We start from the raw sequence: 115343 nt of genomic DNA on the forward strand, positions 1-115343 counted from the left end.
AGATTTCATTCCCCCGAAGGGTCATTCCATCTCGTCTCGTTCGACTTGCATGTGTTAAGCATACCGCCAGCGTTCGTCCTGAGCCAGGATCAAACTCTCAATAAAAAGTTTGTATTTAAAGCCGTTAGGCTTTTAAATGCTGTCTCATTTTGAATAAAGCGTATTTTATACTCTACCGAGTTAATGTTTTATAGAGTTCATCTCTCTGTTTCTATTTTAGCCGCATTCATCCTCGCGGATCTTTTGGCTGTTTTACAGGTTTTATGGTACTATTCTCTTTTCTATGACCGCCGTTCTGCAATCGTTTCCGACCGAAGAAGCTTTTCTATTATATCGTTGTTTCTTCATGTTGTCAAGCTGTTTTTTGAAATTCTTTTTTGTTCATTTCAATGTTTCAGCTGTGCCCGCTGCCTCACTCGAGACAAATTCATTAGTATACGCTCTTTTCACCATCCTGTCAACTGGTTTTTGAAAGTTTTTTCATGTTCTCTGTTATGTCCTACTCACAGTTATTGGGAATTCAAAAAAGGAACCTGAAATCAATTGATTTCAGGTTCCTTAGTATAATGAAGTTTTAACTATTTACTTTCTGCGACCTTTGCTTCTTGAATCTCCAGACCCAACACCTTGCTGACGGATTTGTAAACAACAAAGGTAATGACTGAATTGATTCCAGCTTTGATCAGATTAAAGGGAATAATGACTGGGATAATCATTGGTAAAACTGCCTCCACCGGAATTCCCAAAAATATCGGTGTGATGGCAATGTTCCATAACGCCATGGTTATTGTCATCGTGACCGTACCCAATGCCAAACCGATGATTGCACCTTTTCTGGTTCTGTTTCTTTTGTAAATATTTCCGGCTACCAATACAAAGGATCCAGTTGCGAAAAAATGCATCAGAATTCCAATAATCCCGCTAGCCGAACTAACGGTCACTCCCTGCAAAACACAAACAACAGCAGTTAGAATTAGACCACCTAAAGGGCCAAACATAAATGCACCGATAAAAATAGGAATATCGGCTGGATCGTACTCCAAAAATGGCGCCGCCGGAAAAATCGGAAAATGAATCAGGTAAACCAATAGTATGGACATTGCCGCCAATACTGCCATCTGGGTCAATTGTTTTGTCTTGATTTTCATAAAAATCCTCCTTCAATTGTCTGTCCAGTCAACTTAAAAAGCCCTTGAAAATTTCTTTTCAAGGGCTTTGCGCGTAAAATTGTACGCCATTTCTTTCATCCGGACTATACCGTCGGTTCTGGATTCTAACCAGATCGGCCTTTCGGCTCGTGGACTTATCGCTTTTACGCATCACCACCGGTGAGGACTTACACCTCGCCCTGAAACAGACTATTTATTTATTTAATTATATACCCGCTTGAATTTCTTTGTCAATGATAATTTTTAGCCCGCACTAACTAAACATCTTTTTCTTGAATAGCACAAAGGCGGCTACTCCGGTACAGGCAATCGAAATCAATACCACACTCCAGAAGTTGGGAATTGGCAACCCTTCAACGTTCATTCCGAAAAAACTGGCAATCATCGTTGGTATCGCCATTAAGATTGTTAATGAGGTTAATATCTTCATCACAATATTTAAATTGTTTGAAATAATCGATGCAAAGGCGTCCATGGTTCCGCTGAGAATGTTGGCATAAATATTGGACATCTCAATAGCCTGCTGGACTTCAATCAGCACGTCTTCTAACAGTTCTTTATCTTCTTCGTAAAGCTTAATAATCCGACCCCGTTCCAGTTTTTCCAAAACCCCCTGGTTGGCTTTCAGGGATGTCGAGAAAAACACCAGACTCTTTTCTAAATCAAGAAGTTGAATCAGTTCTTTGTTTTTCATGGATATGTGCAATTGCCGCTCAATATCGGTACTCATCCGATTAATGTGGCGCAGGTAAATCAAAAACCGACTGGCCACTCGGTAGAGGATTTGGAAGATAAAACGGGTTTTCAAATTAGTGTGGACATTTTTTACTCGGCCTTTGGTAAAATCATCAATAAGGGTGTTTCCTCTTAAGCAGACCGTAATAATATTATCAGCGGTTTGAATGATCCCAACTGGGATGGTGGTGTAAAGCACCAATTTGGTATCTTTTTCAATGACTGGAACGTCAATGGTGATTAGTGCCTGATTATTATCTTCCAGCTCCACCCGGGAAATCTCTTCTTCATCCAGGGCAGCTCGCAGAAAATCTGGTTCCACTGCTAATTCTCTGGTAATAAACTGCAATTCTTCTTCAGTTGGATTAACCATGTTGATCCAGCTGTTCTTTTCAATGGTTTCAATTTCTTGAATCTTACCATCAATTGTTTTGTAGATTTTGATCATTGCTTTCCTCCTTTATTAAGAGCAGCCCATGATCCGTAAGATATTTTGGGCGCTCAGTTTTTGTTCATTCTGTTTTATACGCTTCTCTCCAGGGTCTGCGTCCATCCTATCTCACTCCTTTTTTCGAATTTGCACCAAAGATAAACCATTTGTCAACTTTACCTGTGGTTCTTTGGTTAAAAAATAAAAAACTCCTCTTTAATGGAGGAGATTTTCGCACAGCAAAAATAATGATTCCTCCATTCGTTGAGTTTTGGCACTATACAGCATAGGGCATTGCCCAACTGCATTAAGTAAAACCTTAATTCGATAGTACCTGTTGACCCATTGGCATCTTTCGATGTTTCCGGGCAGCAGCCATATCTGTATAGGAGCCTCACCTAACAAAAGAAACATTTTATTTATTATTATTCCAAATTAACTATATCTTTTTATCTCACCGTTGTCAATGATTTTTAAGATAAGCCGCTATAAATTAACCCTTTGACCATGTTGCCAATTATAGCTGACTCTGCAAAAAAAGAATCTGTATTAAACAGATCCTTTTAACCGATCATTCTATCTAAATTAATTAAGAAGCACTATGCTTTTTTCGATAAACGACCACGCCAATAATCACCAAAACAACCACAATAGCCCCAATTATTCCGGCTACACCGGCGATTAACCAGGGATTGGGCGAATCCGGTTGAACAATATTTACCCGAACGGTGGCCACTGCACTTTTGAAATAATTATTGCCTTTATATTTGACAATAACTTCCTGCTCACCAACTGCTCTGGTATAATCAAGCTCGATATCATCCCGATTGAACTCAATTTTATTATTGTTATCATCCACTACTGCAACGCAAAGATCCTGATATACCGCATCATCGAGATTTTTGGTATTATCATCGTATTCTACACTGGGCGGATTTTGGGAAACAATCAGCGAACTGTCATCTTTACTGGTGATGGTTACTGTTTGAGTAGCCGTACTGCTGTTAAACTGATCCGTCCCCTTATATTTTACCGTCACCGGCTGCTCACCGGGCACCCGGTTATAGCTCAGTTCGATGTCGGTGGTTGTAAAATTAATTGCCTTACCTTTGCTGTCAACGACCTGAATGGTCAATGCTTGATAAACAGCAGCATCCAATTTTCCTGAATCAGTGGTATAGGCCGCTTCAATCGGCGGTTTGGCCAAATTAATAGAGGTGTTTTCTTTAGTTGGTGCTGGTGGATCCACCTTCCCGGTAATTTCAACATTTCCGGTGGCAGTGCTTGGCGAAAACTGATCGTTGCCCTTATATTTTACGGTTACATCCTGTTTTCCCGGAGCCCGGTTGTAGCTCAAATCAATGTCAGCTGCCGTAAAACTGATTTTGTTGTTCCCCGCATCAACAACCACGATACTCAAGGCCTGATAGACAGCTAAATCCAGTTTTGCCGAATCGCTGGTATAAGCGACCGCTGGGGGCTTCGCAGCAACGGATACCTTACTATCCTGTTTTCCGGTGATCTGAACTGTGGCATTAACCTGGCTCGGATTGTATTGTGAGTTTCCTTTATAGGCAACGACTACATTCTGGGTTCCCACCGCATGATTGTAGGTCAGGGTAATATCACTGGGGGAGAAGTTTACCTTATTGGAATCCCCATCTACCACTTGGATAACCAGATCATCATATACTGCCTTATCCAAGGTTGCCGTATCTGCGGAATATCCCACTGCTGGTGGATTAGCTTTGAGCACTAGCCGGGTATCTTTTTTGGGCACATCATTGATAACAATCGTCCCCGTTGCATTGCTGGTTTCGTACTGATCATTCCCCTTATAGGTAACCGTTATTTTTTGTGTTCCAACCTGTCGATTGTAATCAAGACTGATATCATCGGCAGTAAAAGCGATTTTATTCGAATCACCATCGACAACCACGATGTTCATCGCTTTGTATACCGCCTTATCCAGCTCATCAGCATTCGTGTTAAACGTCACCGAGGAGGGCGAACTGGCTATCGATACGGTCGTCGCCATTTTTCCATCAACCTCCGCCCAAATGCCCATGGGCAGCAAGAGCAGAACCAATACTGCCATCAATCCGGTTCGCCAAAACCGTCTGCCTGATTTTTCATTATTCATTTTCGTTTCCTTTCCAACTGATTAAAATTCGTTTCGTTTATTGTTTTATTACCATTTATTTTATCACATAATTGCTGTAAACGTTTCTTTTTTCTGTCTGATTCACTTTCTTTTCTGGCTTTATTCAATTCATGACACAAAAAAAGATCTGCCCGCTCCAACAGATCTCTTTCTTTACATTCTATTTTACACTAATCCATTTTTGTCAGCCGATTCTTGCCAAAGAAAATGGCTCCAGCAATCAGTAAAAGTAACAGTAGCGCAATACCCATATAGGGTACCGGCGATTCTTCTTCTTTTTCTACCACACTATTCCCGCCATTGCTGTAATCATTACCCCCATAGACCGCAACCACATCTTCTTTCTTAATAATTTCAAATTTATCTGCATTATCTGCCAAACGAATGCGATAGTTGGAACTATTCAAGCTCCCCAGCAAAACATCGTAGGTGCCAACCGCTTCTCCGGCTTCCCGTTCTAATGCGCCATACATCACATCATTCCCATATAAACCTTTAACAAAACCATCACCTGAATCATCCTGCCAAACCGTATACGTTAGTGCCGGATCTGCTTCGCCCTGAATTTTTGAAACATAATTTGGAATCACTGTTACTGAGGCTGGGGTAATAGCATATTTACTCTTGGAAATAATCGTTTGACTATAAATTGTATAGTTGTCGGAATTCGTTCCGTTTATTCCTGATAAGTAAAATCCTCCGGTTGCCCAGACATAATAATTGCCCACGTCTTTTTGCTGAGTATTCACGTCCCCGTAATAGGGATAAAAATTTTCAGCTCCAAAGGCGCCCAAATCCTCCCCCCGGATCAGATCCGTTTTGTTGACAGTCAGTTTATAATCATGAAGGTTTGGCGTCCCATCATAAACCTTATCCTGACCGACAAGGAAAACCTCCACCGGTTTTGGTAAAATACCTGCTACCAAAGATATATCAATGCTTGATAGTGGCTTTGTTCCCTGATTTTCATCAACAATAATATAATTTTTGGCCTTGTTGCCAGCGATTGTGATTTCTTTTAAAATAACCAGATTGGCAGTCGCCGGTTTAACATCTTTAAATAAAAAATTGGCAGTTCGATAATTAAATGCCACCTTATTTTTATCTGCATCAACAACGCCACTATTCCCTAAACCCTTCAGCGCAACTTCGGGCACACTGGTATTGCCGTCATAAATCTTGGTAATCGGCTTTTCGGTGAAGAATTGTGACGTTTTAAGCTCAATGGGCTTTATTTTAATTTCTTTTTGATTATCAATTTTTTGATAGTTTTCATCGCCCCGATATGCCGCAAACACCATATAGGTACCTGACTCTGACGGTGGAATCGTTGATAATGGATATGCTTCGCCATTTGACAAAATCCCTTTGTAAGTGATCTCGATTCGTTCAAAATCAAGCTCAGGCCCATCGGGTGCTGGATTAACAGCTGCCAAAACCTGGGGATTTCCAGTATAAACAACATCGGTAGAGAAGACAATCACTGGCGTTAATGGGCCTTGCTCAGTTTGGTCTTCCGCCAGAATGCCGATTGGAAAGCACGCACCATTCAAAATGATCGTCAAGACTAGGCATATAAACAGCCTGATTCTTTTGGTCTTTTTCATTGGATACTTCCTTGTATTATAAATTATCTCAATATCTTAGATACTCATTTCCAATTATACCGATTTGCAGCACTGTTCACAACGAAACCCGATCATTGTTCGTTTAGAATTTACTTTGTTGTTATTTGTTTACAATCATTACATAAAAAGAACAAATTAAAACCCACCTTTACGGCAGGTTTTAATTTGGGTTGTCTATGCAATTTCCAGTTCATCACTGTCGCTGGTTTTCGGTTTTTTTAAGATCCTGAGCATCAGCATACAGGCTACCGATCCGGCCACCAGGGCAATGACGTAACCAAACGGGTTTCCCACCAGCGGAAAGACAAAGATTCCGCCGTGAGGGGCCATTAGCGTACAGCCAAAGAACATTGATAATCCTCCGGCCAGAGCCGAACCGACAATACAGGAAGGAATCACCCGGAGGGGATCTTCTGAGGCAAAAGGTATCGCACCCTCGGTGATAAAGGATAGACCCATGACATAGTTTGCCAGGCCCGCTTCCCGCTCTTTTTTAGTGAAACGATTTTTAAAAATGGTGGTAGCCAGGGCAATCCCCAGTGGCGGAACCATACCACCTACCATCACCGCTGCCATAATATCAAACTGACCAGTAGCCAACGATGCCAAACCAAAGGTATAAGCCGCTTTGTTAACCGGCCCCCCCATATCAACGGCCATCATCCCCCCAAGGACAATACCCAAGATAACTTTGCTGGATGTACCCATGCTGTTTAACCCCGCACTGAGCACCGCATTCAGGGCCGCCACTGGTGGGTTGATGATAAAGACCATCAAGGCGCCAATCAGTAGAATACCAAAGAAGGGATAAATCAATATCGGCTTAATCCCTTCGAGGCTGGCTGGCAGTTTAGCGAACACTTTTTTGAGTCCCAATACCAGATAGCCAGCGGCAAAACCCGCCAATAAGGCCCCCAGAAAACCGGCACCGCCAGTGTTCGCCAACATTCCCCCGACAAAACCAACAGCCAGAGCCGGTCGATCACCGATACTCATGGCGATGTAACCCGCTAAAACCGGCAACATGAAAGCAAAAGCCGTCCCTCCCACCTGCATCAGGAAGGCGGCAAATGGGGTATTGCTTCCGAATTTTGACGGATCAATGCTGTAGTCATCGAACAAAAAGGCCAATGCAATTAGAATCCCGCCACCGATAACAAAGGGCAGCATATGGGAAACGCCATTCATCAAATCTTTGTAAATTTTCCGGCCGACACTTTCTTTTTCGCCACTCCCACCAGTATCTTCAACACTCTGGACACCACCTGAATAGACTGGCACCTTTCCTGCCAGAGCTTCTTCAATAAGCTCCTGGGGTTTATGGATGCCCCGGGCAACATTGGTTTGAATCACTGGTTTGCCATTGAAACGGCCCATTTCGACATTTGTATCGGCAGCAATAATGATGCAATCGGCCGCTTTGATTTCCTCGGCGGTCAGCTGATTTTTGACGCCACCGGAACCGTTGGTTTCCACCTTAATGGTAACCCCCATCTGTTTGGCCTTATTTTCCAGGCTTTCTGCTGCCATATAGGTGTGGGCGATTCCCGTGGGACAAGCGGTAACTGCCAGGAGCTGATAGTTTTTGGTCATTTCCGGGGTTTTGGCCGCTGCTGGCGCACCATACTTTTCCTGTTCCTTTTCATCGATGAGTTTTAAAAATGTTTTCACATCCGCTGATGCAATCAGCTTCGTTCGGAATTCTTCATCCATCAAAATGGTGGATAGCCGACTGAGGACTTCCAGATGCAGGGTGTTTGCCGCCTCCGGAGCCGCAATCATGAAGAAGAGATAGGCTGGCTCACCATCTAATGCCTCAAAATCAGTTCCATCCCGAACAACCATGGCGGACAAACCGGCGTCCTTCACCACCGGTGATTTGCCATGGGGAATCGCCACCCCTTCACCGATGCCGGTGGATCCTTCTGCCTCCCGAGCCATCACCGCCTGTTTAAAGACTTCCGGATCGGTAATTTTTCCGGTATTTGCCATTAATTGCACTAATGTTTGGATGGTTTCTTCCTTATTGGCCGGTTTTCCGGCCAGATCAATGCCCTTTTCAGTTAATAAATCAATAATCCGCATTTTTCCTTCCCCCTTCGTTTTTATGTGATAATTCATCCAACAACTTCATGACTTCTGCTTTGGTCGCCAAAGTTTCTGAAAATGCCGATGCACTTCCGGTTACCACGCCCATCCGGAAGGCGTCCTGCAGATCCTGACTTTTAAGATAACCGGCAATAAACCCAGCCACCATCGAATCGCCTGCACCAACGGAGTTTTTGACAATCCCTTTGGGCGGCTTCATTTCATGAACCTTGCCGCTTTCATCCACAAGAATGGCACCTTCTCCAGCCATCGATACCAACACATTTTGTGCACCCATTTGCTGCAATCGTTTAGCGTAAAGAATAATATCTTCTCGTTTGTTCAAAACAACCCCAAACATTTCCCCCAACTCGTGGTTGTTCGGTTTAATCAAAAATGGCTGGTATTTAACCACCCGAAGTAGCAGTTCACCGGTAGCATCCACGACGATTTTGACCCCACGGTTTTCTAATAATTTCATGATGCTTTCGTAGGTATCTTCAGGCAAAGCGGCGGGAATACTGCCTGCCAAAACCAGAATATCACCTTTTTCAATGGATTCCAGCTTTTTAAACAGCTCCCCAAGTTCTTTCTTACTGATGTCGGGTCCCTGCCCGTTGATTTCACTTTCCTGGTCGGCTTTTATTTTCACGTTGATTCTGGATATACCTGATTTTATTTTCACAAAATCGGTATAGCATCCAAAATCTTTGATCCGCCGTTGAATTTCTTTGCCGGTAAAACCGCCAATAAAACCCAAGGCGATATTTCTGATCTCCAGGTTTTTTAAAACCATCGACACGTTGATCCCTTTTCCGCCCGGATAGAGTTGCTCCCATTCACTGCGGTTGACCTCCCCTTCCCGAAAGGCGTCCAACCCCACAATGTAATCCAGAGACGGGTTAAAGGTTACCGTAAAAATCATCTGCCATCCACCTCCCAAACCTTTGTGTATTTTTTATAGCTCTCACTCCCCAGCCTGGTTGTGATAATTTCGGCTTGTTCCAGTTTACCAAAACTCACTGGCGCAATCAGATTAAATTTCGACGGATCTGCCAGTACATAGGCTGTCTTACAGCGGCTGAAAGCTTCCCTTTTAACCTGGGCCTCGGTCGGGTCTGGGGTGCTGTAACCAGCTTTCCGATCAATCCCATTGGTGCCAAAAAAACCTTTTGAAAAATTATATTTGCCCAGACAATGAAGGGCCTCACTTCCCACCACGGCGTCAGTGATGGGTTTTATTTCACCACCGACGATAATTGTCCGACACCCCTTTTTAACAAGTTTTGCCGCAATAACCATCCCATTCGTGACATATACAGCGCCGCTTTCATTGATAAAATCAACCATGGCTTCCGTTGATGTTCCGGCATCGATATAAACAAAATCATTTTTTTCAATCAGTCCCGCACTGAATTTGCCAATTGCTTGTTTTTCATCGCGATGATGGTCTTCCCGGAGTTGAAGGTCAAAATCAGCGGCTGCAAAACTGCCGTTTATCACCGCCGCCCCGCCATGAACCTTTCGTAGCTTTTTCTTGTTGTCAAGGGTGGTCAGATCCCGGCGGATTGTTGATTCCGAAATCTTTAGGGTCTCCGACAATTCTAAAACTGTAACCACGCCTTTTTCTTCAACCATTTGCAGGATTTTTGCCAGTCGTTCTTCAATAATCATCCTTAATCACCTCTTTTTCTGAAGCTTATCACCATTTTCAGCCATTGTCAATCATAATAAATCATTTTTAGTCAAAATAAATCATATTTGTGCATGATATCCATTTTTTGTCATCTATTTTGCTTTTGTTTATTACTTACCCATTTTTTCTCAATACTAAAAAAAGATAGCATCAGATTCTGATACTATCTTTGTGAACTTTTTATCGTCGGACCTATTCTGCCATTGGTAAGATGATGGCGGCTTTAAATAGGTCACCATCGATTTCCAGTCTCAGCTCACCCTGCTGGATCGTCATCAGGTCTTTGGCAATGGCAAGTCCCAAACCGCTGCCTTCACTGTTTCTGGTTTCATCACCCCGTTTAAATCGTTCCATCAGTTCCTCGGGAGAGATATTGAGCGGTTGTGCCGAGACATTTTTAAAGACCACTATTCCAGTTTTGTCGGCATCACATTTTGAAAATTCAATATACACCCGGGATTCTTTTTGAGCATATTTTAGGATATTAAAAAGCAAGTTTTCAATCACCCGCCAGAGCAGGCGGCCATCTGCCGTTACCACAAAAAGATCCTTAGGATATTGGGTAATAAACTCCAGTTGGGAATTGCCAAGTTCTTCTTCCATTTCACCCAAACCCTGGGTCATCAGCATTTCCAGATCAACCGCCTGGAACTCCACTTCAATGTTACCCGATGACGCTTTAGCAGCTTCAAACAAATCATCTGTCAGCACCTTGAGTCGGTGCGCCTTGTTTTCCAGAATCTCCAAGTACTTCTGCTTTGCCTCTGGATCGAGGTTTCCATTTTTTAACAAATCGATGGAGGTAATAATCGAGGTCAGTGGGGTCCGGATATCGTGGGACACATTGGTCAGCAGCTCGGTTTTTAACCGCTGGCTTTTTACTTCTTCAGACACTGCCAATGAAATGCCATCGCCAATGGCATTAATCCCATCCGCCAGTTCACCTAAAGCACCATCATAGCCAATCAGTTTATAGTCAACCTCACCATTTTTTATGCGTTCCAACCCTTCCAGAATCCCATCATATTTTTTTGCTTTTATTCCACCCAAATAAAGCAGATATATAATGCAAATAAAGGAGCAGACACCAAGAATCGGCACCTGAACCGACAGTGCCAGAACCACCAGCAGAATTGCCCAGAACATCAACCGTTTAACTGTCGGCGAGCCTTTCATGACATCATTGTAATAGACAGCCAGTTTCTTGAACTGGTTTTTAATAAATCCCCATCCCTTTTTGATCAGTTTCAAAAATAACAATCGCTCCCCAAAACGGCGATCTTTTAAAATTCGCACCAATGACAGTAGAAAGTTTAACCCCAACGCTGCCCCGACAGCAAAGAGCATCAGCATAACCACCCGCGGAAAATTCTGATCATAGAAAAAGACAATTGCGGCAACGACCAGGGTTTCCACCACCAGCAATAATAAAAAGTGGGCGTCAATCCAGAACGCATCAATCGGCAATAGCTGGACTCCCTCGCTGTCTTTTTTGCGGCCGGCCGAAATACAGGAAAGCAGCATACCGATCGCCGCAAGAATTAGCGACACGACAAAGATACTCATTAGCCACAGAAATTCTTGACGTTCAGCCTGATACAATACTTCCCGCTCCGCAATATAGGCATCATCAAATCCAATGATGACCTGAAAATCCGGTTCAACAGCGTAGTCTAATGGTTCGAATTGATCCATCTTAGGCAGTGTCGAGGAAATCGCCCCCTTGTTATAGGTGAAATTCACCCGTCGTTTAAGCAAATCATCCGGATTAGCGTCTTTAGGCTGACTGTTTGTGACCCCTTTGCTGTTAATAACGTAGGATAACCCCTGGGTTTGCTCCAATTCTTTTTTTAGTCGTTCATACTGAAACAGCCCCTCGTTAATCAGTTGTTTTTTTTGGGCCTCGAGCTCATCGGCGTAAGGTTCCCAGAAATCAGGATCAGTGAGCATCTCCGATTCGGTTGAGACACCCATTTCGTCCGGATCATTAAGATCCAACTCCGCTAAGATATCCCATTTATAGGCTTCCATCGCTGCAGGATCAATGGCATTTCCAGCCCGGATATTTTCTTCGCTCTGATAGAAATTATAAACCTGATCGATATGATCGTAGGCGGTCAGAACTTTATTTTGCAGTTCTGCACTCTCCAAATAATTATTGGTATTGGCCAGATAATCCCAATTAAACCAGTAGGCTTCAAATAGTGCACCAAAACTGATGGTGACCAATACGACCGTCAAAAATGAACAGGTGATTTTAAATTTCTGATCAGTCCAGATAGTTTTCAATTTTGTAGCCAATGCCCCACACCACCTTTAGATATTTTGGTTCTTTGGGATTTATCTCGATTTTTTCCCGAATCCGCCGAATATGCACCGCCACCGTATTGTCCGAATTGTAAGCGGGTTCTTCCCAGGCATTCTCGTAGATCTGATCAATCGAAAAGACCTTGCCTTTTTCCGACATCAAAAAATGCATGATCTTGTATTCTACCGGCGTTAGTTTCACCTCTTCACCATCCACTGTCAGTCGTTTATAGTCATCCTCCAGCACCAGGCCGCCGGTACGGTAGGTTCCCACTTTTTCCGGGCAACCACCGAGGGTGTTGTAGCGCCGTAATTGCGACTTGACCCGGGCGATGACCTCCATGGGGTTAAAGGGTTTGGTTATGTAATCATCACCACCCATGGTCAAACCCATGATCTTGTCATTATCTTCAGTTTTAGCCGATAAAAAGATAATTGGGATATTTTTTGTTTCTCTTATTTTCATCGTTGCCCGTAGCCCATCCATCTCCGGCATCATCACATCCATAATAATTAACTCAATATCTTCTTTTTCCACCAGTGCGATGGCTTCTCTTCCCGTATAGGCTTTTAAAATCGCATAGCCTTCGTTTTTTAAATAGAGCTCCAGGGCTTCAACGATTTCTTTTTCATCGTCGCAGATTAAAATACTCATTTGCAAGCTTCCGCCTTTCTGTTTCATCTTGGTCTAACTTTAACACAAACTTCTGTCAAAAAAACGCTGAATTTCCTTAACAAATTCTTACGATCAAACCCGACTCAACGTTTCCCCAATCAAACCGCAAAAAGGGCAGCATTCCAATGGATTGCTGCCCTTAAAAATGTTTTAGATTAAAAATTTAATGCCTTCTGGTTTGTTCTTGTTGGAAAACTCAAAGCCCTGCTGAATGGTATTTTCAATCATTTCACCATCTAAATTCATCAGTCGGAACAAATTCCGGATAAAAAAGTAAATCATCGCTCGGCTGGTAAATTTGATGTTCTTTTCATAAAAATCAATAAACAATTCTTTGCGGGCCCCATATTCGGAACGGGCGATAACTTCCAGATCGGCCTCGATATAATTCTTATTGAGAAAATCCAGACAGGAGCGATTGAGAGTGTTGGTAATGTTGGTTCGTCCATGAGGATTGACATTTTTTACCAGTACTTCATAATACAACGTTTTGTTATGCTCATCATTTAATATCGCTTCATAATACAGCACCAGGGCATAACAATACTTGGTATAAAGGTTGAGATTCTCCGAAACCGATGAAACATAATCATACAGTGCTAAAAAGAAGACATTGTAGATATCGGTGATCATATCATCTTTCTTTTTATAATAATAGGTAATGGTTCCCAGCTTGACATCGGCGCGATCGGCGATGTCCTGAATACCGGTTTTGTTATAACCATTCTCATAAAATAAAATCTTTGCGGTTGTAATAATATTACTCTTTGTTTGGGTTCCTTTTCTTGACGTTGCCATGGTTTGCCTTTCCTGTATCAATCATTTTCTTAGTTACATTTAATTCATACCTTTGATCTTACGAAAAGTTTTGCGGAATGTCAATAGGAAATTTATAAATATTTCTAATTTACCCTCACCCGTTAAATTATTTCAGCAACAGCGTTTCCCGATCCAACAGATTTACCTCGGCAACCTTTTCCAGAGTTTCGATGGCCTTTTGCTGCACATCATCATCCACCCGGATGATGATTATGGCATTGTCGGTTTTTTTCGGCAGAAACGAATAGGCGTAAACAATATTTATTTTTGCTTCAGTCAGGGCATTCACCAGGGTGCTTAATCCGCCGGGATCATCAGAAATCTCCGCCGCCAGAACCGGGGTCACCGTGCTAATGATATCATTTTTCTTAAGCACCTCAATCCCTTTTTCGGTTTCCTGTAAAATCAGTCGGACGATCCCAAAATCGGTGGCATCGGCAATATTCAGAGACCGGATATTGATCTTATTTTCGGCCAGAATTTTCAATATATGATTCAGTCGGCCTTCATGGTTTTCGATGAAAATAGAAACTTGTCGTATCATTTTTTCTCCTCCTAAATTTTTCTAAGATCCACAACCCGTTGGCTTTTCCCTTCGCTACGGGGCAGGCTTTTCGGTTCGACCAAAGCCACCTTGGTACTCACGCCAATGGTTGATTGAATCCGATCCCGGATCCGTTTTTCCAGGTTCTCCAGATTACTGATCCGATCCGAAAACAGCGCTTCACTGAGTTCAACCTTAACTTCCAGGGTGTCCAGAGAACCATCCCGACGCACCACCAATTGATAATGGGGTTCGACTTCCCCAATTTCCAGCAAGACACTTTCAATCTGAGTTGGGAAAACATTCACCCCACGGATAATCAACATGTCATCGCTGCGCCCCTGGAGGCGGTTGATCCGCAGATGAGTTCGGCCACAACTGCAGGGTTCGGCAATAATCCGGGTAATATCCCGGGTACGATACCGAAGAATCGGAATCCCTTCTTTGGTAATAGTGGTGATCACCAATTCCCCCTGTTCGCCATAGGGCAGTACTTCCAAGGTATTGGGATCAATGATTTCCGGAATAAAGTGATCTTCCCAGACGTGCAGCCCTTCCTGACATTCGCATTCGATGGCCACTCCCGGTCCCATGATTTCCGATAAACCATAAATGTCATAGGCTTTGATTTTGAGTTTTTTCTCAATATCTTTGCGGATGTTTTCTGACCAGGGTTCGGCACCAAAAATACCGGCTTTGATTTTTAAAGTTTCCGGATCAATCCCCGACTCCGCCAGCACCTCTGATAAATAAATAGCATAGGACGGGGTACATGTCAAGACGGTGGAACCAAAATCCTGCATAATCATAATTTGCTTGGCGGTGTTCCCGCCGGAGATCGGAATAATTGAGGCACCCAGTCGTTCGGCCCCATAATGAACACCCAAACCACCGGTAAACAGCCCATAGCCATAGGCATTCTGGATCACCGAGTGCGGACCAGCTCCAGCTGCCACCAGACAGCGAGCCATCAACTCCGACCACATCGCGATATCATTCCGGGTATAACCAACCACCGTCGGTTTACCGGTGGTGCCGGATGATGCATGGATTCGGACGATCTGTTCCAGAGGGACGGTGAAAAGCCCATACGGGTAATTATCCCGCAAATCAACCTTGGTTGTAAAAGGCAGCTTTTTAAGATCATCCAGGGAGCTGACATCCTCTGGCATCAGACCTTTTTCCTGAAATTTATTGCGATAAAACGGGACATCGTGATAAATCCGATTGACCATTCGCTTTAGTCGTTCCAACTGCAGCTCCTGCAGTTTTTCTCTTGGCATGCATTCGTAGCTCTTATTCCAATACATTTTTTCCTCCAAAATTTTCTTTAATTTAAAATCGGAACGCTTGTGGTTATGGGTGTGAAATTCAAGATGCACGTGCTGTGGCATCTTTATGATTAGGGAGTGCCTTACTGTTTACCTGTAAACAAAGTCATCATTCCAGCCTTTGTAAAATAAAAAGACCCATCCTTATTGAAAAGGACGAGTCTGACTCGCGGTACCACCTAATTTGATTATTAACTAATCCACCTTTTTAGAACACGACCAACATTAGCCCCGTTCTTCCTATTTTAACGATGAGGGACACCGGATTCGCCTAATGGTGATACGAATAAATTACTTCACTCATGAATGTTCAGCCAATCAACTCCTGAGGGAACTTCATCAACATCATTGCCATTGGTTTCCAGCGCTACCAACTCTCTGAAGACTCTAATGAAAATTACTTTCCTCAATCACAGTTTTTAATTATTTCAATTATTATATTACTAACCTTAAAATAATGTCAAGAATTTTTTAGATCCGTCTGTTCAGGCCTATATTTGCAGTCTATTTAGCGATCCTGAAACGTATGATCATTGCCGTTTAAAAATACATGTGATAGGATTAACTTGTTTAGTTATATTTTCGTCGTTTTAATCTGAACAATGACCGATAAGGAGTTTACCATGGATCATATTCTTATTTCACTCAATAGCATTTCTAAATATTTCGGGAAAAAACTAATCCTGAAAAATATCGATCTGACCATCACAAAAGAATCCACCATTGCTTTGCTGGGTCATAACGGCAGTGGCAAAAGTACCCTGCTCAAAATAATTGCTGGTTTGTCTAAAATTTCTGCCGGTACTATTGACTATGCGCCCCAAGTTAAGCTTGCTTACATCCCCGAGAATTTCCCTAAAATCGATCTGACAGCCAGTGAATTTGTTAAATACATGGGTTTGATTGGCGGACTGTCTCAAAAGAAAATCAGCACCCGAATGTTTGAATTGTTTCAGGCCTTTGAGATGGCTGACATGATTGATGTTCCGATCAAACATCTTTCCAAAGGTACGATCCAAAAGGTGGCAGTTATCCAAGCCTTACTGGATCCTCCTGATGTTTTGCTGCTGGATGAGCCGTTATCCGGCCAGGACACCCAATCTCAAAAGTTATTTATCCAGATGGTTCAGGAACTGCAGCAACAGGGCCTTGCCACAATTATGTCCTGTCACGAACGATTTCTCGTGAGTCAACTGGCAGACCATGCTTATGAAATTTCTGATCACCAGTTACTGCCCCTCGATTTATCCGACCTAAAGGAAATTAAATATGATATCTTGATTTTCGAAGCCCCGCCTGGGACGAAAATTGATTCAAGTCTTCAGGATTTAATCGAGCGAGCTGAATGGGATCATAACCGCCTAAAACTGATTGTTCAAAGTGATCACAGTCATGCTGTTCTCAAGAAGCTGTTAAAAGATGAATTCAGACTGCGCACGATGGAAGGGATGAAGCAATGAAAAATCTGTTAATCTATCATTTCAAATGCTATCTCAAATCTTATAAATTTTTGCTGCCCTTTTTAGTCTATCTGATTTATTTGTTTGCCGCCTACGGCATCATGCCTTTTGCGATTGTTTCGAGCTTTTCTGAGTCGGCTGGCGTACTTTTCTTTATAATGGCCACTGTCGGTTTTAGTTATGCTGAACTTGAAAACCAAGTTACCGAACAGCTGGTTTTACTCAGGGTTAATAACGACACCCGTTATTATCTGAGCCGACTGTTGGTGCTCCTGATCATCGGCCTTGTCATGAGTGTCATTGGCATCCTCTATCCGATGATCTTAAATAGTGTCAACAACGGTCACTTATTCACCCGTAGTTTACAGTTTTATGATATCGCAATCGGGTTTGGTCTGCATTGTTCATTGGCCTTTTTAGGCGCTATGACCGGTGCTTTTTTTCATCCCCGGATTATCAAAAACCGGAAAATGGCTGTGCTGCTGCTATTCTTTGTCACCGTCATGGGCATATCAAAAGGTGCCCTGGCTGGCTATTTCCCACAAACCTGCTTAATCACCTGGGTTTTTCCACCTGTTTTTGAGATCCTCGCCTCATTTACAAAGCTGGAATATTTTGCTCTCCCGGCCATGGCATTACCGGTTACACTGACCATTGTTTATGGTTTAGCTTTAATGATTGGTCAAATACAATTGTTAAAACATACAAAATTCTAAAACTTATCTTATCTTGATCCCTGATGTTATCCCAGTCAAGCCTGAAAAAAGCCCTTCAAAAGATTTCACTTTTGAAGGGCTTTAATATTATTGCTTCAATTTTTAAACAACACCCAGGCCGACATCACCGTAAGTAGCCATTTCACGATTCATATACAGGGCTGCTTCGACAATATTAAAGGCAATGGCCGCACCGCTGCCTTCACCCAAACGCATCCCCATATTCAGGAATGGTTTAGCGCCAATAAATTCGGAAGCATAGGCGGCGCCTTTTTCAGCTGACGCATGCGAACAAATCAAATAACCTTTGACATCCGGATTAATCCCAATGGCAATGGCCGCAGCGGCGGTTGAGATAAAACCATCGATTAATACAGGAATGTGATTGGCCGCTCCGGCCAGCATCGCTCCCGCCATGGCACCGATTTCGAATCCGCCCACCTTTGCCAGCACATCAATGGCGTCATCTTTATCCGGTTGGTTCAGGGCAATAGCATCCCGAATTACCTGGGCTTTCACCACCTGCTTTTCTTCTGACAGGTTGGCTCCAGCACCGGTCAACTCACCGGCATCAACACCGCTAAGTGCTGAAATAATAGCCGCACTGGCGGTGGTGTTGGAGATCCCCACTTCTCCAGTACCTAAAATATTATAGCCGTTGTTAATCGCCCGTTGGGCCACATCAATGCCGACTTCCAGGGATTGAATCGCTTCTTCCCGGGTCATCGCCGGACCTTTTCGCATATTTGAGGTGGCTTTTCTGATTTTTTTATCGAGAATTTTTGATTTCGGCTCCAAATCAGCATTCATGCCCACATCACAAACAAAAATATCGGCACCTGCCTGTTTACTTAAAGCAGCCACGCCACTTTTTCCGGCCATAACCATTTGCGCCATCAAACCGGTGACTTCCTGAGGTGCCGCAGCAACGCCTTCTTCAAAGACACCATGATCAGCAGCAAAAACCAGCATCGCTTTTTTGCTGACATCCGGATACATTTCCCCGGTGATACCGGCCAACTGAACGGCGATCTCTTCCAGGCTTCCCAAACTGCCCACTGGTTTAAGCAAAAAATCGACCCGATCCTTGGCTGTTTTCATCATTTCTTCATTGAGTGGTTGGATTTTTTCCAATGTTTCATTTAACAAACTCATTCTTATCTCCTGTCAATTCGACTGTTTTTTCTCATTATATCACATCTCCCGCTTTTGAAAATTCTATTTTTGAAGTTTTTATAGTGGCAGCCGCACTTCAAACCACACCCCCTTATCCCGGTTATCCACAGCCACCTTGCCACCATGACAGATTATGATGCCTTTGACGATAGCCAGACCCAAACCAGTGCCTTTTTTATCCGACTGCGCCTTATAAAAGTACTCCCAGATCTGATTGATCTCATTTTGTGGAATCGACTTACCCACATTATAAACAGAAACAATCCACTCATTTCCCTGGGTTTCGCAACTTACTTGAATCAACCCATCGGCCGGACTGACATGTTTAATGGCATTGTTCAAAAGATTGTAAAAAACCTGCTCCATCCGTTTACGATCGATGCTAAGTTTTTGTTGGGGTTCACAGCGATTATTAAAGACGATATTTTTTTCCGGATAGGTGTTTACAAATCGCTGAACGACCGAAGCGATGACCTCACCTCCGAACACCGCTTCCTTCTTGAGCTGATAGGCACCGGACTCAATTTGGGCCAGATCCAGCAGATCGCTGGCGATACCGCTGATTTTATCGGCTTCCTTCTGAATCGTCACAAAATATTCCTGTTCTTCCTCACGATTCTCCAGAATCCCGTCTTCCAGAGCTTCGGCATAGCTTTTGATCACTGCCAGAGGGGTTTGGATCTCATGGGACACTTGGGCAGTAAAACGCTGTCGCATTTTTTCAAAGGTTCGCTCCTTATTGAGTTCTTCCTGGAGCTTTAGAATTGCCTCTTCCAGTTCATCCGAGATATGATTCAAGGTTTTACCCAACTGGCCAATCTCATCCTTCCTGGTACCCTGATATTTTTTTGTAAAATTAAGATTACCCATTTCCCGGGAAAGCTGATTTAATGAAATAATCGGTCGGGAAATACCCCGAGAGAAAAAGTAGGCGAAAAGCAACGAACAGCCGAAAATAATCATTAAAAATACCAGCAGAAAATTTTCCACAATCTCAATGACCTCATGAACCGAATAAAGGGGAATTCGGCCAATGATCTGAGCACCGTCATTGGCGACAATCTTATGAGTCAGCCACTCCACCTGATGCTCATCACTTCCCAACACGATGACAAAGCTTTCCTCATGCTGATGTGCGTTGACCTGGTTTTCGACACTGTTCTGTTGCCCAGCTCCGGCCCCATGTTCTGCACCGCTGCCAGCACCACTCCCAGATCCTGAGCCATTCCCGGATCCGCCACCAGCACCTTCGCCTGCTTCATTGCCCTCACCCTTGTGTTCGCCACCAGCGGCCAGACGTTTCGTTTCAACAACAGTCAGCCCTGAGCCTTCGCTTTGATCCATGCCATCCAATGCTTGACGCATCGCCACTATTTCGATGCTCCCATTTTCCGGCGAAACATTTCCCGAAGACGTTTCTTCTGTCACGGTTTGTTGTTTAATAATCTGAATGACAATTCCTTCTTCTTCGGCGACATCAATATACGCTTGCAGTTCCGGGGTTAACCCCCCTTGGTTGTACATTGCAGCAGCCTGACTCGTTTTGTCAATTAAAACCGCCGTTCTTTTCTCGGTATAATAGACTTCAAAATAGGAACCAAGCACATAATAGGTCAGCAAACACAAGACCAGAAAAAAAGCCCCCAGATAGAGCATCAATCGTGAAAATATCGAAGATCTCATTCCTTAAACTTGTATCCCAACCCTCTGACGGTTTGTATACATTCTCCTTTTTTATTCATTTTTTTACGCAACCGCTTAATGGTGGTATCAACTACCCGGATATCACCTTCGTAATCATAGCCCCAGACCCGATCCAGAATCTGTTCACGGGATAAGACCAACTGATGATGATTGATAAAAAAGGTCAGCACCTCAAATTCCTTCTGAGTCAGGTTAATGATTTCATCATCAATGGTCAGTTGACGTGCTTCTGCATTTAAATGCACTCCGCAGACATCGAGCTGGTTGTCGGTGGTGACGACTCCACTGCGTTTTAACAAAGCTTTGATGCGCACCATCAATTCCCGGGGACTAAAAGGTTTCGTCACATAATCATCGGCACCGACTTCAAAGCCCTGAATTTTATCATCCTCTTCCCGGCGGGCCGTCAGCATGATTACCGGAACATTATCGGTTTCTCTGATTTCGGCCAGCACCTCAAAACCGTCAAGCTTGGGCATGGTCACATCCAGAATAATGCAATCCGGTTTTTTTTCAGCCCATAAATCCAAAGCTTCTTCGCCATCGGCTGCGCCGAAGCCTTGATAGCCTTCTTTATTTAAATATTTCAAAACGATTTCCCGCAGCTTATCTTCATCTTCCGCCACCAGAATGCGAATCCCCTTCATTGCCATGCGCCTCCCATTTCTTCTTAATTTATAAAAGTTTATCCGATTACTATGACAATACTGTGTCAGTATGAACCATTTAATTATTTTTATTTTATCACATGAATTTTATTTTTGACACAGTATTGACATATAACCGTCATATAATACAAACAACAGAACACACTAAAAAAACGGAGGAATTTCAATGAAAACAAAACTTATTTTAGTCGGATCCCTGGCCTTAATGCTGGCTACCGCTGGCAGCGCTCTGGCAGCTCCAAACCACGGCGCTGGTACTGGTGCCTGCAATGGTTTGACCGAACAGCAACGGATTGAACGTCAAGCCAGCCATGATACCAATGGCGACGGCATCTGCGACAACGAAAATTGCACCCAGGACGGCACGGCCCACCAATACGGCAATGGTGATGGCACCTGTGGCGGAACCAAACCTCAGGATGGCTCCGGCATGCGTCATGGCGGCAGAACCCACTAATCAGCATCCTTAAATTTGAAAGACCCAATGAAAGTTCGCTTTCATTGGGTCTTTTTTATTTGCTTATTCTACTTCTTTATTCTTAAGCTTGGTAACGTAGGTGCGGGTTTCGGCAACAACCACACCACTTAAAGCGATTAAGGCAATCAGATTGGGCAATGCCATTAAACCATTAAAAATGTCAGCAATCGTCCAAACCGCTGAAACGGTCATAAATGGGCCGATAAAAACGGCCAGAATATATAAATAGCGATAGGTTAACACAGCCTTTATATTCCCATTTGACAAATATTCCAGGCAGCGTTCGCCGTAATAATTCCAGCCCAGAATGGTGGTAAAGGCAAAGAATACCAGACAGATCATCAGTAGAAACGAGCTGACGGCTGGGGCAAATGGCAAGCCCGCCTGAAAGGCGTTGGTGGTAACCGCCACCCCTTCCAGACCAATATTCCAGGACCCTGTTAAGACGATGGCCAGCCCGGTCATGGTACAGACCACGATGGTATCTAAAAAGGTTCCGGTCATTGAAACCAGACCCTGTCGCACCGGTTCATTGGTTTGTGCCGCAGCCGCAGCAATGGGGGCGCTACCAAGACCAGCCTCATTGGAGAAGATGCCTCGGGCAATCCCTTTTTGCATGGCGATCAGCACTGCTCCCAAGGCACCGCCGGCAACAGCCCGCAGACCAAAGGCACTGGCAACAATCTCAGTAATGGCCGCCGGGATCAATCCGGCATTGGTAACTAAAATAATAACACAGCAAATCACATAAACGACCATCATAAAGGGGACAATGATCTGGGAAACATTGGCGATCCGTTTCAGGCCCCCAATAACAACCAGTCCCACAAAAATAGTAACAATTGTTCCGGTTATCACCACACTCCAGGAATAATCCATGCCCAAAAGATTAACCGTCCATTGGTTATTGGGATCAAAAAAATTATTGGCCGCACTGGCTATCCCGTTGACCTGGGTAAAGGTTCCAATTCCCAACAGACCAACCCCAGCACCAAAAAATGCAAATATTTTTGCCAGCCAGCGCCATTTTATGCCCATCCCATTTTCGATATAGTAAAAAGGTCCGCCCAGGACATGTCCATCCGGTTCAATGACCCGATATTTAATGGCCAGAACCCCTTCGGCGAATTTGGTCGCCATCCCAAACAAGGCGGCAATCCACATCCAAAACAAGGCTCCCGGTCCTCCGGCGACAATCGCAGTGGCAACACCTACAATATTTCCGGTTCCAACGGTTGCTGAGAGGGCTGTACACAGGGCTCCAAAACTGGTTACCTCGCCTTCGCCCCCTTCTTCATTCTTCACCATGTACTTCAGCGCTTTGGGTAAATAGCGGATCTGAAGTCCGTGCAAGCGGATGGTCAAAAAAATCCCCACCGCCAGAATCAGCACAATCAATGGCACACCCCATACGAGGTCGTCAAACCATACTAAAAATTCATTAAATTGTTGAAACATTTTGTTCCTCCTTCTCTTAATTGTGAAGAGGGAGAACAACACCAATGGGTTGCTCTGTCCTTTTGCCTGAGAGATAGCCTGAAATGTTCAGTCGTTGCCAGACTGATCTTTCCAGGGGTACACCTTCGGCGCTCATCTTTGAGACTCTCCAGAGTGCTGCGATTTTACAACAGCGTTAAAATAATATCACAATTCATTTGACCGATGCAAGATTATTTTAAAAATCCACCCCATCCTGGTTTTTAAACAAAAAAGAAACGCCTCGATTTGTGACGTTTCAGGTTATCGATAAACTACCGTACCGACCAATTGTTAATCTGTTGTTCGCCGCGGAATCGGACAGGCTTTGCCGTGTCCGCTCCGATGCGTACAACATGATCTAACAATTGTCGGTACTGGGTTAGCTTTTGTACAGTCGGTAACATCTCTATTTGAGACGCTTCCCGGATATTATCACTTAAGACATCGGTACCACGGCACCCTGATAATTGCTTTCGATAAAGCTGATGACTTTTTCGCTTTGCAGTGCTTTCATCAGTGCCAACGTTTTTTCACTTTTTTCATCGCCGGCTCGAACGGCAACAATATTTGCATAGGTCTGAGCTGCCAGGGAATCTTTTTCTTCTTTGGCAATGGCATCGGTACCGGCGTTTAATCCAGCTTCAATGGCGTAATTGCCATTAATGATGGCTAAATCAACATCTGGCAGTGATCGGGCCAGCTGTGCTGCTTCCAGTTCTTTAAAGACAATGTTTTTCGGGTTTTCGATAACATCTTTTGGTGTTGCTTCCAGGCCAGCATTGGGATCAACCTTGATCAAACCAATGGTTTCCAGCAACAGCAGCGCCCGGGCTTCGTTGGTGGTATCATTGGGAATGGCAATGGTCGCACCGCTGGCAATTGCATCCAGAGTCTTAATTTTACCCGGGTATAAACCCAATGGCTCATAGTGAACCACGCCTGCACTCACCAGTTTGGTGTTGTTTTTTACATTAAAGTCTTCCAGGTAGGGGAGGTGTTGGAAAAAGTTGGCATCCAACTCTTTATTCTGTAGTGTTAAATTGGGTTGGACATAATCGGTAAATTCTTTGATTTCAAGAGTATACCCATCTTCTTTTAACACGTCGCTGGCAATCGCCAGAATTTCTGCATGGGGTGCTGGACTGGCCCCAACAACGATGGTTTTTTCATCTGTTCCCTTTGCTGAACAGCCGGTAAATAGGGCCAAACCAAGAACACTAATTAATAATACTGAACCTAATTTCTTCATGATCTTCTCCTTTTCATTTCTTTTCATATAATCCCTAGTTGATTAATATGTAATATAACACGAAGTTCCTCCGCTGTCAACCATAATCAGCTGCTGATCATCAAACGCGTTATTTTCGGCGATCCTGTTTCTGGGCAATTTTCATCCCCACTTCCTGGAACAGCTGAACAATTAAAACCAGCAGCACCACGGTAATCACCATCATCCCGGTTTCATAGCGATAGTAACCAAAACGAATGGCGATGTCCCCCAGACCGCCGCCACCAACAATCCCAGCCATCGCTGAATAGCCTAAAATAGTGGTCGTAGCAATCGCCGCCCCAATAATCAAGGAAGGTTTTGCTTCGGGGATCATCACCTTGGTCACCACTTGTATCGGGCTGGCCCCCATTGACAAAGAGGCCTCAATAATGCCATAATCCACCTCTTTAATGGACGACTCCACTAGCCGGGCAATAAACGGAGCTGCGGCAATCACCAGCGGGACAATCGTAGCCGTAGATCCGATAGTGGTTCCGGTGATCATCCGAGTCAGGGGAATCACCGCTATCAGTAAAATCAAAAACGGAATCGATCGAGTAATATTAACAACAATATTAAGCACCTGGTTGACTACCTTCATCGGCACAATCCCCTCGGAATCGCTGGTGACCAGCAAAACACCCATGGGTAATCCGATTAGATAGGCCAAGAGTGTTGAGGCCAAGGTCATATAGAGGGTTTCCAACGTTCCCTGAGCAATGAGGCCAGTCATTGAACTATCCCACATGAGCGCTCACCTCCTCAACAGTAATTTGATGTGAACGCAGATAATTAATGGCCCGGGCCGCACTCAGCTCATCCTCAGGCAATTGAATAACCATTTGTCCAAAAGCGAAGCCATCGATATTTTTCATATCAGCATGGAGAATATTCACCAGGCATTTTGTTTCCAGAACCATTTTTGCCATCACCGAGTCACTGGATGATTTTTCGTCAAATACGACCCGATAGGTGTTCTTACCCATTACTACCGAACCCTGATCGCCCTCGGAAAAAATCATTTTTTTTGCAATATCGGTTTTCGGATTCCGGAAAATGTCTTCAACTTCGCCATCTTCGGCAATCTGACTTTTATCGATGATCGCCACATGGCTGCAGATCTGCTCCACCACACTCATTTCATGGGTGATGATCACAATCGTGATCCCCAATTTATGATTAATTTCTTTTAACAGCTTAAGAATTGAATTGGTGGTCGAGGGATCCAGAGCCGAGGTGGCCTCATCACACAGCAAAATTTTGGGATTATTGGCCAACGCCCGGGCGATGGCAATCCGTTGCTTTTGACCTCCGGACAACTGCGCCGGATAGGCCTTGGCTTTATCGGGCAGGCCCACCAGTTCTAACAATTCAGCCGCTCTTTTTTTTGCCGTTTCTTTATCCACTCCGGCAATTTCCAGGGGAAAAAGAATGTTTTTCTCGGCAGTGCGTTGCATCAGCAAATTAAATTGCTGAAAAATCATGCCCACTGAATAACGCACCGTTCTTAGTTCTTTTTCAGTTATTTTCGAAATATCCTGTCCATCAATGAAAACGCTACCACTGGTGGGCTTTTCAAGAAGATTGATACAACGAACCAGGGTGCTTTTGCCAGCCCCACTCATACCAATAATCCCATAAATATCGCCCTGGTTAATGCTTAGATTGATACCATCCAAAGCCTTTACTTCGCCACTTTTGGGACGAAAGGTTTTCCCCAGATCCTTTATTTCAATGATGGGTTTCAGAGACGTCTTTTCTGTTTCGATGTTCCTTACCCTCCTACACTCAATAAATTTATTGTTTTAATGAACTTAACACCAATCAGGCATTCCCGCTTTGTTTAGCTATTTGACAACGTTTCAAACTGTCCGCCACTATCTGACAGTAATCCCATCAATCATTTTGTCTAATACACATTGCCGTTGCCGATCTTCACAATGACATAAGTCCTATTAAAAACAGTGGGTTAAAACACACCCACCGTTTATTATAGTCTCGATTTGATTTTCTTGTCAAGCCAAATAGCGCAATCCCTACCTTAAATATCGGTAATTTGTGCGCCAAAGGGAAACAATGCCAGTTTGGCAAACTTAAACCATTGCAGACCAAACGGGATTCCAATTAAGGTAATGCAATAGATAATCCCCAGAATCGCCGATGCCGCTGCCAGCCCCCAACCAAAAATCAATATCCATAAAATATTCAGGATCACCGAACCCGTTCCCATCTGTGAATAATCGACCGTTTTTCCAAATGGCCAGAATACCAACTGCGCCATTTTAAAGGCTTGCAACCCCAGAGGAATCCCAATAATCGTGATGCAGCAAAGAATTCCGGCTAAAAACCAACCAATTGCCATAATCAGGCCCCCAAAAATAATCCAGATAATATTCCCAATAATACTCATACTAGTCTCTTTTCATTTTTTATTTTATGGATGGATCCCGAGCGACTGCAGCCTTTTTAAACTCACGATTGCCAATATGACAGTACCCGCCGGGATTCTTTATTAGATACTCCTGGTGATAGCCTTCTGCTGCGCTATAGTTCTCCAGCGGCAGCACTTCGATGGCCAGCGGCACCCCATATTCCATCCTTAATGCCTGAACCGACGCTAAGATCACCGCTTCATCGGCAGGATCCGAATAGTAAATACCCGTACGATACTGAATTCCCACATCGTTCCCCTGACGATTCACGGCAACCGGATCGATGACTTCAAAATACATACTCAACAAAAATGGTAGGCTGATCACCTGATTGTCATAGGTGACCTTAACTACCTCAGCATGCCCGGTGTTGTGATGACAGACATCCTCGTAGGTGGGATTTTGGGTTTTGCCATTGGCATAACCGACCTCGGTTTTGATGACTCCCCTAATGGCTTTAAAATACATTTCCGTTCCCCAGAAACAGCCGCCAGCCAAGGTGATTTCTCTGACATTATTATTCAAATTTTCTCTTATCATATCAGTTTCCTTTCCAGATTTCCATAATTTTTTCGACCGTGATCACTTGCTGTTCAGCCTGGGTGATCGATGCTGTACCATCGCCAGCCTGCAATCCATAATTGCCAAAGCCACTGTGATTGCCCCCAGCAATTTCATAATAGCTGGCTTCCCGCGGCATCTTATCCCGGCCTTTAGCCAGACCCTGCTGATCAATAATCTGATCGGCACTGCCATAGAGACTTAGTACCGGATGACTGCTTTGAGTCAGCGATTCATTGGGATATGCACCTAAGAGCACCAACCCGGATACCTGATCTTCATGTTCAGCCAGATAGTCCGAGGCCATCGCCCCACCCAGGGAGTGCCCAACCATCACCCAATTCTCAATTTCCGGTATGGTTTCCATTACCGCATCAGCTCCATTTATATTAAACACCGCCAGATTAAAGGGCATGCCGACAATCACTGCCGGATAGCCTTGTTCTGCTAGTGCCCGTACTAACGGAGCATAGGCGATGTCTTCCACCTTCCCGCCGGGATAAAAAATAAAGCCTGTTTCATTTTGACCTGCTGTTGGCATAAATATCGTCAGATTACCTTCCTCTCGAACATTCACCTGATCACTTGAAATCAGGGCATCATGAGCCGTTTGATCGGCATGATAGTAATCCCCCAAATACGTCAATATCCCAATAACCAAAGCTACCAATACGATTCCAAGTATTTTTACAATTTTTTTTGCGGTTTTTCTTTCTTTCATCGCTGCTCCTTAGTGATGTGGGCTGTTGCTTCTGATCTCACTTTTATACCCCAACCCATTATAAAACAACCATTTCGTCATTTTAATTTTTCAAAAAATAAAAAAACCGCAATCGCTGCGGTTCTGTTTTTTAAATGGTGACCCATGGGCGACTTGAACGCCCGACACCCTGATTAAAAGTCAGATGCTCTACCAACTGAGCTAATGGGTCAGATAGATTAATTAATATTTATTTGTCTTAAAACGACTGAGTTAATGGGTCAGATGCTGTTTTTCTTTTCTCTGCTTAATAAAAATGGCAGGGGTAGCAGGACTCGAACCTACGAAATGCCAGAATCAAAATCTGGTGCCTTACCAACTTGGCTATACCCCTATAAAAATAATAACGATATAAAAAAATGGGGTGGATAATGGGACTCGAACCCACAACATCCAGAACCACAATCTGGCGCTCTAACCGATTGAACTATACCCACCACGATATAAAAACAAACTAAAAAATGGTGCGCCTGAAGGGATTCGAACCCCTGGCACACGGCTTAGAAGGCCGTTGCTCTATCCTACTGAGCTACAGGCGCTCAATCCTTTTCGCAAAAATGGAGCGGGTGAAGGGAATCGAACCCTCGCGACTGGCTTGGAAGGCCAGGGCTCTACCACTGAGCTACACCCGCATTGCCTCTCTTAGAGACAAGTGTTAGTATACTTGAAATAGGCAGTGTTGTCAACTCTTTTTTAATTATTTTTTGTTTTTATGGGCGCTCAAAACTCGGTCAGTCTGAACCGAAACAAGGCTTAGACTATTTTAATTCCAACACCTTTTTTGAAGATATAGGCCGCAATCAAAAATGAACTGATCAGCAATCCCATTGTCAAAAGAACGTGTATCACAATATTGCCCTCGCAGACGCCGATATAGGCGTATCGGGAAACATTAACCAACGGAAAGATCGGATTGAGATAAATTAAATTGGCCAAAAATCCTGGCAGTTTAGAAACCTCAAAAAAGACCCCTCCTAAATAGGTAAGTGGCGTGATAATAATTGCCAGAGCAAAATTCATTTTTTCAAAATTATCTAAAACAAGACCGGCAATTAAACCCACCGAAGCAAACACAAAGGACGTTGCCGTCAGTGAGAGAACAAAAAAGATTGGATATGCAACTTCATAGCCCACGAAAAATATCGTCGCCACATAAGTCAAAATGCCAACCAGCACCCCGCGAAACATTCCACCAAAGACAAAAGCCAGAATTTTTTCTGCCAGTGAGATGGGATAGCTGTTTAGATCCTGAATGGTGTTTTGAAATTTCTGTGAGATCATTGAAAAAGCGGGATTTTGAAAGGCCGCAAAAATTGCTCCCATCGTCGCTAAACCGGGAACCAGAAAATTGAGATAGCTAATTCCATCAATCCCGACTTCTCTGGTTTGCAACATTCCCCCGAAGATCAGCATATATAATATATTCGAAATCAGTGGCGCCAGTACTGTCTGTACCGGAACCTTCATAAACCGATGGATTTCTTTATTTAAGAGGGTTGCAAATCCAACTCTGTTATAAAAAACTCTACTTTTCATTTGCTCTCCTAATGTTTAATGATATTTAAATAAATATCTTCCAGTTTTGGTCTTTCGACCACCAGATTGGTGAATTCCAAGTTTTTCTCCGATAGTTGCCTAAAGACTTTGGACAAGTCTTTTTTTGAGGCTTTCAGCTGCAGCCTGGTTTTATCTTCAATATGCGGATGATAGTCACTTAAAAAATCAAAGTCAGCCAGATTAAGTGCCTGATCAAAGTGAACCTCGATGATTGACTCCCGGGAAAAGGCATCCATCAGTTCTTCTTTGGGTTCATCAGCAATAATTTTCCCGCCATCAATAATCACAATCCGCTTGCACAGCTTTTCAGCTTCTTCAATATAGTGGGTGGTCAGGATGATCGTGGTTCCGGACTGATGCAGCTTAACCAGAAAATCATATAAGGTATGGCGCATTTCAATATCAACACCCGCTGTTGGCTCATCGAGAATCAGGATTTTGGGCTTATGAACCAGCGCCTTGGCAATCAGAAACCGTCTGCGCATTCCCCCGGACAGATCCCGAATGCGGGCACTACGTTTTTCGGTTAAGTACAAGGCCTCCAGAACTTCATCGATATAGGCCTTGTTGTTTTTGATCCCAAAGTAACCGGATTGTTTTTTTAAGGCTTCATCAACAGTAAATACAAAATCATAGCCCGTATCCTGGGGGACGATGCCGATAATTTTTTTTGTTTCCAGTTCCTTCTTATCAAGATCGTAACCACCGATGCTGACACTCCCCTGGGTCTTTTTCACATTACCGGCCAGGATATTGATCAAGGTGCTTTTACCCGCCCCATTTTGTCCCAGCAGGGCGGTGAATTCCCCTTCAGCAATTTCTAAATTGATGTTTTTTAAAGCCTCTTTTTTTCCCTTTTGATAGGTCATTGATACATCTCTTACACTGAGCATCGCTTGCCTCCTTTTCCCTGCTACAATCAATCATTCCAAAGCGGGATGATTTTTGCCTCGATTTCCCCTTTTTCTATGGTAATCAGCCCATAGCTTGCGGGATCATCCAAGCGGGGTGCCCCTACCGAACCGGGGTTCATCAGCAACACCTGGCCATCATCTTCAATGTAAGCGTGGTGGGTATGTCCATAGAGAATCACTTGCGCACTCTTTTCCAACCCGGCATAGTAAAGATGATGCAGATCATTCTTGACCCCGTGTTTATGACCATGACAGGCAAACACTCTAAACCCACCTAATGTGGTTTCCAGTGACATACTACCCTGATCAGCAAACGAGTCCAAGTTGCCCTTTAAGATGTGAACGGGGGCGTTCGTGATCGTTCGCAGATACAGCGCATCTTCCACATAATCCCCCAAATGGATAATCACATCCACCGGACCCATTTCCTCAACAGCCTGTTTTACAGCTTTCAGATTGCCGTGGCTATCGCTCATTACGCCAATTTTCATTTTATCCCCCATCCCTTAGTCTTTTCGTACAAATAAAAATCCCCATTGCCCGTTTTTTATCGTGCCTGATTCAGCAGTTCCCGGGCCTTTTGAATGGCAAGGGCACGATGACTGAGGCGGTTTTTTTCTTCCTTGCTCATGTCACCGTAGCAACGTCCGGATGCTTCATGAATGAACAGCGGATCATAGCCAAATCCCCCGCTGCCGCAATAGTCACTGGCAATTTTTCCCCGAACCAGTCCTTCACAGGTCAACTCCCGACCATCCGGCAAAATCATCGCAATGGCCGTAATAAAGGCAGCGCCCCGCTGCCCTTCCGGAACATTGGCCATTTCTTTTAAAAGCTTCTTATTATTGTCGCCATAACTGACATTGTCGCCAGCATAACGGGCCGAATAGATTCCCGGAGCCCCACCAAGGCAATCGACTGACAAACCGGAGTCGTCTCCCATAATGATCAGATCTTTGCCCTGGACATAGGGCTGCAAGGCCCGTACCTTGATCAGCGCATTCGCTTCAAAGGTCCGGCCATCTTCAATAATATCCAGATCAATATCTAAATCCTTCATCGTCATGACTTCAAAATCATCGCCCAGCATTGCTTTCAACTCATTGGCCTTATCCTGATTTCCAGTCGCTAACAGTATCGTTCTCATGATTATTTACCCGTTAATCCTGTAATGTATCTTTCTGGAAAGCGATAATTTCTTTGATACTCGCTTCGCCCAGTTCTAATAGTTTTTGCAGTTCTTCCTTTTTAAAGGGCCGTTCTTCACCGGTGCCCTGTATTTCGATGATTTCACCCGCTTCAGTCATCACCATATTCATATCGACCTCGGCATGTGAATCTTCTTCATAACACAGATCAACAATGGCTTCGCCCTGATAAATTCCGACACTGGTGGCCGCGACATAATTGGTAATCGGCATTTCGGCAATTTTTCCGGCTTCGATCAACCCTGACAAGGCATCATGAAGAGCCAGAAATGAGCCGGTAATTGCTGCCGTTCGAGTTCCGCCGTCGGCCTGGATCACATCACAGTCGATCCAGATGGTTCGTTCCCCGAGCATCGTCTGATCGATGACGGATCGCAGACTCCGCCCGATTAAGCGCTGAATTTCCATGGTTCGGCCATCGATTTTGCCCCGATTCCGATCCCGGCTTTTTCGATTGTTGGTTGATGCCGGAATCATTTCATACTCGGCGGTGACCCAGCCTTTCTTCTGGCCTTTTAAAAATGGCGGCACCTTGTCTTCAACCATCGCAGTGCATATGACCTTGGTATCGCCGACTTCAATCAGCACTGATCCCTGGGCATTTTTTATAAAGTGTCGGGTGACTCTGATTGGTCTTAATTCGTGGGCTTCCCGACCATCAATTCGTTGGTTGATCGCTTCTGTTGCTTTTATTTCTTCACTATTTTCCATATCTTACCTTTTTCTGTTTCTTATTTTTTAAGGGATTACTGCAACGATGCAATAATCCCTTAGTTAAAAATTCTTGTTCTTTAATACTATTCGGTGTTACCGCATCCTAAGCCAGATGTTTGGCAACGACCGCTCGAATAATTTCGTTGGCAACCTGGGCATTGGCTTTTCCTTTGGTGGCCTTCATCACCTGTCCGGTTAAAAAGCCGTACGCCTTTTCGTTACCAGCCCCGATATCTTCGACCGATTTGGGATTATCCGCAACAATTTTTTCAATGATGGCTTCCAGCTCGCCGGTATCACTCATCTGTGCCAGTCCCTGTTCTTTGACGATATCTCCAGCATTTTTACCGGAAATAAACATTTCTTTTAAAACTTCTTTACCGCTGGTTCCGCTGATGACCTTATCCTTAACCAGTTTCAAAAGTTCCACCAGTTGCGCCGGAGTAATGGTGATAGTTTCCATGCTTTGTTCATTTTCTTTTAAAAGCGGCGGAATTTCCACCATCATCCAGTTGGAAATCTGTTTGGGTTCGTTATATAGCGCCACTGCTTCTTCAAAGAAGCGGGCGGTGACCCCAGTAGTCGTCAATACCCCGGCATCGTATTCCGGCAGTTTGTATTCATCTACATAACGCTTCTTTTTAGCTTCTGGCAATTCCGGCAGTTCACTTTTAATTTTTTCGATATATGACGGTTCCAGCACAATCGGTACCAGATCCGGTTCCGGAAAATAGCGATAATCGTGGGCTTCTTCCTTGCTTCGAAGCGATGAGGAAACCCCTTTGGCATCATCCCATTTACGGGTTTCCTGAATGATTTCTCGACCTTTTTTAAGTTCGATGATCTGGCGTTTGCTTTCATATTGAACCGCTCGAATCAACGCCCGGAAAGAGTTCAGATTTTTCATTTCGGTTCGGGTTCCCAACACTTCGGAGCCTTTTTCCCGAATTGACAAATTCACGTCAAAACGCATCGAGCCCTGTTCCATCTTACAGTCAGAAACGCCGGTATATTCCAGAATATTCCGAACCTTTTCGGCAAAGGCCCGGGCTTCCTCGGCACTGCGCAAATCCGGCTCGGTGACGATCTCAATCAGTGGGACGCCACAGCGATTGACATCCAACAGGGTTCCATCGGCCGATTCGTGCAGCAGCTTACCGGCATCTTCTTCGATATGGATGCGGGTAATGCCGATATCTTTTTTAACCCCGTCTACCTCAATGCCGACTGCACCACCGGTACAGATCGGTAAATCAAATTGCGAGGTTTGATAGGCTTTGGGCAAATCCGGATAGAAATAGTTTTTTCGGTCCATCTTGCTGAAATGAGCAATTTCGCAATTAAGCGCCAGACCGGCCCGGGTCGCATATTCGACCACTTTTTCATTGAGTACCGGCAAGACGCCCGGCATCCCCAAACACACCGGACAGGTATGGGTATTTTCATCCTGGCCAAACTCGGTTGGACACGAACAGAATATCTTTGTTTTTGTGCCCAACTCCACATGGATTTCCATTCCAATGACAATTTCATATTCCATGATTTAGACCTCCGTTCCCAATGGTGCTTTTAAATTCGTCAGACCGGATTCCTGCTCAAAGGCCCATGCGGCTTTTAACAGCGTCTCTTCGCTTAAAATCGGCCCCAACAGCTGCATCCCAATCGGCATCCCGTTATTGTCCAGGCCACAGGGAATTGAAACCCCGGGAATCCCGGCAATATTAACCGGTACGGTGTAAATATCGGTCAGATACATCTCCAATGGGTTGCTGGTTTTTTCGCCAATCCCAAAGGCCGTGGTCGGAGCAGTTGGCGTCAGCAATACATCACAGCCGCCAAAGACCTGATCAAAGTCGGCTTTGATGATGGTTCGCACCTGCATAGCTTTTTTATAATAGGCATCATAATAACCAGAACTGAGGGCATAGGTACCCAGCATGATCCGACGTTTTACCTCATCACCAAAGCCCTGGCTTCGGGTTTTTTTGTAAAGATCAACCAAATCGCTGTATTCTTCGGCCCGGAAACCATAACGGATACCGTCATAACGAGCCAGGTTGGAGCTGGCTTCAGCCGAGGAAATCATATAGTAGGCGGACAAGGCATAGTCCAGATGCTGAAAAGACACATCGACAATTTCGGCCCCCAGGGTTTTATAGATGGCAATGGCCTCTTCCAGACTTTTGCGGACTTCCGGTTGCAGACCTTCGCCGAAAAATTCTTTGGCCACGCCAATTTTTAGCCCCTTAACCCCTTGTTTGAGGTTTTGGGTATAATCGATTTTTCCCAGATTGAGAGAGGTGGAATCCTTGGCATCATGACCAACAATGGCGTTCAGCACCAGAGCGCAGTCTTCGACATCCTTGGTGAACGGTCCAATCTGATCCAGTGATGAGGCAAAGGCTACCAAACCATAACGGGAGACCAGACCATAGGTTGGTTTCATCCCCACTACTCCGCAAAAAGCTGCCGGCTGACGGATCGATCCACCGGTGTCTGATCCCAATGTGTAAAAGGCTGTGTCGGCTGCCACGGCAACGGCTGATCCGCCGCTGGAACCGCCAGGCACCTTGTTTAAATCCCAGGGATTACGGGTCTTTTTGTAAGCTGAGTTTTCGGTGGAAGAACCCATGGCAAACTCATCCATATTGGTTTTTCCAAGCAAAATCCCCCCCGCTTCGCTAAGCCGGTCGTAAACCTCGGCATTATAAGGCGGATTGAAGTTATACAGCATTTTTGACGCACAGGTAGTTAAGATCCCTTTGGTGCACATATTGTCTTTGAGTCCGTAAGGAATCCCTTCCAGCGGGGTTCTTTGGGCTCGCACGGACAGCTCGGCATCCAACCCCCGAGCCATTTCCAATGCTACTTCGGTCTGGAGACTGAGATAGGCATCAGTGCTTTTTTCAACGGCGTTAATGCGGTTAACCACCGCCTGGGTTACCTCCGTAACCGTCACTTCTTTTTTATCCAGAAGGTCATTTATTTCATGTATGGTTTTTTGATATAATTCCATTATTGCCTCCTATTCCATAACCCGGGGAACCTTAAAGCACCCGGCTTCGCTTTCCGGCGCATTGGCCAACGCATCTTCATTGCTCAGACAGGACTTGATTTCGTCCTCCCGAAACACATTCTGGACGGCCAACACATGTTCAGTGGCTTTAATTTGGGATGTGTCGAGTCCGCTGAGGGTTTCGGCATAATCCAGCACGGCTCCCAGTTGGTCGGCCAGAGCGGTCACTTCATCCTCGGAAAATTCCAAACGGGCAAGATTGGCCACGTAGGTGACATCTTCTCGTATTAAACTCATAGTTCTTATCCTTTCTTTGCTGCTGACTTTCGATCTTATTCTTTTGGTCACTGTTTACGCACTTTATTTACTATAAATGCACTGATTTGCTATGTTAACAGCCAAAGCTGTCAGTCTGATTCTAAAAATCACCCTTCATTATAGATCAAACCCACCACCTGTGACAAGAGCTAAAAACGCATCTTCATCAATTATTGCAATTCCCAACTCCTGTGCTTTGGTGTATTTTGACCCGGATTTTTCTCCGGATAGAAGAAAGTCGGTTTTTTTGCTGACGCTGCCAGCGACCTTGCCACCGTTTGCTTCGATCAGGGCTTTGGCCTCCCGGCGGTCGAGGGTGGGCAGGGTGCCGGTGAGTACAAAGGTCTTGCCAACCAGGGTCTGGGACTCCTTATCGGTTTCTTGAACCATATTGATTCCCGCCGCTGAAAGCCCGCTGATAATTTCAAGATTGGTGGGGGTCTGAAAAAAATCGACGATTTCGGTAGCCATTTTTTCGCCAATTTCAAAAATCGCTTTGAGATCGTCTGCCTGGGCCAGGATCAAACTGTCCATTGTCTTAAAATGCTCTGCTAGAATTTTCGCCCCTCTGGCACCCACCAGGGGAATCCCCAACCCAAAAATCAGTCGTGAAAGATCCCGTTTTTTAGAGGCTTCAATTCCGGCCAGAAGATTATCAACTGATTTTTCACCCAGCTTTTCCAGGGTGACCAGCTGCGCTCTCTTGTGATCGAGATGATAGATATCGACCGGGTTACTCACCAGCTGCTCGTCCATCAACAATCGCAGCACTCCCGGCCCCAATCCTTCGATATTCATCGCATCCCGGGAGGTAAAATGCACCAGTTTGCGAAACACCTGGGCCGGACACGCCATGTTCAGGCATCGGGTCACCGCTTCTCCGTCAATTCGGAAGGTCGGTTCGTCACATACCGGACAGCGTTTTGGCATTTGAAAAACCACCTCGTTGCCCGATCGCTTTTCAAACACCACATGATCCACTTCCGGAATTACATCACCGGCTTTCTGGATCACCACATGATCGCCAATGCGAATATCTTTATTACGGATATTGTCTTCATTATGGAGGGTGGCCCGAGCAATCACCGACCCGGCCAATGATACCGGCCTAAGTTCGGCCACCGGGGTCAGGGCGCCGGTACGGCCCACCTGAACGGTGATGGCATCGACGGTGGTAAGTGCCTGATCCGGGGCAAATTTATAGGCCATCGCCCAACGGGGGCTCTTTGAAGTGTTACCCAACTGCTCCCGATAGGCTAATTGATCCACTTTTATCACCAAACCATCAATCTCAAAGGGTAACTCTCGTCGTTCCACTTCCATCTCGCTACAATAGTCAATAATCGCTTCGATATCGCTAAAGGTTTTAACCGCACTGGTTTTAAAACCCAGCTTTTTTAAATAGTTCAACGTCTCCTGATGCGTTTTGGGTTCAAACCCTGCCGCCGCTTCCAGATTAAAGATAAAAATATCCAGCGGCCGAGAGGCTGTTAGCCTGGGATCCAGTTGCCGCAATGAACCGGCGGCGGCATTTCTGGGGTTGGCAAAAGGGCTTTCCGCTTCAGCCAGGCGCCGCTGATTCAGCTTTTCAAAATCTGCCTTGCACATAAACACCTCACCCCGGACTTCCAGGGTTATCGGTTCCAAAAGACGCAGCGGAACCGACCGGATCGTTTTGAGGTTGGTAGTGACATTCTCTCCTTCCACCCCATCGCCCCGGGTGGCCCCCTGGACAAACAGACCCTTTTCATAATTGAGCACAACCGTTAACCCATCAAACTTGTATTCCACCACATAGGTGGCTTCGGGACAGGTTTGCCGCACCCGGCGGTCGAAATCCCGGAGATCTGCCGCATCAAAAGCATTGCTGAGACTCAGCTTGGGACGACTATAAACCACCTTCTCGAAGCCCTCAGAAGGACTGCCACCAACCCGCTGGGTCGGGGAATCCGGCGTAATCAACTCTGGGTTTTGGGTTTCTAAGTCAATCAGTTCTTTAATCAGCTGATCATAGTCATAGTCTGAAATCAGGGGGGTATCATCAAGATAGTAGGCCCGGTTATGAGCTTCAATTTCTTTCTTTAAGTCTTCAATTCGGGTTTTACTCATACGCATTTCCTATCCTTAACTGCTTATTAACTATGCTTTTTCCACAAAGGTCGGATCCATTTTTTTGATCCCGACCCCCGGAAAGGCTACCGAAATCATGTTGCTTTTTACCTCAACCACAGTGCCAATGCCAAATTTTTTATGCTTAACCTTATCGGTCAGTCCAAAATTATTTTCTGAGGGGCTGTTGTTCAGGTTAACGGCATTGGCATTATTTCTGCGAATCGCCACCTTCGACTGGGTCACCCGTTCGGAAAAGGTCTTATTTTTCTTCATTTCAATGTCAATCTCCGGCTTGCGCTCGTAACGCTGTTTATTCTCCACACACACCGCATCCGGCATTTCTTTTAAAAACCGGGACGGGGTTTGCAATTGACGGCGACCATAGAGGGTTCTTTCGGCGGCCCAGGAAATATAGAGCCGTTTCATGGCCCGGGTAATACCCACATAACAGATGCGCCGTTCTTCTTCAATATCCTCCGGGGAATCCATCGCTCGACCATGGGGAAAAATCCCCTCTTCGAGGCCGGGGATAAAGACAATCGGAAATTCCAGACCCTTGGCGTTATGCAAAGTCATCAGCAACACCTTGCCCTGATCGCCATCGTATTTATCGGTTTCTGACGATAAGGCCACCGTTTCCAGATAGGCGCTGAGGCTTTGGTCATCACTGTTTTTCTCAAAGTCGGTGGCTGAGGAGACCAGTTCCTGAAGATTTTCCAGTCGACTTTCACCCTTATCCATTTTTCCGGTTTCCAGCATTTCCAGATAACCGGTTTTTTCAATCACTGCTGCGATCAGCTCACTTAAGCTGGCCGTCTCCTGGATCGCTGCCAGTTCTTTCATCAGTTCACTGAAGGCCCGAACCTTATTTTTGACACTGGGGCTCAGCTCTGGAATTTCTTCAACGTGATGGAAGGCCTGCATCAGGCTGAAGCTTTTAAAATTGGCATATTCGGCAATCTTTTCAATGGTTGCCGAACCGATCCCCCGCTTCGGCACATTGACAATCCGCATAAAGCCCATATTGTCTTTGGGATTGCTAAGGACATTTAAATAAGCAATAATGTCCTTGATTTCGGTTCGGGAGTAGAATCCGGTTCCGCCGATTAGCTGATAGGGTAGACCGGCCCGCATCAGGGCTTCTTCAAACAGCCGGGACTGGGCATTGGTTCGATAAAGGATGGCAAAATCGCCATAGATACCCTGGCCTTTATTGATCGTGTCATTAATCTCATCCACAATAAACCGGGCTTCATCATAACCCTGGTTAAAAGAGGCAATCATAATTTTTTCATCGCCGTCATTATTGGTCCACAGCGCCTTTTCCTTGCGACCGGTGTTTCTGGCGATGACACTGTTGGCACAATCCAGGATGGTTTGGGTGGAGCGGTAGTTTTCTTCCAGTTTAACTACCCGGGCACTGGCATAGTCTTTTTCAAAGTCCAGAATATTATTGATATCTGCGCCCCGCCAGCCATAAATACTCTGGTCATCATCGCCGCAGACGCAAATATTTTTATATTTGGCGGCCAGCATATTGACCAACTCGTATTGGCTGTGATTGGTATCCTGATATTCATCAACCATGATGTATTTAAAGCGATTCTGGTATTGTTCCAGAATTTCGGGAAAGCCTTTAAATAATACCAGGGTATTGTAGATCAGATCATCAAAGTCCATCGCATTGTTGGCTTTGAGGCTTTCCTGGTAGCGTTTATAATAAACAGCAACCTTTTCTTTTCTGAAATCTCCAGAATTTTCTTTCAAATAGGCGTCAGGACTGACAAAATTATTCTTGGCAGTGGAGATTTCACCACTTAAAAACTGATTGGTAAAATATTTGTCGTTGAGACCCAATTCTTTAATCAGGCTCTTGTACAATCGTTTCTGATCGTCCATATCATAAATAACAAAATTATCATCATAACCCAGCCATTGGGCATGACTTCGCATGATCCGGGCGCACATGGCATGGAAGGTCGACATCCAGATCCGTTTACTGTCCTCTATATTCATTTTGGCAATCCGTTCCCGCATTTCACCGGCGGCTTTATTGGTAAAGGTGATCGCCAGAATCTGCGACGGCCATGCCTGTCCGGTTTCAATAATGTGGGCAATGCGATGGATAATGGTTCGTGTTTTTCCCGATCCGGCCCCAGCCAGTATTAATAGCGGCCCATCGATGGTTTCTGCTGCTTCTCTCTGTCGAGCGTTTAACCCGTCTAATAAACTCATGTATTCTCCTAAATATTTATTTCACCGGTAGGTAAGAAAGCTCTGCTGCCTTGGTTGGGCCTTAACAAGTTTTCCAATTACCGCATTTGTTTCCTTATTAAAATTTCTTTTCCCCATAATAAATGCTGGTAAGGACCTTATCCATTTGTTCAGCATCCATCTTCACGGGATTCCGCTGAGTGGAGCCCAGCAGTGAATTTTTCAATAACTCCTCGTAGTGAGCTTTAAAGTGTTCTTCCGGGATTCCCGCGGCCTGAAGCGAATCAGGGATACCAAAGCTTTGATTTAGCGCTTTGATTTCGTCAATGATGTTTTTGCCGATTAACCGGGATAACTTCTCCAGATCCTCAGCTACCTGGCGATCCCGCTGATTATATTCCAACACAAAGGGCAGGGCAATGGCATTGAGGAGCCCGTGACTGGTTCCAAAACGGCCCCCAAAGGCATGGGCAATCCCATGATCCATTCCCAATCCGGCATTCTGAAAAGCAAACCCGGCCAGACAGGAAAAATTATGGACATGCTGGCGGCTTTCGATGTCCCCATTTTCAAAAGACGGACGCAGGTGCCCAAGCAGCCCCTCCACCGCCCCTCTGGCCATGATTTTGGTAAAGTCATCGGCATTCTTATTAATATAGGCTTCCAGACCATGGGTCAGGGCATCCATCCCGGATTCCACCATCACACTGTTCGGCATTGACAGTGCCAGCTCCCCATCCAGAATCGCCAGATCGGGAATAAAGGCCTTGGTCTTTAGCCCGATTTTGATATTCTCTTCCGGGAAGGTAATCACCGCTGCCCGGGTGACTTCCGAGGCCGTCCCCGAGGTCGTGGGGATGGCGACCAGTTTAATCCGCTCCCGTTTTTCCGGTGCCTGGCCATTTTTGATTGCCTCAATCGTTAATCCCGGGTATTCGCACATCAGCGTCATCACCTTGGCCGCATCCATAACCGATCCGCCACCAATGGCAATGACCACATCCGGATCGAAATCTTTCATCTTAATCAAGCCAGCTTCCACATCAGAAACACTAGGATTCGCTCCGATCCCACTCAGGATATCATAAGCCTTAGCGCTCTCTTTTAAAAGGCCTTCGGCCCGTTTGATTGTTCCATTTCTGAACAAGGCAGACTTTCCGGTTACTAAAAAGAACCGCTGTCCATCGATCTTTTTTATGGCATCCAGTGTTCCTGGCCCGGTGATAATCTCATCGCCGCAAAATTTTAAACTGCTCATTTTTTCTCTACCCCCTTATCAAAATTCAAAATAATCCTGGTTCCTTTTTTTTCTTCACTTTCGATTATCATGCCAGCATGGTGCTCGTCCACAATCCAATTGGCAATCGATAACCCCAGACCGGTGCCCCCCTCCGTTCGGGAACGGGCTTTGTCGACCCGATAAAACCGTTGGGTTACTTTGCTGATCTCGTCTTTGGGAATCCCGATCCCCTGATCAATAACTTCCACCGCAACGCCCTGGAGGGTCTGCTTTCCGATGATCCGAATAATGGTATTTTCACCGCTGTATTTGATGGCATTATCCAACAAAATCACCAGCAACTGGGTAATCTGTTTTTCATCCCCGGTGATAATCAGATCATCCTCCAGCTTATTGATCAAAGCAATTCCCTTTTTCCCGGCTATGGGCGCCATTTTTTCGCAAACCACCTTGATTGCATAAGTTAAATCCACCGGCTCCTGCTGTACCACCATGTCCCCGGAATCGGCCCGGGCCAGAAACATCAAATCTTCTACGATGTGCTGCATCCACTGGATTTCATCATAGGCGTTATTGATCCAGGTCAGCTGGCTTTCCACACTTTCATCGGTGCTGGCCTTAACCACTTCCAGATTTGTCTGAATCACCGCAATTGGGGTCCGCAGCTCATGGGAAGCATCCGCTAAAAATTCCTGCTGTCGTTCAACACTCTTTTTTATCGGAATCAGGGATCGGCCAGACAAAAAATAACCACCTAAAAAGGATAGTGATGCCCCAATCAGGATTGTAAATCCCACCATTTCCTGAGCATTTCCCAATAGCGACCGTTCCGATGCCATATTTTTCATCGCCTGAACAATTTTTAATTCGCCATTTTTATTGACTACCGCATAGGTGCAAATTTTATAGTCTTTGTCACCCTGTTTATAATTGCTGATCAGATATTTTTCTTTGTTACCAGCAAAATAATGTTTCGATATCTCCACCAGTTTGGCCTCTTCAAGCGGCAGCGAATAAGACTGATCCAGAACGCCAAACTGTTGGTCAAAAATTACATAAGCGATATTATTCTGGACGAGACTGCGGGTATATTCAAAATAACCCTGCTTTTCTTCCTCGGTAACTGCTTCTCCTGCTTCCTGCCGTTCCAGATATTCAATTTCATTGGCCAGTTGGGAACAATATATTTTAAGATTGTTATTGACATTTGTCTCCACATCCATACTCAAAACGACATACAGAAAAATGGAAATAAATAATAGGAGTCCGATCAGGACTCCTGTATTCATCAGGGTAAGGTTGATCCGAAGCTTGTTAAGACTTAACATTCTCCTTCTCCTTTAAAACATAACCCAAGCCCCGAATGGTTTTGATATAAGCCTTAGAGTTATCCAGCTTTTTTCGCAGATAGTGGACATAAATCTCCACACTGTTTTCCATCGCCATGCTCTCAATTCCCCAGATTCGGTCCAGAATCTGCTCTTTGGAGATGGTCATGCCGGGATTTCGGATAAACATTTCCAGTAATTGGGCTTCCTTGGCAGTGAGTCGGTTTAAGACTTCATCGACATACAGTTCCCCGGAATTAATGTTCAGCGAAATATTTGAAAAGTGGATCACATTGTCCTGATAAACCTCCCAGGGTCGTCGGCCCAAAGCCCTTACCCGGGCAATTAACTCTTCCGTAACGAAGGGTTTAACCAGGTAATCATCGGCGCCCATATTCAGTCCATTCACCTTATCCTTGGTATCGTCTTTAGCGGTCAATAAAAGAATCGGAACATTTTTGCCCGCCTCCCGGATCGAACGCAAAATTTCCAGACCGGTCATTCCCGGCAGCATAATATCCAGAATAATCACATCATAGACATCGTTCTCGCTGAGCAGCTTCCCTTCAATCCCATCATTGACAACATCAACCAGGATTTTGTTTTTCTCAAATATCTTTCCTAATGCCGCCGCCAGAGGTTTTTCATCCTCAACTAAAAGAACTCGCATGATTTTTCTCCTTATAGATTGCTCTCGTTCTTCTTCTCCGGGAACACCTCTTCTAACAGTTCGTCCATCGGCAAAATATCCCCAGCTAACTGGGGTTCTTCAATAACCCGGCGACATTCCAGGAAAATCCGTACGGCCCCCTCATAGTTCTCCAGAAAATTATCTGCTTGCAGGATCTCCCGATCCATCAGATGGTAGATAAACAATCCCATAAAATAAACCTTATCCGGCTCGATATTTTTAAGATTTACGTATTTAAAAAAGGCTGACAGGGCATTATCATCCTTATCCAGAATTTCTCCAGCGATTCGCACCCACTCTTGAGACAATGTCTCGGTAACAGCCTCCTTGAAGGCCACCCAAAGGATTGCCCGGGCCACTGAATCTTCAACAATATTGAGTGAACTTTGAACAGCTTCCGCCCCCCGGTTAAAGGCTTCGATGATTTTGGGCGCGTAGGTAATCTGTCCCAGGGTGTAATTTTTTCTCAGACCGGCATCCGTATCAATAAGTTTATTGAGTAGAATATCATCCTTTTTCAGCTCGTTTTGAATGACATACCACTCATCATAGATGCAGTAGGGAAGAAATCCAAAATCATTGAAAATATGGTTGATAATCCGCTGTACCTGCAGATACTTCTCCCGTTTGCGCTGTACTTCTTTCTGTTTTTTAAGAAAGGTCTCCATCTGATAATAGAGGTTATGGCGTTCAAAAAAACGTTCCATCTGGGTGATGGTTTCCGGTTCGTCGCTGTAAAAGATCAGTTCATCCAGTTCACGCTGTTCTTCCCCGAGACTGCGGCCATTATTCATAATCAGTTGCAAATATTGCTTATTTTCATAAGTCACCCGGTTACAGGGATGATAGAGGGGATTGGGGAAGGTTTCCGTGTAAATGAAAAACACCTGCCGGCTACGTCGGAAATAAATAATATAACCCTTGGTGGTGAAAAAACCCCAGCCTTTGTCACTTGGTTTATTGCCGTGTTTGATATTAAAGCCTTCGGCATACAGACAGTTCTTCAACAGATAGGTGACAATCTTTTCGTTATTGTCGATCCCCATATTTCGCAGGTTCTGTCGATAGTAAGCCCATAGCAACTCAATGGCGGTACCTTTAGGATCAAACAGCGCTTCCATCGAGAACATTTTTTGACTTTTTAGATTTTTGACGATACACAAAAGCAAACAATCCAAATGGATTGCCTCAATGAATTCGCCGGGTTTTATTTTTTCCAGATCCTCCACAACCCGGTCATTAAAATACTCCAGACTGTCTTTTTTCAGCTTATCCTGAAGCTTACTGGTCTTCTGGTTAAAACGATCAATGGCGTTAGCCACGGAAAACAATACACTTTCGGAAACAAGGGTCAAAACGACCTTTTTCTTCCGATCCCAGGGGTAGAAAACATTTTTGAGAATCACTTCATTGATAATTTCCGAAGATTGCACCTGATAATCCACCAATAAATCACTGGGGATCGAAATATAGATCAGCTTGGGGTTGTCAAGCGTATCAATGATCAGACCCCGACGGCTTAAAAAGACGTTTGCCTTGATCAGTTCTTCCTCAACACCGCAATTGACTTCCACTTCTTCTAAAAATTGCTCGTTCTGAATCATGTAGGCAATAAAATTTCGGGTGGTGTCCAAACCCTGCTCTTTTAAATTGGCTTCAAAGCCATAAAGCAACAATATGTGGACGATCCGGACAATGTCCCGTTGCCGATCAACGCCCCGGCTTTCTTTGGCTCGAATAAAAGTTTGATTGAGGGGCGAGTCTAATTGATAATAGTCTGGTGCCACCGAAAAGAGTGCTTCAACTGCCAGTAAGATCAGCAGATCTGCCTCGACCGAAACCAATCCATTTTTTTGAACATCCTTGTTTTTTTTAAGGTTGTTCATCATCCATTGATACATGTCATCCAGTTTTTCAATGCCCTTTTTCAAAACATTATTGCAATCGCTACAAAGGCCTTCATACTTTATGTTTAACTTTTCATTTTCTATCTTATAACTTCTATCAAAAAAACCGATTGTTTTCCCACACTTATTACACGGCGTTTTCATTTTCTACAATCCTTCCCTGTCGTCCTGCTATCTTTTCTCTATATTCACAAATTTCACTTGTTTTTTAACAAGCTTCACCCATTATACGAATATCACTGAATATAGTTTACCATAAAACCGTGGTTTTTACTCAAAAAAAATAAAAGAGCAAGCTAATTTAAGATTGCTCTTTTATCGATTTAATTTGACTGTTTAAACCATTTCGATTGATTCAATGGTTCCGCCTCCAAGACAGATATTATCCTGGTATAAAACCACAACCTGTCCCGGGGTTACCGCTTTTTGAGGTTGATCAAATTTAACGTAGATCCGATCCGGAGCTACCCGAACCATTACGTCCTGGTCAGCCTGGCGATAGCGGAATTTAGCCGTGCATTTAAACTCTTTGGCAGGCGGATAGCCCCCCACCCAATTCATTTCGGTAGCTTCCAGCGACTTTGAATACAGGGCCGTATGGCTTTCTCCCTGGACGACCACCAATTCGTTCCGCTCCAGATCTTTACTGACTACAAACCATGGTTCACCACTTCCTTCGCCGCCAATTCCCAGACCTTTTCGTTGACCCAGGGTATAATACATAAGCCCCTGATGCGTCCCCTTCACATTGCCAGCCAGATCCACGATTTGGCCTGGCTGAGCGGGCAGGTACTGACTAAGAAACTGGGTGAAATTGCGTTCACCAATAAAGCAGATGCCGGTGGAATCTTTTTTTCTGGCCGTAGCCAGATTATTTTTTTCGGCGATATGCCGTACTTCTTCTTTTGAAAGATGTCCAATCGGAAACATCACATCAGCCAGCTCTTTTTGTCCCAGTTGGCAAAGAAAGTAGGTTTGATCCTTGTTATGATCAAAAGCTCTTTTTAACCGGTACTGTTCATTGACAAAATCAATTTGCGAATAGTGACCGGTGGCCAGGTAATCACCGCCAACAACCTTCAGCGCATAATCCAAAAAGCGTTTGAATTTTATTTCTCGGTTACAGAGAACATCCGGATTGGGCGTTCTCCCTTTTTTATACTCTTCCAGAAAATAAGAAAAAACAGAGTCGTAATATTCTTTGGCAAAATTCACTGTATAGTAGGGAATGTCAATGGCATCACACACCCGTCGCACATCATCATAATCTTCTGTGGCCGTACATACTCCCGATTCATCCTGTTCTTCCCAATTTTTCATGAAGACCCCGATGACCTCGTAACCACGTTCTTTTAACAATAATGCTGCAACCGATGAATCAACCCCGCCTGACATGCCCACAACGATTTTCATTTATGTTTTCCCCCTCCGTTTTTTCTACCGAATTCACGCTTTATTCTACTGGATTATTTCTTTTGCCATTTTTTTGGCTAATTCATTTAAATCTGCGACATCCTGTTCGTCTGGGGTGCCCTTAATCATCAAGATTTCATCAAGGGTATCCACCTTGGCATGCTCAATAAATTCATTAAAGCTTTTATCGGCACCACCGCTCCAGCTGTAATCGGCAAAAAAACCGACTTTGTGATTATCAACTCTAATTTCGCCCAATTTATAAAGCAGATTGGCCATTTTGGGGAAAATCTGTCCGTAATAAGATGGGGCACCTAAAAACAGACCTTTATATTTCCAGATATCCGAAACGATAAAAGAAATATCGGTTTTAGCCACATCATAGAGCTTCACCTCTTTGACCCCTTCATTCTTTAAGGCAATCGCTAAAGTCTCTGCCGCCTTCTGGGTACAGCCATACATCGAACCATAGGCGATGACAACCCCAGGATCAGTTTCTTTGGCGCTCATTTTTATGTACATATCCAAAATATGTTTAGGATTATCCCGCCAGATCAATCCATGTGAAGGACAGATCGTGTTGATTTCAATGCCACCCAGCTTATTGAGTGCTTTTAAGGCCTGTCCAGCCACCTTGCCCACAATACAGGCATAGTAACGACGGGTTGGCTCTTCAAACGCGTCCAGATCATTTTCTCCGTCAAAAATACTGCCGACTGGCGCCTTAAAGCTACCAAAGACATCCATGGAAAAGAGCACCTTATCCGTGACATCGTAAGTAACCATCGATTCCGGCCAATGAACCATCGGTGTCATGAAAAACTGAAGGGTGTGTTTTCCCAGACAAAGGGTATCACCTTCACCAACCTCGTGAAGGTTTTTCGTTATTTTATAAAAATTGTTCATAATCGGGAAGGTTTTTTTATTCCCAACGATGACCATCTCCGGATACTCAGCCAACAGATCAGTAATCCCACTGGAATGATCCGGCTCCATATGATTAACAATCAGGTAATCTACCTTTTTATCGCCAATCAGGGATTTGATTTTTTTTATGTATTCATCAGCTTTGATGGTTTTTACCGTATCGATAATGGCGACTTTTTCATCGTTGATCACGAAAGCATTATAGGAAACCCCTTCCTGATCAATTGGCCAAAGCCCCTCGAAAAGTGTTGTTTGATAATCATTCACACCGACCCAAAAAATATCGTCTTTAATTTTTACTGCATTCATTTTATTCCCCACTTTCCTGATGTTCTCTCGAAATTAAATATAACCTTAAATAGAAAATATTTCAAGAGAAAAAAACAGATAATCCGGAATGGATCTAGAGAATAAGCCAAAATTAAGCTCGGCCGATATGAATGAACACGTGGCAAAAAATAAAAAAGAGATGTATGCACACCTCTTTTTCAAGAAAATTAAGAAAGGAAATTAAAACGTTTTCACACCATGGATCTATTATAACCGATTACATTTTAAAAATCCAGTGCTTTTTTAATTTTTTTATGCATTATTTTAATTTTTTTTTCATTTACTGCCTTCGTTGCTTAACAAAAACTTAGAAAAATTTTTATCCTCCATTCTCATTACAGTTTTTTTGAAGCTGTGCTATAATGAATTCGATCAAGCATTTATCTGAAGTGAAAGGAGCTGGTTAAATGACTGAAACACGAGATTCCGTCTCTTCAACTGATTCACAATGGACCGAAAAAGAAATCAAAGAAGAGTTGCGTCGATTATTTCTGGGGGGAGATGACTGGAGTAAGGAAGCTTGCATGGGATACTTTTTAAAAACCTGCCAACGCACCAATCTGGACATCAAAACGACCCAAACCCTGGCGATCACCCTTTATCATCTGTTCGATGAATTGACCGTCAGCGATGCAAAAAAATTCTATTACAACGAATGTCACGCCATTTTATCCGGGCGCAATCATATTTAATTAGTACATTGTTTAAAGGGCTTTCTCCTGCTTACAGAGAAAGCCCTTTTTTGATACTGTTAATAACAAGTCCAACATGAACCATATTCGAACAACTTTGAGGTTTTTCAAGCTTTTTTGCCATATTTAAATATTTTAACACGTTTTACCTACATACTGGAATACGCCGAGTATATATCAAATACTGGCAACATAATGGCAGCCAGAATGAACAGCACCAATCCTCCGAACACCAGCAGAATAAGCGGCTCCAATGATGTATGAAGGAGCTGAATTCGTGATCGAACCTCATCCGCATAAATGCGGTTCAAGGTATCCAGCACTTCCGGCAAAGACCCTGATGCTTCCCCGGTGGCCACCAATTGACAAAAAAGTCTGGGGAAAACATCGCTTTCGGCCATTCCCTGGCTCAAACTTACGCCATTCGTTACCTTATTGCGCAGTTGACTCAGCTCTGTTTTAATGTATCGATTATCCGCTACACCTTCCAATCGCGATAATGCTACCAGCAAATCAATTCCACTTTCCAGAAACATACCCAGGATTGTCGCCATCCGGGCCAGACAGACTTTATGATTCAGGACTCCCACAAGCGGTATTCTTATCTTCAAACGATCCCTAAGCTTTGCCACCGTATCAATTTCGCAAAAGAACGCAAAACCGCCTGCCAGCCCCATCAGACTTAATAGAATGATTGGCCACCGGACACTTAAACTGTGACTCAGTCCCATCAGAAACCGGGTTGGACCTGGCAGTTCGGCATTCATTACTGTAAACATATCCGCAAAGGTTGGCAGTACCATGGTGATCAGAAAGATCAGCACCAATACAAATACCATACTCAGAACCATTGGATAGAAAAGCGTCTGTTGGAGCTGACGCCGATTTTTTTCTTCCGTGTCGTAATGCTCTGCCATTTTTAACAGGATCTCATTAAGATGTCCACTCGTTTCTCCTGCTTCCACCATAAAAATAAATAACGACGGAAATGACTTGGGAAAGGCGACCATCGCCTGGGAGAGGTTTTCTCCTGATTGAATGCGTTGGCGGACTCCAAAAATGTCCCGAGAAAAGCCGGGATTTGGAGTCTCACCACCAATGAGTTCCAAACATGTCAAAATTGGAATTCCGGCATTTAACATGATATGAAACTGTCGGCAGAAACGGCTAAAGTCACTGCCGGTTACTGAGCGAACCCGAATATTGAATTCTTTATTAAATAATTCATCCCATTTCTTTTTTTCTCTGATTTCCAGTACAATCAGATTTTGAGCCTGAAGAACCCGAGCCGCCTCCCGCCGGTTTGAACCGGTTACTGTTCCACTGACGTCCGCACCCTGCCCATCTTTTGCTTTATAAAAATACCATTTTTCCATCGCTCCACCCTAACGATGCCACGCATTTTCGAATGATAAAATCTCCAACCCCTGGTTGATGGATGTATTTCCCAACAGGAGATGGCGCTTTAAGGATTCTTCAATGGGCTGAAGCCCTTCTTCAATGGCTACTTTACGAATTGTATCATAGTCCGCCCCTTGACCAATTACTTCCCGGATTCTTCTGGTGATTTTCAACACTTCCTGTACCGCGATGCGCCCCTGATACCCAGACCCATGACAAAGTGAACAGCCCACTGGATAGAAAAGCGCAACATCCTGATTCCCAATGCCCAACAGCTTTTTTTCTGCTTCACCTGCCAGCGCTTTTTTCCGGCAGTTTGGACATAGGCGCTTGATCAATTTTTGGGAAATTACCCCTCGGAGCGCTGCCGACAACAGGTAAAGGGGGATCTTCATATCCATCAACCGATTGATGGACGCAATGGCGTTGTTGGTATGAATGGTGGATAATACCAAATGCCCGGTAATCGCCGCCCGGATAGCCGTTTCTGCGGTGTCTTCATCACGAATTTCGCCGACCATAATCACATTGGGATCCTGTCTCAAAATCGCCCGAAGGCCATTGGCAAAGTTCAGGCCGATTTTTTCGTTCACCTGAATCTGGTTGATATCGTCCATCTGGAACTCCACCGGGTCTTCGATGGTAATAATATTCTGTGTTCGGGGATCCATCCCATTTAGCAGACTGTACAGTGTGGTTGACTTTCCGCTTCCGGTGGGTCCACAAACCAGAATCATGCCATGGGGGGCTTCCAATAGTTCCTTTAATAAACGTTTTTGTTCACTGGAAAAACCCAGATCATCAACATCAACAAGAAAATTCTTTTGATCCAGCAGCCGCAGAACAATTTTCTCCCCGTGAATGGTCGGAATAATCGATAGCCGCACATCGATTTGCCGATGTTCATATGTGGTAGTGAAAGCACCATCCTGAGGCTGACGTTGCTCGGCAATATCGCAACCAGCCATTATTTTCAGCCGGGTAATTACACCCTTCCAGGTTTCTTTGCTAAGTAGCCCAACCGGTATTAAGACGCCGTCAATTCGAAAACGCACCTGAATTTTCTGAGGAAAGACTTCCATATGAATATCACTGGCACCTCGGGAAACACCTTCATCGATCAGATCATTAACTAAGGTGACGACAGTCGGGTTCGGGGCCGTTTCTTTATTTTCCCCCGCGTTCATAAAATCCATGTTATCCCGATAAACATGCGTTTGATGATAGTATTTGCCAATCAAACCCAGGATGCAGTCCCGGGTGGCGACTAATAGTTTGAGCCGTTTATCAGCGATTCGTTTCACCTGGCGCAGGATTTCCTCATCGGTAGGATCGGCCATCAGCACCGTCAACTGATCTTCATCCTCCTGATTCAGAGGAAAAACCAAATATTTTTTAGCCTGTTCTTTTGAAAAGAATTTTATTGCCCGAAGCTCCAACCGATCTTTTTGTGGATTATATAACTCAAATCCCCATTCATTGTGAAAAATAGTCACTAAACGCTCCTGGGCAACAATCCGATCCTTAATCAATATATCTAAAACGGAATTCCCGGATCGCTCTGCTTCATCAATTCGTTCAGCTATGTTTTTTCGGGTAATTATCTGGTTTTTGAGAAGCATTTCCAAAACCAACTTATTTTCCTTCATCTCGCCTCCTCATGTCAGAGCTTATTCGTTCATCTCAATACTTGCAGTATAGCTGATTTGCCCATAAATATCCATACAAATCAACCATAGCCGGAATTTTTACCGTTGTTTCACTAAATTGATAGCACCTGCACCGCTTATTGTTCCTGATTTAACCTTATATTGCAAATCACTGGCCGATTCTATATAATGAGAGACAATGCATCGCTGCAAACATATTAATCTTAGGAGTCCCACTATGAACATCGTAATCGCCGGAGCTGGCAAAGTTGGTGAAGTTCTGTGCCGTGATCTGGCCAGTGAAAACCATAATATTATGTTGATTGAGCCAAATGAATCCCGGCTGGATCAGTTTATTAATCTCTATGATATCAGCGGTATTCACGGTAATGGCGCCATGTTTGATATTCAAACCGAAGCCGGCGTTGATACCTGTGACGTTTTTATAGCGGTCACTCGTAACGATGAAACCAACCTCATCGCTGCCATCACTGCCCGAAAGCTGGGGGCAAAATTTACCATTGCCCGGGTTCGCGATCCGGAGTATTCCAAACAAATGAGCTTTCTGCGAGAAAGTCTGGGGATCACCCTGATTATCAACCCCGAACTGGAAGCAGCCCAGGAAATTGCCCGAACCCTGATCTTTCCATCCGCCTTGCACGTCGAATCCTTTGAACATGGCCGGGTCAACATGATTGAGGTCGTCTTGCAAAAAGACACTGCTCCTGTGGGCGTCAAACTTAAAGACCATCATGGCCGTTTTGGCGATGTGGTCATCTGCATCGTCATCCGGAATGATCGGGTGATGATTCCCGATGGTGAAACAATTCTGCGGGCCGGGGACCATGTGATGGTAACCGGCAGTCCCGGTGAAGTTCGCACTTTTAGCAAACTCTGCCAACCCAATCTGGTCAAGATCAACTCTGCAGTCATCATCGGTGGCGGTAAACTGACTGACTATCTCTTAGCCCGACTGGTAAAAATGCGATTGAAGCTAAAAGTTATCGAAATTGATACTGACAATGCTGATCGACTGGCCATCAAATATCCCCAAACTGAAATTATTTTTGGCGATGGCACCAAACAGTCATTTTTAAATGAAGAACATTTTTCCGACTATGATGCCGTTATTCCATTGACCGGCGTCGATGAAGAAAATATCCTGATTGCCATTTATGCCTACCGCTCAGGGGTCAAGAAAACCATAACCAAGGTTAATCGCACCGACTTGCTAAAAGTTCTGGATAATGTCGGGCTGCAGTCCATCATTACCCCCCAGCGGCTGATTGCCAACCACATTATCCGCTTCATCCGTTCCATTGAGAACTCCCAGGGTTCCAATGTCAGCGCCTTCTATCGGCTGCTGGATGGCCGGGTGGAGGTATTACAGTTTAAGGTCAAAGGCACCTGCTGTGAGGTGGATATCCCCCTTGTCAACCTGAAAACAAAGCCGGGGCTGTTGATTGCATGTATTGTCCGTGATGGTAAAATCATCTATCCCAACGGTACCATCCGCATTTTACCCAATGATGACGTCATCGTTGTGACTACCAAGCATAAAAACTTTCAGGATATTGATGATATCTTTGAAAAGAACCGAGGCCTGTAATGAATCACAAAATGGTCAGTTACATCCTCGGTCGGATTTTATTCATCACTGGCATTCTGATGCTCCCCGCTTTGATTGTAGCACTGATTTACCGGGAGGGCTGGCCAGGCTTGTGGCCTTTTCTGCTCAGCATCGGTATTACCTGTGCCTTTGGCCTGCTGATTAGTCTGAAAAAACCGATTCGAAGTGATTTTTTTGCCCGGGAAGGTCTGGTGGTAGTGGCCTTATCCTGGTTGGCTTTATCTTTTTTCGGGAGCTTGCCTTTTATCTTCAGCGGTACCATCCCCTATCCCATCGATGCTTTTTTTGAAACCGCCAGTGGTTTTTCAACCACCGGTGCCAGCATCTTAACCGATGTCGAAGCCCTACCCCACTCATTGTTATGGTGGCGCAGCTTTACCCACCTGATTGGCGGAATGGGGGTACTGGTTCTGGCCCTGGCAGTGATGCCTAAAATTGAGTCTGGTGATGTATTTATCATGCGGGCCGAGGTTCCCGGCCCCACCTTCGGGAAAGTCCGAACTAAACTGCGAAGTTCGGCCCGGATTCTCTATGTCATCTATCTATGTATGACTGGTATCCTGGTAATTTTACTGACCTTGGGCGGGATGCCGCTCTTCGACAGTTTTATTCACGCATTTGGCGCCGCTGGTACCGGCGGTTTCAGCGATAAGACCCTGTCAGTTGGTTATTATAACAGCGCTTATATCGATTATGTGCTGGCTGTCAGCATGATTCTTTTCGGTGTTAACTTTAATCTCTATTATGCCCTGTTCTTTATGCGTTCTAAAAACATTTTTAAAAACGAAGAACTGCGCTGGTATCTTGGTTTTATTGCAGTTGGGTTTGCGCTGATTTGCATTAATGTTAGCCCGCTTTACAGCTCGATGCCACTACTGGTTCGTGATGTCTTCTTTACGGTTTCCACCATCATTACAACCACTGGCTACGCCACCGCCAATTTTGACAATTGGCCGGTATTTTCCCAGGTCATCCTGATTTTTCTGATGTTTATCGGTGGTATGGCCGGTTCCACCGCTGGTGGTATCAAGGTTAGCCGAATTGGTATCTATATTAAAACCACGATCCAGGAAATCCGGGTTAATGTTAGCCCCAACCGTCGACTGCCGATTCTTTTTGAGGGCAAACCAATCAGTGCCCTGCTCAGCCGCCAGACCAGTGTTTATCTGATTACCTATGCCTTTATGTTTGTGATTTTTCTGATGATCACGGCTTTATCAGCCCCTAATTTTCTTACTGCCTTTAGTGCCGTTGCAGCCACTTTTAACAATATCGGTCCCGGTCTGGATATGGTCGGCCCGATGGGAAACTATGCTGGCTTTAATAATCTGACCAAATTCACCCTGAGTCTGGCCATGATCATGGGCCGTCTGGAATTATTCCCGATTCTGGTTCTGCTTAGTCCCCGCACCTGGCGCCGGGGGTAGCTCGCTACAAATTCAAATAAAAAAACCTGAAACCAATTGTGGCTTCAGGTTTTTTGTTGCCTGCTACATATCGAATTTCTTGTGGATATGAACCATTGCTTCTTTACCCCGTTCCTTGTCAATCAGACAGGAAATTTTGATTTCTGAGGTGCTGATGGTCTGGATGTTGATGCCCAGTTCAAACAGTGCTTCAAAAAACTTGGAGGCAATTTCGGCATTGGCGACGATGCCGGTGCCGATCACAGAAAGTTTGGCAACACCCTGATCATATTCGACTTTTTGGGCATTGACCTCAAAGGCAAATTTCTGAGCCACCGAAACGGCTTCCTGCAGTTCATCCACATCAATGGTGAAGGAAATATCATTAACCGATGTCCGGTTGACATTCTGAACAATCATATCCACATGAATATTGGCTTTTGCCAACGCACTAAATAATCTAAAGGCAATCCCCGGTTGATCCGGCACTTCAAAGATTGATATTTTTGCGATATTTTCATCAAGAGATACCCCTCGAACTAACACTTTTTCCATAATAACGTCCTCCTTAATAATGGTTCCTTCGTTATGATTATAGCTTGATCGTACCACCAGCGGTACCTTGAATTTTTCCGCCATTTCCACTGACCGGGGATGCAATACCTTTGCTCCGGTACTGGCCATCTCCAAAACTTCTTCATAGGAGATTTCATCAATTTTCGAGGCCTCTTCAACGATCCGGGGATCGGCTGTATAGACTCCATCAACATCAGTATAGATTTCACACAGCTCGGCCTTTAAGGCCGCTGCCACCGCCACCGCCGAAGTGTCAGACCCACCCCGGCCCAGGGTGGTAATATCCTTATTCTCGTTGATGCCCTGAAAACCGGCGACAATGACAATCTTACCGGCGGCCAGTTCCTTTTCAATCCGATGGGTGTGAATATCATTAATCCGGGCCCGTTTATGAACATTGGATGTAACAATCCCGCACTGGGCGCCGGTTAAACTGACCACATCGTGGCCCATGGCCTGAATCGCCATCGCCAGCAGCGATATCGAAACTTGCTCACCGGTAGCCAGCAACATATCCATTTCCCGGCTGGGGGGATGATCATTGATTTTTTGTGCCAGTTCGATCAGGTCATCGGTGGTATCACCCATGGCTGAGACCACCACCACTACCTTTTTTTCTTTTTCCTTGGTCTCAATAATCCGACTAGCAACACGCTTTATTCTTTCCACATTGGCGACACTGGAGCCGCCATATTTCTGTACGATTAGATCTTGCATTTACCTCAGTCACTCTTTCCTTATTCATAGATCCGGGCATAAAAACATTCAGGCACCGTTTCTTTTAATTTTTCTGCCATTTTATTAAAATCATTGGCAGCAATGGCGTTTGTCACCACATAGACCTGATTATCATTAACAATGACGGTTTTTCGGGCGGCCACCGTCTCCACGGCGGTCAGCACCTGATCAAGCATTTCTTTGTCAGCCAGATTTGCTCGTAAATAGTATTTACCTTTAAAAATATCGGTACCCATTTTGTTGAGCTGACGATTAAGCCGCAGCGGTTTGGGCAAATTCTGTTCCCCGACAATATTGAGGATATAGAGGACATCGCCAACAACGGCATTGGCGGTAGCATCTTTTCCAGCGCCTTTGCCATAAAACTGCAGCTCTCCAATAATATCGCCGGTAATCGAGATGATATTGAATTCACTGTTGACGTTACTCATAATCGAGGCTTCCTTAAACAGTACCGGTTCCACGGTGGTATAGACATTTTTTTCATCCAAAATGGAGTGTCCCAGATACTTGACCACGTAACCCATCGATCCGATCATCTCAATATCGGCAGCCCGAATGTCAGTAATCCCCCGTTTATATACATCTTCATCGCGAATTATGCTTTCATAGGCCATCGATGAGAGAATCGAGAGCTTCCGGGAGACATCGTACCCTTCGACATCGGCCGTCGGATCCGCTTCAGCAAAACCAATCGACTGGGCAAGCGCCAGGGTATCGCCAAAATCCGCTCCTTCTTCGGTCATTTTGGACAAAATAAAGTTGGTGGTTCCGTTTAGAATCCCTTTGATTTCGGTCACCCGATTGATTTTCATTTCTTCTTTTAAACTGCCGATGATCGGAATCCCGCCGCCAACAGATGCCTCGTAACGCAGGACCACGCCATTTTCTTCGGCTAACGTCAACAATTCCTGAAAGTACTCGGAGATGACAGCCTTATTGGCGGTCACAACATGTTTTCCCGCCCGGAGACATTCTTTGATCATTTCATATTCAAAGTCCATGCCACCCATCAGGGCAATCACCAGGCCAATACTTTCGTCTTCCAAAATCTCACTGGGGTGGGTCACAATTTTTCCGACGGTATCGCCCAGATCCTTGGATGCATCCCGTTCCAGAACCTTGGTAATGACCGGACTTGACCTGCGAGACTCCACATCGGTAAAATTACCAGCAAACTTGCCTTTATTTAAATTGATGAGTTCATAGACGCCAGAACCGATGGTTCCAAAGCCTAAAAGTGCGATATTCAATAAAATTCACCTCGTATATGTATTTATTCTAAAAACACTTGTTTTTTCAGTGAAAACATTCTATCATATAGCTAGGGGTTATTCAATACCCTCCCGGGAAGATTTTTTCAAGATTTTTTCAGGCACACCATATTTTTTTGGAGGAATTACATGAAAAAAGGCTATAACAGCACGCGATCCAAAGACATCAACGTTACCGCATCCCAGGGCATCCTGCAAGGATTGGCCCCAGATGGTGGACTCTTTGTCCCCAATTTTATTGATCAGATTAATTTAGACCCAACCCAATTTATCGGAAAAAACTATGGCGAGATGGCTAAGGCGATCTTTTGCGCTTTTCTTGATGATTTCAGCGCCAAACAAATTGATGATTCGATTCAGGGCGCTTATTACTCCGGTAAATTTGAAGAACAAGAACCGGTTGCTTTAAAAAAAGTCAACGACCGTTATTTTCTGGAACTCTTTCACGGGCCCACCTGTGCCTTTAAAGATATGGCTCTGACTATTTTACCATATCTGATGGTGGAGTCCATGAAAAACGTCAACAACCAACAGAAAATTATGATCTTAACAGCAACTTCGGGTGATACCGGCAAGGCCGCCCTGGAAGGTTTTGCCAATGTTCCGGATATCAGCATCATTGTTTTTTACCCCAAGGATGGGGTCAGCACCGTTCAGGAGAAACAAATGCTGACTCAAATCGGTGCTAACACCTGTGTGGTTGGTGTCGACGGCAATTTTGACGATACCCAAAATGGTGTTAAAGTGATCCTCAACGATCCCCAACTGGCGGCCGAACTGGCTAAAGCCAATGTGATCTTTTCCTCAGCTAATTCGATTAATATCGGCCGGCTGCTGCCTCAGGTGGTTTATTATTTTTACAGCTATTATGAACTGCTTAAGCGGGGTGAAATCCAGCCGAATGAAAAAATAAATTTTGTCGTCCCGACTGGGAATTTCGGCAACATTCTGGCCGGTTACTATGCTGCGCTGCTGGGCTTACCGATTAACAAGCTGATCTGCGCCTCCAATGCCAACAAGGTTTTAACGGATTTCTTTAAAACCGGCAGTTATGACCGCAATCGGGATTTTTATAAAACCTCGTCACCATCCATGGACATTCTGATTTCCAGCAATCTGGAGCGGCTGCTTTACGATGTCTCCGGCGCCGATCCCGATGCTGTCAGTGATTTGATGGCGCAGCTTAAAAATCAGGGTGCTTATCAGACTTCACAAACCCTGATGGAAAAAACCGGTCTTTTCTATGCCGGTACTGCCAATGAAACCGAAACCGCCCAGGCCATCAAAGCCATTTATGATGAGAGCCATTATCTGATGGACCCTCACACCGCCGTTGCCAATAAGGTCTATGACGACTATCTCAATGAAACCGGAGATACCACCAAAACGGTGATTGTCTCCACCGCCAGCCCCTACAAGTTCGGACGTTCGGTTTATGAAAGCATCTTCGGTGACTGTGACTGCAACGATTATGAGCTGTTAAATATTCTGGCACAAAAAACCGGCACCACCATTCCCAAGCCTTTAAAGGATCTGGATAAAAAAGCCAATCAGCATCAGGGTCAATGCGATAAAACCGATATGTCCCAGGCTGTTCTTGATTTTTTAAACGATCAGGTGGACAAAAATGATTAAGGTTCAGGTACCGGGAACCAGTGCCAACATCGGCCCGGGCTTTGATGCCTTTGGCCTGGCACTGTCGATTTATAATACTTTCAGTTTTGAAGAAAAGAATGACGGCAAGCTGACGATCCGGGGGGTGGAACGAAAATATCAGAGTGATACCAATCTGGTTTACCGGTCGATGCAGAAGGTCTTTAAAAAAGTGGGCTACCGTCCCCGGGGCCTTTATATCCATACCGCTGTCGATATCCCCATCAGCCGGGGTCTGGGCAGTTCAGCCACCTGCATTGTCGGCGGCTTGTTTGGTGCCAATGCCCTGATTGGCTCGCCCTTGAAAGCGGATGAACTGTTTGACATAGCGGTGGAGCTGGAAGGCCACCCGGACAACGTCGCCCCGGCCATTTTTGGCGGCCTGGTGGTATCGATGAACGATCACGGCAAAAACACCTATATCAAGAGTTTGGTGCATCCCTGTTATGAATTTTATGCCCTGGTGCCGGACTTTCCATTATCGACATCCGATGCCCGTCAGGTTTTGCCTAAAAAAATCAGTTTTGCCGATGCCACCCATAATCTGCCCCGGGCCACCATGACCTATCTGGCCTTGGCCAACGGTGCTGAGGATATTTTAAAGCTGTGCATGAAGGACCGCCTGCACCAGCCCTATCGCAAAAAGCTGATTGCCCATTACGACGTGATTACCAAAAAAGCCAGGGAAATGGGTTGCCTCAACACCTGCATCAGCGGGGCCGGGCCCACCATTCTGGCTATTAATTCAGTGGATAACCGTGGTTTTAAGCCGGATATGCAGGCCTATCTAGCAGAAAAAGCACCAGGTTGGCAGCTCATTTCCCTGACGCCCGATCATACTGGTGTCCAGATTTTGGGAGGTTAAGCCAATGATCAAAGATTATCTGATTGTCAATAAAAAAATCCTCCCCGATTATTATTCCAAGGTGGTGGAAGCCCGGATCCTCATGGAGTCCTCTCAGTGTAAATCTGTCAGTGATGCGGTCAAAAAGGTGGGTATCAGCCGCAGCACCTATTATAAGTATAAGGACTATATTTTTACGCCTTCGGAAAACTATGGCCGGAAGTTCACCCTGTCGTTTAAGTTGGATGACCAGCCCGGAATCCTGTCCAATATTTTAAACATTCTTCGGGACCACCAGACCAGTATCATCACCATTCATCAGGATATCCCCATTAACCAGGCCGCCATTGTGATTGTGACTCTGGACGGCAAAGATCTGATCTTGACTATCGATGAATTGATGGCCATACTGGAAGCCCTGGATGGCGTTCACGGTGTTCATCTGATTGCGATGGAATAAATAAAAGCCCCATTCTGAAAAATCAGAATGGGGCTTTTTGACAACACAAAACGTGTTTCCACTTTAATAAAGCTCAATCGTATTTGATAAACTGTCCTCACTGGAAAACCAGTAATAGGATCCCAGCACATCATCCATCAGATCTTCAGCAGCGCCGATGGTATTGGCGTCGGTTATGGCATAATGGAAATACTTTTCTCCGGTATTCAGGGCTACTTCCAGATCGCTGACAAAGCGGTTTTCCTCGCTTTTTTTGTTGAGGTCATAGAGCTTATTTTCTTTGACAAAATAATTGGCTGCCGTAGCGGTAAACTCCGGGTAGGCAATCAAGGTCTGATCGGGATGATGCGATTTAAGCAATTCCGCCGTGGTGACACAGAAATAGTCATAGAAGATGCTCTTTTCCGGCTCAGCGTTATCAGCAATGTTAAACTCCCCCCAGGTGGCATCCAGGTAATAATACTCCCCATCAACCCGCACCAGGTTCCAGGCATGGGCCCCCTGGCCAATGGCCTCACCGGCCACATAGGAGCACTCAATCCCAGTTCGCTTTAACAGATATTGTATCGCTTTGGAATAACCCGCACAGACTGAGCCCTTTTTCCCGAAGACGCTGTAGATGTTTTGATCATCCTCAAGGTCTTCCTGATAGATGGTGTTTTTGATTACATATTCATAGGCATATTTGACTTTGTCATAGTCGCTCATGCCGCTTTTTATACCCCTGCTGTATTCCTGAAAAGCCGCTTCAATTTCGGTCTGCCGTCTTTCTTTCTCGGCTTCATCGTAGGGATATTCAACCATCACCTTGCTGACCTTCTGATTGCCCTCATCAAAATAATAGGAAAACTCCCCGGCCCAAAATATTTCCGGATAGTCATAATCGATGGCCGCCAGAACCCGCTCGATTTCTTCGGTATTGACCCCACTGACTTTCACCTCGGTTTCAAAATCGGTGAGCATACCAACAACTCTGGCATAGGCCTGTTTTTCATTATCCTCCAGAAAGGCATAGCCATCAAAGGCCTGTTGCTGACTGGCGGCGATTTCTTCATTCTGCTGAGCTTGACTATCCTCAAAAAATGACTGGATATCCATGCCGCCAACCAGATCTTCCAAAGCCAGATAGGCCCCGGCTGCTACCAGTAAAATAATTAGCATTGAAATAATGATGACTGCAACTACTTTTCTTCCGTTATGATTGCTCATGCCTGTTGCCCCCTTGTGTGATCTCTTTTCTTTATTACCCTTTATTTTAAACATCTGCATTTATTATCCCGAGATTTATGCCAAACAGTAAATAATTTTACCACAAATTCTTATGGACACCCTAAACTTTTATGACCTATACTTAAGTAAGGATAAAGAAATCTTAAGGAGGCTACTATGCCAACGTATCACCCAATCACCTGCACAACGGCTCTGCATGAATTGAAGCGAAAAACTCCCTATGGCTGGGATTTAAATATTTTTAAGGGCTGCAGCCATGGCTGCAGCTACTGCTATGCCATGGGAACCCATGGTTTTAGCGGCCTTACTGATTTCACAACCAACATTTCGGTCAAGACCAATATCGTCGACGTACTGGAAAAACAACTCGCCTCGCCAAACTGGAAACGGGAAATCATCAATATTGGCGGCGTTACCGACAGCTATCAACCAGCGGAAGCCCAGTACCGGCTGATGCCGGAAATATTAAAGCTCCTGATCAAATATAAGACCCCGGCGATTATCTCCACCAAATCAGACCTAGTGCTCCGGGATTATGACCTGATTGACCAATTGTCCCGGATTACCTATATCAATGTTGCCGCCACGGTGACGACTTTAGATGAAGCTGTCCGAAAAAAAATCGAGCCCGGCGCTGCCTCCAGTTCTGCCCGTTTTGCAATGCTCAAACAATTTAAAAAAACCAATGCCTCCATCGGTCACCATCTGATGCCGATTATTCCCACGCTGACCGATGATTCCGAGACCCTTTCGGCTTTGTTTGCCGCCGGCCAGGATGCCGGTATCGATTATGTGCTGCCCGGCGCCCTGTATCTGCGGGGAGCCACCAAGCCAGCCTTTTTTGACTTCATTAAAACCAACTATCCCGAAAAATACGATACCCTGTGGAAGCTCTACAAAAAAGGCGGCGCTCCCAAAGAATATAAAGACGAACTCTATGGCCGACTCAATCCCCTGCGTCAGTCCTTTGGTCTATCCAATAGCTACAGCAAACCGATTAAAGAAAAGCTGAAGGTCTATCCGCCATCAGAAGAACAGGTTTCCTTTTTAACGCCCTAATTATATCCGGCAATAGATACTAATCACCCGGTTTGGGATTGAATTCTTTTAAAAAAGATGTTAGACTGTAATCAGACTACAAAAAGGAGTAAAGAGGATGCGTAATTTATCTTGCTAAGAAACAATTGGAAAGTGTTTTCAAAACCTGCGGTTAAACCGCTTGTTTTGGTGCGCTTAAGCAAGAGAATTACAAGAAAAGCACTGCCTCTCTAGCACCATCAACTCCTTATTTATGGATTTTTTGGGCTGCCCATCATTGAGCCGCAGGATAATTTTCTTGCGGTTTTTTATGTGTCCAAGCTACTGTTATCTGGCTTGGCAAGAGAGGTACAATGATGTCACAAATTTCCATATCACATTTAAGCTTTAACTACGAAAGCAGTTGCGAAAATATTTTTGAAGATGTTTCCTTTACCATCGACACAAACTGGAAACTGGGTTTTATCGGCCGTAATGGTCGCGGCAAAACGACCTTTTTAAAACTTCTGATGGGTCTTTATGACTATAGCGGCGTGATCGCCGCAGCGGTCGATTTTGAATATTTTCCTTTTGCAATCAAGAACTCTTCCCAACTGACTCGCACTCTTGTCGATGAGATTTATCCTGATTACCCGCTCTGGGAACTGCAGCGGGAGCTGTCGCTACTGAACCTGGATGCAGCGCTGCTGGAGCGGCCATTTAGCAGCCTGAGCCGGGGCGAGCAAACCAAGGTATTACTGGCGGCCTTATTTTTAAAACCAAATCAATTTCTCTTAATTGATGAGCCGACCAATCATCTCGATCTGGAAGGTCGACGTGTTGTCAGTCAGTATTTGAAAAAGAAACCGGGTTTTATTCTGGTTTCCCACGACCGCACCTTCCTGGATAATTGCGTCGATCACGTCTTGTCGATTAACAAAATGAACATTGAGATTCAAAAAGGCAACTATTCCAGCTGGCTTCTTAATAAACAGCGTCAGGATCAGTTTGAATGCAATCAAAATAAAAAACTCAAACAGGAAATCGATCAATTAAAAACCGCTGCCAAACGCACCGAAAATTGGTCGAATGCCGTTGAGAAGTCAAAAAACGGACAACGGGTTTCCGGCCTTCGCCCGGATCGGGGCCATATTGGTCATCAGTCTGCGAAAATGATGAAACGCTCCAAATCGCTGGAAAAGCGTCAGCAAAAGAATATTGAGTCAAAAGAAAAGTTAATGAAAAATATCGACTGGAACGACAGTCTCAAGATCCGGCCCCGGGCTTATCAAAAAGAGCGGCTGATTTCGGCCAACCACCTGTCCCTTTACTATGATGACCGCCCCATTCTGAACGATTTAAGTTTTACGATCAACCAGGGCGACCGGATTGCTATTATCGGTCCCAACGGGACGGGAAAATCCAGTTTGCTTAAACTGCTACTGGGCCAGCCAATCAGCTTTTCCGGCAATCTGGAGCTGGGCAGTCAGCTGCAGCTATCGCATATTCCGCAAGACACCGACTTACCAACCGGTGATCTTCGTGATTTTTCCCGCTGCCAAGGGATTGACGAAAGTCTCTTTAAAACCATTTTGCGAAAGCTGGGATTTAACCGGGAGCAATTTGAGAAAAACCTGACTAGCTTTAGTGAGGGGCAAAAAAAGAAAGTCTATTTAGCCCGCAGCCTTTGTCAATCAGCCCACTTATATTTATGGGACGAACCACTTAATTATATCGACGTCCTCTCCCGGTTGCAGATTGAAGAGCTTTTGCTACAAAACCCGCCAACGATGATCTTTGTGGAGCATGACCGATCCTTCATTGACCATGTGGCGACAAAAATTATCAAACTATAAAAACAATTTATTGGTAATTGCTAAATGAAAAAAACACTGAACAATGGTTGCTTTGGGTCCAGTTTCCACAAACAATTTTGTAACGTGTAGGCGAACAGTTCAGCGAACTGTCCGCCGTACAGTGTAAAAATTGTTTCGTGCGAAACTGGTCCCGAAGCTCACGGCAGTTTCTCAATTACCTATAAACAATTTACCAAAAGGAGTAACTCATGCATCTACGACCAAAACCCTGGGCCCGCCCGGAGCTGGAAGCCTGTGGCTTTTTTCAAGCCTATCCCCCAGATCACCACGGCCAATGGCACCACTTATTTAAAAAAAAGCAGCCCCTTCATATTGAATTGGGCTGCGGAAAAGGAACCTTTATTGCAGAGCTTGGAAGCCGCCATCCGGAGATCAACTATCTGGCCATTGATCTGATTGACGCCGTTCTGGGTTTAACCAAACGTAATATTCAGGCGGCCTACGCTGATGCGAACCAGGCCATTGACAATGTCCAGATTATGTCCTGGAATATTGAACGGATCGACATGATCCTTGCTCCCGAGGATGGGGTCGAGCGGATCTACATAAATTTCTGCAATCCCTGGCCCCGCCGCCGCTTTCATAAAAAACGGCTGACGCACACTAAACAGCTGGAAAAGTATAAAAAACTCTTAGCTGAAAATGGCGAGATTTATTTTAAAACCGACAGCGATGAGTTGTTTCGGGATTCCATCAAGTATTTTGAATCCACTGGTTTTACCATCACAACCTTGATCCGTGATCTTCACGCCTCGGACTATCCGGATAATATTGAAACCGAACATGAAAAAATGTTTAGTGAACAGGGGATTAAGATAAAATTTTTGATTGCCAGCTTAGCTTCGTTCTAAACTTAAAAATTAAACTCCGCCGCCCAATCAAAATCACCAGATGCTTCCACACTTTTGGGCCAATGCTCACACCAATGCGGCACTAAAGGATTCTCAACCCGATCCAGGCTGGGAGTATAGGGTTTGAGATCCAGCACCGGGGTGCCATCATTGGCGTCAATGTAGGGAATCCGGATGATCCCTTTTTGATAATCGATTTCCAGCACCGAAACCGGGGTTAATGCAATGGGATTGGGCCGAATTGGTGATCGGGTGGCAAATACGCCCATCACCGCCGGGGCCTGTTTATAGGGCTGGGGGCCAGAAATAACCTTCCTGGCCGCTTCATTATCAAACTCACTGAACCACCAGAAAACATTGATGTGTGAGAACCCGTCCAGTCCTTCTAGCCCTTCTCGATAGGCCTCTTCCAGTTCAATAAAGATCTCCTCCCCCTGAACACGAATAGTGCCAATTGGTTTGACGTAGCCTTGTTTCATTTGTTTACCTCCATGATTGTATCAACATTTTTTATACCTTTATCATAGACCCTGACACCATGTGAGAGTCAATAAGAATCATAATTATATAATTAAAAGAAAGTACCTCTGCTAAACTTAATCAAAATCTCTTTCATCCTGAAAAATGCATTAATATTAGTGTCCAATTAAAAACCACTGATTACAAAGACTCTCAATGTCTCACATAATCAGTGGTTTTTTAATAGCGGTTTTATTCTTATTGATTTAAATAAGGGCTTCAGCCTTTGTTGCCGTAAATACAAATTTCCCGTCAATAACTTTTGCACTGCCGGTAAAACGACAACCTTTGGCTCCTCCTTCAAATTTTTGAGCTGCCAGCAACATCGCACAGTCGTTTTTCTTGATATTTTCCTGCGTAACCTTCATTGCATAGACGCCCACCGAAACAGTGTCCCCTTCAACTGTACCACCACCAACAATAATTGGGTGTGGGCTACCATCGGGACACATTGTTACAATTGTCAGGAACGCCGAGTTTTCGATAACACTTTTCATTTCTTCATCAATAACCATTTTAATTCCTCCAAAGTTTAGTATAGCAATTGACTCCGTAATTACTACCTGATACAATTATAGTACCAACCTAAATGCTTGTAAACTACGCAAAAAAATATGATCAAATACGAAAATAGAAAGTAGATAAGAAAAAAATGACTATCTCTGAAAACAAAACTTCATTATGTTCCGGGAACATCTGCCCATGCCAAGAAAAATGCCCACTTTCAGCTGCTCTTGAAATTATTGGGGGTAAATGGAAGATTCCCATCCTGTGTGCACTGTATAACGACGGGCCGACACGTTATAATGCGTTAAGAAAAAAAATTAAAGGCGTAACCAACACCATGCTCGCTTCCTCACTGAAGGAACTCGAAGCGGATGGTCTCATCCTCCGCACACAATACAACGAAATGCCCTTAAGAGTCGAGTATGAATTAACCAAAAACACGAATCGTCTTATTCCGATTCTGGGAAGTCTTTCTGCATGGGGCAAGGACATAAAAAACTGATTAAAAATCTATAATACTATCTCCCATGTTTTAATTTGCTTTTTCCAATCCAATCTGAATTTCGGTCAGGTAATGAGCCGGGTTTTCCTCATTCCAGGGCCCCCGGTGACAAATCTGTCGGTTATTTCCTTTCATTCTAAACCCACCATGCTCAGTCAGCCAATAGGCCAGTGAACGATAGACCCCGGCAATATTTTCGGCGGAATTTGCTCCACCGAATACAGGCGATAGCCACTATAAGGATCCGTCTTCGCCGGTTTTAACAAATTATTTTCGTCATAATAACGGAGCATCCGAATCGATACCTGGGTTAGCTTAGAAAACTCACCAATTTTAAACATTTCTACCTCTTATCATCTGCTTTGATTCTGGTGACTATCTATACAAACACCATTTGGATCAACACCATGTAGACCAGCGTTCCCCCGCCAATACTAAGCAGATTATTACGCTTCCAAATGTGCAGCAGCGCCACAATGGCAACCGCAATAAACTCGGGAAAACCATGGGGTGCCACCATCACACTGACGCCTTTTAAACAATAAACCACCAGAATGGCAATCACCGCCGGTGGGAGCAGATCACCCAGGGTTTTAACCAGAGCGGGTACTTCCTTCCCCCCGCCAAACAGGGCAAAGGGCAGAAAGCGGGTCAGGAAGGTGCATGCGGCCACCACCAGAATTACCAATAACGGCGTTAAAAATTCTGTACTCATTGACACACCTCCTGATTCTCGCCGATTTTAATGCTGTTTTTAAAAACCAGCAACAAGCATACCGCCGCAATCAGCGCTGGCAGAATAAAAGCGCCAGGACCAAAGATAACAAGCGATGCCACCCCACAAATCGTCCCCAGCAGGGCCGGTAAATGGGATTGATAACTGTACCACTGCTCAATAAAAATTACCACAAACAGAGCCGTCATGGCAAAATCAATGCCGGTAGTATCAAAGCCGATGAAGCTGCCGATGACTGCCCCAAGGGTACAGCCAATAATCCAGTAGCTCTGATCCAGGGCCGCTACCGTAAAAAACACCTGTTTTTCATTCAGTTCCTTGGGAATATTCATCCCACAAAGTAGCGAATAGGTTTCGTCAGTCAGCGAAAAAATCATATACCAGCCCCATTTTCCCATTGCTTTGAATTTCTCAATAAAGGATAATCCATAAAAAATATGACGGCTTTGTACCGACAGGGTCAGGACGATCAACGACAATAATCCCATTCCGCCACCCAGTAATCCAATTAATACAAATTGCATCGAACCGGCGTATATAATCAGACTGATAAAGAATGCCCAGATGAAATTGTATCCGGCTTTTTCCAGCAGAATGCCGAAGGCGATGCCCATGAAAACATAGCCGAAAAGTACCGGCACAGTTTGGATGAAAGCAAACTTTAACGTCTCTTTAAATGCTTCTTTTTTCTTGGTTGTATTCAATTTTCTGCTCCTTATCTTAATTTTCCTTAAGTTATTGAACTATTATAGCATAAATTTTTGTGTTAATGCTTTTCAAAAGTTTTTTACCTTGCATAATTCTGCTCTTTGTTTATAATATGTTTACTTAAGTAAATTAACTATTATGGTGATTAACTGTTATCTCAGTTAATCATTAATCTGCGAAAGGAGTTATCATTGAATTTAAATGGACACGATCTTTTTAAGGCATTTCATCGCATTAAAAAATCAAGCATGGGGCGGATTCATAAAGAATTTATGCAGGATCTCAAACCCCATGAGTTTTTTATGTTAAAAACCCTTAAAAAAATGTATGAAGAAGAACAAAAATCAGCCCTGACTAATAATCTTCCGCTGGCCCCCGGGGTTAAAATTTCCCAGCTCAGTCGGGAAACCGCCATTTCCATGCCTGGCGTTTCTCAAACCATCTCAACATTGGAAAAACATGGCTATGTGGAACGAATTGCTTCCAGCAAGGATCGCCGTCTGGTTTATGTAAACCTCACTGCCGCAGGCCGTCAGCTGGAAACCGATGTATCAAAATCCTGCTTCCAAATCTATGATGAAGCCGCCACCCTGCTGGGTGAAGAAGATGCCCAGGCGCTGGTGCGTTTATTAGACAAATTAGCGGTCGCCTTTGATCAGATTGATCAAAAACAATGCGGTCTGAAACAAAAAGACCAATCAGAAAGGAAAACAACATGATCAAGCTTTCACGCTATTTAAAACCCTATCTGGGGGTGCTGTTCATTACCCTGGTGCTGCTTTTTGTGCAAGCGATATCCGATTTGAATCTGCCCAACTACATGTCCGATATTGTCAATGTCGGCATCCAGCAAAACGGGATCGAGCATGCCACCCCGGAAGCCATCAGTGAAGACGGCTATACCCTGATGACAACCTTTATGACTGCGGATGATCAGCAAACGGTAGCCGATAACTATCTGCTGATGAACCCGGAGGATACCAGTAATCCCAATTATGAGAGCACCCTGGAAAAATTTCCGGCATTGGAAACCGAGAGTATCTATGTGCTGACCGATCCGACTGCGGAAACCTTTGCCACGCTGGATCCCATTTTTGGCGAAGCTACCTGGACATTTATTAATTACATGCGTTCGCTGGATACCGGAGCCGCCGATGCCAGCGCCTCCGAAAGCATGACGGACCTGGATTTTACCCAGATTTATGCAGCTCTGCCAATGCTGACGCAGTTGCCTTCATCAATCTTTGATGAAGCCCGGGACCAAGCTGCCCAAACGCCGGAATCGATGCAAATTCAAACCGCCGTTCAATTCACCAAACAATTCTATATTGAACTGGGTGTCGATGTTGGTGCCATACAAAATCTTTATATCTTAAAAATTGGTGCACTGATGCTGCTGTTATCGTTAATTGCCGCTCTGGCATCAATTTTAATCGGCTTCTTTTCAGCCCGCACCGCTGCCGGGGTTTCCCAAAACCTCCGCCAGGATGTTTTTCGAAAAGTCCAGTGCTTCTCTAATACCGAATTTGATCAATTCTCAACCGCCTCACTAATCACCCGAAACACCAATGACATCACCCAAATCCAGACGATGCTGATTATGGGCATCCGGATTCTCATCTATTCACCGATTTTGGCCATTGGCGGGATTATTATGGCACTGCGCCGAACCACCTCGATGGGTTGGATTATCGTTGTCGCTGTCGTGGCGATCATGCTCCTTATTGGGGTCGTTTTTACCGTTGCCATGCCCCGTTTCAAACTGATTCAGAAACTGGTTGATAAACTGAATCTGGTCACCCGGGAAAGCCTGACCGGCTTGATGGTCATCCGCGCTTTCGGCAACCAGAAATTTGAAGAAAACCGTTTTGATGCGGTCAATAGGGACACCACTGCCAATAATCTCTTTGTCAACCGGGTGATGGTCTTTATGATGCCAACCATGATGTTTATCATGAATGGTGTGACCCTCCTGGTTGTCTGGGTCGGAGCCCAACAAATCGCTGATGCCGCCATGCAGGTTGGTGATATGATGGCCTTTATGCAGTACACCATGCAGATTATCTTCTCCTTCCTGATGATGTCGATGATGTTTATCATGATTCCCCGGGCCGCCGTTTCCGGCGATCGGATTCAGGAAGTGTTGGCGGTTAAACCCAGCATTGTCGATCCGGCTACCCCCAAAGAACTGCCGATGAACGCCCAAACAACCCTCGAATTTGACCACGTCTCGTTCCGCTATGAAGGCGCTGAGGAAGATGTCCTTCATGATATCAGCTTCGCAGCTAACCCCGGCGAAACCACCGCTTTTATCGGGTCAACCGGTTCGGGTAAATCAACCCTGATCAATCTGATCCCCCGCTTCTTTGATGTGACTGAGGGTGCGGTCAAAATCGATGGTCTGGACATCCGGGAGGTTACCCAACATGATCTGCGGGAAAAAATTGGTTACATTCCCCAAAAAGGGGTGCTTTTTTCGGGTACGATCGCTTCTAATCTGCGCTATGGCAATCAAAATGCCAGTGATGACGATCTGGCCCTTGCGGCTCAGGTTGCTCAGGCCGCCGACTTTATCGAAGGCAGTCCTGATGGTTTAGAGCGGGAAATCGCCCAGGGTGGCAGCAATGTTTCCGGCGGTCAGAAGCAACGATTATCAATTGCCCGGGCGCTGGTGCGCAAACCGGATATCTATATTTTTGATGATAGCTTCTCGGCTTTGGATTATAAAACCGATGTGGCGCTGCGCCGGGCTTTAAAAGAATACACCGGTAACAGTACGGTGCTGATTGTCGCCCAACGAATCAACACCATTATGCATGCGGAACAAATCATCGTTCTGGATCATGGCCGAATCGTTGGCAAGGGCACCCATCACGAACTTTTAAAAAGCTGTGCCACCTACCAGGAAATTGCATCCTCACAATTATCAGAGGAGGAACTAAACATATGAGCGATCAAAATAATCTCAAAACACCAAAACGCGGCCCCATGGGCGGCGGCGGAATGGGCCGGGGCCCCGGTGGCCCCGCTGGCATGATGCCCGGCGAAAAAGCCAAGGATTTTAAGGGTAGCCTTAAAAAACTGGCCTCTTATCTGTCGGTCTATAAAATCAGACTCTTCTTTGTGCTGATCTTCGCCGTTGCCTCGACGGTCTTTATGATTGTTGGACCAAAAATTCTGGGTAATGCCACCACGGCTCTTTTTGAAGGGGTTATGAATCTAATTGCCGATAATGGCAAGGGCATCGACTTTGGCTACATCAGTCAGATTCTGCTACTGCTCCTTGGACTCTACGTCATTGCGGCGCTGTTTTCCTATATCCAGGGCTATATCATGACCGGCATTTCGATGAAAGTCACCTATGAACTGCGACGCAATATTTTTGCCAAAATTAATCGTCTGCCCTTTAAATATTTTGACAAAACCAGCTATGGCGAAGTGCTGTCCTTTCTGACCAACGATATTGAAACGGTCAATCAGACCCTGAACCAGAGCGTCACCCAAATCATTACCTCAGTAGCTACTCTGGTGGGTATACTGATCATGATGTTTTCGATCAGCTGGCAAATGACCATTGTGGCGCTGTTGATCGTACCGATCTCATTTGTGGTGGTGGTAAACATTGTTAAAAAATCCCAGCCACATTTCAGTGAACAGCAAACCTATCTGGGCCACATTAACGGCCATGTCGAAGAAATGTACGGTGGTCACAACGTGGTTAAGGCTTTTAACGGCGAAGAAGCTTCTTTTGAAACCTTTGACCATTATAACACCACCCTTTACAGCTCAGCCTGGAAGTCCCAGTTTTTATCGGGACTGATGATGCCAATGATGAATTTTATTGGTAACCTGGGCTATGTGGCGGTTTGTATTCTCGGCGGTTATCTGGCCGTGAATGGTCGCTTAAGCGTTGGGGATATCCAGGCTTTTATCCAATATGTCCGCCAGTTTACCCAGCCGATTATGCAGATTGCCAATATCTCAAACATTCTGCAACAAACCACCGCTGCCGCCGAACGGGTCTTCGCCTTTCTGGATGAAGCGGAAGAAGTGGAAGAAAGCACTACGGCGTTTGATCTGGCAAGCGTTTCCGGTCAGGTCGACTTCGACCACGTGAACTTTGGTTATCATCCCGATAAACCGGTTATCAAAGACTTTTCGGCCCACATTAAAGAGGGTCAGAAGGTCGCCATTGTTGGCCCTACCGGCGCCGGCAAAACCACCATTGTCAAACTGCTGATGCGTTTTTACGATGTCGAATCCGGGGCCATCCTGGTGGACGGCCACAATATTGTGGACTTCAGCCGGGGTGATCTGCGTAGCCTCTTTGGGATGGTCCTCCAGGATACCTGGCTTTACAATGCCAGCATCCGGGACAATATCAAATACGGTCGTCTCGATGCCACTGATGCCGAGGTTGAAGCGGCGGCCAAAGCCGCTCAAGTGGACTATTTTGTCCACACTCTACCGGATGGCTATAACATGTGCTTAAATGAAGAAGCCAGCAATGTCTCTCAGGGTCAGAAACAGCTTTTGACCATTGCCCGGGCCATTTTAGCTGATCCGAAAATCCTGATTCTTGATGAAGCCACCAGCTCGGTGGATACCCGTACTGAAGTGCTGATTCAGAAAGCCATGGATAACCTGATGGAAGGACGAACCAGCTTTGTCATCGCCCATCGCTTATCGACCATTAAAAATGCCGACCTGATTCTGGTAATGAATGAAGGGGATATTGTGGAACAGGGCAACCATGCCGATCTGCTGGCTGAAAATGGCTTCTATGCCAAGCTTTATAATTCGCAGTTTGAAAAAGCGGAGGAGCTGGAAAATGAATTGGCTGAAGATTTATTGGCGGTTACTCCGATGCTTAGCTAATTCATCGCACCGATTCTTTCAAATAACAGGGAGCTGTCCGGGTCGACATACCGATCCGAACAGCTCCCTGTTTTAATGTAACGTTTTTTAGTTTCCCTGATCAATCGCAATCGCTTCGATTTCTTTGCGAATTGACAAAAATGCATCAACCAGGATCGGATCAAATTGCAGGCCCCGTTCGTTTTTGATAATGTCAAAGGCCGTATCAAAATCATAGATCTCTTTATAGGGCCGAGCCGACGTCAGGGCATCAAAGACATCGGCAATGGCCATAATCCGGGCGCTCAGAGGAATCGCTTCGCCCGATAAAGCATCCGGATAGCCCCCGCCAATCCAGCGCTCATGATGGTACCTGGCAACCTCGCAAACCATCTTATAATAATCTACATCATCAATTTTTGACAGGGCATTTTCTAAAATCTTCTGTCCATTTTCGGCATGTTTTTTCATCAGTATCCATTCTGCTTCTGTCAGTTTTCCCGGCTTATTCAAGATACTGTCAGAAACCATAATTTTCCCCACATCATGCAGCGGTGCCGCCGCATAGAGCAGCCGGATAAAGTGTTCATTAACGGTCTCCGGATAATCGCCATTTTGAAGCAGTACTGCCGCAATTTTTTCGGCGTAAAGACTGGTTCGGCGGACATGTTCCCCGGTGATGGTATCCCGGATTTCGATAATATTGGCAAAACTGATGATGACCTGTTCCTGAATCTCTTTGATTTGGGCGGTTTTCTGCACCACTTCCTGCTGTAGATCTTGTTGGTAATTAAGGATCAGTTCTTTGCGTTTTTCCGCTTCCGTGACATCCTGATACCAGATCACATAGCCGCGGATCTGGCTGTTGCGGCGGATCGTTCTGATCCGCGGTTCATAAATCCGGCTTTCACGATAGCATAAACTGGTTTCTTGCGCTCTGAGGATCTGATCGAGATCCGGGGAGATCTCCGCCAGACCGGTGTCTTTTTTGGCTTTGGCAAAATCCGGAAACAGTACAATGGCCTGTTCATTGACTTCTTTGTACTGGTAATTGTGATCAACCACGATGATGGCATCATCCATCGAATCAATGATCAATTGTTTGGCGGTATCGTTGATATCATAAATCTTGAGTCGATAGATCAGCACAATCAATAAGAGCTCGGAAATCAAAATGCCAATGGCTGCTATCTCAATTTGAATTGGCAGATATAATTTGCTCAGATGAATAGCTGCCGGAATTAAAGGTACCGCCACCAGAAGCAATGGCTCCCACCATTCCTTGTCTTTCCGTTTGCGACTTTGATCGATCACCACCACAATCAGCCCCACGACCACAGCTGCTTCCATGATCATGTAGATGGTATGAAGAATGCCATATTCTTTAAGCAGCACCGGCACACCGGTTTTATAAACAAAGGCATAGCTCTGATAAAACCAGTGGTGCAGATCCATCGTCAGGATCGCCCCAATTAACAGCAGACAAAGCAGGCCAAAGAGCGGAAAAAAAAGGATTGGTGCCTTAATCTTATAATAACGGACAAAAAACAGGACGAACAGAAAATAAAGACTACAGCCACCCAAATACATCAGTTTGTAAGCAATTATGATGGCTTCGGCCGAATTGGCCTGAATCCCCAACCAATATCCCAGCGATATTAAAAACGCAAAAAAAGCAATCAGGAGCATCAGCTTCTGCTCATCGGACGGTTTTTGAAGCGCCACACCGATAATACAGATGATTGAAATAACCAGTCCAATGGAATATAAAAGAAACAGCGAATCATAGATTGTCATATCAGCCAACATCCTTTATTGTAATCGAAATAAAACTAATTTCATGATATATTATTTTTTTGTGAACTTCAATAGAATTTATTACTAAATCCCTGCGCATCTTAAAAAGAGCTGTCTTTCTGACCTTTTTTGCTGCTGCTGACAACGTAAAAAAGCCAGTCTCCGACCTTTAAGCAAACTGTTTCAACAGCAAAGCCGTTGGAACGTCTACTTAGGCATCGAGGACTGACTGATATGTGACTGTTTATTGAGGCAGTCTGACCAAAAAACGACTGCCTTTTCCCGGCTCACTCTCCACCCCGATGGTGCCCCCGTGAAGCGTCACAATCCGCTGGGAAATGGTGAGTCCCAGACCGGTTCCAGGCGTACTGCGGGATTGATCGGCCTTATAAAAGCGATCAAAGATCTTTTTCTGGTCTTCCTTAGCGATACCCTTTCCGGTATCGGCTATTTCGATAACCACTTCTTTGGCGGTTTTGTGCAGCGCAATGCTGATGTGACCAGCTGTCGGGCTATGGTTAATGGCATTGGTCAACAGATTGATAATAACCATCGCCATCAGCTCGGGATCACCCTGGTAGATTGTATCATCCAACTGGATATCCAAATCGATATTTTTAGCTTCCCACTTTTCCTGTAGCAGCAAGATCACCCGCCGGATGGCTTCATCCAGGGCAAAGGCTTCTTTTCTCAAACCCAGAACCCCATTCTCCAGCTCCGAGAGTTTTAACACATTAGCTGATAGTTTCCATAGCCGGTCACTTTCGTCGACAATAATATCAATATATTCCTGCCGCTGGGTTTCCAAAAGATCGGGATCTTTTAAAAGCTTGCCAAAGCCTTTAATCGAAGCGATGGGGGTTTTAAACTCATGGGACACGTTACTGACAAAATCTCGATGGATATAGTCATTACGGGAAAGGGCAGCCGTCATGATATTAAAATTTTGCGCCAGCACGGCCAGTTCATCCTTTCCTCTAACCGTTAGCCTGACATCAAAGTCACCATTGGCCACTTTTTTTGTAGCCTCAGAAACCGCTTTAATCGGTCTGGCAATCATCGCAACCGCAATGACAATCAGCACCGATCCGATCAACAAGGTGACCAGCATGGTGGTGCGCTGAAGTTCCATAAAGCCAGCAATTTGATTTTTTTCCAGATTCGGCCGACTGACCACATAGCCATCCGCCAGTTTTCCCAATGCCATTGGTAAATCCTGGGCCTGGTGGGTATTCAGATAGACGATCTCCCCGGCTTCGATTTTTTTTTGCTCCGCATCGGTTAAGGTTACCCCCACTTCATCCAAGCTGGCAACAATCCGGGACACCACAATGCCCTGGCTATATAAATTGACAATGACATCATCCCCCAACTTTTCCTGATTAAGAATCTGAACTGCCTGGGCCTGATTGACCAGTTCTACCCGGAGCTGTTCGAGAATATTGCCCAGTTGTGACCAGTAAATCACGCCAAAGGTGAGGGTCGAGGAGAAAAAAAGCACCCCTAAAAAGGTCACCAGAAATTTTGTATAAATTGAATGAAAAATTTTATTTTTCATATAACTCCTTAGTCTCCACTATAAAACCCGGGACTTATATCCCAGGCCCTTAACGGTGATGATTTCGAAATCCTGATTGTGTTCCAGTTTTTCCCGTAACCGTTTGATATGAACATCCACCGTGCGGTGATCACTTTCACTTTCATAGCCCCATATTTCATCCATAATCTGAGCCCGGGTAAAAATCCGGTTCGGTGCCGACAATAGTTTAAACAGCAACAGAAACTCTTTTTTGGGGAGGGTGATGGTTTCATCCCCGATGCTTAAGGTCAAGGCTTCATAATCCAGCACTGTTTTTCCCACCACCAGCCGCTGTTCATTGGCAATTTTAGCCCGCCGTAATAAGGCAAAGACCCGCAGCAGCATTTCATCCATGTCCACTGGCTTAACCATATAATCATCGGTTCCCGCTTGAAAACCGGTTTTCTTATCATCGATGCTTTCCCGGGCGGTGATCATCAGGATCGGCAGCTCCAGGCCGCCGTCCCGCAGGGTTTTGGTTAAGGCATGCCCATCCATGTGGGGCATCATCACATCGGTGATCAACAGATCAATGTGGTTTTTTTCCAGTGCATCCAAGGCCATAACGCCATCAATCGCTTCAAACACCGAATAACCTTCTTTTTCCAGAACATCCCGAAACAGTCGGCGAATATGGTTGTCATCCTCGCAAATCAAAATACGAAACATTTTTTTCTCCTGTTTTTCTCCTAAATACTGCGCAGGGCATCAATCGGGTTGAGACGGGACGCCTTGCGGGCTGGCATGAAGCCAAAAACAACGCCGATGGCAGCCGAAAAGCCGATGGCCAACAAAACGGTGGAAGCCGTCAGAGCAAAACTGGTTCCAATCAGGTTGGCCACGACCCAGGCCAGGCTTACTCCCAGCCCAAAGCCAATGATGCCACCAATCAGACAAAGCACCACTGATTCAATTAGAAACTGGAGCTGAATCTGCTTCGGCTCTGCTCCCAGGGCCTTGCGCAAGCCGATTTCACTGGTTCGTTCAGTGACCGAAACCAGCATCATGTTCATAATTCCAATCCCCCCGACGACCAGCGAAATTGAGGCGATGCCACCCAGCATCATCGACAGAATACTGGTCATTTCTGCTATGGTCTCTAGAATACTCTGCATGTTTACAATCGAGTAGCCATCATCATCACCGTTAAAAGCTTTGGTTAAAACCCCTTCAATTTGCCGGGTGGTCGTGTCCGCCAGAGCCTCATCAGCAATGTAAACAGTCAAGCTGTTAATGTACTTGGCGCCAACGACCCCCATAGCGGTGGTGTAGGGAATCATCACTGCCTTATTGGTATCCGCCTGAGCAAAGCTGTCCGATTCCTGTAAGATGCCAATGACCTGATAGGTAATGCCGCCGATTTTTATTTCCTGGCCAATGGGGTTTTTCCCGACATAAAGTTCGTTGGCAATATCATTTCCAATTAAAGCCACCCGGCTTTTATTTTCAGTGTCAACAGGATTAATGATTCGCCCAGCCGAAATGACATCTTCAGTGTTTTGAAAGTAAACATCATTTTTTCCCTGGAGGCTGATCTCATCCATGGTCTTGCCGTCGAAAGCCACCGTCGTTTGGCCGGAAATGGTCGGGGCAATTCCTTCAATATTTGAAAGCTCAGAAATTTTAGTGACATCCCCCTGGGTCAGTCCCTGTTTCAGCGGTGTTCCCTGAACCTGAATGGTCACGGTATTAGCCCCCATTGAGGCCACCTGATCGGTAACGGTGCTGGTCGCTCCCGAGACAATGGTAATCAGGGCAATCACCGATCCCACCCCGATAATAATCCCCAGCATGGTGAGAAAGGAGCGCATTTTATTGCTGATGATATTTTCTAACGCCATTTTAATACTTTCCTTAAGCATTGTATACCCCCTCGCTGAGATTCCCATCAACAATCCGCACAATCCGGCTACCATTTTTAGCGACATCGCCATCATGGGTAATCATCACAATGGTTTTTCCTTCCTGATACAGTTCTTTAAACAGTTCCATAATCTGATGACCGGTCTGTTGATCCAGGGCGCCGGTGGGTTCATCGGCCAGCAAAATGGTTGGTTCAGTCACCAGCGCCCGGGCAATGGCCACCCGCTGCTGCTGACCGCCGGATAACTGATTGGGCCGGTTTTTCATTTTTTCGGCCAGTCCCACCCGTTTTAAAATATCGGCACTGCGGAGCTGTCGTTCTTTCTCCGGGACACCAGCATAAATCAATGGCAGCTCGACATTTTTCTGGGCTGATAGTCGGGGCAATAGTTGGAACTGCTGAAAGATAAAGCCGATTTCCCGGTTACGGATATGCGAAAGCGCCGTCTCCGGCAGATCCTCAATCCGTTCTCCGGACAGATAATAGCTGCCACTGGTGGGTACATCCAGACAACCAATAATGTTCATCAAGGTGGATTTGCCCGAGCCCGATGGGCCCAGCACCGATAAAAAATCACCCCGATTGATTTTTAGATCAATGCCTTTTAGAACCACCTGCTCCTCATCACCCATGGTATACGTTTTAACGAGATTTTTCATTTCCAGAATTTTTTCTTTCATCAGATTCCACCGCCGCTTTCTGGTCGCTGGAAGGTTGTTGCCTCGGTGGCGTCCAGGATGGGCACACAAACCACCTCATTCTCGCTTAAACCGGTGATGATTTGAATGTTAATGCCATCGGTAATCCCGGTAGTTACCGGGCGCTGCTCGGGATCCGTTGACTCGCCCTTGACCAGCACATAAGTCATATTATCCTCCCCAAATAAAATAGCCGTCACCGGAACCATCACGGCATTTTCGACCTGCTCTTTTACAATAACCACCTCTGCATTCATGCCAATGCGAATTTGCGGATCCCCTAAAAAATCTACAATCGCAGTAAAATAAGCGACCCCATTTTCATTTTTAGCTTCCCGGCTGATTTCACTGACAGTGCCCGGAACACTACGCCCGATGCTGTCAATATTAATGGTAACCGGAGCCCCAACGCTCAGCGTTGACAACTGATACTCGTCGACTTTGATGCTTAACTGAAGGTTATTAAAATCAACGATTTCCATAATTTTCTCCCCGGCAGCCACCGTATCATCGACCTCATAAAAAATATCGGCGACTTCTCCAGCCACAGATGATGTGACGATATCCCCAGTGACGGGTTCATAAAGATCAGTGTCTTCAGCAATCAGTTCGCCTTCGCTGACATATAGCTCACTTATTTCCAGGGTACTGGTCGCAACAATCGCTTCCCGGGACTGACTCTCAATGACCCCTGTAAAACGGTTGTCATTAATAATATTACCCACTGTAACGGTGGTTTTTGTGTACTGAGTCGTTGCCGAATCTGCCAGTACCTGATAGCCCAAAAATCCTCCGCCAATCATCAACACCCCAATGATACTACCAATCACAATTTTCTTTGTACTTCCTTTTTTCACGTCGATCCTCCACTTACTGAATTTATTTAGTATCGGCATTCTAACCAATCAATATGAATTAAAAATGAACCCATTGATTTTATTTTTTGTTGTTTATTACAGTTTTTGGGTATCTATATGTTACTAAAAGAAATTAAAGGAGGATGTGACAATGTTAGATGATAAATTAGATATGATGGAAGAAAAGATACCCGATGATAACACAGAAAAAAAACCCTTTTATTACTCTAAGTGGTGGTTGTTATTGTGGTGCCTTCTGCTTTGGCCAATTGGATTGCTAATGGTTTGGGGCTATTACGCCAACATGCATAAAAATGAAATGCCCCGAACTCGACTGATCAAAGATAATTTAGAGGATATATAAGCCGAATAACCGATACAAACCTTTGAATAACCTTAAAATATTGATGATCTCGTTTTCAGGAAGTAGTCCCTATCCTTGATAAAAAGTCTGTTTCATGTTAAAATGAGACAACTTAAATACGACGAACATAAACTCACACAACCACCATGAATAATCATTCCTGGTGGTTGTGTCATGATAAAAAAGCATTTATACTATATCAGGTAGTTATTTGAACCGAACAACACAACTTGTTTTCGGTTCTCAAAACGATCGATGTAACTGAATATAAAGGAGAAATTAAAGAGAGATGGTTTCACAAATTTTTACTCTGTTATTTATTTTAGGTATCCCGTTTTTTATTTATGGTATCTATTATCTCGGAATTGGCTTATTTGGATATACCAAACACAATAAATATACCCTCTCCCCTCCCAAAAACCGCATTGCTGTGGTGGTTGCCGCCCGAAATGAGGCTGCGGTTATTGGAAACCTCATCGAAAGTCTGCATCAGCAGGATTATCCCAAAGAACTGATGGATGTCTATGTGATTCCCAATAACTGCACTGACAATACCAGAGAAGTGGCCCTTGAACATGGTGCTAAAATCATGACCTGTACAGCAGAAGTCAAATCAAAAGGAGCTGCCCTTTCCCAGTTTTTTGATTATATTTTTGCCGAAAATGACATCTATGATGCTTTCTGCGTTTTCGATGCTGATAATCTGGTCGATAAGCACTTTGTTTCGACCATGAATAATGTTCTTGAATCAGGTGAAAAAATTGCCCAAGGCTACCGGGACAGCAAGAACCCGGATGATTCCTGGATTTCTGGTTGTCAGTCCGTGTTTTACTGGACCTTAAACCGCTTTATGAACCTGGCCCGTCACAAACTCGGCTGGTCAGCCACCTTAAATGGTACCGGATTTATGATGCATGCTGATGTCATCAAAAAAGAAGGATTTAAAACGTTCAGTCTGACTGAAGATATCGAATTTACCACCCAGTGCATTATTAAGGGCTACCGGGTTGCCTGGGTACCTGAAGCCATTACCTATGACGAGCACCCGATTGCCTTTGATCAATCCTGGTCCCAGCGTAAGCGTTGGTCGACTGGTACCATTCAATGTTTTAACCAGTATTCCCAACAGCTCATCGATGCCGTGATCAACGATAAAAACCGTTGTGCCCTGGATATGCTAATGTTTCTGGTTTCCCCCTTTATGCAGGTGCTGACCTGTATCTATACCATTTGTTCATTTATCATCCTGGGTATGCTCTTTGTCACCACCTCTGTCTGGTCCAACGCTTTAACCTTTGCCATCCTCTTTTCAGTTGGTGGTGTCATCTTCAGTGTGGTCTTTACCGCCATGGTATTATGGCTGGAAGGTAAAAAGATTCGTCAGATTAATAATGTTTCGGTTTTTTCTTTCTGGTTATATCTGGCTTCCTGGATTCCCATTAATGTTTTATGTTTTATCAAACCAATCGAAATCTGGGAACCGATTGAGCATACCAAAAGCATCAAAATCTCACAATTAGTCGAATAAGCCAGCAAGGATGATCTTCGGATCATCCTTGCTTTTTTAGACTGATTAATTTTTATCGTTTCACTCGGTTTCTTCACTCGCCTGGCGCTGTTGTGCTGCCTCGGTTTCAGAGGTTTTGTCTAATCGGATCTCAACTTGCTCATCATTCGGAGCTTCGATGGCTTCATCGATTTCTTCAGCTAATGCTGATTCGTCCAGGACTATCTCCATTTCCGTTTCATCTTTGATTATCCGTTCTTTTTTCGCAAGCACAATCAATAGTACCAAAGCTCCCAACAATCCCAGCAGAATAATCCAATAGCCGACTTCTAACTGCAGGGTAAATGCCAGGGCCACAAAATTTGCCTGACCACTGATATAGTTTGCAATAAAAGTTCCCACATCGCCAAAGGTACCCGTCAGTATCGCCCGTAAAGTCTCCATAATACCACTATTTACCTGACTGGCCAGACTACTGAGCTGTTCATTAATGCGGTTATTGGCAACAGCCGTACCAATTCCAACTCCTAAAAACAACACTGACAGAACCCCGGATATAAAAATTGACAGTTTAATACTGGCCCGTTTATACAGAATCAGTGCCATTAAAGCAATGACAACAAGGAAAAGAATCAAGATTCCGCCATTAGCTGTGGCTTTATAGGAATCGATGGTGGCCATGGTCGCATTGACCTGATCCATGGACTGCCGGGCCGAAATGGTGATATCATTAACCTGGCTGGCAATGTTTCGGGCACTTTGGATGACATTCCATAAATCTTTGAGAATCCCATTGATCGCCTCGCCATTATTAAAACGGGTTATCACAATCTGTTGAACCTGAGGATCTACCAGGTAGTCCAACGCCGGACTTGCTAAGGCTTCGTTGATGCTACTGACATAGCCTTTATCAGGCAGTGGACTTCTTAAAATATCAAGCACCGACTGATCCAATACTTTGATATTTCCGAGGGGCACTCCATAGATCTCAAATTCGTCAATGGGTTCCTGCAGTACAAAGTCACTCAGCGAAAAATTGATCATATCATACTCCGGACTAATGACTTCCAAGGTATTAGTCATGATCCCGGTGACAGAAGCACTCATCTTTGCACTCATAAATGGCAAGAAAAAGCCAGCCAGAGCCAACAGTAGGCACAGCAAGGCTCCGGTTCGCAGCTTATTCTCCATAATCTTTGTTTTGATCCAGTCAAACCCATTCATAAACCACTCTTTTACTATCACTTTTTACCCCTCCTGATCGTTTTTTTCAATTATACCCTTAATTTTAAAGCGTTATCATCGAAATATAAAAACCACCTCAAAGAGATGGTTTTTTATATTTAAACTCTATTTTAATGGTTTTTGCAATTGCCATTACAAGACCTTGTTCAGGAAATTGATGGTTCTCTGATTTTTAGGATTCCCGAAGATTTCGCTGGGTGGGCCTTCCTCAACAATAAAGCCTTCATCAATAAAGATCACCCGATCGGCAACTTCTCGGGCAAAGCCCATTTCATGGGTAACGACGATCATGGTCATCCCATCTTTTGCCAGCTGTTTCATAACATTTAAAACTTCCCCAACCATTTCAGGATCGAGGGCCGAGGTGGGTTCATCGAAGAGCATAACATCCGGATTCATGGCCAAGGCCCGGGCAATCGCTACCCGTTGCTGTTGTCCCCCGGATAACTGTTCCGGATAAACATTGGCCTTCTCTTCCAGATCAACGCTTCTTAGTAGTTTTCGTGCCGTTTCTTCAGCTTCTTCTTTGGTTTTAAGTTTAAGGGCCACTGGCGCAAAGGTAATGTTTTTCAAAACTGTCATATGCGGGAAGAGATTAAATTGCTGAAAGACCATTCCAATATCCTGCCGATATTTGTTGATATTACCATCGGCCCTGGTGATATCATTCCCATCGACCTCAATGGTTCCACTGCTAGCTTCTTCCAGGGCATTAATACACCGCAATAAGGTGCTCTTTCCCGAACCAGACGCACCAATAATACAAATCACTTCCTGCTCTTTAACTTCCAGGTTAATATCCTTCAGGACTTCTAAATCGCCAAAACTTTTTTTGAGATTCTTAATTTTTACTTTTCCCATAAGACATTTTCCTTTCAAGTCGTTTTGAGATCTTTGATAAGATCATAATGATCACAAAATACATCACCGCAACGATCGCCCATACCTCAAAGGATTGGAAGTTATTGGCAATAATCAGTCGCCCGGTCTGGGTTAATTCGGTTACCCCGATGACCGAAAGGAGTGATGTATCTTTCAAGGTAATAATGCATTGATTGATCAGTGCTGGTGTCATCGTTTTGACTGCCTGAGGCAGAATGACACTCCGCATCGCCATTCCGTAGGGTAAACCCAGGCTCCGGGCAGCTTCCATCTGCCCTCTGCTGATGGACTCGATCCCGCCCCGGAAAATTTCGGCGAGATAACCGCCAGCGTTCAGGCTAAGGGTGATAATCCCAGAAATTACCGGATCTGATTGAATTCCCAAAACCTGTGGAATCCCAAAGTAGATAAAAAACGCCTGTACCAATAATGGCGTTCCCCGAACAATATCCACATATACCAGAGCAATTGCTCTCAAACCTTTTTTCTTTGATACTGACAAGAGACCAAAAACAAGGCCTAAAATACCTGCAAAAAATAGCGAAATAATTGTTATTTCAACCGTTAATACCAATCCTGCCATCAGGCGGGGCCAATACTGTACAATTAATTCTGGAATACTCACGTCAACCTCCTTCAATAGTTTGAGTTGTCCAACAGTCTTTACTCACACGCAAGAAGTCACGCAAGTAAACACTTTTAGATAACTTAGAGAAATCATCTGCCAGAAGTGTATGCTGACAGATGATTTCAAATTAATAATGTGTTAAGTTTTTTCTAACAGATTATTTTTTGATATAGGTGTCCAGGATTTCCTGATACTTTCCATTAGCCTTCAAGTTAGCCAATCCAGTATTAAACATCTCAATCAACTCTGGATTTTGACCTTTTTTCACAGCGAAACCATAAGAACTTCCTTTTTCCATGTCAGTAACCATTTTAAGTGGTACACCACTGGCAATGGCATCGCCGACAACTGGATAATCTTCAAACAAGGCAACTGAATTTCCAGCTTTTACATCTTCATACATGTTGGCTGAATCCGGGAAAGAAACAGTTGTAAATCCATATTGATCTTTGATTGACTCAGCAAAGGTTGCCCCTTCCGTTCCGGTTTTAACTGCTACTTTTTGTCCTTTTAAATCTGCATAAGACTTAATTGTGTCATTTGAAGCAGATACTGCCATTACGACACCTGAGTCAAAGTATGGTTCGGAAAAATCAAAGGTTTTTTTCCGTTCATCGGTAATACTCATACCGGCGATCATCCCATCCGATTGACCTGTTGATACTTCACCCAGAGCAGCATCAAACCCAACGGCCTTTAATTCATATTCGAAACCCTGATCTTCAGCAATTGCTGCTAAAAGATCGATATCAATTCCGACCCGTTCACCCTTTTCATTTTCATACTCAAATGGTTTAAAGGTTGTGTCTGTAGCGATTACATATGTCTTCGTATCACTGCCAGTTTTTGTTCCGCTGGAACAAGCAGCTAATGAAAATACCATTGCCGCTACCATTACCAAAACACCAAGCTTTGCGATTCTTTTCATTTCTTTTCCTCCTAATAATAATAAGTTTTGGTGCATCTTTAGCCAATACACCCACTTTCATACAGGTAGCAGTATATCATTTTTATAAAAACTTCGCAATAAAAAAAACCATCGATTATAGTAAAGGATGGTTTAATCTATTCTTTAGTATCAATATGGAGACGACTTCTTAACTTCATTTGTACGCCAAGCTCGTACACGCTCAGCGTACAATCAGATCATCTCTTTTCATCAGCTTATTGTGTTTATTCTTCCGGATTCTCAGTCAGATATTTGCGGATCGACTCGTAGTCCCCTTCAGCCACGATGAATTCGGCCTCCAGATTTTCCAGCACTACTTCTTCCGGGAGAATCTCAACCTCTTTCTCCACTGGCGCTCGGTTTCGGGCTTCAACCAAAAGCAAATCTTTTTGATCCAATGCAATCTTGCGCTGGTTCAGGCCCGCTTCAATGATATCCAAATCATTGATCCGTTTATTAATCAGTTTGGATAGCCGAATCAGATCATCCAGAACCTCATCAACAACGAATTGTTTATCAATAATCATTTTCAACTTTTCGCGAATCAGATTACCGGCGGCCACAATTTTTTCATCCCCGGCAATGGGTTCATAGTTTTCCACTTCTTTCTGAAAATCACTGATAGCCCCCTGGAGATACTGGGTTTCCTTCATTGATTTTTCGATCTCATGAAACAAATAGCCCAGTCGCCGTTCAATGGAAAGAAAGCCCTCTTCGTTATCATCCACTTCTGTTGTTTTAATTCCGGCAGCACCTAAATTATTGACTGCCATTTTTTGAAGATCAGATTTTTTTTCTTTAACTGATGGTAAATCACCAAACAGCTCCGTGCTGCTGTTTTTAGGAACTTCGATTAACGGCTTCTGAGTTGACAGTATCATGGTCGCTTCCGGTGCTTGATTACCCATCGGCGAGTTTGCCTCAATCCCCACTGCTTTTTTCCCGTCTGATTCCATTGGGGGTAATCCTGCTGGCATTTTTTGTGACGATTGGTCCTGGCTTACTTGTTTTTGTCGGGTTCCACTCATAGCCTCAGTTTGACTTAATGGCGGTTTGTTTTCTTTTTTTAAATTTTCTTTGATTTCATTGAGAAAATCACTGGTCTGATAGCGTTTTTCCTCTGCAACAGCCCTCGGCTCATCAGCTCTGGGGGACTCCACATAGCGTTGCTGTCCTCTTTTTTCATTTTCCAGCAAACTGGTAAAGATGCTGTCGTACTCTGACTCTTCTTCATCATTTCGGGATAACCAGGTTTTTTTATCGCTTTTCACTTTTTTCCCTGAATTTTTATCCATTTTTACCGGTTCCTGTTTTTGATCATTACTCCGGTCTTTTTTAGCCGTCTTCTTTTTTTCTTTCTTAGGCATTCGTGCTTCATCTGAAGATACACTCTGTTCTCTGGTATAATCATCATCTTTACCAATCAGAACCCACCATAACAGATGACACAGCGTTATCATTAAGAAGTCCGCCACAGCCAAACCAATAAAAAATGTTGTCGGTACATCTGGAATAAGAAAAAAGCACATCGTAAAAATAATTCCGTTGCCAAGAATTGTAATCCCGCCGCCGATGAAGGGAATATTCTTTCGCAATAAGTTTCTGTTTAAATCGTACAAAGCCAGCACAATTGTCTTAATCCCGACAAAGAAACCCATCAGAATAATATAAGCATTGGCGTTTTCAAGTGTCATTAAAACCTGATAACCCAATAAAAAAGCATAGCCAGCGATTGCCAAGCCAATGATATCAAAAATTAACAAACCCCAGCATTTACCAAAACTTAATTTCATCAAATCACTCCTTGCTGTCATTTATAAAGATTGTTCCATCGTTTTCTCGTGAACTACCCTTATCAATCGTTACTTTTCCAAAGGTCGACGTCAGCGCATCCAAACCTTCCGTGTTGCGATACAAAGCTTCAATTTCCTGAAGCTTCTGATATTCACGATTCAGTGTCTCTTCTTTTCGATTCACTTCTTCGTGTCGCTTTTTCAAAATAGCCAGAGCCGTCCCTAAGGAATCCAGCATATCCTGAACCATTTTTTCCCGCTTTTCAATATTGGCCAGCTGGATATTCAACTCATCGGCTTTATAATTGGGAATTTCACCTTCACTTTTCAAAAAGCGGGATTCTTCTTCCTTCAAATCATCGAAGACCCGCTCGAAATGGTTGGCTTCTGGGCGCAGAGCGGTAGCCCCAGCTGCGCTTTTCTCAGGTTGTGCTGGGCCATTTTGAACCGTTTTGAGGATTAGTGATTTTAACTCTTCATCTTTTTTTAAAATCAGTTTTTCTAAATTTTCAATGCGCGATTCTACATATTCAAAGTACTCATTCTTTTCATTGAGTTCCTGTTCGTTTGCCATATTAACCCTACTCCTATATTCGCTATCAATCTTTGCATCTATTATAACAAAGTTTTCCTAAAATGTATAATAAGATTTAATGTTTGTTTTTTCTATTTATATTATTTTTACAAATATTTACATTTATGATATAATAGCCTACCAGTAGTCGTAAATTGGCGTAATCAGAATTTATTTTTAAGTAAAAGATGGGAAAACACTTTGCAAATTACCGGCACCGATGCGTCTGTAAAACGATCTGCAAACAGAGTTCTTTCCCAACGAGGTAAAAATTTGAACGATAAAAAAAAGAGTGTGATTAAAAACAGACGAAATCCAGGCTCAAAAAAGACATCCAACACGAATCCAAGGCCTGATACCCGTCCCCTTAAGACCATTAAATCAGAAACAAAAGCGAAACCCAAATCAAAGCAGTCAAAAACAAAGCCGGTAATCTTACCCAATCCATTACCAAAGAAAAAGAAAAAATCCAATGGCTTTGTAAAAAAGTTTTTCCGTACTATTCTGCTGATCATTATTTTTCTGATGGCCACCGCTTTTGCCGTTAACGCCTTTTTCTTAGGGAATGTCACCAGCGACCTGAAAGGAAATTTAAGCAAGTATGGAATCAGCAGTGAAGCGGCTAACTTTGCCAAACAGCATAAAATTGTTAATGTTGCCGTTTTCGGCGTCGACGGTCGTGATGATGTTGAAGGTGACCGAACGGATACCATCATGATAGCAACTGCCGATTATGAACATAGCAAGGTCAAGGTGGCCTCGCTGATGCGTGATACCTATGTTTATATCGACAAAAAATACGAATATGATAAACTCAATGCCGCCTACGCCTATGGCGGACCGGATTTAGCCCTTAAGACGATCAATCAGAATTTTGATACCACCATCACCGATTATGTCACCATTGATTTTAACGCCATGGTTTCAATGGTCAACGCCGTCGGTGGGGTCACCATCGATATTGAAACCGACGAAGAGCTGGAATGGGTCAATGAATATCTGATGGATGTCAATGAAAAAGTAGAAACCGGTTCCCCCTTTCTGGAAGAAACTGGACCCCAAACCGTTGATGGCTCCCAAGCCCTGGCCTACTGTCGAGTTCGGTATGTCGGCGATGGCGACTTTGATCGAACCCTGCGACAACGGGTTGTTTTTGAGCAGGTCTTGTCAAAAGCTCTTGATCTGGATCTTCAAGAACAATATAATCTGGTAATGGCGACCTTACCCTATGTGGAAACTTCCTTGAGCACCCTGGAGATGCTCAAATATGGTGCCAATCTGGCCTTAATGCCCTCAAAAGATATCGAGCAAAGTCGCTTCCCCACCGATGACCTGATTTCCCTGGATATGCTCGACGGGGTTTCCTATGTTGTCCCCAACACCTTAGCCGAAAACATTGAAGCCTTTTATCAATTTGTCTACGAAACCGACTATACCCCTTCGGATACTGCCTTAGAGATTAGCGATGAGATCAAAACAGCTGTCAAAGGCACATCGAATTCATCCGGATCTGATGTGGAAGAACTGTCCTATTAAAATCATAAAGCCACCTGCTGTCCTTGACAACGGGTGGCTTTTATTTTTGGTGCGCTTACTTTGCGATGAATTATCTTTGATTTTTCCGGATTATGGCTGGCGAACGATATTGGGAACACCAAAATAATCAGCCAGGGCACGGTTTACCCAATGGTTGGGATCTAATTGGACATCCTTTAATCCATACATCCCATTGTGACTGGACAGGGGGACAATTTCCGGCACCTGAATCAGAGCTTCATTTTGGTGTTCTTCAATGATTTGAACCCGAGCGACATATTGTTTATTAACTGTAATGGCATCGATGCCCACGTACCCCCAGGACATGATGTAAAATAACAACACTGCCAAACCGGGAATGATTACAAATTTCCTGATCCGTTCTTCGGTCATTTCGAGTTGCCCAAAAGCATATACCACAGCAATAATCAGAAATGCCGCCAATCCAAACATCGCCCGAGGCGGAAACTTTGGTGGTGCCAGCATCACAAACATGGCCGCTGCAGCTGCCACAGTAAAAATCCCAAAATTCACCCATGCGTTTCGATCTTTTTCATTTCTTAGCATGACAAAAGCAATCGCCGCCAAAATCACCAGCGGCATCAGGGCATAAAGATTATAGGCAAAATATGAAAGCCGGGTGATAATCGGGTTTGATCCCACCATCATGGTGACCTCGGCAACCGCCGATTCATTTGCCACCCGCAAACTGTTTCCTGGTGCAAAAAGCATACATAAGAAGCCAGCGATTGAAAACAATAACCCCGTATAAGCAAATGCAGGAATCCGAATTTTGCGTTTAATGTTAACGCCGCAGTACAGCAGCATAATTAGAATCATCCCACCTGCCGTATTTTCATTGGTAATCCCACTGGTAAAAAACAAGGGAATCATCAACACGGCAAACCAGATGCTGTTTAACAGCCTGGTCTGTTTTTCTTCATACAGCCGGAATGGCAAAAGTGCCAATAGAATAATGGTACCACACCATAAATAATTGCAGGAGCCGGTTAACCACATCACCGTCTGACCAAACATTGGGATAAAAAACCAGACTAAGATTGTCGTTAACAACACTAATTCAAAGCGGATTCTGCGACCCATTGCCAAAAAGTAAACCGCCAGACAAAAGACAATATAGCAGAGGCTGTTGGCCACATTAAAAACATCTTTTCCTAAAAACATGAAGAGTTGTGTCAATGTTTCAGCCACCACCCGCCCTCCCCAGGTCATGTAATAGGAAATCTGCGAGGTAACGATATCCCCAAAACTCATTACCGGCGTTGAGGTAGCAAAAATAAATGTATAGACAAAATCATCAGCAATCAAAGGGGTTTTGCTGTTTAAAAACACCATGTAAGCAAATGTAACTGCTACTATTACCCAAAAGAGAATCAGATTCGTTTTTCGGGATTCGATTAAATTTTGAATCGCTCGATTTCCATATTTTTTTCCAAAACGGTCACTATTCATCATTTCACTCTACCTTCTAAACACCGATTTGCGCCATGCACTTGATCCGTTTATGATCACTCGAAACAACGCCCTTAGATAAACGCATAAACAAAAATCCCCCCGACAATCAACACATTGCCAATAATTTTACGCCGACTGAGTTTTTCTTTTAGAATCAGCATCCCCAGAATCCCAACATAAATATAGCCGGTTGATTCTAAAACCGGTCCCATTGTTAACGGCACCCCGCGATACGCAAAGGTGGTTAACAACGATGATCCGAAGAAGAAAAAATAGGCCCCGATCACATAGGGGTTTAAATACTCTCGGATGCGACTTTCATAATGAATCATGGCACTTTTTTTGAGAATAACTTGCGAAAGGGAAGCCACTAAAACCGAAAACAAATAGAGCGCATAATAAATCCATTCGTTATTTGTCATCACTTACCACCAAATATATTCCTGAAACAATAATCACCGAACCCAACAGCATCCCCCAGCGCAGCGCTTCTCCAAAAAACAGATATCCCCAGACAATTCCCCACAAAATGGTTATCGCTTTGTTGGCAAAAGCCACCGTTAAGGGAAAGCGTTTGAGTATCTGCTGCCAGAGAATGGCATAAACAAACAATATCAGTAAAAACAACCCATAATAAAGTATAAACGCCCAGGAAAGAAATACTTCTTTGCTGGCCATTTTTGAAAAAACCGATCCGATTGAATATAATAATAAACTTGCATGTAAAAACAAATAGTTTTTTAATCTTAGTGTTCCTCTGTTCTCATCCGATTTACTCATTTTTCTCTCTCATACCTCATTTTTACAAATACTTCCATCATTTTATAGAGTGCGATAACATTAAATGCGATAACCAATGGGTAGGCCCCTGCCAGATACCAATATGAAATGGCTACATAAGCCGAAATATCGGTATAGGCGACACCACCAGCCAGTACAGCCGCACTAAAGAGCAAGGCCGATAAAACCAACCAGCAGTCCATTAGCTGATACTTGTCACGCATTTTTTTTATCAGTACAAAAAACGAAAGCAGGCCATAGACTACCAGCGCCACCATAAAGACCACTTCGCCCAGACTCTGATAAATCGCAGTAATACTGTTCATTAATACAAGTCTGACTTTTACATTCAATGGAATTGGTTCACCCTCTATTCGGGCCGCATTATTTGTAATGTCTTCAAAAAGTAAGATCCCATTCTGTCCATCATCAATACTGTCAACCATACTGGTTTTGACTGCTTTAAACCCGGTGACATACTGAGTTGTTTTTAAAAAAGCGCTGGCCAGTTTTTCGCCATATTCATCCCGCCAGGGAGACATCAAAGCAGATGGCATGGTTGGTCGACGCATAAGCTGGCCACTGTTAAAAGCCGCCTCCAATTCATTGGTCACCGCTTCATAAAAACCATTGGCCGTTTCGGCATCATCATAGTACCCTGAGTTGGAAACCGCTTCCCGCAACGCCCAAAAGAAAAAACCGTCCTCTACCTGTCTTACACTAGCATCTTTTTCGTACCAGGACCATCGATCCAGACTTGATTCCAACTCATTTTTTATACTTTTTAACGATGGGGATACCGCATAAATTTTAGTCATTGTACTTCTGGGAACTGAAGCCCGCTCAATTTCTTCACTCGGTTGCACTGCATAAATGAGTTTTATTGCCTTCGTAAAATTGCTGTCATTGAGCTCATTCGTGGTGTAAATTCCATAATACGCATAATTAATACTGGAAATAATAATCGTCGACACGATTAGAATTCCCAGCGGAACTACTGTAGTCATTCCTTTTTTCAGTTTTTCTTTTATTGATAATTCTTTTTTTAGAATAATCGTTATGCCGGTAATAATAATGACGCCCAGCACCAATGGAATAATCCAGATCCCATCTTCCCGGGTATGCCATAAAGCGGCCAAACCCAGTCCGGCAATAACTGCCCAGACCAGCTGAACTGCCGTTTTTTCAAAGCGGTTTAAATAAACGGCAAACATCCCGCCACTGATGACGAGAACCTGAGCGGCAGTTAAGCTATTTCGATAGACCCGGAGAAAGGTTTCATCGGCAAATGAGATCGGATTAAACAGCAACGCCAAAAAAATTAAATAAAGCGGAAATTCAGTTTTAAACAGTCGTTTGATCCCAAAAACAAAAATTACGCATGCGATGGAATAGATTCCTGGAATTGACAACGAATAGGGGATTCCAAACCAATCATTTGCAACTAAAAAAAGCGGAAAAAACAGCCCCTTAACCAACGTCTTTTCCGAGTATGAACCTAACCACTCTCCCTGAATTAACGAATTGGCCATATTGATCATTAAGCGATCATCGTGTCCGGCTCCGGCATGGGCAAAAAGAGGTATGCCAATGACCAGCAGTTGTTTGACCAGAATAAAACCAATCATGAAAATGACCAACCGGTATTTTTCGATCAATAACCACAGTCTATTCTTTAGGTTTCCTGAACTTTTTGACATCCTCTTTTCACCTCCTCAATTACTTATTATTTTCAATACAAAATAACAGACAACCTAGATCTTTTCTCTAGCCTGTCTGAAACCATCCTATTTTTTTCGTTCAATTTCCAAAATCCCAAGAAAGAAACTGGCAAAAATCAATTCAATACCAATGGCAATCAGCGTAGCCGCCGGAATTGTTATTTTCATTATTGATTCTGGCTGTAGATTGCCAAACGAATTGTTGCCCCAAATAACAAAGGCAATAATCGTCGCCACAATCCCCAGTAAGGTTAACAAAACCCCAATTACAACGCCTTTTTCAACGGTAAACTTTTCCAGGATACCAATGGTTTTCGGACTATTGGGTATAAATCCTGAGCTTAATGCATAGGCTTTGGTAAACATTGAAAATAAACTGATATTAACCCCAACCAGCAATGCTGCCGATCCATACATCATGGTATTGATTCCAAAATTCACATTACCGATTTTTGTGGGCCCGACGCCAATGGCCACCATCATCACCAATCCAATGACTGATAAAATAATGCCAGGATACAAAAATGTCCAATTGGGACTGTACATCATCAAAAATTTAAGATGCCGCCAACCATCCCGCCAACTTCTTAAGTGCGGGGGACGTGACCGACCATCCGGTGATAAGGTCGTTGGCACCTCTATCATTCTTAACTTATGCAAGGTCGCCTGAACAACCATTTCGCTGGCATACTCCATTCCTGTCGTTTGCAACTGAAGACTCTGAATCGCCGCTCGGTTATAGCCCCGAAGCCCACAATGGAAGTCTTTAATGTCACTGGGATAAAAAATCCGCCCGATAAATGATAAGACCGGATTTCCCAAATACTTGTGCAACGGCGGCATCGCCCCTTTTTCAATTCCTCCTTTGAAGCGGTTTCCCATTACCAGTTCATAGCCTTCTCTCAGTTTTTCAAGAAACGGCATCAGGTTTAAAAAATTATAACTATCGTCTGCATCGCCCATGATAACATATCGACCTCGGGCGTTTTCACTCCCACCTCTTAGTGCGCTCCCGTACCCCTTCTGTTCGATATTGACAACACGAGCCCCGTTTCTGATGGCTATTTCCTGAGATCCATCGGTACTGCCATTATCGGCAATGAGCACTTCGCCATCGACATTGTTATCTTCTAAGAAGGACATCGCTTTTTTTATGCAAATCTCCAATGTTTCCGCTTCATTCAGGCACGGCATTAATATCGTTAATTCGATTTCTCTCTCTTCCAATCGCTTTTCCTCTTTATACTTTATATTTTATTACTCACGTTCGCTTATTCCAACGTTGGGAAGACCGCCGTCAACACGATCTGCTTAGGCTTCTTTTCTCCAAATCTCATTCAATAGATTCAAATGCCTTTCAAAATTATGACGATGTTGCTTTTTTAACACCTGCAGAATAACACCACTGAAAAAACTGATAATGGCGATGATCCACAAGGCCGAAATGACAATCAAGGTCGGATATTTGTCGACCAGACCGGTTTCAAAATAATTAATTAAAATGGGCGTAAAAAAGATCCCGCTGATAATCAACAACACTAATGAAAGCATCGAGAAAAACAAATAGGGTTTGGTATCTCTAAATAAGGTTCCAATTGTCATCAACACTTTATACCCATCTGAATAGGTATTGAGTTTTGAGACACTACCTTCTGGTCGGTCCCGATAGTCGATCGGCACTTCAACTATTTTAAAATTGTTGTCCAGGGCAAAAATTGTCATCTCCGTTTCAATTTCAAATCCCTTTGATGTAACCGGAAAGGATTTTACAAACTCTCGGGTGAAGCCCCGAGCTCCGGTCATGATATCTTTTACTTCAGCCTTAAACAAAACATTGATTAATTTTCGTACCAGAACATTCCCTATGTTATGGAAAGGGCGCTTGTTTTCCGTGAAATAGGTCGAGGACAGCCGATCGCCGATGGCCATATCGGCCCGTTTTTGATAAATTTGTTGTTCCAATTCCAACGCAAATTCAGCCGGGTAGGTATCATCTCCATCCGTCATAATATAACAGTCGGCATCAATATCCCGAAACATCGATCGAACCACATTACCTTTCCCCTGTCGATATTCGTAGCGCACAATGGCGCCAGCCTTTCTGGCAATTTCATCAGTCCCATCACTGGAATTGTTGTCATATACATAGATATCAGCATGAGGCATGACTGCCTGATGATCTTTGATTACTTTTTCAATGGTTTTAGATTCGTTATAACAGGGGATTAAAATCGCTGTTTTTTGTCCTTTTTCCATCATTACTCCTTTAATTATAATTTACTGTATATATCTTAAATCCGTTTTCATCTGCTAACTCCGTAAAGCTTACAGCCTCATTTGAAAGTATCGATAAATCCCGTTTTGAGAAAACATAGGTTACCTCTAGTTTTTCCAGATCCATAATATTTAAATTCACTTCAAAAAGATCTGGCGATTTCAGTTCAAAGTGTGTTTCATTACTTGTGTTAATCAGATTGACACTGATATGGGCATAACGGTTATATATTTCCTCTGCTGATCCATCCGGATCCAGTAGATGCCATCTTTCCAGATTCGGATACACATTTGTGGAGTTTATTGTTGGTGCGCCAGCCATTAATGGAAAATTAATCACTGGAAAACCAATTTCCGCTCCCGAATCGACAATCCATAATCCGTTTTCCGTCGTATTGATCTGTTGAATTCTATTGATTAAATTCGTCTGGTAAATCGCATCCAGTCCATTAACAACTGGATTCACAAATAATCCTGCAATAAAAATGATACCAAAGACAATCACCAATAACGTCTTACGGGCCCACTCCTTGTTTCCACTTAAGATGACGTAAAATGATCCAAACAAAAGAAGTAAACTAATCATACTCATTTTCAGATCAAGATAACCGTCATATGTTTTAAACGCCAATAGCGTGATTCCGAGGCTCATGAGCAGTGCACTACCCACTTTAAACCATTTTGAAAACGCACCGTCAAATAAAGCAAGGGCCCGGATCAACAATAAAATATTTATGAATCCTACTGCCAAAAAAGCTCGAACCGGCTTTGAATAACTGAGCAAGGTGATTTTTGCCAACCATTCCGGCCACGGAAACAAACACCATACTATCATCATGGCATTTATTAAAAGCAGCGGGATCAAGAATTTATCCTGCTGCTTTTGTTTTATCACTACCCACGCAGACAAAACAATTCCCAACGGAAAGAAATCAAAATAAACTGCCAGCTCACAGGGATTTGCATACGTCAGTTCCCGTGAAAAAGCAAAAAACAGGTTGCCCGGATATAAAAACAATCGCAACCCCTGGTTTCCCCCGGTTTCAGCACTTCCTCCCGGATAAACCGTATTCATCACCGAGTCAATTGTTCCTCCAGATTTAGACAAAATATAAATCATGCCCAAACTCAATAATAGAATCAAACCAACGCCAATTCCAATATCTTTTTTATTCCAGACAAAATGCTTCCGATTTTCCAGCACAACGCCAATGAATAATGCCAGAAATACATATACCAGTGGTACTTGCCAGGCTGGATAAAAGGTTAAAATATATCCACCGGCACAAATTAACATCACCAAGGCATACAGTGACCGTCGATAGTAATTCTGATTATTCATATACAGGGTGATCATGATCAATGCCAGTTGACCAAAAACCAGCATTTCAACCAGACCGTTGATGGCAAACCACCACTGCACAACGGGAGACCAGGTAACCATCAGGGTATAAATCAAGGCCAGCAATTTACTCTTATTCGTGAGGATCATCCCAAATTCAAAGGATACTAAAAACAAGGCAATGGTTCGACCGATCCAAAAAAATGACAGCCCTTTTGCCGGAGCCAACAGTAAATAACCCCAATGAAATGGTCGAAAAAATATCGCAATATCTCTTACCGGTTGACCATATATGATAAAGGTGTCGGTTAGTGCCCCCCGAATGGTTTCACTGAAATAAGGAAACAAACCCGAATGATTATAATACTGCGACAGCATCATCGGTGTATTAACCGCCCACTCGTCACTACGGATTGCTCTTGATATGCCAATCAATGGTTGTGAAATATTGGTTAAATTAGTTAAATAATTCTGCCAATACAAGATTGATGAGCCATGAATTTCAAAAAAAACAAGGAAAATCCCCAATATCGCCGAAATCCAAAAACGATATCGATAGGCACGGTCGACCAATTTTTCCATTCCGTAATGATTCACCAAAATGCTCAAGCCAATTCCAATACTCATAAAAAAGAATAACCTGACAAAATCGAAAGTCTGAATAATCTGGGCAATTCCTGACCATGATTGGAACGATTCAATCGCAATTTTGTTTTCAATCATTAAAAAAAACAATTCACTGAAACCGGCTAATATTAATGACAAAATTATTAAAATGAAAATATTGATCTTTCTATTTGTTAATATTCCATTCAACTTAATACCCACTCTCAAACACCGCTTTAAATGTCATAAAAAATACTTTGATATCAAACCACAGCGTCCATTTTTCGATATACTCGATATCACACTCGATCCGTTTATGAATCGAAGTATCCCCACGCCAGCCTTGAACCTGAGCCCAACCGGTGATCCCCGGCCGAACATGGTGTTTGATCATATACTTAGGAATTTCGTGTTGAAACTGGGTGACATAATGGGGTCTCTCGGGTCGGGGTCCGACAATACTCATATCCCCTTTAAGTACATTGTAGAACTGTGGCAGTTCATCAATGCTGGTTTTTCGGATAAATGCACCAAATTTTGTTTTACGCGGGTCGTTCTCAGTGGTCCAGCCGATTTCCCCAGGAATGGCGGCATCACAACGCATCGATCTGAATTTGTAAATCCAGAATTCCCTTCGGCCCATCCCCACCCGAATTTGCTTATAGATAATCGGCCCAGGTGATGTTACTTTAACCAGAATTGCCGTAACCAACATAATTGGTGAAACCAGAATTAAAATCAGAATTGAAAGAATAATATCAATTGCTCGTTTGATCCATTTATTCAAGGGCTGATCCAGGGGGATGTAACGGGTATTGATCAATGGAATACCATCCAGTTCATCAAAATAAGCCGTTGTTCCCTGAATCAAGTGAAAATAATCTGGAATAATCTGGGTTTTAACACCCTGGTATTCACAGATATCAATGACTTCATCGATTCGTTTAAAACTGGTATTCGGCAAGGCAATAATGACCTCATCCACCTGATATTCTTCCAGAATTTCATTCATTTCCCGGGTTTTTCCCAGGATCGGGATCCCATCTTTATCGCTTTTGTGATAATAATCATCAACATACCCGGTTACCTTATAACCCAGCTGACGATCTCCAGCGACTTTTGCAGCAAAGGTTTGACCAATACTACCAGCACCAACAATAATAATATACTTGATGTTAAAACCCCGTTCCCGGGCCATTCGGAGAATTTTGCGAATCGATCCCCGCTCCAAAATCATCATCACCGTAGAGGTAATAAAGAAAATCCCCAGCATATACCGTGAAAAATGGATGCTTTTCATGGTAAATAAGGCCGACATTAAAATCGCAATGCCAATAATGTTGGCAAAGACGATTTCCCGGCATTCTTTAAAAAAACGCTGTTTGCGATATGGTTTGTAGAGGCCAAAGAACAGAAAAAGAACAAGATAGAGGGGGATAATGATTGCCAGCAAATCAATATAAGCCCTCAGGTTCATGGTCCGCACGCCATCATCAAAGAAAGGTGAGACAAACCGAATATACCAGGCAAATAAAAGAGACGCTGTCACCACACACAAATCAAACAACACCAATATAAAATTAAAAAAACGCTGATTGCTTTTTATCATGCCTGTCTCCCTTCCCTGTTTTTATTTTCTGCGATTATTTTTTGCTAAGGCCATTTTTTTCATGATTGTCGTTCCTGTAATCACGCACCACCGGGTAAACCGATTATATTTATTCTGATAATGTTTATTATAAAAAATGATCATCGAATCATAAAATGCGGCAATCACTTTGGGATTTCGTTTGCCGATGCCACTGGCTTTTTTGTGATGAAAAATTCGAACTTCCGGATAATACATGACCTGATACCCGGCCTGTTTGATCCGATAACACCAATCGACGTCTTCCCCATACATAAAAAAATCCTCATCCAGCATCCCTACCGTATCGACTACGGCTCTGGGAACCAACATAAACGCCCCCATAATACAATCAATGGAACAGGTTTTATTTTCATCCACATAGGTCAGATTATAGGCCCCAAAACGGGTGCTTTCGGGAAAGGCCAGGTCCAGATTGAGACTGTGATAAAGTCCGTTCATCGGTGTCGGAAAGCTTCGTTTACAGGCCGGATCCAGTTTTCCTGATGGCAGCAATACCTTACAACCCAATGCCCCGATATGTTTGTGATCTTTAATAAAAGCCAGGGCACCTTTTAAGGTATCCAGATCAACAATGGTATCGGAATTGAGCAAGAGTATATAGTCGCCCTTTGCCACCGCCAACCCAATGTTATTGGCCTTTGAAAAGCCCAGGTTTTCGCTGTTTTTGATAATCGTTATTTCTGGAAACTGCTTTTCAATGGCTTCGATGCTGCCATCATCAGAAGCATTATCGACCAGAATAATTTCATAGCACAATCCTCTGGTATTACTTTTTATAATTGAATCAATACAATTTGATGTCAATTCTTCTGTTTTATAATTAACAATAATAATCGATAAATCCATTTTCAGCCTTTCTTAAGCCATTTTGTCTTTCAAAAGACATTATATTTTACCATACCCCCCACAAATATGGAAGGGCCGATCTAAAAACTGTTTTACTTGCCTATTTTATTTTCAACTTGTCTAAATACATTCACTATCAATTGGACTTCAATAAAAAAATAATGCTTCAGATTTCGAAACTGAAAAGGAACCTTCGTCATGATTCGATGCTTTTTCAGACCTTCTTTAATCCCAGCTCGATAATCCTGGCCAAAGCCCCTTTTGGCAAACGTTATGTATTTAACGATAAACCCCAACAATAAAAACGGGCTGTTAACCAGTAATTGAACAAATGGCATGTTTTTATATGCGACATAAATATTATTGCGGGCTGAAATCTGAACCTTGAAGGGACTGTACTTTTGGCCTTCTGCTGTGGTTGCGCTGCCAATATGGTAGCAGATCGCTTTGGGTTCATATCGATTTTTATAACCATTGATCAATGCACGGTATCCGATATCAACGTCCTCCATATAGGCAAAAAAAGCTTCGTCAAACAAGCCAATCTCATTTAGAATCGATCGGCGGTAAATCCCCGCCCCGGCACAACTACTAAAAATTGCTGTTGGCTTATTATGAGCGTTGACCGATTGGCCATCGCCCCGTTTGTATCCCCAGCCCAGAATATTATAAAAATCGCCGGTATCATCGAGCTTATCCCGTTCATAAAAACGAATCATTTTTGAACTCACCGAAAAGGTTCGGGGATTATCATCAATATGCAAATATAAATATTTCACAAAATCAGGATCCGCCACCACATCATTATTTAAAAGCAAACAGTATTTTCCACGACTGGCCAGAATCCCCTGGTTAACCGACTTATCAAAACCCGAATTAACGGGATTTTCCAATAACATTACATTTTCATAATTCTTTATGATATCAACACTCCCGTCACTGGAGCAATCGTCGACAACTATGATTTCCATGTGTCCGAATGTACTAAAACTTTGTACCATCATACTATCCAGACAATTGGCGATAAAATTCTCCCCATTGAAATTTGGTATAATTACTGAAACATCACACTTCATAAAACCTTCCTTTATTCTGTCCATAATCCGTTTTATTATAACATAGGATCTTCCTTTACTAAACAAAAAGAGACCAGGAACTTTTCCCAGTCTCTCTTTTGGGCACTATCTCAATTTGCATTGCTGTAAGGGTTGTGAAAGTCAATCCATATTTCCGGATCGACACAGGCATCATCAGCATTGGCGATTGCTCCAAAATGCAGATGCGGTCCATAGGCATTATCGATATAGGTTCGTTGGGCGTTATAACCAGAGCCCCCGACTGAGCCAATTTTTTGGCCCTTACTTACCGACTGTCCCACACCCACGTTAATTTCCTGCAGATGTCCATAAAAGAAGGAAACACTTTCACCGTAGCGATCAGTGGTGCGGATTCGGACGTAGCGACCATAGCCCATAAAAAAACCGGCTTTTTCGACAATACCATTGCCAACTGCATAGCAGGAGGCATAATAGGGTGCCGGGATATCAACCCCTTCGTGAATATCACCCCAGCGTGGTCCAAACCAATCGGTGGGATCGCTGGGATTGGGTTTATAATTTTTATCCAGCGGATAATTATAAAAACCATATACTGTTGCCGTATTCTGTAAAATCGTTTTACTGGAGTCCTTAACAAAAACCATTTTTCCGTTTTTATCAACCAGGTAAGCATGCGAAATAAACGCATCAACAATAATGTTATAGTTTCGCAGATTAATGTTGGCTTCCCATGTGTGATTGCCAATATAGGTTGCCGGCTCCCAACGCAGATCATCCTGGCCATTTGAACGGCTCCAGGTTGGCATCATGATGGCGGTCACACCGTTTTCACTTCCCACATTCCTGATCCGGATTTTGAAGGTATTATTTAGCACTGCCTTGTCATACTCGATGGTTGGGTTAAGCTTTGGCATTGTAAAAGAAGATCCTGAAATAGTAATTACTTCTCCAGAATTATCCCTTAGATAAGTATGAATGCTGAACGGGCCAGTTTCAAAACCATGATTTTCAATATCCACAGAAGTTTGATACTCTCCATTTGCGCCGATTTCCCCCTGATACCATTTAATCTCATCCTGACCATCTCGTTTTGTCCACACCGCAAAATCGACTCGCTTAATCCCCGGCTTTTTGCTGCAGTTTTGAGTGCTAATGACAAACTTCGATCCATCATTTTCCTGCTGATGTGCCGCAACTTTTAATGGATCTTTTATAAACGGATTGTCACTGATTTTCGTTGTCGCTCCGAGATACTTCTGTTGTCCATTTTTATCGGTAACGTAGACGTGACTGATAAAGGTATCATAGCTTTGTTTATAATCAGCGATATTTATCACCGCTTCCCAGGTATCATTTCCTACATAGGTAGCTTTTTCCCAGCGCAGATCGTCATGACCGTTGATCTGTGTCCAGGTTGGCACAACAACATCGCTGACGCCATAGCGGTTGCTTAGCCCTGAAATACTTACCTTAAAACAATTATTTTTAACATCAGTCGCAGAAATAACCGGCTTTGATTCCGCAAGATCATACTTACTTCCAATAACTTTTAATACTTCGCCCTGCTGTCCATGAATATAGGTATGGATCTGGTAAGTGCCGGTTTCAAATCCATGGTCTTTACTGTCGATGGTGATGCTGTACTCGCCATTTTTCTCGCGGATTCCCTGATACCAATGCAAATCATCCTGAGCATTCCGTGCTGTCCAGGTTGGAAACAAAACCTGGCTAATCCCTGTTTTCCCAGCGCAGCCGATTGTGCTGACAATAAATTGTGTTTTATTTTCTGCCACTTGTGTGACCTTTACTTTTATATCATCAACAGCAAGCGCGGCTGCCAATATTTCTGTCGTTTTCTCAGCTGGCTTTTGATCTGCGTTCACCAAATTCTCATCTGTTTTTATTCTCGAATCAAGCGAATCATCCAAAAGCACCGCGTCCGTTTCAAACTCCGCTTTATTTTGAACCCGTTCCGAGTCAGACTCTTGTGCCGACTTATCTAATTTTAGTTGATTAATAATCAGTATTTCCACAGTCGGATTTTTATTGTTGATTTCCAATTTTCTTTCAATACATTCGTATCCATCAATCGTTTTTATCTGCTTTAGCAGATACAGTCCCTCTGATGTATTCTTTATCTCCGCCCGACCCATTTCATCACTCCTACAGGTTTCGATGATTTCGTTTTTGTCGTTTATAATACTGAATACTGCTTGATCAATTGCTTCGCCCTTTTCATTTTTTACTATGATAACCTGTTTAACAAGGTTATTTGTCTCGTCTGCTCCCTGTACCAGACTTTGACCTGATAAAAAAAGCAGAATAATTATCCCCAGAATGGTCAATGCTTTTATCGAACTTCTCCAGTCAGTGTTTTTTATCATATAGCTCCCCTTTTATAATTACTTTACGTATCATTACCCTATCATTGAATCATTCTCTGCGTCAATACTTTGCTATAAAAAAACAGAGCTGAATTTCTTCAGCTCCCAGACTGTCAAAGAACCCGATTTTCAAACTGAAAATCGGGTTCTTTGCGTGACCGGCCAAAAAAGAAGCCAAGCTTTGGATTTCCAAAGCGCCAGCTTTTTCAAATTCATGGCAGCATATTTAAGCCGAACCCAGCTGGCAACTGAATTCAAGCTCCGGTAAAGCGTATAACGCATGGCGTGTTTCTCTTTGGCATCTGCAAAAACCCGTTCGATGGTCTGGCTTCTGAGTGAGTAAGTTGCTTTTCCAATCGGTGAATGGCGAATATCTTCCGCCATTTCAAGATAATCCTGCCAGACATGTCGGGTCACCGTTTTTTCACAGGATTTGTTCTCTGTACATAAATGTCTGGTTGGACAACGTTCGCAATTAAATGGGATGCTTTTGTATTCTTGGTAACCGTGTCGATTCGTAGTGGCATAATACAAGGTTCGGTTTTCCGGACAAATGACCCAATCATTATATTCATCATAGACATCCTCATAACTTTTGTGATAATTCGGCTTTGTCATGGGGCGTTTGTATAGCACTGAAGGAATTCGGCCGTCATCAAAATTTGTCTTGCAGATCCATGGCGTTTTATAACCGGCATCCGCTGTAATGACCTGGATCTGCGGATAGCGTCCAGTCACTTTCTTATACAGCGCATCAAAGATCTGGCTGTCATGATGGTTTCCTGCAGTTACCACCACATCCCGGACAAAATTATTCTGGTCGCACACAGTATGTGCACCATAGGCAAAACATTTCTTATGTTCGCCTTTATTAAAGACTCCACAATCCGGATCAGTTGTGGATTCTGTCACATTCCGGTCTTCCGGTGGCTTTGTATCATCAAATGGCTTTTTTCCATGATCCTCTCGATCAGCATTGACTTCTTCCAGTAGCTGGTCTTCATATGTTCGAGCCGCTCCCGGAATCGCCTTTTTAATGGGCTTTTTCAGATTGGCATTGGCTTTGATATGCGTGGCATCCACAAAAACCACTTCCGGTTTAAGATAGCCTGCTCTCTCCACCTCATACAGAATCCACGTGAAAATATCTTCAATGACCGATTCTTTGAAACGATGTCTGAAGTTATAGCTCACCGTGGCAAAATGGGGAATGGTCTCATTCAGGGTATAACCCAGAAACCAACGATAGGCGATGTTCATTTCAATGTCTTTAACGGTTTGACGGAGGGAACGGATGCCGTATAAATGCTGAATCAAAGCCATTTTGATCAGCACCACTGGATCCGCGCTGGGACGTCCATTATCAGCACAATATAAGTCTTCCACAAAATCATAAATGTGTGTGAAATCCACCGCTCCATCAATTTTCCTGAGTAAATGATCGGATGGAACCAATAAGTCTGTATTGACAAGTTCAACAACATCTCTTTCCAGTTTTTCCCGTTTTAACACTTTGCCTATCCATCTTTGTCTTTGTTGATTCAATTTTATCAAAAAAAGTCAGCTAAACAAAGCTGACTTTTTTGACAGTCTGAGAACTGAATTTCTTCAGCTCCGTCTTTTTACTAACTAAAACTTTTTCATAATCGCCTTAACCTTACCTGCATAGGTCGTGTCAGCTGCCCAGGTTCCGGCCAGTTCTTCAACTGAAATGGCTTTTAACCGCAATGAATCATTCCATCGCGGATCAACCTTAGTTTGCTTGAGCGCCGCACTGCTGGCATAACATTTCAGATGCTGTACATGTCCTCGAATTCCAGTTTGAAGACCGGTACTGCTACTTCCGTATACTGCTGCGAAATCAAATCCAGGTACGCCGCCAGTGGCTCCCAGCCCAGCAAAATTGAATTGGGAAGCCTTGACATCCCCACCAAACTGAAGATTTCCGGTTTCCAGCATTGCCTGGGCAAAGGCAACCTCAGCTCGAACGCCTTCAGCGTTGCACTCCTGTACATAAAGCTCTGCAAATCGTTCCAGATTAACACCAAGGTCATTATAAAGTTGTGGATAAACACTTCCAGTTCCCTTATAATAAGCTACCAGTTGTGCCGCAGTCACTGTAGAAGTTCCCATAATCGGGGTTTCTACATAACGGACACTCACCGAAGTATTGCCCAGAAATACTGAACGTCCATCGGATTCGACTCCATAGGCATGGATTGAATAATTACCACTGTTCCCATTGTGATTCTTGGCATCTATTATCGCCTGATAACTGCCATCGCTTTGTTTGGTGGCGGTGTACCATTTAATATCATCCTGACCATTTATATCACTCCAGGTTGGAATTAAAATGCTTTTTATTCCATTGGGCGCTGTGATACCGCTCACTGTGGCTGTAATAATATTTTCATTAACTATGGCTTTTACAGTTGAAGCTGTCATTGGTTTTGCCGCCGTAACATTTGCCGTAGTATTCCCCAGCAAGGTCATTCTTCCGCTAACTTCAGTTCCATAAGCATGAATACTATAAGTACCACTGGCATACTTGTGATCTTTAATATCAACTGTGACTACGTAGCTGCCATCACTTTGTTTATCCGCGTTATACCACACCAGATCATCCTGACCATCAATATCGCTCCAAATTGGTACCGAAATCTGTTTGATCCCACCTGGTGCATTAATCCCTTTTATCGTTGCCGTAATCTTATTGCCAGAAACGCTGGCCGTAACACTGGTTGCTGTCATCGGCTGAACTACAATGTTTGCTTTTGCAGCCCCAACAAAGGTCATTTTTCCATTACTGTCTTTTCCGTAGGCATGAAGAATATAGTCACCACTATCGTAATTGTGATCTTTGATATCCAGCGTTATCTTGTAACTGCCATCACTTTGCTTCGTCGCTGTGTACCATTCGATGTCATCCTGACCACCGATTTCGCTCCAGACAGGGATTAACATTTCAGTAATGCCATAAGGAGCCGTAATGCCTTTTATGGTTGCAGTAATTTTTCCGTTTAATACCACTGCGGTGACACTGGTTGCCGTCATTGAATTAACCTTCACTGCCGTTGTCGTGCTACCTAAAAATGTCATTAAACCTGTGTTATCTTTTCCATAAGCATGAATATTATAGATGCCGCCATCATATTTGTGATCTTTGATATCAACGGTGATCTTATAACTACCATCACTTTGTTTAGTCGCAGTGTACCATTTCAAATCATCCTGACCGCCGGTTTCACTCCAAATTGGGATAAATAAATCGGTGATACCACCTGGCGCCTTGATCCCTTTAACGCTAACGGTAATGGTGTTCCCTGTCACGCTTGCTGTCACACTGCTGGCACTCATTTTTTCCTGCACAGATGCATTAACAGTCGCTGTACTTTCACCTAATAAGGTATACTTCCCATAGGAATCCACACCATAACAATGCAATTGGTAATCACCGCTGGTATAACCATGATCTTTTACATCAATGGTCACACTGTAAGATCCATCGCTTTGTTTGGTGGCCGTATACCACTTCAGATCATCCTGACCACAATCATCACTCCAGGTCGGGATATAAATAACCTGCAATCCGTTGGGTGCCGAAACGCCCTTAACCGTCGCTGTAATTTTATCACCACTCACCGTGGTTGTAAAACCGCTGGCTGTCATTGGTGCGGTTGCGGCGCCAAAAATCTCACTGACGCTGGCTAAAACCTGATCCGCCATTTTTTGCTGATTGGTTCCGTCGGCCAATTTCTGCGATTCAGCGTTGTTTGACACAAATCCCGCTTCAATCAAAACTGACGGCATACTTGTTTTTCGGGTATAGGCATCATCCCGTTCCACAATTTTATTACGACTGGGAACATAGGTTAAATTCTTACTGAAATTTGAATTCATCAGGTTTGCCAGCTCTTTGGATTTTAAGGCGATGGTCGGTGGAGTCGCATCGAGATCCGCCAACGACCCATCACTCCATAAACCGGCTTTCTGATAAATCCCATTGTTGTCGACTGATGGATGATAGCTGCTCCAATAGAATTCATAACCGCTGGCTGTCGCCGCCCCGGAATTATGATGTACACTGAGAAATAAATCTGCTCCTAAGCTGTTGGCCGCACTGCATACCGTTGTCGAATTATTTGTAGTCGTCGCCAGCATGGTTGGCAAGCCAGGATTTCCGGGAATCTGATGACTCAATATGGCATTATAACCGCTATTTCGCAAGGTTGTGACAATTTTAATGGCCAAGGCATTATTGAGATCCACTTCCTTAATACCGGTTGTTTTATTAACGGCCCCGGTATCGGTTCCTGACTGATGTCCCGGATTAACCACGATGGTGGTGCTTGCTGCCTCCACGCTCAGACTAAAATACGAAAAAAAGGTCAGCAAGGCCAGAACCATCACCACTCCCAGCGCAATCTGCTTTCTTAAATTTTTTATCTGCGTCATTCTTTTCCTCCTTTCTTTTAAATTTTTCCTGTTGTCATTATATTGATAGTTGTAACGATAATAGCATAAAAATTTTACATCGTCAATTTATTCGTTACATCTTTTGCGTACTTAAGTTAAATCTCATTTTCTTCATCTTCAATTGTTTTACCTTTTACATAACCCACAATATCCACACAAATGGCGTAATTTCCGTCAACCCGGGTTAAATTCCGGTTGTAGTAAGGATCATTCTTGATATAGTTCAACCAGTGATCTTTCATGTATTTGATTTCACTGTTAAAACGCTTGTATTTTGAATAGGTATCTTCAGCCCCTCGGGATTTTGATTCATAGTGATAAAGCTCTACATCATGCAGCCAGACATTGAATTTTCCGGCTTCGTAAAGTTTGAGACAGAAATCCACGTCGTTGAAAGCAACCGTCAATTTTTCTTCGAATCCATTGACCCGGTCAAAATCTTCCCGTTTCACCATCATACAGGCGGCCGTCACGGAGGTATAGTTATTGGTGGTGACCAGTTTTCCAAAATAACCATAATCCCCCCGGGGGAATCCCACATGTCCATGACCGGCAACGCCGCCCATTCCCAATAGAACGCCTGCGTGCTGAATGGTGTTGTCGGGATAATAAAGTTTTGACCCGACTGCCCCAACATGTTCCTGCTGGGCATAACTGACCATTCGTTTCATCCAGCCTTTGGTGATCACGGTGATGTCATTATTTAAAAACAGTAGATATTCGCCTTTCGATTCCTTAACCGCCAGGTTATTTATTTTTGAAAAGTTAAACGGAATATCAATTCGCACAACCTTAAACTGCTGCGGATATTTTCTGCTATAATACTCAAACAGTTTGAAGGTGTCTTCTTTTTCACTGCCGTTATCGGCGACGATAATTTCAAAATTCTCATAGATCGTTTTTTCATAGATGGAATCAATACAGGCTTTTAAGTCAGCAGCATTATCCCGGGTGGGAATAATCACCGATACCAGGCCTGCATTGACAATTTCATACTCAATGTTATAGACGCCTGGGAAGGCTCCATGACTGACCGTCCCTTTTATTCCCCGTCTGTCCAGAGCATCTTCCAGAGACTTAAGGCCAGCTTCGAAGGCATAACCTTTTGAATCCGGGTTGACGGCGGTGGAATTACTGATCATCCGCCAGTGATACAAAATCTTTTGAATATGGAAGATCTGATTCGTTTTTTCGGTGAAACGCAGCACCAGATCGTAATCCTGAGCCCCTTCATAGCCTTTTCTAAAGCCGCCGATCTCATCGATGATGGTTTTGCGGTAGACCCCAAAATGGCAAATGTAATTGGTCGCCAGCAGAATGTCGGGTGCCCAATCGGTTTTAAAAAACGGCTGGCTGCGTTTATTGTCCTCACTTAGCTTATCTTCATCACTGTAAATCAGATCGGCTTCCGGGTGCTCATTTAATAGTTTAACCACTTCGTAGAGGGCAAATTCGGCCAGGGTATCGTCATTATCCAACAGACCCACAAACTCGCCGGTGGCGATCGCCAGGGCTGAGTTGGAGGCCTCTGAAATGTGGCCATTTTCTTCCCGGTAAACCACCTTGATGCGAGAATCCAGCATTTTAAACTCTTCCAGTAATGGTTTTATATGGGCATCCGTCGAATTGTCATCGGCAATGCACAACTCCCAATTTTCGTAATATTGATTTAAAACCGAATCAACGCAGGCCCTGAGCCATTGTTCTTCTACATTATACACCGGCATAACAATGGAAACCTTAGGTTTATATGAAAAACCACTGATTTCTGCCAGAACTTTTTTCCTGTCATAATCTTCATGAACGTCAATCCAAAAATCATAGTTTTCCTGATTCTTATATTTCAGTTCAAACTTGATTTTTCGGATCGTATTTTTTAAGCCGTTGCGACTGAGATAGCCGACGGTTCGGGTTGTCACACCAGCCAATCGTTTGGCATTAAACAGATTCGGCTTTTTTAGATAATCATAATTCTTTTTCAAGTTAATCGGCACAATGCGAATATTCGTGTCATCTGTTAGTTTAAGTTTTAGTTTTTCACCATAAGTGTTTTTATCAAACTCGATAATAAAGCCAACCTTGGCATCATCCGGTAAGGCATACTTGTTATTGACGTCGATTCTGAAATCCCGTTTGAATTGAACCCCGACGGCTTCTCTTCCCAATAAATAAAGTTCGACCGGCTCTTTGGTCTTGGTATTAAAGGCCCAGCCCTGAACCGTGGCACATTGACTCGCTTCATCCTTAACAATTTTGTCGATAAAATATTTAATTTCTTCCTGTTCGATAACTGTTTTCTTTCTCATTCCCATAGCCTTTCTTTTAAACTAAATGATTTCCCATTGATGTTCCATATGAACCAGACCCTCGGTAAAATAATCGGCTACTACCGCAATTACAAAGGCCGCTGTTTCATAGTCCAGATTAACAATGCTCTTGTTGGCAAAAAGTCCAATATCGACCTCGTATTTCCCACCCAGCAGTGGCAGCTTGGGCACGACATAACGGACATGATGGATTCCTTTTGTTTTTGGGATCGTCACCCCATCCAAATGGGTGTTTGGACCAAAAATATATTGGCGGTCGATGGTGTAAAAGGCCACCCCTACTAGTGGTTCACTGGAAAGATCATCATATAGCTCATATTCAATGTCCACGATGAAATCATCAAAGGTATTTATGGTTTCTTTATTACAATGCATGGCCGTGATTTTTCCCAGATGGGCTTCAATTTCGTAGTTATCCTGTAGCTGTTTGCCCTCTTCAAGAGCCTTCTGTTCCATCGATTCTCTGAGCATTTCACTTTCGTACATATCAATGACATGGGTGACCTCATCAAACATCCGCATTTCACCCTGATCAATCCACACCGCTTTGGTACAGAAACGTTTGATCTGTTCCAGGGTGTGGGATACAAAAAGCACTGTTTTTCCCGAGGCCTTGAATTCTTCCATTTTATTGATGCACTTGATCTGGAATTTTGCATCACCAACCGCCAATACCTCATCAACAATCAGTATTTCCGGATCCACGTTAATGGCGGTGGCAAAGGCCAACCGGGCAAACATGCCGCTGGAATAAGTTTTAACCGGCTGATAAATGTACTCCCCAATCTGGGCAAAATTGACAATATCATCCAGCCGTTCATCCATCTCTTCCTTGCTGTAACCCATAATCAGCCCATTGGAATAGATGTTTTCAATTCCGGTATATTCGGGATTAAAGCCGGTTCCCAGTTCCAGCAGGGCGGATACCTTGCCGTCAACAGAAACATTACCTTTGCTCTGGGTTAGTACGCCAGAAATAATCTTCAGTAAAGTCGACTTTCCTGATCCATTCTTACCCACAATCCCAATCGATTCACCCTTTTTAATTTCCAGATTGATATTATTCAGAGCGTAAAATTTATGATGGTATTCTTTTTTCTTAAACAGGCTCATGGATTCTTTTAAGCGATCCATCGGCCGTTGATAGAGCTGATATATTTTTGTAACGTCTTCTATTTTTATTGCCACATCTGACATAATTTCCTCCACTGATCCGTGATCAATATTTTCTATAAGACATCAGCAAAATGCGGTCTTAATTTTCGATACACTGCGATTCCGACTAGCAGCAATACAAAGCTAAAGCCCCAGAAGTAGGCTGTCATCACGGGATGTTCCCAAAACCAGCCGGTTCCAAAAAAGCTTTCCCGATAGCCCTGGACAATGTAGTACAAAGGATTCAATTTTAGAATCCACAGCAAGTTTGCCGGAAAGATGTTTACATCCCAAAGAATCGGCGTTCCCCAGAACAATACCTGCATGCCCACATTGATAAATTGCAGAATATCCGTGAAAAAGGGTTGAAGCGAGGCGGTTACCCAGGTCAAACCGGTTAAAAAGACAATCAGACAGATCAGATAATAAAGGATCTGAATAAAGTGCAGGCTGATTGGTTGACTGTATAACAACAGCATCACCACTGCAAAGGCAATAAAAAAGATGTGGGTATAAAGAGAGGAGATGATTTTTACCGTCGGCAATATTTTAATATTGAAGGTTACCTTTTTTACCAGATAACTGTATTCCCTGAAACAATTGGTGCCATTAACCAGACATTCCGAAAAGAAAAACCAGACGATAATCCCGGTGATTAAAAACAAAATAAACGGCATCCCGCCAGCCGGAGCCGATTTCAGACCGATATCAAAAACAAACCAGTAGACGGCAATGGTGACCGTCGGCTGAATAAAGGCCCACATAATGCCCAAAAACGAACCGGCGTACCGGGACTTAAAATCATTGATGGAAAATTTCTGAATCAGTTTCCGATTTGCAACCAAATCTCTGATATAATCCATTAAATCTTTAAACAAATACAAACTGACACCTCATTCTTATTTTAAATGAAAAAGCACAAAAACTGTGCTTTTTCATTTACATCTATTCTACTTTTTCTTAGTTTTATTTTTTTCCGTACATATTTTGATAATACTGCTGGTAGTCACCCGACTTCACCTGTTCCAGCCATTCCTGATTGTTTAGATACCATTCAATGGTCTCAACAATTCCCTGTTCGAAGGTGTAGGATGGTTCCCAGCCCAGTTCGGTGGTGATTTTGGTGTTATCAATGGCGTAACGACGGTCATGTCCCAGGCGATCCTCGACATAGGTAATCAGTTCTTTGCTGATTTTTGACCCATCATTATCAATTGGGTATTTCCCGGAGCGGAGCATTTCCCCAACATTTTCAATAATTAAATTGACAATCTCAATATTCGCTTTTTCATTATTGCCACCGATATTATAGACTTCCCCAGCCACCCCTTTTTCCAGGATGGTGTCGATGCCACTGCAATGATCTTTAACGTGGAGCCAGTCTCTGATCTGCATGCCATCGCCATAAACCGGCAGGCTTTTTAAGGCCACCACGTTAGAAATCATCAACGGAATCAATTTTTCCGGAAAATGATAGGGTCCATAATTATTGGAACAACGACTGATGGTGATTGGCAGCTTAAAGGTCTGTCCATAGGATCGGACCACCAAATCAGCACTGGCCTTGGATGCCGAGTAAGGACTGTTGGGCGCAATCGGGGTGGTTTCGGTAAACATCCCGGTTTTTCCCAGGGCCCCATAAACCTCATCGGTGGAAACCTGATGATAGCGAACACCGTCCCGATAGGTCGGGTAGCCGCAGTCATCTTTTCCGGTTTGCCAGTGATTTTTGGCTTCATCCAAAAGCACCAGGGTTCCCATCACATTGGTTTTAATAAAGATCTCCGGATCTTCAATGCTGCGGTCAACATGGGATTCGGCAGCAAAATTCACGACCGTATCAAAATTATAGGTGTTAAAAAGATTCTGAATAAACGGCCGGTCGACAATATCCCCACGTTCAAAAACATAATTGGGATTCTTTTCAATATCCGTTAAGTTTTCCAGATTTCCAGCATAGGTTAACGCATCGACATTAACGATTTTATAATCCGGGTGCTGATCGAGCATGTATTTTACAAAGTTTGAGCCAATAAATCCGGCACCACCGGTGACTAATACTGTTTTCATGATTACTCCATTTCTATCTCTATCAAATTCAATCTATTCAAATCTTAAGCTATCTCGGATCTCGCTTAAGAAGGGCAGCTGTCCGTCTTTTTCTGAAAGCAGCACCTCATCGATTGTATCAAGCGGCCACTGGATCCCTACTTCCGGATCATTCCAGCGAATTCCGCCATCATATTCCGGGGCATATAAATTAGTGCACTTATAGTTAAACACGGCTTCGTCAGAAACCACTAAAAAGCCATGGGCAAAGCCTTCCGGGATATAAAACATGGTCTTGTTTGCTTCAGTCAGCAACACCCCGGCCCATTGTCCATAGGTGGGTGAGCCATTTCGCAGATCCACGGCGACATCATAAACCTCGCCCCGGGTCACCCGTACCAGTTTTCCCTGGGAGAATTTGGTCTGAAAATGCAGCCCCCGTAAGACGCCTTTACCGGATTTAGATTCATTATCCTGAACAAAGCGCATCGTTAAACCGGCTTTGTGAAATTCTTCTTCATTGTAGGTTTCCATGAAATAACCACGATGGTCGCCAAAAACCGATGGTTCAATGATCACCAGTCCGTCAATTTTTGTCTTAATTACATTTATCTTTGCCATCAGTCCACCTACTTGCCTGTCGCACGCTGAATCAGATACTGACCGTAGGCTGTTTTCTTCAGCGGTTCTGCCAGTTTTAACAACTGTTCTTTATCAATAAAATTTCGTAAGTAGGCAATTTCTTCGACACAGCATACATAAAGCCCCTGTCTTTTCTGGATCGTTTCAACAAAATTGGAGGCTTCAATTAAACTATCGTGGGTACCGGTATCGAGCCAGGCCATACCACGACCAAACAGTTCCACCTTTAAATTCCCCTGTTTTAAATAGGTTTCATTAACTGTGGTAATTTCCAGTTCCCCGCGTTCCGAGGGTTTGATATTTTTGGCAATCTCTACTACTTTATTATCATAAAAATAAAGCCCCGGCACCGCAAAATTGGATTTTGGATTTGCCGGCTTTTCTTCAATGGAGAGGACGGTTCCATCTTTAGCAAACTCAACCACCCCATAACGTTCCGGATCGGTTACCGGGTATCCGAAGATGACTGCCCCACTTTGCAACTCTGCCGCTTTTCTGATGGTATCCGTAAAGCCATGACCATAGAAAATATTATCCCCTAAAACCAAGGCAACACTATCGTCCCCAATAAATTTTTCACCGATAATAAAAGCCTCGGCCAAACCATTGGGAGCTTCCTGGACTTCATAGGCAAAATTCAACCCCAATTCCTCCCCGGAACCAAAAAGTCGTTCAAACATCGGGAGATCGTGGGGTGTGGAAATAATTAAAATATCTTTAATCCCCGCCAACATCAAGGTTGCCAGGGGGTAGTAAATCATTGGTTTATCATAGATGGGCAATAATTGTTTGGACACTGCCCGGGTGATGGGATAAAGTCGGGTGCCGGAACCTCCGGCTAATATAATACCTTTCATAATAACCTCTTCTCTTGTAAATTATTTTCAGATTCCTGGCGTACCGTAAGTTCTGAGGCGGGTTGCCGCAAAACCATGAAGGGTACGCTTTTAAATGCTTACTTCGTTAAATTATCCAG

The 115343-nt window shown here is 43.9% G+C and carries 98 protein-coding genes, 5 tRNA genes, 1 rRNA gene, 1 pseudogene, 3 riboswitches and 1 other annotated feature (1 of these 109 running past the window's edge); of the genes and pseudogenes, 19 read left to right on the forward strand and 86 right to left on the reverse strand.

From position 1 onward, the window contains the following. The 13 genes from ACWI_RS11165 to ACWI_RS11225 all read right to left on the reverse strand — a co-directional run. Nucleotides 1-105: ribosomal RNA gene (locus ACWI_RS11165) — 16S ribosomal RNA — on the reverse strand; the annotation flags it as partial. Between the two features lie 473 nt (nucleotides 106-578). Then, nucleotides 579-1148, reverse strand: a complete 570-nt coding sequence (locus ACWI_RS11170) for an ECF transporter S component (protein ID WP_070371525.1) — start codon at nucleotides 1146-1148, stop codon at nucleotides 579-581. An 83-nt stretch (nucleotides 1149-1231) separates the two neighbouring features. Then, a riboswitch (FMN riboswitch) is annotated at nucleotides 1232-1360 on the reverse strand. 62 nt (nucleotides 1361-1422) lie between these two features. After that, entirely contained in the window at nucleotides 1423-2352 is a 930-nt protein-coding gene (locus ACWI_RS11175) for a magnesium transporter CorA family protein (protein ID WP_070371526.1), read from the reverse strand. A 231-nt stretch (nucleotides 2353-2583) separates the two neighbouring features. Continuing rightward, nucleotides 2584-2747, reverse strand: a riboswitch (M-box (ykoK) riboswitch). 176 nt (nucleotides 2748-2923) lie between these two features. Continuing rightward, nucleotides 2924-4477 carry a hypothetical protein gene (locus ACWI_RS11180; protein WP_070371527.1) on the reverse strand — a complete coding sequence of 518 codons (1554 nt, stop codon included), beginning with the start codon at nucleotides 4475-4477 and terminating at the stop codon, nucleotides 2924-2926. Nucleotides 4478-4668: 191 nt separating this feature from the next. Continuing rightward, the gene (locus ACWI_RS11185; protein WP_070371528.1) at nucleotides 4669-6105 is read right to left on the reverse strand and encodes an MBG domain-containing protein; all 1437 of its coding nucleotides are present in this window, start codon (nucleotides 6103-6105) and stop codon (nucleotides 4669-4671) included. Between the two features lie 195 nt (nucleotides 6106-6300). Beyond that, nucleotides 6301-8211: a PTS fructose transporter subunit IIABC gene (locus ACWI_RS11190; RefSeq protein ID WP_070371529.1), complete on the reverse strand. Its 1911-nt coding sequence runs from the start codon at nucleotides 8209-8211 to the stop codon at nucleotides 6301-6303. Then, nucleotides 8198-9139: a 1-phosphofructokinase gene (gene pfkB, locus ACWI_RS11195; protein ID WP_070371530.1), complete on the reverse strand. Its 942-nt coding sequence runs from the start codon at nucleotides 9137-9139 to the stop codon at nucleotides 8198-8200. The genes ACWI_RS11190 and pfkB overlap by 14 nt, the downstream gene beginning before the upstream one ends. Beyond that, entirely contained in the window at nucleotides 9136-9888 is a 753-nt protein-coding gene (locus ACWI_RS11200) for a DeoR/GlpR family DNA-binding transcription regulator (RefSeq protein ID WP_070371531.1), read from the reverse strand. Before ACWI_RS11200 ends, pfkB begins: the two co-directional genes overlap by 4 nt. Before the next feature lie 214 nt (nucleotides 9889-10102). Next, complete coding sequence (locus tag ACWI_RS11205) at nucleotides 10103-12211, reverse strand: sensor histidine kinase (RefSeq protein WP_070371532.1); 2109 nt, start codon at nucleotides 12209-12211, stop codon at nucleotides 10103-10105. Further along, complete coding sequence (locus tag ACWI_RS11210) at nucleotides 12180-12872, reverse strand: response regulator transcription factor (protein ID WP_070371533.1); 693 nt, start codon at nucleotides 12870-12872, stop codon at nucleotides 12180-12182. Before ACWI_RS11210 ends, ACWI_RS11205 begins: the two co-directional genes overlap by 32 nt. A gap of 171 nt (nucleotides 12873-13043) precedes the next feature. Continuing rightward, nucleotides 13044-13691 (reverse strand): TetR/AcrR family transcriptional regulator, encoded by a 648-nt coding sequence (locus tag ACWI_RS11215; RefSeq protein WP_070371534.1) that lies wholly within the window; start codon nucleotides 13689-13691, stop codon nucleotides 13044-13046. 127 nt (nucleotides 13692-13818) lie between these two features. Then, the gene (locus tag ACWI_RS11220; protein ID WP_070371535.1) at nucleotides 13819-14256 is read right to left on the reverse strand and encodes an ACT domain-containing protein; all 438 of its coding nucleotides are present in this window, start codon (nucleotides 14254-14256) and stop codon (nucleotides 13819-13821) included. 11 nt (nucleotides 14257-14267) lie between these two features. After that, nucleotides 14268-15566: a phenylacetate--CoA ligase family protein gene (locus ACWI_RS11225; RefSeq protein ID WP_070371536.1), complete on the reverse strand. Its 1299-nt coding sequence runs from the start codon at nucleotides 15564-15566 to the stop codon at nucleotides 14268-14270. Nucleotides 15567-15736: 170 nt separating this feature from the next. Beyond that, nucleotides 15737-16010, reverse strand: a binding site (T-box leader). Between the two features lie 200 nt (nucleotides 16011-16210). Here ACWI_RS11225 and ACWI_RS11230 point away from each other — a divergent pair. Both ACWI_RS11230 and ACWI_RS11235 read left to right on the forward strand, forming a co-directional pair. Next, nucleotides 16211-17047: an ATP-binding cassette domain-containing protein gene (locus ACWI_RS11230; protein WP_070371537.1), complete on the forward strand. Its 837-nt coding sequence runs from the start codon at nucleotides 16211-16213 to the stop codon at nucleotides 17045-17047. Beyond that, on the forward strand, nucleotides 17044-17763 hold the full coding sequence (locus ACWI_RS11235) for a hypothetical protein (protein ID WP_070371538.1): 720 nt from the start codon (nucleotides 17044-17046) through the stop codon (nucleotides 17761-17763). Before ACWI_RS11230 ends, ACWI_RS11235 begins: the two co-directional genes overlap by 4 nt. Before the next feature lie 102 nt (nucleotides 17764-17865). Here ACWI_RS11235 and cobT read toward each other — a convergent pair whose 3' ends face one another. The 3 genes from cobT to ACWI_RS11250 form a co-directional block, all read right to left on the reverse strand. Continuing rightward, nucleotides 17866-18918, reverse strand: coding sequence for a nicotinate-nucleotide--dimethylbenzimidazole phosphoribosyltransferase (cobT, locus tag ACWI_RS11240; RefSeq protein ID WP_070371539.1), 1053 nt, complete (start codon nucleotides 18916-18918; stop codon nucleotides 17866-17868). A 78-nt stretch (nucleotides 18919-18996) separates the two neighbouring features. After that, nucleotides 18997-20622, reverse strand: coding sequence for a sensor histidine kinase (locus ACWI_RS11245; protein WP_139142360.1), 1626 nt, complete (start codon nucleotides 20620-20622; stop codon nucleotides 18997-18999). Beyond that, complete coding sequence (locus tag ACWI_RS11250) at nucleotides 20619-21290, reverse strand: response regulator transcription factor (RefSeq protein ID WP_070371541.1); 672 nt, start codon at nucleotides 21288-21290, stop codon at nucleotides 20619-20621. Before ACWI_RS11250 ends, ACWI_RS11245 begins: the two co-directional genes overlap by 4 nt. A gap of 187 nt (nucleotides 21291-21477) precedes the next feature. Here ACWI_RS11250 and ACWI_RS11255 point away from each other — a divergent pair, with 187 nt between their 5' ends. Continuing rightward, nucleotides 21478-21768 (forward strand): hypothetical protein, encoded by a 291-nt coding sequence (locus ACWI_RS11255; RefSeq protein WP_070371542.1) that lies wholly within the window; start codon nucleotides 21478-21480, stop codon nucleotides 21766-21768. 63 nt (nucleotides 21769-21831) lie between these two features. Here the strand turns inward: ACWI_RS11255 and ACWI_RS11260 are convergent, their stop codons facing one another. From ACWI_RS11260 to ACWI_RS11395, 28 genes are all read right to left on the reverse strand, one after another. Beyond that, nucleotides 21832-23247 carry an alanine/glycine:cation symporter family protein gene (locus ACWI_RS11260; protein WP_070371543.1) on the reverse strand — a complete coding sequence of 472 codons (1416 nt, stop codon included), beginning with the start codon at nucleotides 23245-23247 and terminating at the stop codon, nucleotides 21832-21834. A gap of 44 nt (nucleotides 23248-23291) precedes the next feature. Next, nucleotides 23292-23409, reverse strand: a riboswitch (glycine riboswitch). Nucleotides 23410-23704: 295 nt separating this feature from the next. Further along, nucleotides 23705-24517, reverse strand: a complete 813-nt coding sequence (locus ACWI_RS11265; RefSeq protein ID WP_070371544.1) for a MetQ/NlpA family ABC transporter substrate-binding protein — start codon at nucleotides 24515-24517, stop codon at nucleotides 23705-23707. Between the two features lie 109 nt (nucleotides 24518-24626). Further along, nucleotides 24627-25286 carry a methionine ABC transporter permease gene (locus ACWI_RS11270; RefSeq protein ID WP_070371545.1) on the reverse strand — a complete coding sequence of 220 codons (660 nt, stop codon included), beginning with the start codon at nucleotides 25284-25286 and terminating at the stop codon, nucleotides 24627-24629. Beyond that, nucleotides 25276-26217, reverse strand: coding sequence for a methionine ABC transporter ATP-binding protein (locus ACWI_RS11275; RefSeq protein ID WP_410171686.1), 942 nt, complete (start codon nucleotides 26215-26217; stop codon nucleotides 25276-25278). Before ACWI_RS11275 ends, ACWI_RS11270 begins: the two co-directional genes overlap by 11 nt. Before the next feature lie 362 nt (nucleotides 26218-26579). After that, nucleotides 26580-26948, reverse strand: a complete 369-nt coding sequence (locus ACWI_RS11280; RefSeq protein WP_070371547.1) for a YccF domain-containing protein — start codon at nucleotides 26946-26948, stop codon at nucleotides 26580-26582. 19 nt (nucleotides 26949-26967) lie between these two features. Further along, complete coding sequence (gene msrA / locus ACWI_RS11285) at nucleotides 26968-27510, reverse strand: peptide-methionine (S)-S-oxide reductase MsrA (RefSeq protein ID WP_175440947.1); 543 nt, start codon at nucleotides 27508-27510, stop codon at nucleotides 26968-26970. A gap of 1 nt (nucleotide 27511) precedes the next feature. After that, nucleotides 27512-28252: an alpha/beta fold hydrolase gene (locus ACWI_RS11290; protein ID WP_070371548.1), complete on the reverse strand. Its 741-nt coding sequence runs from the start codon at nucleotides 28250-28252 to the stop codon at nucleotides 27512-27514. A 135-nt stretch (nucleotides 28253-28387) separates the two neighbouring features. Beyond that, nucleotides 28388-28463 (reverse strand) — tRNA-Lys (locus ACWI_RS11295). An 85-nt stretch (nucleotides 28464-28548) separates the two neighbouring features. Beyond that, nucleotides 28549-28625 (reverse strand) — tRNA-Gln (locus ACWI_RS11300). Nucleotides 28626-28651: 26 nt separating this feature from the next. Further along, nucleotides 28652-28728: transfer RNA gene (locus ACWI_RS11305), tRNA-His, on the reverse strand. Between the two features lie 25 nt (nucleotides 28729-28753). After that, nucleotides 28754-28830: transfer RNA gene (locus ACWI_RS11310), tRNA-Arg, on the reverse strand. 19 nt (nucleotides 28831-28849) lie between these two features. After that, a tRNA-Gly gene (locus ACWI_RS11315) sits at nucleotides 28850-28923 on the reverse strand. A gap of 121 nt (nucleotides 28924-29044) precedes the next feature. After that, nucleotides 29045-29827: an ABC transporter permease gene (locus ACWI_RS11320; RefSeq protein WP_070371549.1), complete on the reverse strand. Its 783-nt coding sequence runs from the start codon at nucleotides 29825-29827 to the stop codon at nucleotides 29045-29047. Nucleotides 29828-29835: 8 nt separating this feature from the next. Next, the gene (locus ACWI_RS11325) at nucleotides 29836-30741 is read right to left on the reverse strand and encodes an ABC transporter ATP-binding protein (protein WP_070371550.1); all 906 of its coding nucleotides are present in this window, start codon (nucleotides 30739-30741) and stop codon (nucleotides 29836-29838) included. A gap of 26 nt (nucleotides 30742-30767) precedes the next feature. Next, nucleotides 30768-31253: a metallophosphoesterase family protein gene (locus tag ACWI_RS11330; protein ID WP_070371551.1), complete on the reverse strand. Its 486-nt coding sequence runs from the start codon at nucleotides 31251-31253 to the stop codon at nucleotides 30768-30770. 56 nt (nucleotides 31254-31309) lie between these two features. Further along, nucleotides 31310-31909 (reverse strand): RdgB/HAM1 family non-canonical purine NTP pyrophosphatase, encoded by a 600-nt coding sequence (rdgB, locus tag ACWI_RS11335; protein WP_070371552.1) that lies wholly within the window; start codon nucleotides 31907-31909, stop codon nucleotides 31310-31312. A gap of 13 nt (nucleotides 31910-31922) precedes the next feature. Continuing rightward, on the reverse strand, nucleotides 31923-32681 hold the full coding sequence (gene rph, locus ACWI_RS11340) for a ribonuclease PH (protein ID WP_070371553.1): 759 nt from the start codon (nucleotides 32679-32681) through the stop codon (nucleotides 31923-31925). A gap of 106 nt (nucleotides 32682-32787) precedes the next feature. Further along, nucleotides 32788-34224 (reverse strand): Asp-tRNA(Asn)/Glu-tRNA(Gln) amidotransferase subunit GatB, encoded by a 1437-nt coding sequence (gatB, locus tag ACWI_RS11345; RefSeq protein ID WP_070371554.1) that lies wholly within the window; start codon nucleotides 34222-34224, stop codon nucleotides 32788-32790. A 3-nt stretch (nucleotides 34225-34227) separates the two neighbouring features. After that, nucleotides 34228-35700 (reverse strand): Asp-tRNA(Asn)/Glu-tRNA(Gln) amidotransferase subunit GatA, encoded by a 1473-nt coding sequence (gatA, locus tag ACWI_RS11350; protein WP_070371555.1) that lies wholly within the window; start codon nucleotides 35698-35700, stop codon nucleotides 34228-34230. 9 nt (nucleotides 35701-35709) lie between these two features. After that, entirely contained in the window at nucleotides 35710-35997 is a 288-nt protein-coding gene (gene gatC, locus ACWI_RS11355; protein ID WP_070371556.1) for an Asp-tRNA(Asn)/Glu-tRNA(Gln) amidotransferase subunit GatC, read from the reverse strand. A 138-nt stretch (nucleotides 35998-36135) separates the two neighbouring features. Beyond that, on the reverse strand, nucleotides 36136-38127 hold the full coding sequence (ligA, locus tag ACWI_RS11360) for an NAD-dependent DNA ligase LigA (RefSeq protein WP_479714949.1): 1992 nt from the start codon (nucleotides 38125-38127) through the stop codon (nucleotides 36136-36138). Nucleotides 38128-38157: 30 nt separating this feature from the next. Then, a complete protein-coding gene (gene pcrA / locus ACWI_RS11365; protein ID WP_070371558.1) occupies nucleotides 38158-40365 on the reverse strand; it encodes a DNA helicase PcrA in 2208 nt (735 codons plus the stop codon). A gap of 97 nt (nucleotides 40366-40462) precedes the next feature. Then, nucleotides 40463-41602 carry an iron-containing alcohol dehydrogenase gene (locus tag ACWI_RS11370; RefSeq protein WP_070371559.1) on the reverse strand — a complete coding sequence of 380 codons (1140 nt, stop codon included), beginning with the start codon at nucleotides 41600-41602 and terminating at the stop codon, nucleotides 40463-40465. Next, nucleotides 41599-42912, reverse strand: a complete 1314-nt coding sequence (locus ACWI_RS11375) for a sensor histidine kinase (RefSeq protein WP_070371560.1) — start codon at nucleotides 42910-42912, stop codon at nucleotides 41599-41601. Before ACWI_RS11375 ends, ACWI_RS11370 begins: the two co-directional genes overlap by 4 nt. After that, on the reverse strand, nucleotides 42899-43582 hold the full coding sequence (locus ACWI_RS11380) for a response regulator transcription factor (protein WP_070371561.1): 684 nt from the start codon (nucleotides 43580-43582) through the stop codon (nucleotides 42899-42901). Before ACWI_RS11380 ends, ACWI_RS11375 begins: the two co-directional genes overlap by 14 nt. Before the next feature lie 11 nt (nucleotides 43583-43593). Continuing rightward, nucleotides 43594-45654, reverse strand: coding sequence for a hypothetical protein (locus ACWI_RS11385; protein ID WP_070371562.1), 2061 nt, complete (start codon nucleotides 45652-45654; stop codon nucleotides 43594-43596). 192 nt (nucleotides 45655-45846) lie between these two features. Further along, on the reverse strand, nucleotides 45847-46923 hold the full coding sequence (mnmA, locus tag ACWI_RS11390) for a tRNA 2-thiouridine(34) synthase MnmA (protein ID WP_070371563.1): 1077 nt from the start codon (nucleotides 46921-46923) through the stop codon (nucleotides 45847-45849). Nucleotides 46924-46968: 45 nt separating this feature from the next. Further along, nucleotides 46969-48159, reverse strand: coding sequence for an FprA family A-type flavoprotein (locus tag ACWI_RS11395; protein WP_070371564.1), 1191 nt, complete (start codon nucleotides 48157-48159; stop codon nucleotides 46969-46971). 428 nt (nucleotides 48160-48587) lie between these two features. Here ACWI_RS11395 and ACWI_RS11400 point away from each other — a divergent pair, with 428 nt between their 5' ends. Continuing rightward, on the forward strand, nucleotides 48588-48872 hold the full coding sequence (locus tag ACWI_RS11400) for a hypothetical protein (RefSeq protein WP_070371565.1): 285 nt from the start codon (nucleotides 48588-48590) through the stop codon (nucleotides 48870-48872). Nucleotides 48873-49021: 149 nt separating this feature from the next. On the opposite strand, the gene ACWI_RS11405 is transcribed toward ACWI_RS11400, so the two are convergent. Together ACWI_RS11405 and ACWI_RS11410 are read right to left on the reverse strand one after the other, a co-directional pair. Beyond that, a complete protein-coding gene (locus ACWI_RS11405) occupies nucleotides 49022-50248 on the reverse strand; it encodes a type II secretion system F family protein (RefSeq protein WP_070371566.1) in 1227 nt (408 codons plus the stop codon). Nucleotides 50249-50257: 9 nt separating this feature from the next. Further along, nucleotides 50258-51922 (reverse strand): GspE/PulE family protein, encoded by a 1665-nt coding sequence (locus tag ACWI_RS11410; RefSeq protein WP_070371567.1) that lies wholly within the window; start codon nucleotides 51920-51922, stop codon nucleotides 50258-50260. Nucleotides 51923-52160: 238 nt separating this feature from the next. On the opposite strand from ACWI_RS11410, the gene trkA reads away from it, so the two are divergent. Together trkA and ACWI_RS11420 are read left to right on the forward strand one after the other, a co-directional pair. Then, a complete protein-coding gene (trkA, locus tag ACWI_RS11415; RefSeq protein ID WP_070371568.1) occupies nucleotides 52161-53531 on the forward strand; it encodes a Trk system potassium transporter TrkA in 1371 nt (456 codons plus the stop codon). Beyond that, complete coding sequence (locus ACWI_RS11420; protein ID WP_070371569.1) at nucleotides 53531-54979, forward strand: TrkH family potassium uptake protein; 1449 nt, start codon at nucleotides 53531-53533, stop codon at nucleotides 54977-54979. The genes trkA and ACWI_RS11420 overlap by 1 nt, the downstream gene beginning before the upstream one ends. A gap of 63 nt (nucleotides 54980-55042) precedes the next feature. Here the strand turns inward: ACWI_RS11420 and ACWI_RS11425 are convergent, their stop codons facing one another. Together ACWI_RS11425 and ACWI_RS11430 are read right to left on the reverse strand one after the other, a co-directional pair. Next, nucleotides 55043-56251: an aspartate kinase gene (locus ACWI_RS11425; protein ID WP_070371570.1), complete on the reverse strand. Its 1209-nt coding sequence runs from the start codon at nucleotides 56249-56251 to the stop codon at nucleotides 55043-55045. 20 nt (nucleotides 56252-56271) lie between these two features. Further along, the gene (locus ACWI_RS11430) at nucleotides 56272-57525 is read right to left on the reverse strand and encodes a homoserine dehydrogenase (RefSeq protein WP_070371571.1); all 1254 of its coding nucleotides are present in this window, start codon (nucleotides 57523-57525) and stop codon (nucleotides 56272-56274) included. 150 nt (nucleotides 57526-57675) lie between these two features. On the opposite strand from ACWI_RS11430, the gene thrC reads away from it, so the two are divergent. The 3 genes from thrC to ACWI_RS11445 are packed head-to-tail and all read left to right on the forward strand — an operon-like array spanning nucleotide 57676 to nucleotide 60503. Next, nucleotides 57676-59181 (forward strand): threonine synthase, encoded by a 1506-nt coding sequence (gene thrC, locus ACWI_RS11435; protein WP_070371572.1) that lies wholly within the window; start codon nucleotides 57676-57678, stop codon nucleotides 59179-59181. Then, nucleotides 59174-60064, forward strand: coding sequence for a homoserine kinase (thrB, locus tag ACWI_RS11440; RefSeq protein ID WP_070371573.1), 891 nt, complete (start codon nucleotides 59174-59176; stop codon nucleotides 60062-60064). Before thrC ends, thrB begins: the two co-directional genes overlap by 8 nt. A gap of 4 nt (nucleotides 60065-60068) precedes the next feature. Continuing rightward, nucleotides 60069-60503, forward strand: coding sequence for an ACT domain-containing protein (locus ACWI_RS11445; RefSeq protein ID WP_070371574.1), 435 nt, complete (start codon nucleotides 60069-60071; stop codon nucleotides 60501-60503). A 63-nt stretch (nucleotides 60504-60566) separates the two neighbouring features. On the opposite strand, the gene ACWI_RS11450 is transcribed toward ACWI_RS11445, so the two are convergent. Continuing rightward, nucleotides 60567-61712 (reverse strand): transglutaminase domain-containing protein, encoded by a 1146-nt coding sequence (locus ACWI_RS11450; RefSeq protein WP_070371575.1) that lies wholly within the window; start codon nucleotides 61710-61712, stop codon nucleotides 60567-60569. A gap of 177 nt (nucleotides 61713-61889) precedes the next feature. On the opposite strand from ACWI_RS11450, the gene ACWI_RS11455 reads away from it, so the two are divergent. The 3 genes from ACWI_RS11455 (at nucleotide 61890) to trmB (ending at nucleotide 65478) form a co-directional block, all read left to right on the forward strand. Then, the gene (locus ACWI_RS11455) at nucleotides 61890-62792 is read left to right on the forward strand and encodes an SPL family radical SAM protein (protein WP_070371576.1); all 903 of its coding nucleotides are present in this window, start codon (nucleotides 61890-61892) and stop codon (nucleotides 62790-62792) included. A 335-nt stretch (nucleotides 62793-63127) separates the two neighbouring features. Then, a complete protein-coding gene (abc-f, locus tag ACWI_RS11460; RefSeq protein ID WP_070371756.1) occupies nucleotides 63128-64606 on the forward strand; it encodes a ribosomal protection-like ABC-F family protein in 1479 nt (492 codons plus the stop codon). A 209-nt stretch (nucleotides 64607-64815) separates the two neighbouring features. Beyond that, the gene (gene trmB / locus ACWI_RS11465) at nucleotides 64816-65478 is read left to right on the forward strand and encodes a tRNA (guanosine(46)-N7)-methyltransferase TrmB (RefSeq protein ID WP_070371577.1); all 663 of its coding nucleotides are present in this window, start codon (nucleotides 64816-64818) and stop codon (nucleotides 65476-65478) included. 2 nt (nucleotides 65479-65480) lie between these two features. Here the strand turns inward: trmB and ACWI_RS11470 are convergent, their stop codons facing one another. Both ACWI_RS11470 and ACWI_RS11475 read right to left on the reverse strand, forming a co-directional pair. After that, a complete protein-coding gene (locus tag ACWI_RS11470; RefSeq protein ID WP_070371578.1) occupies nucleotides 65481-65957 on the reverse strand; it encodes an SAM-dependent methyltransferase in 477 nt (158 codons plus the stop codon). Nucleotides 65958-66203: 246 nt separating this feature from the next. Continuing rightward, entirely contained in the window at nucleotides 66204-66512 is a 309-nt protein-coding gene (locus ACWI_RS11475) for a pyridoxamine 5'-phosphate oxidase family protein (RefSeq protein WP_070371579.1), read from the reverse strand. A gap of 137 nt (nucleotides 66513-66649) precedes the next feature. Between ACWI_RS11475 and ACWI_RS11480 the strand changes: the two genes are divergently transcribed. Then, nucleotides 66650-67006, forward strand: coding sequence for a winged helix-turn-helix transcriptional regulator (locus tag ACWI_RS11480; protein WP_070371580.1), 357 nt, complete (start codon nucleotides 66650-66652; stop codon nucleotides 67004-67006). Between the two features lie 203 nt (nucleotides 67007-67209). Here the strand turns inward: ACWI_RS11480 and ACWI_RS19045 are convergent. From ACWI_RS19045 to ACWI_RS11495, 3 genes and pseudogenes are all read right to left on the reverse strand, one after another. Then, nucleotides 67210-67347, reverse strand: a pseudogene (locus ACWI_RS19045) (MerR family DNA-binding transcriptional regulator); the annotation flags it as partial. 38 nt (nucleotides 67348-67385) lie between these two features. Then, on the reverse strand, nucleotides 67386-67721 hold the full coding sequence (locus tag ACWI_RS11490) for a branched-chain amino acid transporter permease (RefSeq protein ID WP_070371582.1): 336 nt from the start codon (nucleotides 67719-67721) through the stop codon (nucleotides 67386-67388). After that, nucleotides 67718-68446: an AzlC family ABC transporter permease gene (locus tag ACWI_RS11495; protein ID WP_070371583.1), complete on the reverse strand. Its 729-nt coding sequence runs from the start codon at nucleotides 68444-68446 to the stop codon at nucleotides 67718-67720. The genes ACWI_RS11490 and ACWI_RS11495 overlap by 4 nt, the downstream gene beginning before the upstream one ends. A 195-nt stretch (nucleotides 68447-68641) precedes the next feature. Between ACWI_RS11495 and ACWI_RS11500 the strand changes: the two genes are divergently transcribed. The 3 genes from ACWI_RS11500 to ACWI_RS11510 are packed head-to-tail and all read left to right on the forward strand — an operon-like array spanning nucleotide 68642 to nucleotide 73328. Beyond that, the gene (locus ACWI_RS11500) at nucleotides 68642-69169 is read left to right on the forward strand and encodes a MarR family winged helix-turn-helix transcriptional regulator (protein WP_070371584.1); all 528 of its coding nucleotides are present in this window, start codon (nucleotides 68642-68644) and stop codon (nucleotides 69167-69169) included. Next, complete coding sequence (locus ACWI_RS11505) at nucleotides 69166-71400, forward strand: ABC transporter ATP-binding protein (protein WP_070371585.1); 2235 nt, start codon at nucleotides 69166-69168, stop codon at nucleotides 71398-71400. The genes ACWI_RS11500 and ACWI_RS11505 overlap by 4 nt, the downstream gene beginning before the upstream one ends. Further along, nucleotides 71397-73328 (forward strand): ABC transporter ATP-binding protein, encoded by a 1932-nt coding sequence (locus ACWI_RS11510; protein ID WP_070371586.1) that lies wholly within the window; start codon nucleotides 71397-71399, stop codon nucleotides 73326-73328. The genes ACWI_RS11505 and ACWI_RS11510 overlap by 4 nt, the downstream gene beginning before the upstream one ends. Before the next feature lie 87 nt (nucleotides 73329-73415). On the opposite strand, the gene ACWI_RS11515 is transcribed toward ACWI_RS11510, so the two are convergent. From ACWI_RS11515 to ACWI_RS11540, 6 genes are all read right to left on the reverse strand, one after another. Next, complete coding sequence (locus ACWI_RS11515; protein WP_070371587.1) at nucleotides 73416-75104, reverse strand: HD domain-containing phosphohydrolase; 1689 nt, start codon at nucleotides 75102-75104, stop codon at nucleotides 73416-73418. Between the two features lie 244 nt (nucleotides 75105-75348). After that, entirely contained in the window at nucleotides 75349-76662 is a 1314-nt protein-coding gene (locus ACWI_RS11520; protein ID WP_070371588.1) for a sensor histidine kinase, read from the reverse strand. Nucleotides 76663-76680: 18 nt separating this feature from the next. Beyond that, nucleotides 76681-77352, reverse strand: coding sequence for a response regulator transcription factor (locus ACWI_RS11525; RefSeq protein WP_070371589.1), 672 nt, complete (start codon nucleotides 77350-77352; stop codon nucleotides 76681-76683). A 20-nt stretch (nucleotides 77353-77372) separates the two neighbouring features. Then, the gene (locus tag ACWI_RS11530) at nucleotides 77373-78545 is read right to left on the reverse strand and encodes an ABC transporter permease (protein ID WP_070371590.1); all 1173 of its coding nucleotides are present in this window, start codon (nucleotides 78543-78545) and stop codon (nucleotides 77373-77375) included. Then, complete coding sequence (locus tag ACWI_RS11535; protein ID WP_070371591.1) at nucleotides 78538-79227, reverse strand: ABC transporter ATP-binding protein; 690 nt, start codon at nucleotides 79225-79227, stop codon at nucleotides 78538-78540. The genes ACWI_RS11530 and ACWI_RS11535 overlap by 8 nt, the downstream gene beginning before the upstream one ends. Beyond that, nucleotides 79227-80102, reverse strand: coding sequence for an efflux RND transporter periplasmic adaptor subunit (locus ACWI_RS11540; RefSeq protein ID WP_070371592.1), 876 nt, complete (start codon nucleotides 80100-80102; stop codon nucleotides 79227-79229). Before ACWI_RS11540 ends, ACWI_RS11535 begins: the two co-directional genes overlap by 1 nt. 151 nt (nucleotides 80103-80253) lie before the next feature. Between ACWI_RS11540 and ACWI_RS11545 the strand changes: the two genes are divergently transcribed. Continuing rightward, nucleotides 80254-80466 carry a hypothetical protein gene (locus tag ACWI_RS11545; protein ID WP_070371593.1) on the forward strand — a complete coding sequence of 71 codons (213 nt, stop codon included), beginning with the start codon at nucleotides 80254-80256 and terminating at the stop codon, nucleotides 80464-80466. A 289-nt stretch (nucleotides 80467-80755) separates the two neighbouring features. Then, nucleotides 80756-81994, forward strand: coding sequence for a glycosyltransferase family 2 protein (locus ACWI_RS11550; protein ID WP_070371594.1), 1239 nt, complete (start codon nucleotides 80756-80758; stop codon nucleotides 81992-81994). A 60-nt stretch (nucleotides 81995-82054) separates the two neighbouring features. On the opposite strand, the gene ACWI_RS11555 is transcribed toward ACWI_RS11550, so the two are convergent. The 6 genes from ACWI_RS11555 to ACWI_RS11580 form a co-directional block, all read right to left on the reverse strand. Beyond that, on the reverse strand, nucleotides 82055-83218 hold the full coding sequence (locus ACWI_RS11555) for a hypothetical protein (protein ID WP_139142361.1): 1164 nt from the start codon (nucleotides 83216-83218) through the stop codon (nucleotides 82055-82057). Nucleotides 83219-83350: 132 nt separating this feature from the next. After that, on the reverse strand, nucleotides 83351-84079 hold the full coding sequence (locus tag ACWI_RS11560) for an amino acid ABC transporter ATP-binding protein (protein ID WP_070371596.1): 729 nt from the start codon (nucleotides 84077-84079) through the stop codon (nucleotides 83351-83353). Beyond that, a complete protein-coding gene (locus tag ACWI_RS11565) occupies nucleotides 84060-84725 on the reverse strand; it encodes an amino acid ABC transporter permease (RefSeq protein WP_070371597.1) in 666 nt (221 codons plus the stop codon). The genes ACWI_RS11560 and ACWI_RS11565 overlap by 20 nt, the downstream gene beginning before the upstream one ends. Before the next feature lie 160 nt (nucleotides 84726-84885). Next, on the reverse strand, nucleotides 84886-85692 hold the full coding sequence (locus tag ACWI_RS11570) for a transporter substrate-binding domain-containing protein (protein WP_338076041.1): 807 nt from the start codon (nucleotides 85690-85692) through the stop codon (nucleotides 84886-84888). Nucleotides 85693-85901: 209 nt separating this feature from the next. Further along, nucleotides 85902-87470, reverse strand: coding sequence for an MFS transporter (locus ACWI_RS11575; protein ID WP_070371599.1), 1569 nt, complete (start codon nucleotides 87468-87470; stop codon nucleotides 85902-85904). 4 nt (nucleotides 87471-87474) lie between these two features. Beyond that, nucleotides 87475-88044 carry a hypothetical protein gene (locus tag ACWI_RS11580; protein ID WP_070371600.1) on the reverse strand — a complete coding sequence of 190 codons (570 nt, stop codon included), beginning with the start codon at nucleotides 88042-88044 and terminating at the stop codon, nucleotides 87475-87477. 273 nt (nucleotides 88045-88317) lie between these two features. On the opposite strand from ACWI_RS11580, the gene ACWI_RS11585 reads away from it, so the two are divergent. Beyond that, a complete protein-coding gene (locus ACWI_RS11585; RefSeq protein WP_070371601.1) occupies nucleotides 88318-89580 on the forward strand; it encodes an LCP family protein in 1263 nt (420 codons plus the stop codon). Between the two features lie 90 nt (nucleotides 89581-89670). Here the strand turns inward: ACWI_RS11585 and ACWI_RS11590 are convergent, their stop codons facing one another. The 20 genes from ACWI_RS11590 to rfbD form a co-directional block, all read right to left on the reverse strand. Continuing rightward, nucleotides 89671-91056 (reverse strand): DUF3329 domain-containing protein, encoded by a 1386-nt coding sequence (locus ACWI_RS11590; RefSeq protein ID WP_070371602.1) that lies wholly within the window; start codon nucleotides 91054-91056, stop codon nucleotides 89671-89673. A gap of 71 nt (nucleotides 91057-91127) precedes the next feature. After that, nucleotides 91128-91478: an EamA family transporter gene (locus ACWI_RS11595; protein ID WP_070371603.1), complete on the reverse strand. Its 351-nt coding sequence runs from the start codon at nucleotides 91476-91478 to the stop codon at nucleotides 91128-91130. Beyond that, nucleotides 91468-91836, reverse strand: a complete 369-nt coding sequence (locus tag ACWI_RS11600) for an EamA family transporter (RefSeq protein ID WP_070371604.1) — start codon at nucleotides 91834-91836, stop codon at nucleotides 91468-91470. The genes ACWI_RS11595 and ACWI_RS11600 overlap by 11 nt, the downstream gene beginning before the upstream one ends. Continuing rightward, nucleotides 91833-93536 (reverse strand): hypothetical protein, encoded by a 1704-nt coding sequence (locus ACWI_RS11605; RefSeq protein ID WP_070371605.1) that lies wholly within the window; start codon nucleotides 93534-93536, stop codon nucleotides 91833-91835. Before ACWI_RS11605 ends, ACWI_RS11600 begins: the two co-directional genes overlap by 4 nt. Nucleotides 93537-93623: 87 nt before the next feature. After that, the gene (locus ACWI_RS11610) at nucleotides 93624-94784 is read right to left on the reverse strand and encodes a glycosyltransferase family 2 protein (RefSeq protein WP_175440948.1); all 1161 of its coding nucleotides are present in this window, start codon (nucleotides 94782-94784) and stop codon (nucleotides 93624-93626) included. 84 nt (nucleotides 94785-94868) lie between these two features. Further along, the gene (locus ACWI_RS11615) at nucleotides 94869-95813 is read right to left on the reverse strand and encodes a glycosyltransferase family 2 protein (protein WP_139142362.1); all 945 of its coding nucleotides are present in this window, start codon (nucleotides 95811-95813) and stop codon (nucleotides 94869-94871) included. Between the two features lie 10 nt (nucleotides 95814-95823). Continuing rightward, on the reverse strand, nucleotides 95824-97800 hold the full coding sequence (locus ACWI_RS11620; protein ID WP_139142363.1) for a DUF7657 domain-containing protein: 1977 nt from the start codon (nucleotides 97798-97800) through the stop codon (nucleotides 95824-95826). A gap of 190 nt (nucleotides 97801-97990) precedes the next feature. Beyond that, nucleotides 97991-99388 (reverse strand): undecaprenyl-phosphate glucose phosphotransferase, encoded by a 1398-nt coding sequence (locus tag ACWI_RS11625; protein ID WP_070371608.1) that lies wholly within the window; start codon nucleotides 99386-99388, stop codon nucleotides 97991-97993. Between the two features lie 21 nt (nucleotides 99389-99409). Further along, nucleotides 99410-100276 (reverse strand): glycosyltransferase family 2 protein, encoded by an 867-nt coding sequence (locus tag ACWI_RS11630; protein ID WP_070371609.1) that lies wholly within the window; start codon nucleotides 100274-100276, stop codon nucleotides 99410-99412. A gap of 92 nt (nucleotides 100277-100368) precedes the next feature. Further along, nucleotides 100369-101352 carry a glycosyltransferase family 2 protein gene (locus ACWI_RS11635; protein WP_070371610.1) on the reverse strand — a complete coding sequence of 328 codons (984 nt, stop codon included), beginning with the start codon at nucleotides 101350-101352 and terminating at the stop codon, nucleotides 100369-100371. Between the two features lie 110 nt (nucleotides 101353-101462). Next, a complete protein-coding gene (locus ACWI_RS11640; protein ID WP_070371611.1) occupies nucleotides 101463-103718 on the reverse strand; it encodes a GBS Bsp-like repeat-containing protein in 2256 nt (751 codons plus the stop codon). A gap of 129 nt (nucleotides 103719-103847) precedes the next feature. Further along, entirely contained in the window at nucleotides 103848-105230 is a 1383-nt protein-coding gene (locus tag ACWI_RS11645; protein WP_070371612.1) for an IS1182 family transposase, read from the reverse strand. Nucleotides 105231-105347: 117 nt separating this feature from the next. Then, on the reverse strand, nucleotides 105348-108173 hold the full coding sequence (locus ACWI_RS11650; RefSeq protein ID WP_070371613.1) for a GBS Bsp-like repeat-containing protein: 2826 nt from the start codon (nucleotides 108171-108173) through the stop codon (nucleotides 105348-105350). 116 nt (nucleotides 108174-108289) lie between these two features. Then, complete coding sequence (locus tag ACWI_RS11655) at nucleotides 108290-110500, reverse strand: glycosyltransferase family 2 protein (protein ID WP_070371758.1); 2211 nt, start codon at nucleotides 110498-110500, stop codon at nucleotides 108290-108292. Nucleotides 110501-110521: 21 nt separating this feature from the next. Then, nucleotides 110522-111718, reverse strand: a complete 1197-nt coding sequence (locus tag ACWI_RS11660; protein ID WP_070371614.1) for an ABC transporter ATP-binding protein — start codon at nucleotides 111716-111718, stop codon at nucleotides 110522-110524. 32 nt (nucleotides 111719-111750) lie between these two features. Further along, a complete protein-coding gene (locus ACWI_RS11665) occupies nucleotides 111751-112560 on the reverse strand; it encodes an ABC transporter permease (RefSeq protein ID WP_139142364.1) in 810 nt (269 codons plus the stop codon). A gap of 82 nt (nucleotides 112561-112642) precedes the next feature. After that, entirely contained in the window at nucleotides 112643-113746 is a 1104-nt protein-coding gene (gene rfbB / locus ACWI_RS11670; protein ID WP_070371615.1) for a dTDP-glucose 4,6-dehydratase, read from the reverse strand. Nucleotides 113747-113779: 33 nt separating this feature from the next. Beyond that, nucleotides 113780-114346: a dTDP-4-dehydrorhamnose 3,5-epimerase gene (gene rfbC / locus ACWI_RS11675; RefSeq protein ID WP_070371616.1), complete on the reverse strand. Its 567-nt coding sequence runs from the start codon at nucleotides 114344-114346 to the stop codon at nucleotides 113780-113782. An 8-nt stretch (nucleotides 114347-114354) separates the two neighbouring features. After that, on the reverse strand, nucleotides 114355-115224 hold the full coding sequence (gene rfbA / locus ACWI_RS11680; RefSeq protein ID WP_070371617.1) for a glucose-1-phosphate thymidylyltransferase RfbA: 870 nt from the start codon (nucleotides 115222-115224) through the stop codon (nucleotides 114355-114357). A gap of 98 nt (nucleotides 115225-115322) precedes the next feature. After that, nucleotides 115323-115343 carry the final stretch of a dTDP-4-dehydrorhamnose reductase gene (gene rfbD / locus ACWI_RS11685; RefSeq protein ID WP_070371618.1) on the reverse strand. The gene runs 840 nt beyond the window's last position, so the window shows 21 of its 861 coding nt (coding positions 841-861); the start codon falls outside the window, past its right edge — the gene reads right to left on this strand; its stop codon occupies nucleotides 115323-115325.

This window comes from Acetobacterium wieringae (assembly GCF_001766835.1).
GTDB classification, from domain to species: Bacteria; Bacillota; Clostridia; order Eubacteriales; family Eubacteriaceae; genus Acetobacterium; species Acetobacterium wieringae.

Excerpts from the sequence above, each read along its gene's own strand:
- ACWI_RS11170 (WP_070371525.1), bottom strand. The coding sequence starts at position 1,148 with ATGAAAATCAAGACAAAACAATTGACCCAGATGGCAGTATTGGCGGCA.
- ACWI_RS11175 (WP_070371526.1), bottom strand. The coding sequence starts at position 2,352 with ATGATCAAAATCTACAAAACAATTGATGGTAAGATTCAAGAAATTGAA.
- ACWI_RS11180 (WP_070371527.1), bottom strand. The coding sequence starts at position 4,477 with ATGAATAATGAAAAATCAGGCAGACGGTTTTGGCGAACCGGATTGATG.
- ACWI_RS11185 (WP_070371528.1), bottom strand. The coding sequence starts at position 6,105 with ATGAAAAAGACCAAAAGAATCAGGCTGTTTATATGCCTAGTCTTGACG.
- ACWI_RS11190 (WP_070371529.1), bottom strand. The coding sequence starts at position 8,211 with ATGCGGATTATTGATTTATTAACTGAAAAGGGCATTGATCTGGCCGGA.
- pfkB (WP_070371530.1), bottom strand. The coding sequence starts at position 9,139 with ATGATTTTTACGGTAACCTTTAACCCGTCTCTGGATTACATTGTGGGG.
- ACWI_RS11200 (WP_070371531.1), bottom strand. The coding sequence starts at position 9,888 with ATGATTATTGAAGAACGACTGGCAAAAATCCTGCAAATGGTTGAAGAA.
- ACWI_RS11210 (WP_070371533.1), bottom strand. The coding sequence starts at position 12,872 with ATGAGTATTTTAATCTGCGACGATGAAAAAGAAATCGTTGAAGCCCTG.
- ACWI_RS11215 (WP_070371534.1), bottom strand. The coding sequence starts at position 13,691 with ATGGCAACGTCAAGAAAAGGAACCCAAACAAAGAGTAATATTATTACA.
- ACWI_RS11220 (WP_070371535.1), bottom strand. The coding sequence starts at position 14,256 with ATGATACGACAAGTTTCTATTTTCATCGAAAACCATGAAGGCCGACTG.
- ACWI_RS11225 (WP_070371536.1), bottom strand. The coding sequence starts at position 15,566 with ATGTATTGGAATAAGAGCTACGAATGCATGCCAAGAGAAAAACTGCAG.
- ACWI_RS11230 (WP_070371537.1), top strand. The coding sequence starts at position 16,211 with ATGGATCATATTCTTATTTCACTCAATAGCATTTCTAAATATTTCGGG.
- ACWI_RS11235 (WP_070371538.1), top strand. The coding sequence starts at position 17,044 with ATGAAAAATCTGTTAATCTATCATTTCAAATGCTATCTCAAATCTTAT.
- cobT (WP_070371539.1), bottom strand. The coding sequence starts at position 18,918 with ATGAGTTTGTTAAATGAAACATTGGAAAAAATCCAACCACTCAATGAA.
- ACWI_RS11245 (WP_139142360.1), bottom strand. The coding sequence starts at position 20,622 with ATGAGATCTTCGATATTTTCACGATTGATGCTCTATCTGGGGGCTTTT.
- ACWI_RS11250 (WP_070371541.1), bottom strand. The coding sequence starts at position 21,290 with ATGAAGGGGATTCGCATTCTGGTGGCGGAAGATGAAGATAAGCTGCGG.
- ACWI_RS11255 (WP_070371542.1), top strand. The coding sequence starts at position 21,478 with ATGAAAACAAAACTTATTTTAGTCGGATCCCTGGCCTTAATGCTGGCT.
- ACWI_RS11260 (WP_070371543.1), bottom strand. The coding sequence starts at position 23,247 with ATGTTTCAACAATTTAATGAATTTTTAGTATGGTTTGACGACCTCGTA.
- ACWI_RS11265 (WP_070371544.1), bottom strand. The coding sequence starts at position 24,517 with ATGAAGAAATTAGGTTCAGTATTATTAATTAGTGTTCTTGGTTTGGCC.
- ACWI_RS11270 (WP_070371545.1), bottom strand. The coding sequence starts at position 25,286 with ATGTGGGATAGTTCAATGACTGGCCTCATTGCTCAGGGAACGTTGGAA.
- ACWI_RS11280 (WP_070371547.1), bottom strand. The coding sequence starts at position 26,948 with ATGAGTATTATTGGGAATATTATCTGGATTATTTTTGGGGGCCTGATT.
- msrA (WP_175440947.1), bottom strand. The coding sequence starts at position 27,510 with ATGATAAGAGAAAATTTGAATAATAATGTCAGAGAAATCACCTTGGCT.
- ACWI_RS11290 (WP_070371548.1), bottom strand. The coding sequence starts at position 28,252 with ATGAAAGAAAGAAAAACCGCAAAAAAAATTGTAAAAATACTTGGAATC.
- ACWI_RS11320 (WP_070371549.1), bottom strand. The coding sequence starts at position 29,827 with ATGAAAAGTAGAGTTTTTTATAACAGAGTTGGATTTGCAACCCTCTTA.
- ACWI_RS11325 (WP_070371550.1), bottom strand. The coding sequence starts at position 30,741 with ATGCTCAGTGTAAGAGATGTATCAATGACCTATCAAAAGGGAAAAAAA.
- ACWI_RS11330 (WP_070371551.1), bottom strand. The coding sequence starts at position 31,253 with ATGAAAATTGGCGTAATGAGCGATAGCCACGGCAATCTGAAAGCTGTA.
- rdgB (WP_070371552.1), bottom strand. The coding sequence starts at position 31,909 with ATGAGAACGATACTGTTAGCGACTGGAAATCAGGATAAGGCCAATGAG.
- rph (WP_070371553.1), bottom strand. The coding sequence starts at position 32,681 with ATGGAAAATAGTGAAGAAATAAAAGCAACAGAAGCGATCAACCAACGA.
- gatB (WP_070371554.1), bottom strand. The coding sequence starts at position 34,224 with ATGGAATATGAAATTGTCATTGGAATGGAAATCCATGTGGAGTTGGGC.
- gatA (WP_070371555.1), bottom strand. The coding sequence starts at position 35,700 with ATGGAATTATATCAAAAAACCATACATGAAATAAATGACCTTCTGGAT.
- gatC (WP_070371556.1), bottom strand. The coding sequence starts at position 35,997 with ATGAGTTTAATACGAGAAGATGTCACCTACGTGGCCAATCTTGCCCGT.
- ligA (WP_479714949.1), bottom strand. The coding sequence starts at position 38,127 with ATGAGTAAAACCCGAATTGAAGACTTAAAGAAAGAAATTGAAGCTCAT.
- pcrA (WP_070371558.1), bottom strand. The coding sequence starts at position 40,365 with ATGAGTTTATTAGACGGGTTAAACGCTCGACAGAGAGAAGCAGCAGAA.
- ACWI_RS11370 (WP_070371559.1), bottom strand. The coding sequence starts at position 41,602 with ATGAGCAGTTTAAAATTTTGCGGCGATGAGATTATCACCGGGCCAGGA.
- ACWI_RS11375 (WP_070371560.1), bottom strand. The coding sequence starts at position 42,912 with ATGTTAAGTCTTAACAAGCTTCGGATCAACCTTACCCTGATGAATACA.
- ACWI_RS11380 (WP_070371561.1), bottom strand. The coding sequence starts at position 43,582 with ATGCGAGTTCTTTTAGTTGAGGATGAAAAACCTCTGGCGGCGGCATTA.
- ACWI_RS11385 (WP_070371562.1), bottom strand. The coding sequence starts at position 45,654 with ATGAAAACGCCGTGTAATAAGTGTGGGAAAACAATCGGTTTTTTTGAT.
- mnmA (WP_070371563.1), bottom strand. The coding sequence starts at position 46,923 with ATGAAAATCGTTGTGGGCATGTCAGGCGGGGTTGATTCATCGGTTGCA.
- ACWI_RS11395 (WP_070371564.1), bottom strand. The coding sequence starts at position 48,159 with ATGAATGCAGTAAAAATTAAAGACGATATTTTTTGGGTCGGTGTGAAT.
- ACWI_RS11400 (WP_070371565.1), top strand. The coding sequence starts at position 48,588 with ATGACTGAAACACGAGATTCCGTCTCTTCAACTGATTCACAATGGACC.
- ACWI_RS11405 (WP_070371566.1), bottom strand. The coding sequence starts at position 50,248 with ATGGAAAAATGGTATTTTTATAAAGCAAAAGATGGGCAGGGTGCGGAC.
- ACWI_RS11410 (WP_070371567.1), bottom strand. The coding sequence starts at position 51,922 with ATGAAGGAAAATAAGTTGGTTTTGGAAATGCTTCTCAAAAACCAGATA.
- trkA (WP_070371568.1), top strand. The coding sequence starts at position 52,161 with ATGAACATCGTAATCGCCGGAGCTGGCAAAGTTGGTGAAGTTCTGTGC.
- ACWI_RS11420 (WP_070371569.1), top strand. The coding sequence starts at position 53,531 with ATGAATCACAAAATGGTCAGTTACATCCTCGGTCGGATTTTATTCATC.
- ACWI_RS11425 (WP_070371570.1), bottom strand. The coding sequence starts at position 56,251 with ATGCAAGATCTAATCGTACAGAAATATGGCGGCTCCAGTGTCGCCAAT.
- thrC (WP_070371572.1), top strand. The coding sequence starts at position 57,676 with ATGAAAAAAGGCTATAACAGCACGCGATCCAAAGACATCAACGTTACC.
- thrB (WP_070371573.1), top strand. The coding sequence starts at position 59,174 with ATGATTAAGGTTCAGGTACCGGGAACCAGTGCCAACATCGGCCCGGGC.
- ACWI_RS11445 (WP_070371574.1), top strand. The coding sequence starts at position 60,069 with ATGATCAAAGATTATCTGATTGTCAATAAAAAAATCCTCCCCGATTAT.
- ACWI_RS11450 (WP_070371575.1), bottom strand. The coding sequence starts at position 61,712 with ATGAGCAATCATAACGGAAGAAAAGTAGTTGCAGTCATCATTATTTCA.
- ACWI_RS11455 (WP_070371576.1), top strand. The coding sequence starts at position 61,890 with ATGCCAACGTATCACCCAATCACCTGCACAACGGCTCTGCATGAATTG.
- abc-f (WP_070371756.1), top strand. The coding sequence starts at position 63,128 with ATGTCACAAATTTCCATATCACATTTAAGCTTTAACTACGAAAGCAGT.
- trmB (WP_070371577.1), top strand. The coding sequence starts at position 64,816 with ATGCATCTACGACCAAAACCCTGGGCCCGCCCGGAGCTGGAAGCCTGT.
- ACWI_RS11470 (WP_070371578.1), bottom strand. The coding sequence starts at position 65,957 with ATGAAACAAGGCTACGTCAAACCAATTGGCACTATTCGTGTTCAGGGG.
- ACWI_RS11475 (WP_070371579.1), bottom strand. The coding sequence starts at position 66,512 with ATGGTTATTGATGAAGAAATGAAAAGTGTTATCGAAAACTCGGCGTTC.
- ACWI_RS11480 (WP_070371580.1), top strand. The coding sequence starts at position 66,650 with ATGACTATCTCTGAAAACAAAACTTCATTATGTTCCGGGAACATCTGC.
- ACWI_RS11490 (WP_070371582.1), bottom strand. The coding sequence starts at position 67,721 with ATGAGTACAGAATTTTTAACGCCGTTATTGGTAATTCTGGTGGTGGCC.
- ACWI_RS11505 (WP_070371585.1), top strand. The coding sequence starts at position 69,166 with ATGATCAAGCTTTCACGCTATTTAAAACCCTATCTGGGGGTGCTGTTC.
- ACWI_RS11510 (WP_070371586.1), top strand. The coding sequence starts at position 71,397 with ATGAGCGATCAAAATAATCTCAAAACACCAAAACGCGGCCCCATGGGC.
- ACWI_RS11515 (WP_070371587.1), bottom strand. The coding sequence starts at position 75,104 with ATGACAATCTATGATTCGCTGTTTCTTTTATATTCCATTGGACTGGTT.
- ACWI_RS11520 (WP_070371588.1), bottom strand. The coding sequence starts at position 76,662 with ATGAAAAATAAAATTTTTCATTCAATTTATACAAAATTTCTGGTGACC.
- ACWI_RS11525 (WP_070371589.1), bottom strand. The coding sequence starts at position 77,352 with ATGTTTCGTATTTTGATTTGCGAGGATGACAACCATATTCGCCGACTG.
- ACWI_RS11530 (WP_070371590.1), bottom strand. The coding sequence starts at position 78,545 with ATGCTTAAGGAAAGTATTAAAATGGCGTTAGAAAATATCATCAGCAAT.
- ACWI_RS11535 (WP_070371591.1), bottom strand. The coding sequence starts at position 79,227 with ATGAAAGAAAAAATTCTGGAAATGAAAAATCTCGTTAAAACGTATACC.
- ACWI_RS11545 (WP_070371593.1), top strand. The coding sequence starts at position 80,254 with ATGTTAGATGATAAATTAGATATGATGGAAGAAAAGATACCCGATGAT.
- ACWI_RS11550 (WP_070371594.1), top strand. The coding sequence starts at position 80,756 with ATGGTTTCACAAATTTTTACTCTGTTATTTATTTTAGGTATCCCGTTT.
- ACWI_RS11560 (WP_070371596.1), bottom strand. The coding sequence starts at position 84,079 with ATGGGAAAAGTAAAAATTAAGAATCTCAAAAAAAGTTTTGGCGATTTA.
- ACWI_RS11570 (WP_338076041.1), bottom strand. The coding sequence starts at position 85,692 with ATGCACCAAAACTTATTATTATTAGGAGGAAAAGAAATGAAAAGAATC.
- ACWI_RS11575 (WP_070371599.1), bottom strand. The coding sequence starts at position 87,470 with ATGAAATTAAGTTTTGGTAAATGCTGGGGTTTGTTAATTTTTGATATC.
- ACWI_RS11580 (WP_070371600.1), bottom strand. The coding sequence starts at position 88,044 with ATGGCAAACGAACAGGAACTCAATGAAAAGAATGAGTACTTTGAATAT.
- ACWI_RS11590 (WP_070371602.1), bottom strand. The coding sequence starts at position 91,056 with ATGATGAATAGTGACCGTTTTGGAAAAAAATATGGAAATCGAGCGATT.
- ACWI_RS11595 (WP_070371603.1), bottom strand. The coding sequence starts at position 91,478 with ATGACAAATAACGAATGGATTTATTATGCGCTCTATTTGTTTTCGGTT.
- ACWI_RS11600 (WP_070371604.1), bottom strand. The coding sequence starts at position 91,836 with ATGAGTAAATCGGATGAGAACAGAGGAACACTAAGATTAAAAAACTAT.
- ACWI_RS11605 (WP_070371605.1), bottom strand. The coding sequence starts at position 93,536 with ATGTCAAAAAGTTCAGGAAACCTAAAGAATAGACTGTGGTTATTGATC.
- ACWI_RS11615 (WP_139142362.1), bottom strand. The coding sequence starts at position 95,813 with ATGGAAAAAGGACAAAAAACAGCGATTTTAATCCCCTGTTATAACGAA.
- ACWI_RS11620 (WP_139142363.1), bottom strand. The coding sequence starts at position 97,800 with ATGAGTATTGGAATTGGCTTGAGCATTTTGGTGAATCATTACGGAATG.
- ACWI_RS11625 (WP_070371608.1), bottom strand. The coding sequence starts at position 99,388 with ATGATAAAAAGCAATCAGCGTTTTTTTAATTTTATATTGGTGTTGTTT.
- ACWI_RS11630 (WP_070371609.1), bottom strand. The coding sequence starts at position 100,276 with ATGGATTTATCGATTATTATTGTTAATTATAAAACAGAAGAATTGACA.
- ACWI_RS11635 (WP_070371610.1), bottom strand. The coding sequence starts at position 101,352 with ATGAAGTGTGATGTTTCAGTAATTATACCAAATTTCAATGGGGAGAAT.
- ACWI_RS11640 (WP_070371611.1), bottom strand. The coding sequence starts at position 103,718 with ATGATAAAAAACACTGACTGGAGAAGTTCGATAAAAGCATTGACCATT.
- ACWI_RS11650 (WP_070371613.1), bottom strand. The coding sequence starts at position 108,173 with ATGACGCAGATAAAAAATTTAAGAAAGCAGATTGCGCTGGGAGTGGTG.
- ACWI_RS11655 (WP_070371758.1), bottom strand. The coding sequence starts at position 110,500 with ATGAGAAAGAAAACAGTTATCGAACAGGAAGAAATTAAATATTTTATC.
- ACWI_RS11660 (WP_070371614.1), bottom strand. The coding sequence starts at position 111,718 with ATGTCAGATGTGGCAATAAAAATAGAAGACGTTACAAAAATATATCAG.
- rfbB (WP_070371615.1), bottom strand. The coding sequence starts at position 113,746 with ATGAAAACAGTATTAGTCACCGGTGGTGCCGGATTTATTGGCTCAAAC.
- rfbC (WP_070371616.1), bottom strand. The coding sequence starts at position 114,346 with ATGGCAAAGATAAATGTAATTAAGACAAAAATTGACGGACTGGTGATC.
- rfbA (WP_070371617.1), bottom strand. The coding sequence starts at position 115,224 with ATGAAAGGTATTATATTAGCCGGAGGTTCCGGCACCCGACTTTATCCC.